This window comes from Enterococcus gilvus ATCC BAA-350 (assembly GCF_000407545.1).
Classification (GTDB): Bacteria; Bacillota; Bacilli; order Lactobacillales; family Enterococcaceae; genus Enterococcus_A; species Enterococcus_A gilvus.
The window spans coordinates 667501-782843 of sequence record NZ_ASWH01000001.1 but is presented as its reverse complement, the minus strand read 5'-3'; the positions used below and the strand labels follow the sequence as shown (position 1 = coordinate 782843).

Annotated in this window: 115 protein-coding genes, 5 tRNA genes and 1 other annotated feature (2 of these 121 only partly in view); of the genes, 17 read left to right on the top strand and 103 right to left on the bottom strand. The window is 41.6% G+C overall.

Annotation, left to right across the window (positions count from 1 at the left end; translation table 11 throughout):
• Nucleotides 1–129 carry the 3' portion of a 3-oxoacyl-ACP reductase gene (locus I592_RS03840; RefSeq protein ID WP_010781533.1) on the top strand. The gene continues 624 nt to the left of window position 1, outside the view, so 129 of the gene's 753 nt are visible here — the last part of the coding sequence; its start codon lies beyond the left edge, outside the window; its stop codon occupies nt 127–129.
• A gap of 118 nt (nt 130–247) precedes the next feature.
• Nucleotides 248–754 (top strand): QueT transporter family protein, encoded by a 507-nt coding sequence (locus I592_RS03835; RefSeq protein WP_010781534.1) that lies wholly within the window; start codon nt 248–250, stop codon nt 752–754.
• 30 nt (nt 755–784) lie between these two features.
• Here I592_RS03835 and treC read toward each other — a convergent pair whose 3' ends face one another.
• Complete coding sequence (gene treC, locus I592_RS03830; protein ID WP_010781535.1) at nt 785–2407, bottom strand: alpha,alpha-phosphotrehalase; 1623 nt, start codon at nt 2405–2407, stop codon at nt 785–787.
• A gap of 15 nt (nt 2408–2422) precedes the next feature.
• A complete protein-coding gene (treP, locus tag I592_RS03825; RefSeq protein WP_010781536.1) occupies nt 2423–4369 on the bottom strand; it encodes a PTS system trehalose-specific EIIBC component in 1947 nt (648 codons plus the stop codon).
• Between the two features lie 394 nt (nt 4370–4763).
• Here treP and treR point away from each other — a divergent pair, with 394 nt between their 5' ends.
• Nucleotides 4764–5486, top strand: a complete 723-nt coding sequence (treR, locus tag I592_RS03820; RefSeq protein ID WP_010781537.1) for a trehalose operon repressor — start codon at nt 4764–4766, stop codon at nt 5484–5486.
• A gap of 68 nt (nt 5487–5554) precedes the next feature.
• On the opposite strand, the gene ccpA is transcribed toward treR, so the two are convergent.
• Entirely contained in the window at nt 5555–6559 is a 1005-nt protein-coding gene (gene ccpA / locus I592_RS03815) for a catabolite control protein A (protein ID WP_010781538.1), read from the bottom strand.
• A gap of 195 nt (nt 6560–6754) precedes the next feature.
• Here ccpA and I592_RS03810 point away from each other — a divergent pair, with 195 nt between their 5' ends.
• Complete coding sequence (locus I592_RS03810) at nt 6755–7855, top strand: M24 family metallopeptidase (protein ID WP_010781539.1); 1101 nt, start codon at nt 6755–6757, stop codon at nt 7853–7855.
• A gap of 83 nt (nt 7856–7938) precedes the next feature.
• Here I592_RS03810 and I592_RS03805 read toward each other — a convergent pair whose 3' ends face one another.
• The 30 genes from I592_RS03805 to I592_RS03660 form a co-directional block, all read right to left on the bottom strand.
• The gene (locus I592_RS03805) at nt 7939–8505 is read right to left on the bottom strand and encodes a YtxH domain-containing protein (protein WP_010781540.1); all 567 of its coding nucleotides are present in this window, start codon (nt 8503–8505) and stop codon (nt 7939–7941) included.
• Between the two features lie 2 nt (nt 8506–8507).
• Nucleotides 8508–8945: a DUF948 domain-containing protein gene (locus I592_RS03800; RefSeq protein WP_010781541.1), complete on the bottom strand. Its 438-nt coding sequence runs from the start codon at nt 8943–8945 to the stop codon at nt 8508–8510.
• 119 nt (nt 8946–9064) lie between these two features.
• The gene (locus I592_RS03795; RefSeq protein ID WP_010781542.1) at nt 9065–9625 is read right to left on the bottom strand and encodes a TetR/AcrR family transcriptional regulator; all 561 of its coding nucleotides are present in this window, start codon (nt 9623–9625) and stop codon (nt 9065–9067) included.
• A 166-nt stretch (nt 9626–9791) separates the two neighbouring features.
• Nucleotides 9792–10685: a UTP--glucose-1-phosphate uridylyltransferase GalU gene (gene galU / locus I592_RS03790; RefSeq protein ID WP_044926408.1), complete on the bottom strand. Its 894-nt coding sequence runs from the start codon at nt 10683–10685 to the stop codon at nt 9792–9794.
• 22 nt (nt 10686–10707) lie between these two features.
• Nucleotides 10708–11724, bottom strand: coding sequence for an NAD(P)H-dependent glycerol-3-phosphate dehydrogenase (locus tag I592_RS03785; RefSeq protein ID WP_010781544.1), 1017 nt, complete (start codon nt 11722–11724; stop codon nt 10708–10710).
• 185 nt (nt 11725–11909) lie between these two features.
• Nucleotides 11910–12740 carry a prolipoprotein diacylglyceryl transferase gene (lgt, locus tag I592_RS03780; RefSeq protein WP_010781545.1) on the bottom strand — a complete coding sequence of 277 codons (831 nt, stop codon included), beginning with the start codon at nt 12738–12740 and terminating at the stop codon, nt 11910–11912.
• 1 nt (nt 12741) lies between these two features.
• Nucleotides 12742–13677 (bottom strand): HPr(Ser) kinase/phosphatase, encoded by a 936-nt coding sequence (hprK, locus tag I592_RS03775; protein ID WP_010781546.1) that lies wholly within the window; start codon nt 13675–13677, stop codon nt 12742–12744.
• A 306-nt stretch (nt 13678–13983) separates the two neighbouring features.
• Complete coding sequence (locus I592_RS03770) at nt 13984–14346, bottom strand: phage holin family protein (protein WP_010781547.1); 363 nt, start codon at nt 14344–14346, stop codon at nt 13984–13986.
• Nucleotides 14346–14663, bottom strand: a complete 318-nt coding sequence (locus tag I592_RS03765; RefSeq protein WP_010781548.1) for a PspC domain-containing protein — start codon at nt 14661–14663, stop codon at nt 14346–14348. Before I592_RS03765 ends, I592_RS03770 begins: the two co-directional genes overlap by 1 nt.
• Before the next feature lie 25 nt (nt 14664–14688).
• On the bottom strand, nt 14689–16239 hold the full coding sequence (liaX, locus tag I592_RS03760; protein WP_010781549.1) for a daptomycin-sensing surface protein LiaX: 1551 nt from the start codon (nt 16237–16239) through the stop codon (nt 14689–14691).
• 178 nt (nt 16240–16417) lie between these two features.
• Nucleotides 16418–17095 carry a phosphate signaling complex protein PhoU gene (gene phoU, locus I592_RS03755; RefSeq protein WP_010781550.1) on the bottom strand — a complete coding sequence of 226 codons (678 nt, stop codon included), beginning with the start codon at nt 17093–17095 and terminating at the stop codon, nt 16418–16420.
• Between the two features lie 45 nt (nt 17096–17140).
• Entirely contained in the window at nt 17141–17896 is a 756-nt protein-coding gene (gene pstB, locus I592_RS03750; RefSeq protein WP_010781551.1) for a phosphate ABC transporter ATP-binding protein PstB, read from the bottom strand.
• A gap of 574 nt (nt 17897–18470) precedes the next feature.
• Entirely contained in the window at nt 18471–19271 is an 801-nt protein-coding gene (gene pstB / locus I592_RS03745) for a phosphate ABC transporter ATP-binding protein PstB (RefSeq protein WP_010781553.1), read from the bottom strand.
• Nucleotides 19272–19321: 50 nt separating this feature from the next.
• A complete protein-coding gene (gene pstA, locus I592_RS03740) occupies nt 19322–20209 on the bottom strand; it encodes a phosphate ABC transporter permease PstA (RefSeq protein WP_010781554.1) in 888 nt (295 codons plus the stop codon).
• Nucleotides 20202–21134, bottom strand: coding sequence for a phosphate ABC transporter permease subunit PstC (gene pstC / locus I592_RS03735; protein WP_010781555.1), 933 nt, complete (start codon nt 21132–21134; stop codon nt 20202–20204). Before pstC ends, pstA begins: the two co-directional genes overlap by 8 nt.
• A gap of 241 nt (nt 21135–21375) precedes the next feature.
• Complete coding sequence (locus I592_RS03730; protein ID WP_010781556.1) at nt 21376–21630, bottom strand: helix-hairpin-helix domain-containing protein; 255 nt, start codon at nt 21628–21630, stop codon at nt 21376–21378.
• Between the two features lie 6 nt (nt 21631–21636).
• Nucleotides 21637–22029: a VOC family protein gene (locus tag I592_RS03725; RefSeq protein WP_010781557.1), complete on the bottom strand. Its 393-nt coding sequence runs from the start codon at nt 22027–22029 to the stop codon at nt 21637–21639.
• Between the two features lie 68 nt (nt 22030–22097).
• Nucleotides 22098–22874 carry a helix-turn-helix domain-containing protein gene (locus tag I592_RS03720; protein WP_010781558.1) on the bottom strand — a complete coding sequence of 259 codons (777 nt, stop codon included), beginning with the start codon at nt 22872–22874 and terminating at the stop codon, nt 22098–22100.
• A gap of 112 nt (nt 22875–22986) precedes the next feature.
• Entirely contained in the window at nt 22987–23841 is an 855-nt protein-coding gene (locus I592_RS03715) for a phosphate ABC transporter substrate-binding protein PstS (protein WP_010781559.1), read from the bottom strand.
• A gap of 88 nt (nt 23842–23929) precedes the next feature.
• Nucleotides 23930–25378, bottom strand: a complete 1449-nt coding sequence (cls, locus tag I592_RS03710) for a cardiolipin synthase (protein ID WP_010781560.1) — start codon at nt 25376–25378, stop codon at nt 23930–23932.
• 63 nt (nt 25379–25441) lie between these two features.
• Complete coding sequence (locus tag I592_RS03705; RefSeq protein WP_010781561.1) at nt 25442–25879, bottom strand: GNAT family N-acetyltransferase; 438 nt, start codon at nt 25877–25879, stop codon at nt 25442–25444.
• 47 nt (nt 25880–25926) lie between these two features.
• On the bottom strand, nt 25927–26247 hold the full coding sequence (locus I592_RS03700; RefSeq protein ID WP_010781562.1) for a DMT family transporter: 321 nt from the start codon (nt 26245–26247) through the stop codon (nt 25927–25929).
• A gap of 256 nt (nt 26248–26503) precedes the next feature.
• The gene (gene ftsX / locus I592_RS03695) at nt 26504–27388 is read right to left on the bottom strand and encodes a permease-like cell division protein FtsX (RefSeq protein ID WP_010781563.1); all 885 of its coding nucleotides are present in this window, start codon (nt 27386–27388) and stop codon (nt 26504–26506) included.
• Nucleotides 27381–28070, bottom strand: coding sequence for a cell division ATP-binding protein FtsE (ftsE, locus tag I592_RS03690; RefSeq protein WP_010781564.1), 690 nt, complete (start codon nt 28068–28070; stop codon nt 27381–27383). Before ftsE ends, ftsX begins: the two co-directional genes overlap by 8 nt.
• Before the next feature lie 92 nt (nt 28071–28162).
• Nucleotides 28163–29279, bottom strand: a protein-coding gene (gene prfB / locus I592_RS03685; protein WP_179943812.1) for a peptide chain release factor 2 whose coding sequence is annotated in 2 segments (ribosomal slippage) — nt 28163–29206 and nt 29208–29279 — 1116 coding nt in all. Because the reading frame shifts where the segments join, the coding sequence is not laid out codon by codon here.
• A gap of 269 nt (nt 29280–29548) precedes the next feature.
• Nucleotides 29549–32080: a preprotein translocase subunit SecA gene (gene secA / locus I592_RS03680; RefSeq protein WP_010781566.1), complete on the bottom strand. Its 2532-nt coding sequence runs from the start codon at nt 32078–32080 to the stop codon at nt 29549–29551.
• A 305-nt stretch (nt 32081–32385) separates the two neighbouring features.
• Nucleotides 32386–32931 (bottom strand): ribosome hibernation-promoting factor, HPF/YfiA family, encoded by a 546-nt coding sequence (gene hpf / locus I592_RS03675; RefSeq protein WP_010781567.1) that lies wholly within the window; start codon nt 32929–32931, stop codon nt 32386–32388.
• A 140-nt stretch (nt 32932–33071) separates the two neighbouring features.
• Entirely contained in the window at nt 33072–33710 is a 639-nt protein-coding gene (locus tag I592_RS03670) for a ComF family protein (protein WP_244265151.1), read from the bottom strand.
• A gap of 16 nt (nt 33711–33726) precedes the next feature.
• Nucleotides 33727–35025, bottom strand: a complete 1299-nt coding sequence (locus I592_RS03665) for a DEAD/DEAH box helicase (protein ID WP_010781569.1) — start codon at nt 35023–35025, stop codon at nt 33727–33729.
• Between the two features lie 127 nt (nt 35026–35152).
• Entirely contained in the window at nt 35153–35434 is a 282-nt protein-coding gene (locus I592_RS03660; protein WP_010743298.1) for a DUF7662 domain-containing protein, read from the bottom strand.
• A gap of 112 nt (nt 35435–35546) precedes the next feature.
• Here I592_RS03660 and I592_RS03655 point away from each other — a divergent pair, with 112 nt between their 5' ends.
• A complete protein-coding gene (locus I592_RS03655) occupies nt 35547–36188 on the top strand; it encodes a YigZ family protein (protein ID WP_010781570.1) in 642 nt (213 codons plus the stop codon).
• Nucleotides 36189–36197: 9 nt separating this feature from the next.
• On the opposite strand, the gene I592_RS03650 is transcribed toward I592_RS03655, so the two are convergent.
• Nucleotides 36198–36902: a GntR family transcriptional regulator gene (locus I592_RS03650; protein WP_010781571.1), complete on the bottom strand. Its 705-nt coding sequence runs from the start codon at nt 36900–36902 to the stop codon at nt 36198–36200.
• Between the two features lie 240 nt (nt 36903–37142).
• Nucleotides 37143–41384 carry a 2-hydroxyacyl-CoA dehydratase gene (locus tag I592_RS03645; RefSeq protein ID WP_010781572.1) on the bottom strand — a complete coding sequence of 1414 codons (4242 nt, stop codon included), beginning with the start codon at nt 41382–41384 and terminating at the stop codon, nt 37143–37145.
• Nucleotides 41385–41561: 177 nt separating this feature from the next.
• Between I592_RS03645 and I592_RS03640 the strand changes: the two genes are divergently transcribed.
• Complete coding sequence (locus I592_RS03640; RefSeq protein ID WP_010781573.1) at nt 41562–42170, top strand: TetR/AcrR family transcriptional regulator; 609 nt, start codon at nt 41562–41564, stop codon at nt 42168–42170.
• Nucleotides 42171–42221: 51 nt separating this feature from the next.
• Here I592_RS03640 and I592_RS21575 read toward each other — a convergent pair whose 3' ends face one another.
• The 32 genes from I592_RS21575 to I592_RS03490 form a co-directional block, all read right to left on the bottom strand.
• On the bottom strand, nt 42222–42392 hold the full coding sequence (locus I592_RS21575; RefSeq protein WP_010781574.1) for a hypothetical protein: 171 nt from the start codon (nt 42390–42392) through the stop codon (nt 42222–42224).
• 330 nt (nt 42393–42722) lie between these two features.
• A tRNA-Gln gene (locus I592_RS03635) sits at nt 42723–42794 on the bottom strand.
• A 1-nt stretch (nt 42795) separates the two neighbouring features.
• A tRNA-Tyr gene (locus tag I592_RS03630) sits at nt 42796–42879 on the bottom strand.
• Nucleotides 42880–42960: 81 nt separating this feature from the next.
• Nucleotides 42961–43191, bottom strand: a complete 231-nt coding sequence (locus tag I592_RS03625; protein WP_010781575.1) for a DUF2969 domain-containing protein — start codon at nt 43189–43191, stop codon at nt 42961–42963.
• A gap of 76 nt (nt 43192–43267) precedes the next feature.
• Nucleotides 43268–43912: a CBS and ACT domain-containing protein gene (locus I592_RS03620; RefSeq protein ID WP_010781576.1), complete on the bottom strand. Its 645-nt coding sequence runs from the start codon at nt 43910–43912 to the stop codon at nt 43268–43270.
• A 3-nt stretch (nt 43913–43915) separates the two neighbouring features.
• Entirely contained in the window at nt 43916–44617 is a 702-nt protein-coding gene (locus I592_RS03615) for an ABC transporter ATP-binding protein (RefSeq protein ID WP_010781577.1), read from the bottom strand.
• On the bottom strand, nt 44617–45393 hold the full coding sequence (locus I592_RS03610) for an ABC transporter ATP-binding protein (RefSeq protein WP_010781578.1): 777 nt from the start codon (nt 45391–45393) through the stop codon (nt 44617–44619). Before I592_RS03610 ends, I592_RS03615 begins: the two co-directional genes overlap by 1 nt.
• A complete protein-coding gene (locus I592_RS03605) occupies nt 45374–46348 on the bottom strand; it encodes a branched-chain amino acid ABC transporter permease (protein WP_010781579.1) in 975 nt (324 codons plus the stop codon). Before I592_RS03605 ends, I592_RS03610 begins: the two co-directional genes overlap by 20 nt.
• A 9-nt stretch (nt 46349–46357) precedes the next feature.
• A complete protein-coding gene (locus tag I592_RS03600; protein ID WP_010781580.1) occupies nt 46358–47236 on the bottom strand; it encodes a branched-chain amino acid ABC transporter permease in 879 nt (292 codons plus the stop codon).
• A gap of 74 nt (nt 47237–47310) precedes the next feature.
• Nucleotides 47311–48474, bottom strand: a complete 1164-nt coding sequence (locus tag I592_RS03595; protein WP_010781581.1) for an ABC transporter substrate-binding protein — start codon at nt 48472–48474, stop codon at nt 47311–47313.
• Nucleotides 48475–48909: 435 nt separating this feature from the next.
• Nucleotides 48910–49197, bottom strand: coding sequence for a membrane protein insertion efficiency factor YidD (gene yidD / locus I592_RS03590; protein ID WP_174293653.1), 288 nt, complete (start codon nt 49195–49197; stop codon nt 48910–48912).
• 157 nt (nt 49198–49354) lie between these two features.
• Nucleotides 49355–49531 carry a DNA-directed RNA polymerase subunit beta gene (locus I592_RS20905; RefSeq protein WP_010781583.1) on the bottom strand — a complete coding sequence of 59 codons (177 nt, stop codon included), beginning with the start codon at nt 49529–49531 and terminating at the stop codon, nt 49355–49357.
• 11 nt (nt 49532–49542) lie between these two features.
• Nucleotides 49543–50844 carry a UDP-N-acetylglucosamine 1-carboxyvinyltransferase gene (gene murA, locus I592_RS03585; protein WP_010781584.1) on the bottom strand — a complete coding sequence of 434 codons (1302 nt, stop codon included), beginning with the start codon at nt 50842–50844 and terminating at the stop codon, nt 49543–49545.
• A gap of 45 nt (nt 50845–50889) precedes the next feature.
• The gene (locus I592_RS03580; protein WP_010781585.1) at nt 50890–51123 is read right to left on the bottom strand and encodes a DUF1146 family protein; all 234 of its coding nucleotides are present in this window, start codon (nt 51121–51123) and stop codon (nt 50890–50892) included.
• A gap of 370 nt (nt 51124–51493) precedes the next feature.
• Nucleotides 51494–51928 carry a F0F1 ATP synthase subunit epsilon gene (locus I592_RS03575; protein WP_010781586.1) on the bottom strand — a complete coding sequence of 145 codons (435 nt, stop codon included), beginning with the start codon at nt 51926–51928 and terminating at the stop codon, nt 51494–51496.
• A gap of 13 nt (nt 51929–51941) precedes the next feature.
• On the bottom strand, nt 51942–53342 hold the full coding sequence (gene atpD, locus I592_RS03570) for a F0F1 ATP synthase subunit beta (protein WP_010781587.1): 1401 nt from the start codon (nt 53340–53342) through the stop codon (nt 51942–51944).
• A 22-nt stretch (nt 53343–53364) separates the two neighbouring features.
• Nucleotides 53365–54270 (bottom strand): F0F1 ATP synthase subunit gamma, encoded by a 906-nt coding sequence (locus tag I592_RS03565; protein WP_044926041.1) that lies wholly within the window; start codon nt 54268–54270, stop codon nt 53365–53367.
• Nucleotides 54271–54285: 15 nt separating this feature from the next.
• Nucleotides 54286–55812 (bottom strand): F0F1 ATP synthase subunit alpha, encoded by a 1527-nt coding sequence (gene atpA / locus I592_RS03560; RefSeq protein ID WP_010781589.1) that lies wholly within the window; start codon nt 55810–55812, stop codon nt 54286–54288.
• Between the two features lie 19 nt (nt 55813–55831).
• Nucleotides 55832–56377, bottom strand: a complete 546-nt coding sequence (gene atpH, locus I592_RS03555) for an ATP synthase F1 subunit delta (protein WP_010781590.1) — start codon at nt 56375–56377, stop codon at nt 55832–55834.
• Entirely contained in the window at nt 56367–56888 is a 522-nt protein-coding gene (gene atpF / locus I592_RS03550) for a F0F1 ATP synthase subunit B (RefSeq protein ID WP_010781591.1), read from the bottom strand. The genes atpH and atpF overlap by 11 nt, the downstream gene beginning before the upstream one ends.
• Before the next feature lie 95 nt (nt 56889–56983).
• Complete coding sequence (atpE, locus tag I592_RS03545; protein WP_010781592.1) at nt 56984–57196, bottom strand: ATP synthase F0 subunit C; 213 nt, start codon at nt 57194–57196, stop codon at nt 56984–56986.
• A 35-nt stretch (nt 57197–57231) separates the two neighbouring features.
• Nucleotides 57232–57945, bottom strand: coding sequence for a F0F1 ATP synthase subunit A (gene atpB / locus I592_RS03540; RefSeq protein WP_010781593.1), 714 nt, complete (start codon nt 57943–57945; stop codon nt 57232–57234).
• A gap of 288 nt (nt 57946–58233) precedes the next feature.
• Nucleotides 58234–58698 (bottom strand): SsrA-binding protein SmpB, encoded by a 465-nt coding sequence (gene smpB / locus I592_RS03535; RefSeq protein ID WP_010781594.1) that lies wholly within the window; start codon nt 58696–58698, stop codon nt 58234–58236.
• Nucleotide 58699: 1 nt separating this feature from the next.
• The gene (rnr, locus tag I592_RS03530) at nt 58700–61075 is read right to left on the bottom strand and encodes a ribonuclease R (RefSeq protein WP_010781595.1); all 2376 of its coding nucleotides are present in this window, start codon (nt 61073–61075) and stop codon (nt 58700–58702) included.
• A complete protein-coding gene (locus I592_RS03525) occupies nt 61056–61820 on the bottom strand; it encodes an alpha/beta hydrolase (RefSeq protein WP_010781596.1) in 765 nt (254 codons plus the stop codon). Before I592_RS03525 ends, rnr begins: the two co-directional genes overlap by 20 nt.
• A 188-nt stretch (nt 61821–62008) precedes the next feature.
• Nucleotides 62009–62245: a preprotein translocase subunit SecG gene (secG, locus tag I592_RS03520; protein ID WP_010781597.1), complete on the bottom strand. Its 237-nt coding sequence runs from the start codon at nt 62243–62245 to the stop codon at nt 62009–62011.
• Nucleotides 62246–62325: 80 nt separating this feature from the next.
• The gene (locus I592_RS03515; RefSeq protein ID WP_010781598.1) at nt 62326–62601 is read right to left on the bottom strand and encodes a GNAT family N-acetyltransferase; all 276 of its coding nucleotides are present in this window, start codon (nt 62599–62601) and stop codon (nt 62326–62328) included.
• 39 nt (nt 62602–62640) lie between these two features.
• A complete protein-coding gene (locus I592_RS03510; protein ID WP_010781599.1) occupies nt 62641–62907 on the bottom strand; it encodes a (4Fe-4S)-binding protein in 267 nt (88 codons plus the stop codon).
• A gap of 66 nt (nt 62908–62973) precedes the next feature.
• Nucleotides 62974–63309, bottom strand: a complete 336-nt coding sequence (locus tag I592_RS03505) for a hypothetical protein (RefSeq protein WP_010781600.1) — start codon at nt 63307–63309, stop codon at nt 62974–62976.
• Nucleotides 63296–63808, bottom strand: coding sequence for a gamma carbonic anhydrase family protein (locus I592_RS03500; protein ID WP_010781601.1), 513 nt, complete (start codon nt 63806–63808; stop codon nt 63296–63298). Before I592_RS03500 ends, I592_RS03505 begins: the two co-directional genes overlap by 14 nt.
• A gap of 229 nt (nt 63809–64037) precedes the next feature.
• A complete protein-coding gene (locus I592_RS03495) occupies nt 64038–65798 on the bottom strand; it encodes an ABC transporter ATP-binding protein (RefSeq protein WP_010781602.1) in 1761 nt (586 codons plus the stop codon).
• Nucleotides 65795–67525, bottom strand: coding sequence for an ABC transporter ATP-binding protein (locus tag I592_RS03490; protein WP_010781603.1), 1731 nt, complete (start codon nt 67523–67525; stop codon nt 65795–65797). The genes I592_RS03495 and I592_RS03490 overlap by 4 nt, the downstream gene beginning before the upstream one ends.
• Before the next feature lie 360 nt (nt 67526–67885).
• Here I592_RS03490 and I592_RS03485 point away from each other — a divergent pair, with 360 nt between their 5' ends.
• The 3 genes from I592_RS03485 to I592_RS03475 all read left to right on the top strand — a co-directional run bounded on the left by I592_RS03485 (nt 67886) and on the right by I592_RS03475 (nt 70504).
• Nucleotides 67886–68098 (top strand): DNA-directed RNA polymerase subunit epsilon, encoded by a 213-nt coding sequence (locus I592_RS03485; protein ID WP_010781604.1) that lies wholly within the window; start codon nt 67886–67888, stop codon nt 68096–68098.
• Nucleotides 68099–68101: 3 nt separating this feature from the next.
• Entirely contained in the window at nt 68102–69778 is a 1677-nt protein-coding gene (rnjA, locus tag I592_RS03480; protein ID WP_010781605.1) for a ribonuclease J1, read from the top strand.
• A gap of 234 nt (nt 69779–70012) precedes the next feature.
• Nucleotides 70013–70504: a TetR/AcrR family transcriptional regulator gene (locus I592_RS03475; protein WP_010781606.1), complete on the top strand. Its 492-nt coding sequence runs from the start codon at nt 70013–70015 to the stop codon at nt 70502–70504.
• 72 nt (nt 70505–70576) lie between these two features.
• Here the strand turns inward: I592_RS03475 and I592_RS03470 are convergent, their stop codons facing one another.
• The 9 genes from I592_RS03470 to I592_RS03430 all read right to left on the bottom strand — a co-directional run bounded on the left by I592_RS03470 (nt 70577) and on the right by I592_RS03430 (nt 81883).
• Nucleotides 70577–70777: a cold-shock protein gene (locus I592_RS03470; protein ID WP_010781607.1), complete on the bottom strand. Its 201-nt coding sequence runs from the start codon at nt 70775–70777 to the stop codon at nt 70577–70579.
• A 151-nt stretch (nt 70778–70928) separates the two neighbouring features.
• Nucleotides 70929–71618: a RadC family protein gene (radC, locus tag I592_RS03465; protein WP_010781608.1), complete on the bottom strand. Its 690-nt coding sequence runs from the start codon at nt 71616–71618 to the stop codon at nt 70929–70931.
• Between the two features lie 50 nt (nt 71619–71668).
• Entirely contained in the window at nt 71669–72328 is a 660-nt protein-coding gene (locus tag I592_RS03460) for an HAD family hydrolase (RefSeq protein WP_010781609.1), read from the bottom strand.
• Nucleotides 72315–73628 carry a bifunctional folylpolyglutamate synthase/dihydrofolate synthase gene (locus I592_RS03455; protein ID WP_010781610.1) on the bottom strand — a complete coding sequence of 438 codons (1314 nt, stop codon included), beginning with the start codon at nt 73626–73628 and terminating at the stop codon, nt 72315–72317. Before I592_RS03455 ends, I592_RS03460 begins: the two co-directional genes overlap by 14 nt.
• Nucleotides 73629–73819: 191 nt before the next feature.
• Nucleotides 73820–76459 carry a valine--tRNA ligase gene (locus tag I592_RS03450; RefSeq protein ID WP_010781611.1) on the bottom strand — a complete coding sequence of 880 codons (2640 nt, stop codon included), beginning with the start codon at nt 76457–76459 and terminating at the stop codon, nt 73820–73822.
• Nucleotides 76460–76578: 119 nt separating this feature from the next.
• Nucleotides 76579–76791, bottom strand: a binding site (T-box leader).
• Nucleotides 76792–76823: 32 nt separating this feature from the next.
• On the bottom strand, nt 76824–77459 hold the full coding sequence (locus I592_RS03445) for a redox-sensing transcriptional repressor Rex (RefSeq protein ID WP_010781612.1): 636 nt from the start codon (nt 77457–77459) through the stop codon (nt 76824–76826).
• A gap of 145 nt (nt 77460–77604) precedes the next feature.
• Nucleotides 77605–78813 carry a tRNA uracil 4-sulfurtransferase ThiI gene (gene thiI / locus I592_RS03440; RefSeq protein WP_010781613.1) on the bottom strand — a complete coding sequence of 403 codons (1209 nt, stop codon included), beginning with the start codon at nt 78811–78813 and terminating at the stop codon, nt 77605–77607.
• A 33-nt stretch (nt 78814–78846) separates the two neighbouring features.
• Nucleotides 78847–79989, bottom strand: a complete 1143-nt coding sequence (locus tag I592_RS03435; protein WP_010781614.1) for a cysteine desulfurase family protein — start codon at nt 79987–79989, stop codon at nt 78847–78849.
• Nucleotides 79990–80161: 172 nt separating this feature from the next.
• On the bottom strand, nt 80162–81883 hold the full coding sequence (locus I592_RS03430; RefSeq protein WP_010781615.1) for a septation ring formation regulator EzrA: 1722 nt from the start codon (nt 81881–81883) through the stop codon (nt 80162–80164).
• Between the two features lie 317 nt (nt 81884–82200).
• Here I592_RS03430 and I592_RS03425 point away from each other — a divergent pair, with 317 nt between their 5' ends.
• Nucleotides 82201–83553, top strand: coding sequence for an aspartate kinase (locus tag I592_RS03425; protein WP_010781616.1), 1353 nt, complete (start codon nt 82201–82203; stop codon nt 83551–83553).
• Between the two features lie 22 nt (nt 83554–83575).
• Here I592_RS03425 and I592_RS03420 read toward each other — a convergent pair whose 3' ends face one another.
• The 3 genes from I592_RS03420 to I592_RS03410 are packed head-to-tail and all read right to left on the bottom strand — an operon-like array spanning nt 83576 to nt 85821.
• Nucleotides 83576–84088: a pyrophosphohydrolase domain-containing protein gene (locus tag I592_RS03420; RefSeq protein ID WP_010781617.1), complete on the bottom strand. Its 513-nt coding sequence runs from the start codon at nt 84086–84088 to the stop codon at nt 83576–83578.
• 52 nt (nt 84089–84140) lie between these two features.
• Entirely contained in the window at nt 84141–84977 is an 837-nt protein-coding gene (locus I592_RS03415) for a Cof-type HAD-IIB family hydrolase (RefSeq protein ID WP_010781618.1), read from the bottom strand.
• Nucleotides 84978–84990: 13 nt separating this feature from the next.
• On the bottom strand, nt 84991–85821 hold the full coding sequence (locus tag I592_RS03410) for a DUF72 domain-containing protein (protein ID WP_010781619.1): 831 nt from the start codon (nt 85819–85821) through the stop codon (nt 84991–84993).
• Between the two features lie 89 nt (nt 85822–85910).
• Here I592_RS03410 and I592_RS03405 point away from each other — a divergent pair, with 89 nt between their 5' ends.
• Nucleotides 85911–86885 (top strand): asparaginase, encoded by a 975-nt coding sequence (locus I592_RS03405; protein ID WP_010781620.1) that lies wholly within the window; start codon nt 85911–85913, stop codon nt 86883–86885.
• 30 nt (nt 86886–86915) lie between these two features.
• Here the strand turns inward: I592_RS03405 and I592_RS03400 are convergent, their stop codons facing one another.
• The 6 genes from I592_RS03400 to I592_RS03375 form a co-directional block, all read right to left on the bottom strand.
• On the bottom strand, nt 86916–87653 hold the full coding sequence (locus I592_RS03400) for an acyl-[acyl-carrier-protein] thioesterase (RefSeq protein WP_010781621.1): 738 nt from the start codon (nt 87651–87653) through the stop codon (nt 86916–86918).
• Nucleotides 87654–88487, bottom strand: a complete 834-nt coding sequence (locus tag I592_RS03395) for a fructosamine kinase family protein (protein WP_010781622.1) — start codon at nt 88485–88487, stop codon at nt 87654–87656.
• 12 nt (nt 88488–88499) lie between these two features.
• Nucleotides 88500–89285, bottom strand: coding sequence for a tyrosine-protein phosphatase (locus I592_RS03390; RefSeq protein ID WP_010781623.1), 786 nt, complete (start codon nt 89283–89285; stop codon nt 88500–88502).
• Nucleotides 89286–89508: 223 nt separating this feature from the next.
• Nucleotides 89509–90837, bottom strand: a complete 1329-nt coding sequence (locus I592_RS03385; protein ID WP_010781624.1) for a C1 family peptidase — start codon at nt 90835–90837, stop codon at nt 89509–89511.
• 57 nt (nt 90838–90894) lie between these two features.
• On the bottom strand, nt 90895–91866 hold the full coding sequence (locus tag I592_RS03380) for an acyltransferase family protein (protein ID WP_010781625.1): 972 nt from the start codon (nt 91864–91866) through the stop codon (nt 90895–90897).
• A gap of 179 nt (nt 91867–92045) precedes the next feature.
• Nucleotides 92046–92119: transfer RNA gene (locus I592_RS03375), tRNA-Asn, on the bottom strand.
• A gap of 126 nt (nt 92120–92245) precedes the next feature.
• Between I592_RS03375 and I592_RS03370 the strand changes: the two genes are divergently transcribed.
• Both I592_RS03370 and I592_RS03365 read left to right on the top strand, forming a co-directional pair.
• A complete protein-coding gene (locus I592_RS03370; RefSeq protein WP_010781626.1) occupies nt 92246–93412 on the top strand; it encodes a serine hydrolase domain-containing protein in 1167 nt (388 codons plus the stop codon).
• Nucleotides 93413–93526: 114 nt separating this feature from the next.
• Nucleotides 93527–93599 (top strand) — tRNA-Thr (locus tag I592_RS03365).
• 128 nt (nt 93600–93727) lie between these two features.
• On the opposite strand, the gene I592_RS03360 is transcribed toward I592_RS03365, so the two are convergent.
• Genes I592_RS03360 through I592_RS03340 form a run of 5 tightly spaced genes read right to left on the bottom strand, consistent with a single transcriptional unit; the run spans nt 93728 to nt 98148 of the window.
• A complete protein-coding gene (locus I592_RS03360; RefSeq protein ID WP_010781627.1) occupies nt 93728–94129 on the bottom strand; it encodes a PTS sugar transporter subunit IIA in 402 nt (133 codons plus the stop codon).
• A gap of 25 nt (nt 94130–94154) precedes the next feature.
• Nucleotides 94155–94964, bottom strand: a complete 810-nt coding sequence (locus I592_RS03355) for a PTS system mannose/fructose/sorbose family transporter subunit IID (protein ID WP_010781628.1) — start codon at nt 94962–94964, stop codon at nt 94155–94157.
• Nucleotides 94951–95850: a PTS mannose/fructose/sorbose/N-acetylgalactosamine transporter subunit IIC gene (locus tag I592_RS03350; protein ID WP_010781629.1), complete on the bottom strand. Its 900-nt coding sequence runs from the start codon at nt 95848–95850 to the stop codon at nt 94951–94953. The genes I592_RS03355 and I592_RS03350 overlap by 14 nt, the downstream gene beginning before the upstream one ends.
• A gap of 11 nt (nt 95851–95861) precedes the next feature.
• A complete protein-coding gene (locus I592_RS03345; protein WP_010781630.1) occupies nt 95862–96341 on the bottom strand; it encodes a PTS sugar transporter subunit IIB in 480 nt (159 codons plus the stop codon).
• A gap of 34 nt (nt 96342–96375) precedes the next feature.
• Nucleotides 96376–98148: a glycoside hydrolase family 35 protein gene (locus tag I592_RS03340; RefSeq protein WP_010781631.1), complete on the bottom strand. Its 1773-nt coding sequence runs from the start codon at nt 98146–98148 to the stop codon at nt 96376–96378.
• 170 nt (nt 98149–98318) lie between these two features.
• Here I592_RS03340 and I592_RS03335 point away from each other — a divergent pair, with 170 nt between their 5' ends.
• Nucleotides 98319–99029, top strand: coding sequence for a GntR family transcriptional regulator (locus I592_RS03335; protein WP_010781632.1), 711 nt, complete (start codon nt 98319–98321; stop codon nt 99027–99029).
• A gap of 14 nt (nt 99030–99043) precedes the next feature.
• On the opposite strand, the gene I592_RS03330 is transcribed toward I592_RS03335, so the two are convergent.
• From I592_RS03330 to I592_RS03285, 10 genes are all read right to left on the bottom strand, one after another.
• The gene (locus I592_RS03330; RefSeq protein WP_010781633.1) at nt 99044–99985 is read right to left on the bottom strand and encodes a hexose kinase; all 942 of its coding nucleotides are present in this window, start codon (nt 99983–99985) and stop codon (nt 99044–99046) included.
• An 11-nt stretch (nt 99986–99996) separates the two neighbouring features.
• On the bottom strand, nt 99997–101004 hold the full coding sequence (gene lacD, locus I592_RS03325; RefSeq protein ID WP_010781634.1) for a tagatose-bisphosphate aldolase: 1008 nt from the start codon (nt 101002–101004) through the stop codon (nt 99997–99999).
• 21 nt (nt 101005–101025) lie between these two features.
• On the bottom strand, nt 101026–102198 hold the full coding sequence (locus I592_RS03320) for an SIS domain-containing protein (RefSeq protein WP_010781635.1): 1173 nt from the start codon (nt 102196–102198) through the stop codon (nt 101026–101028).
• Between the two features lie 14 nt (nt 102199–102212).
• The gene (locus tag I592_RS03315) at nt 102213–102944 is read right to left on the bottom strand and encodes a GntR family transcriptional regulator (protein ID WP_010781636.1); all 732 of its coding nucleotides are present in this window, start codon (nt 102942–102944) and stop codon (nt 102213–102215) included.
• Nucleotides 102945–103238: 294 nt separating this feature from the next.
• A complete protein-coding gene (locus tag I592_RS03310) occupies nt 103239–103898 on the bottom strand; it encodes a hypothetical protein (RefSeq protein WP_010781637.1) in 660 nt (219 codons plus the stop codon).
• Nucleotides 103899–103959: 61 nt separating this feature from the next.
• Nucleotides 103960–105315, bottom strand: a complete 1356-nt coding sequence (locus I592_RS03305; protein WP_010781638.1) for an APC family permease — start codon at nt 105313–105315, stop codon at nt 103960–103962.
• 68 nt (nt 105316–105383) lie between these two features.
• A complete protein-coding gene (locus I592_RS03300; RefSeq protein ID WP_010781639.1) occupies nt 105384–106871 on the bottom strand; it encodes an amino acid permease in 1488 nt (495 codons plus the stop codon).
• Between the two features lie 26 nt (nt 106872–106897).
• Complete coding sequence (locus I592_RS03295; protein ID WP_010781640.1) at nt 106898–108301, bottom strand: C69 family dipeptidase; 1404 nt, start codon at nt 108299–108301, stop codon at nt 106898–106900.
• A 422-nt stretch (nt 108302–108723) separates the two neighbouring features.
• Nucleotides 108724–110127, bottom strand: coding sequence for a L,D-transpeptidase family protein (locus tag I592_RS03290; protein ID WP_010781641.1), 1404 nt, complete (start codon nt 110125–110127; stop codon nt 108724–108726).
• A gap of 269 nt (nt 110128–110396) precedes the next feature.
• Nucleotides 110397–111386 carry a LacI family DNA-binding transcriptional regulator gene (locus tag I592_RS03285; protein WP_010781642.1) on the bottom strand — a complete coding sequence of 330 codons (990 nt, stop codon included), beginning with the start codon at nt 111384–111386 and terminating at the stop codon, nt 110397–110399.
• 371 nt (nt 111387–111757) lie between these two features.
• Between I592_RS03285 and apf the strand changes: the two genes are divergently transcribed.
• Entirely contained in the window at nt 111758–112378 is a 621-nt protein-coding gene (gene apf, locus I592_RS03280; RefSeq protein ID WP_010781643.1) for an aggregation-promoting factor, read from the top strand.
• A 76-nt stretch (nt 112379–112454) separates the two neighbouring features.
• Here the strand turns inward: apf and I592_RS03275 are convergent, their stop codons facing one another.
• Nucleotides 112455–113096 (bottom strand): HAD-IA family hydrolase, encoded by a 642-nt coding sequence (locus I592_RS03275; RefSeq protein ID WP_010781644.1) that lies wholly within the window; start codon nt 113094–113096, stop codon nt 112455–112457.
• A gap of 123 nt (nt 113097–113219) precedes the next feature.
• On the opposite strand from I592_RS03275, the gene I592_RS03270 reads away from it, so the two are divergent.
• Nucleotides 113220–114194, top strand: a complete 975-nt coding sequence (locus tag I592_RS03270; protein ID WP_010781645.1) for a ring-cleaving dioxygenase — start codon at nt 113220–113222, stop codon at nt 114192–114194.
• Nucleotides 114195–114204: 10 nt separating this feature from the next.
• Complete coding sequence (locus I592_RS03265; RefSeq protein WP_010781646.1) at nt 114205–114825, top strand: flavin reductase family protein; 621 nt, start codon at nt 114205–114207, stop codon at nt 114823–114825.
• A gap of 22 nt (nt 114826–114847) precedes the next feature.
• Here I592_RS03265 and I592_RS03260 read toward each other — a convergent pair whose 3' ends face one another.
• A complete protein-coding gene (locus I592_RS03260; RefSeq protein ID WP_010781647.1) occupies nt 114848–115201 on the bottom strand; it encodes an iron-sulfur cluster biosynthesis family protein in 354 nt (117 codons plus the stop codon).
• Nucleotides 115202–115304: 103 nt separating this feature from the next.
• Nucleotides 115305–115343: transfer RNA gene (locus I592_RS03255), tRNA-Asn, on the bottom strand; it runs 35 nt beyond the window's last position.

The window sequence follows — 115343 nt, the reverse complement described above, 5'->3', positions numbered from 1 at the left end:
GAAACGCCCGTTAAACGCTGGGCGACTCCTGATGAAGTTGCGTATGCGACATTGTTTTTAGCAAGTGATCACGCCCGCTATATGCAAGGGACTATTTTGCCGATCGATGGCGGGTGGCTGTTAAAATAGCTTGCATTTTTTTTGGAATCCTCTATCATGAAGTTTAGCGAGAAAATCGCACTGCGGCACTTCAATCCTTTGGTCGCAGTTATCAACGAGGCCTTGTCTCGTAAAGGAGAATGATACGATGCATCTTGAGAAAAGTTCAGCGCAACGCTGGACGACCACCGATACGGCAAAAATGGCCGTTGTAACAGGACTGTACGTTGCAGTAACTGTCGTTTTATCTGTCATCAGCTTTGGCGCGATCCAATTTCGATTGGCGGAAATGTTCAACTATTTACCGCTTTTCAATAAGCGGTACACCCTTGCAGTGACTTTAGGGGTCGCGATTGCCAACTTGGCTTCTCCGCTTGGAATTGTCGATGTTTTATTTGGCAGTATTTCTACCTTGATCGTTTTACTCATTTGTCGAGGAATTACTAGAAATATCGCAAGTCTTAAGAAAAAAATGATCGTTACCGCATTGCTTTTTTCTTTTTCCATGTTCACCATTGCGGGTCAATTGACTGTGCTGTATCAAGCACCATTTTTCTTTAATTGGCTGATCATTGGTTTAGGGGAACTGCTCTCTATGGGATTAGGCGGTGTACTGATCTATTTAATAAATAAACGAATCGATTTAACAAAATAGACGCGTGAGCAAAATGCTCACGCGTCTTTCTTAACGATAAATCGCTAGTGACTGATACGGTTTTAAGGTCAGCTCTTTACCAACCACTTCTGTGCTGTAATTATCAATCAGCACCTGCCCAGCAGCAAATTCCTCAGGCACCTCGATCGTTGTTTCCTGCGGGAAAAAGTTGTTCAACACGAGCAAGGAATGACCGTCTAATCGGCGGATGTACCCATAAAGCTGCGGATGATCCGGCAGAAAGGCTTCATAGCTTCCTTCGGCGATCACAGGATACTCTTTTCTAAGTTTGATCAGCTGTTGATAGTAGCTAAAGATAGAGCCTTCTTGCAACTCCTTTGCCACATTGATTTCATTTGCTGATTTTCCTAGTCCTATCCAGGGAGTCCCTTTAGAAAATCCACTGTACTCACCGCTGTCCCACTGTATCGGCGTCCGGGAATTATCACGGGATTTTCTTTTGACGATCTCAAAGGCTTCTTGCTTTGTCTTTCCTTCAACGAGTAATTCTTGGTACGCATTTAGACTTTCTATATCGACGTATTGTTCCATCGTATCGAAGTCCGGGTCCAGCATCCCGATCTCTTCTCCCATATAAATGTAAGGTGTGCCTCGGTTCAGATGAATCGCACCCGCCAGCATTTTCGCTCCGGCTACGCGGTAGTTATCCACATCAATAAATCGATTTAGTGCGCGCGGCTGATCGTGATTATTCCAAAAAAGAGCATTCCATCCATTCTCCTCACTCATTTGCGTTCCCCAAGTATGAAACAATTCTTTCAGCTTCGCAAAATCAAAAGGCATTTGTGTCCATTTTTTTCCATCTTGATAGTCCACCTTCAAATGATGGAAATTGAAGGTCATGTTTAATTCTTTCCGTTCGGGCTTCGTGTATAAAATACATTCCCCGACCGTTGTAAAACTCATTTCACCTACTGTGATTATTTCGTCGTCATTGCCAAACGTCTCTTGATTCATTCCATGAATGTAATCGTGGTTGATCGGCCGATCCGTATAGGCGGGTTTTCCATCATTTTCGGAACAGTCTTTCAACACCTCATCTTTACCGATCAAATTGATAACATCAAAGCGGAAGCCCTTGACTCCCTTGTCCATCCAAAAACGCAGGACCTCATACAGTTCTTCTCTCACTTCGGGATTGCGCCAATTCAAGTCCGCCTGTGTCTTATCAAAAAGATGCAAGTAATATTTCCCTGTTTCTCCAAAAGGCGCCCAGGCATTTCCTCCAAATTTTGAGACCCAGTCGGTTGGTTCTTCTCGTAAAATAAAGTAATCTTGGTATTTTTTTTCACCTGCTAACGCTTTTTGGAACCATTCATGGTCTGTTGAGACATGATTGAAAACCATATCCAGCATGACTTCAATCCCATGTTCCTTTGCTGTCTTCATCAAATTCTCAAAATCAGACATGGTTCCGAACATTGGATTGATCGCTGTATAATTTGCCACATCATAGCCATTATCATTTTGCGGGCTTGGGTAGATTGGACTTATCCAAATCATATCCACTCCCAAGCGTTTTAAATAAGGAATTTTTTGCTTGATTCCTAGTAGATCCCCCACGCCATCATGATTCGTATCTAAGAACGATTTAGGGTAAATTTGATAGATTACTTTTTCTTTAAAACTCATCTCATCCTCCGATTTCTACAATTGTGTTGCGATCAAGATTTTTTCATCATTTGTGACTTTTGCTTCTTCTAACAGCGGATCTACTTGATAATCCGTTGAATTGGTCACAATAATCGGCGTCTGTACTTCATAGCCTGCCGCTTTGATAGCATCCATATCAAATTCCATCAAGAGCTGGCCTTGCTTCACACTGTCGCCTTGACTGACATGGCTTGTAAAATATTGGCCGTCTAACTGAACGGTGTCGATCCCAATATGGATCAATACTTCTGTTCCCTCATCACTCACTAAGCCAATTGCGTGCTTCGTTGGAAAAAGCAGACTGATTTGTCCGTCGAAGGGCGCATACAATTTCCCTTCGCTAGGATCGATGACCACGCCTTGTCCCATCATCCCTTCCGCAAAAACAGGATCTTTCGCACTGCTCAAAGGATGCAGCATACCCGCGATCGGCGCAAATAATTCAACTACAGCGCCAGTTTTTTTAGGCGCCTCACTCCCTAATGTAGGAACATTTTCCTCTTCGATACGATCAATTTTATTGAACAAACCGATGCGTCGGAAAGTCAAAGTCAAAATGAACGGTACGGCGATCGCAATCAGCATCCCGATCCCGAAGATCAAATAGTCTTGCGGACGAATGGCTAAAATTCCCGGCAGTCCACCGACACCGATTGATAATGCCCGTACTTTGAATAATGTAACGAACAGTCCTGCGATACCGCTGCCGATCATCGCTGCGATGAATGGATAGGTGTATTTCAGGTTGATCCCGAACATGGCTGGTTCCGTTACCCCTAACCAGGCAGAGATCACGGATGGAATGGATACTTGTTCTTCCTTCTTATTGCCGCGGTGAGCAAATACGATTGCTAAAACCGAAGCCCCTTGAGCAATATTTGATAAACAGATCATGGGCCATAAATTCGTTGAACCAAAGTCCGCGATCAATTGCGAGTCGATCGCTAAGGTCGTATGGTGCAGGCCGGTGATAACCAGAGGCGAATAGAGCGCTCCGAATATTCCGCCGAATAACCAGCTGAAGCTTGATGTTAATCCTGCATTAACTACCGCAGATATCCCTGTTCCGATTTTCCAGCCAATTGGTCCTAAAATAATATGTGCAGCCAGGATCGTTGGAATCAATGAGAAGAATGGCACAAAAATCATAGAAACCGCTTCTGGAATATGCTTACGGAAGAACCGTTCTAGATAAACAAGCAGGAATCCTGCCAGCATCGCCGGAATAACTTGCGCTTGGTACCCGATTTTATCAACGGTAAAGAAACCAAAATCCCAAGTCCAATTCTTTGCAATCTCAGCAGCAGTTGTTCCATTTACTGCATAGGCATTCAACAATTGCGGGGAGACTAACGTGATCCCTAGGACAATTCCAAGAATCTCCGTCGCGCCCATCTTGCGAGCGATACTCCAGGTAATACCAACTGGTAAGAAGTGGAAGATCGCTTCACCTGGTAACCATAAGAAGCCGTTGACGCCGTTCCAAAAAGTAGAAGCTTCAGCGATTGTTTGTCCATTGAGCCACCCCATCGGAACAGCTTCCAAAATATTTCGAAATCCTAAAATCAAACCGCCGACAATAATTGCTGGTAATAAAGGGGTAAAAATTTCTGCTAAAACAGTAATGGCCCGTTGGACGGGGTTTTGATTTTGCTTCGCCGCGGATTTTGCGGCTTCTTTTGAAACGCCTTCAATTCCAGATGCTTTGACAAATTCATTGTAAAAAACGGCGACATCGTTTCCAATAATGACTTGGAACTGGCCTGCATTGGTGAACATTCCTTTTACGCTAGGAATGTCTTCGATACGTGCTTCATCTGCTTTTTTTGGATCGTTTAATACAAAACGCATCCGTGTGGCACAATGTGTCACAGCAGAAATATTTTTCTTGCCGCCAATTGCCTCGAGAAGCTCCTTCGTATCCTTTTCATATTTCCCCATGTTTTTTCCCTCCGAATAATTTAACTTGTATGGATAAGTTCGATTGCTATCTTTACTATATAAGGTTTCAACATTTTTGTAAATCGCTTACATTTTATGTCAAAAACTATTTATTAGAGAATCTTAATAATAAACTCAAATAACAAATTTTATTTACCAACTATTGGTACGATGGTTACGGACAGGTTGGGCAATCACCCGACAAGTTTTAGTAAAAATAAGAATTTTCTCATTTTAATATTTAGTGGTGATCCGAAAGCGTTTTACTTTCGTTTTTATTCTTTGTATAATGATTATGCCTATACGGACAAGTTTGAAATTTGGCATTATTCTCACTAAACACGCATCGTGTGTCTAACTGAGAAGGTATGTGCGTTTCGAGAGGAGGATATACATGAAAAATTATGAAGTGATCTACCAAGCGATCGAACGGGGAATTTTAAAGGAAGTATATGAAGCGGGTTCTTACTTACCCAGTGAAAACAAACTACGTCAGACCTACCATGTTTCTCGGGATACGATTCGCAAAGCGTTGTCGCTTTTAATGGCGAATGGCTACATTCAAAAAATTCAAGGCAAGGGCTCCCTTGTCTTAAAGCGAGAGCAATTACGTTTCCCTGTATCCGGTTTGACTAGCTACAAAGAATTACAAAACTCTTACGGCTATGAAAGCAACACTGAGGTTGTCAGTCTAAAAAAAATTGAGATCGACCAAAAAATTGCTCGCATAACCGGGTTTGAAGTAGGATCTATCTGCTGGGAGCTGATCCGCACCCGAGCCATTGATCAAAAAAAAGTGATCCTCGATAAGGATATCCTGCTAACAACGATCGTTCCTGAACTGGATACTGAGATCGCGAAGGATTCGATCTATCGTTATTTCGAGAATCAATTAGGTCTCAATATCTCCTTTGCAGAAAAAGAAATCACGATTGATGCTTTGACTGGAGAGGACCGCGAGCTGCTTGATTTGAATCAACATGACATCAATATCGTTTCCGTAAAAAGTCGGGTTTTCACTAGTGACGCTCGTCAATTTCAATATACCGAGAGTCGCCATCAAGTCGACAAATTTCGCTTTTTTGATTTTGCACGCCGACACCCATCGACCATGTAAGGTTTTCTATTTAAACCCATCTAAATAAAAAAAGGGCCGCACCCTAACAGGTGCAGCCCTTTTTAAAATCATTCTTTTGTTGAACCTTTTTCGAAAATGCCGTGTGGCAATTCGATCGTTTTTTGTTCGATTTCTTCTTTGTTCATCATTTTTGTTAATAGACGCATTGCTACCGCACCGATATCATACAAGGGTTGTGTCACGCTGCTTAGACGTGGACGAGAAACTTCTGTAAGCAATGAATCATTGCTTGTGATGATCTCGAAGTCTTCAGGCACTTTCACCCCTTTATCGATCAAACCGTCTAACAGGCCAATCGCCAATTCGTCATCGGTAATGTAGGCTGCTGTCGCTCCGCTATTCAAGATACGGTCAGTCAATGCCAAGCCTTCTTTAAAGTTATATTTTGCTTCAAAAATCAAGCCTTCATTGTAGTCCAAACCATTTTCAGTCAATGATTCTTTATAACCGCCCATACGCGCTTGTCCATTGATCGCATCGATCAAGGCGCCGCTGATGAAAGCAATTTTTTTGTTGCCGTGTTTTGCTAACAAGTCGATCGATTCTTTTGTTGCTGCTCTATAATCGATGTTTACACTGCCAACTTGTTCATCTGGATCAATAGAACCAGCTAAAACAATCGGTGTTTTTGAACGAGAAAATTCCGCACGGATTTCGTCAGTGATACGATGACCCATAAAGATCACGCCGTCCACTTGTTTAGCCAAGAGGTTGTTCAATACGTTGACTTCTTTTTGTGCTTCGCCGTCAGAGTTGGCTAAAATAATATTATATTTGTACATTGTCGCGATGTCGTCGATCCCGCGGGCCAATGAGGCAAAAAACATATTGCTGACATCAGGAATGATTACACCAACAGTCGTTGTTTTTTTACTTGCTAGTCCTCGTGCAACTGCATTTGGACGATAATCTAGACGTTCGATAACTTCTAACACTTTTTTACGTGTTGTTGGTTTCACGTTTGGGTTGCCGTTGACCACACGTGAGACGGTCGCCATTGAAACGTTGGCTTCACGGGCAACATCATAAATCGTAATTGTTTGCTTTTCCATGGATATGCTCCTTTAATAATGTTTTCAGAAAATATCATTTACATTTCTAAAAGATAATAGCACGTTGTTTCACCGATTGCAACCGTTTTACACATTTTTCCTCAATTCGTTGTAAGCGTTTCAACAGAATCATTTTTCAATAAATTTTATTAGTGTTACAATCAATATAACGTTAAAGGAAAGAAGGATGTATGAATGAACCAAGAAAAAGTTTTAGAACTGCGAAAATGGATGGAAAAAAATGGTGTGGATTTAGCCTATGTTTCTGATGCAAGCCATATCGGATACTTCTCTGGCTTTGAAAGCAACCCAATGGAACGTGTGCTGGCGTTGTTCATCCCAATCGAAAAGGACCCTTTTCTTTTTGCTCCCGGCTTAGAAGTCGAAGATGCCAAAGCAAGTAGTTTTGAGTATGACGTTGTCGGTTATTTGGATAGCCAAGATCCTTTTTCTTTGATTGTTGAAGAAATCAAAAAACGTTACGGATCTCCTAAGAAAATAGCTTTAGAAAAAAATCAATTGGTTTTAGATCGCTACCAACGATTAAGCGATGCCTTTCCTGCTGCTGATTTTTCAGCGGATATGACTCCGTTAGTCCAAGAATTGCAATTATATAAAACCGAAGAAGAATGCCAACGCTTGATTGAAGCAGGATCAACGGCTGATCTAGCATTTGAAATTGGCTTTAGACACGTGCGGCCTGGTATCACAGAAGAAGAGATCGTGGCTGAGATCGAGTACGAGCTGAAGAAAAAAGGCATTAAAGAAATGTCCTTCCCGACGGAAGTACTGGCAGGGCCAAATGCAGCGAGTCCCCACGGAACTCCAGGAAAAAACACCTGCAAGGAAAATGAATTGGTCTTATTCGATCTAGGTACGATCGTCAACGGCTATTGCAGCGATGCTACACGAACCGTAGCCTGCGGGAAACCGACCGATCACCAAAAAGATATTTATGATATCGTGCTAGAAGCGCAATTAAAAGCGCAGGAAGCTGTAAAACCTGGTATTACTTGCGGCGATCTAGACAAAATTGCTCGTGACGTGATCGAAGCGCACGGCTATGGTGATTATTTCAATCATCGCTTAGGACACGGAATCGGTACAACGATTCATGAGTTCCCACAGATCGTTGGTGGAAATGATTTAGTTGTTAAAGAAGGCATGTGCTTCTCCATTGAACCAGGTATTTACCTGCCAAATGATGTAGGTGTCCGTATCGAAGATTGTGTCTACGTGACAAAAGATGGCTGTGTTCCATTCACTAAAACATCAAAAGAATTAATCGTTTTATAAAAACAAAACGGACCCCAAAAGTTAGAGGCTACTCTTTCTTTTGGGGTCCATTTTTTTATAGGTACTTCTATGACCTGTTTTTGTTATTCAGGATTGTTTTTTTCGACTTCTTCTTTTAATTCTTCTTTTACTTCAGAAAAATCAGGTGTTTCTTCATTCAGCTCTTTGCTCTTTTCAGCCAAAGCTGCGGCGCCTTCAGATACTGTATCCTTTGCCTCTGCTTCCGTTTCTTTCACAGTAATGACAATATCCTCTGAAGCATCCTCAGCAACATCTTTTGCCTCACTGGCAGCCTTGCGGAAACGATCAGATAAGTCTGTGCTTTGACGTTTCAGATCCTCGAGTGTGTCAGAGGTGATGTCGTCCATGTCTTCTTTAGACTCACTCACTTTACCTTTGACATTTGACGCAAGATCGCTTGCTTGATCACTTAAATCAGAAGCACGATCTTTTACGATCGAACCCATTTCATTGGTTTTAGCAACAAATTCGTCGGTGTAATCAGATGCTAAGTCCAACCACTCGTCTGTCTTTTTCGTCAAGTCATCACGTAGTTCTTTTCCAGATTTTGGAGCCAATAGTAACGCCACCACTGCAGCAGCTGTTCCTCCGATTAATGCACCTGTTAAAAATTTTCCGTTTTTTGCCATTCTTATCCCTCCGCTTTCGTTGTCGTTTTGCGATTTCTAAAGAATTTCATTGTTGATGTGCCCACTTTTCCTGCAACACTGACTTTCGCTGCGTTTTTTCCAACGCCGCTGACTTTCCCTGCCAAATTGCGGCTGCTCGTATTTAAATCTGAAACACTCTGACTTAAATCTGCCACCGCTGTAAACAATGGATCGATCGTTTCTACTTTTCCATTAATATCATTCAGCAAATGATTGCCTTTCACTAATAAGCCTTCCACTTGCTGCATGAGTACATCTACATCTTTGGTAAGAACATCAATCGTTGTATTGGCCTCTGTCACAGTCGTCTCCACTTTTTCTACTGTTTTTGACACCTGACTTAAGACACGCACTAAAAATATCACCAACACAACAAATGCCAATGCGGCAATAATTGCGGCAATGCCACCTAAACTCATTTAATCGCCCCTCTCATTTTTCACTCATTATGATAACTTAAATTATACCATTCTCAGAGAAATTAATGAAAGAGAAAGAGCTTTATTCACAAAGGAATAAAAAAAGCACCTCAATAAAACTATTGAGATACCTTCATAAAGTTTTTAAGAACACCGTTGTATATGATCTCTAGATCACTAACTAGGTCTTTCTCACTGATACTGTTGTCGGCGAAGCCCTCAGCATGTCCTCTAAAATAATTAGTCATTACACGCTCAACTTGGATGACCTCCTGATCGGAAAGTTCACATTCAAAAAAGATTCGATTAAATGCGGCTCTTAAAAAAGCAGAAATGCTTTTCTTGTAAGAGTCTATGTATCCTTTTTCGTAAAATACAGTATAAAAGGCATTTTGATCCTTCGCATAGCAAGCCCAAGTTTTTCCAAGCTCGACGAAGGCACATAGATTCGATCTGCCCATCAGTGAATCTACTAAGAGCTCACGGAAATCCTCCATCGCTCGTTCGACCACTGCTTGACGTAATTCTGTAACGCTCCCTGTATGGGTGTACAAAGAGGGGGATTTAACCTCCAAGCGATCCGCAATCTTATTCAACCTCAATCCATCAATGCCAGATTCACAGACCAGGCCCATCGCACAATCAATGACGATTTCTCTATTTAACCGGGAAGTTTTCAATTCATTCTCCTTTTCGTATTCGTTATTTTCAAAAGATATTATATAACAAAATAACAAATAATTTCTATTCGTTATAGTGATAATTTACATTCTAAAATCCAATGATTTGATATTTTAAAATAACTAACAATATTAAAAGCGCAGAGCTAACTCTGCGCTTTATTGATTATTTTTTAGTTTTTGTTTGTCCGCTTAATTCTTTTCCTAATGAAATGATGTAATCGTGCAATTTATCTTTGATTTCTGGATGCTTCAAGCCATATTCGATGCTCGTTGTCATGAAACCAAATTTATCTCCAACATCGAAACGTTTGCCGTTGAATTCATGTGCAAACACTCTTTGCGTTTTATTTAATGTATCGATCGCGTCCGTCAATTGGATCTCATTGCCTGCACCTGGTTTTTGTGTAGCCAATACATCGAAAATTTCTGGAGTCAATAAGTAACGACCAATGATCGCCAGGTTACTTGGTGCTTCTTCTGGTTTAGGCTTCTCAACAAAATTTTTCACATTGAACAAGCCTTTAGAAACTTCCTCCCCTGGGTTAATGATCCCATATTTAGACGTTTCATTTTTAGGAACGCGCATAACAGCGATCGTAGACGCGTGTGTTTGTTCATAATCGTTCATCAATTGTTTTGTCAAAGGGACGGTGTCTTCCATCAAGTCATCGCCTAGCATCACTACAAACGGTTCGTTGCCAACGAATGCACGCGCTTGTAACACTGCATGACCTAATCCTTTAGGATGGGATTGGCGAATAAAGTGCAGATTCACATCTGTTGTTTCTTCCACTAATTTCAACAGATCCGTTTTTCCTTTTTCTTGCAGATTCATTTCTAATTCAATATTTGAATCAAAATGATCTTCGATTGGCCGCTTGGCTTTTCCGGTAACGATCAAGATGTCTTCGATACCTGATTTCAATGCTTCCTCAACGATAAATTGAATCGTTGGCTTGTCGACGATAGGCAACATTTCTTTTGCCATCGCTTTTGTAGCTGGTAAAAATCTTGTTCCTAAACCTGCTGCTGGAATGACTGCTTTTTTTACACGCATATATTTTTTCCCACTCTTTCTCTTATAAAGTAAATTCATTTTCAAACGTGCCCTCTCTCGTCATCAGATCACGACAAGCTTGACGGACGTCTTTATCATTGTATAAAACATCATAGATCATTTCAGTGATCGGCATGCTGACGTTCATGCTGTCAGCCAATTCTTTCGCCGCTTTTGTTGTAGATACGCCTTCGACGATCATGCCCATGTTGTCTAATACTTCATCTAATTTTTTCCCTTTGCCCAAGAGGTTTCCGGCACGCCAATTACGTGAATGCACAGATGTACAGGTTACGATCAAGTCCCCTACACCACTCAGACCAATGAATGTTAGCGGGTTCGCGCCCATCGCCACACCCAAACGACTGATTTCTGCTAATCCGCGGGTCATGATTGCTGCTTTTGCGTCGTCCCCATAAGAAAGACCCGCTAAAGCCCCTGCACCTAAGGCGATGATATTTTTTAATGCTGCTCCTGTTTCTACACCGATCACATCTGGATTTGTATAAATCCTTAAATAGTCGTTCATAAACAGTTTTTGTACATAAGAAGCAAGCTGTTCCTCTTCGCTTGCCGCAGTAATCGTCGTAATATCATGAACTGCGACTTCCTCCGCATGGCTTGGCCCAGATAAAACAACGACACCTTGATGATGCGCTTCTGGAATCTCTTCTGTCAACACTTCTGAGATCCGCTTGTGAGTATCTTGTTCCAATCCTTTACTTGCATGGACGATCACTGGTTTATTTTCAGATACTTTAGCAAATTCCTGTGCAACCGAACGAATCGCTTTTGTAGGGACCACGAATAATACCGCGTCCGCATCCTTCACGGCTTCCTTCAGACTTTTTTCACCTTTGATACTTTCTGGAATTTTTAGATCCGGCAAATAATGACGGTTGGTATGGTACGTATTGATTTCGTCAATTTGAGCTTCGTGGTTCCCCCAGATTTTTACCTCGTGGCCATTTTCAGCTAACACTTGTGCTAGCGCGGTTCCCCAAGAGCCCGGTCCTAAAACTGCAACTTTTTGCTTCACAGAGATTTCCTCCTAGTTCGTAATAACATCCTTGTTTCCATAGATACTATAGTTGATTTTTATTCTCTACACTCTATCTTTATGCTCATTGAAACAAACAATAGGCTTGGTGCGTTTTCCTAAGATCCCATAATTGGTGTCGATCCTCTGACATAATCATAGCACAGTCAGTAAAAGGAGCTCTCTTATATTAAAGCTTGATTAGTTCCTTGATCACGCGCATATAGCTTCACATCTTTGCGTATTTTGCGGCGGTAATAGAACAATGCTAGGCCTCCGACAAAAAGGATCAAGGATAATAGTTGAGATACCCGAATCCCGCCGAACAAGTACAAGCTATCTGTTCGCATCCCTTCGATGAAAAAGCGTCCAAAACTGTACCACGTGACATAGCCCAAAAAGATCTCGCCACGTTTGATGCGCACATTTTTTCGAATAAACAAAAGGATGAGGAAGCCTAACAGACTCCACATCGATTCGTAGAAAAAGGTTGGTTGGCGAAAAGCCCCGTCGATATACATATTATTTATAATAAATTGTGGCAAATGCAGACTCTCTAAAAATTGACGCGTCGTTTCACCGCCATAGGCTTCATGATTTGTAAAATTCCCCCAACGGCCCATCGCCTGTGCCAGCATGACACTCGGAGCCACAACATCCAAAAACAGCCATGGATCAATGAAATGATGCCGGGTATACACAATCAATACAATCACAGCCGCAATCAAGCCGCCATAGATGGCAAGTCCGCCACTGCGTGTATTAAAAATTTGGATCGGGTCCGCAAGATACATCGGCAGATCAAACAACACATAATACAACCGTGCACCAATGATCGCAATCGGCAGTGCCAAAAGAAGGAAGTTTGACATATCATCTTCTTTTAAGCCCACTCTCAGCGCCTCACGAGTAGACAACCACAAAGCAATCGCGATTCCTGAAACAATGATAATCGCATACCAATAAATTTGAAGACCAAACAAATCAAAGGCAACACGATTTACTTGAGCAAGCATTTTATTGCCCCGAATTTTCTTCGATTAGTTGGGTTAGACGATCTTCAAAGGTCTTCGTCGCATCATAGCCCATTGTACGTGCCCGGAAATTCATTGCTGCTACTTCAATAATGATCGCAACATTGCGTCCGGTCTTCACTGGAATCTTCACTTGAGGAATTTTCACTTCCGCAATTTCCACTTCAGTATTGCCGCTGCCTAAACGATCATATTTTTTATCCTTAGACCAGCTTTCTAAATAAACCACTAACTGCACTGGCATCGATCCGCGAACTGCACTGGCACCGAATAAATTCATGACATCGATAATTCCAATCCCGCGAATTTCGATCAAATGCTGCAAAATTCTTGGCGGTTCACCAATCAGTGTCAATTCGTCTTGTTGATAAACATCTACTCGATCATCCGCAATCAATCGATGGCCTCGTTTTACCAACTCCAACGCAGTCTCGCTTTTACCAATCCCACTGTCCCCTTGAATCAGCACACCTAATCCATAAACATCCACTAATACACCGTGAACACTCGTCCGCGGTGCTAAGCCGCCATTCAAGTAACTAGAAATCTCACCTAGTAACCGAGAGGTCGAGATAGGTGAACTCAACACCGGAATGTTCCGTTCACTCGCCGCTTCGATCATTTCCTTTGGCGGTGTCAAGCCGCGAGAAACAATAAAAGCAGGCGTATCGTCGCTGCACATACGCCGCAAAACCATCAAACGTTCTTCCGGCATCATTCGTTCCGCGAATGTAATTTCTTTATTTCCAAAAAGTTGTAACCGGTCATGGGAGTAATAATTAAAATAGCCCGTCAACTCTAATCCGGGACGAGAAATATCGCCGGTGGTGATGACCCGCTCAAGACTTTCTTCATCACCCGTGACCACTTCCAATGAAAGGTTATCAACTAGTTCTTTTACTTTTACTGTTTCAGCCATATAATCCCTCTTTTCTACACTTCCGCTCTATTTTATCATTTTATCCATAGGGTGACTAGGTTCAGACAAGCTTCTCCGCCAATCTTAGGAAAAGGCTTTACTAAACATTAATGAATCAAGATACGGCAGTAGTAATTTGGCTAACGTTTTGTTATTCAAAAAATGACGAAAGCCAGACAACGCTGCTGCGTGAGAGACAGTGAGAGCAAGCATCCTCGAACATCTGTCTTTCATTTTTTCCATGTAAAAAGCTGTAGACATTCTCCACACGAGGGAGTCTATCTACAGCTTAAAGGGTAACTAAATTTATCTGTCCGCGTATTTATCGATATTATGATCCGAAACGATCGCATTGACAATAGCCATGACGATCGCCACCAATATGGAGACCGCGAAACTAGAAAAGCCAAAGCGATAATTTCCTAATAGGTTGGAAGTCATTTGCAACATACCAGCGCTAATCACAAAGCTGAACAGTCCCAAGGTCAAAATATTTAATGGCAGTGAAAGAAAAATCAAGATTGGTTTCACTAGCGTATTCAATATTGATAGGACAAAGCTTGCAGCAACAGCCATCATTAAACTTTCCACATATACCTGATTAGGAAAGAGCACCGATAGTGAAATGAAAATCAGTGCATTAGCTATTAAGCGCTGTAGGTAAGTCATTAAAAGTCGCTCCAGTCATCTTCATCGATTTTGTCCGCTTTCTTTCGTTGGCGGGACGATTTTTTTTCATAATCATTGTAGTCATTGTTCCCATAATAGGGATTGTTATGTCCATAAGAATCTCTGCCTCTTGGTGCTGATGGGATCACTAACGCCAATAAAATGTAGAGGATGACTGGTGAGCCAATCAAGACGAGACTCAAGAAAACATAAATGACACGCACAATTGTTGGATCAATCCCGAAGTATTCGGCGATCCCTGCTAAGGTACCTGTCAGTACCACATTTGTTCGTGACTTTTGTAATTTCTTTTGCATATGAATCTTCCTTCCTTATTATTTCTTAATTGTCAAAATCTTTCAAGAAAATACTACCAGTCGTTGTTGATACATCGATTTTCACCATTTCATCGGCAACCCGACGAAATTGCAATAAGCGGTTTGTTTTCTCTTTTTTCTCTCTGATTACTTCATAGTTTGATAAGCGATCATTGATACTGCCTAAGCTTGTTTTGGCTAATCCTTCTAGTCCAACTGTTTTTCCTAAAGAAACTTTGACGTTTCCGTTCACTGAGCTTGCTTTGATTTTTTGTAGGCTATCATGTCCAGCGGTCAATTTGACATCTCCATTTACCAATGAAATGCCGTAGTTTTGAATCGCTGCTTGAGTCGTAATATTCCCATTAACAGTTTCAATGATCGAATCTAAGATCGCACCTTCGCGGATCTCGATATTCCCATTAACACCTTGGATTTCAAGCATCGTCGCATCGATATGCTTGAACATAATATTGCCATTCGTTGATTTCGCATAGACATCTTTAGCATCCATCTCTTCAACAGTCAAATCACCATTCAATAATTTAACTGCTACGTGGTCATACGTCCGTTTTGGCAAGTAGAAAACTAACTCTGCTTGGACACGCTTATTTGGGATCTGGAATGAGATGTGCTCATCGTTTACTTCAATTTGGCTACGTTCTAATAGCGATTGAAGCGGCGTTGCTTCATTCATTTTACCATAAAGTTTGATTTTCGCATCTACTTTGATAGCTGCGTCATCCCATGATTTTAAGGTAACTTTCCCATTCGCTAATTTAATGTCCAGCAAAGTAGGTTCCACATCTGTATATAAGAATTGGTGTTCAAACTTAGACGTTACTAAACCAGGAACTTTCACGTTGAAGTCTTTCCAATCCACGTTTTCTTCTACAGTATCAGAAACCGTCTTCCACGTTTTCTTCATCAAACGACTTAATTGAATCCCTGCTTCTCCAAGCTTTTCACCAACTTGTGAGAATGTCTCAGTTGCTTGATCTTTCAAATCATCTGGAATATCAAACCGTGCACGTGTACGTTCTTTGCGTGTTTCATTTTGATCGTCTTGTACATTTTTCAACTTTTCTTCTTGTGCATCGACTTGTTCCTGCAACGCGGCGATTTGTTCCTTCAGCTCATCAATTTCTTCTTGGACGGTTTCACGGATTTTATCATCTTCTTCTGATAATGTATCCAATTCTTCCTTCGTATCTAATTCCATCAACACTTCTTCTTTTTCATGAAGAGCCGCTTTTAATTCGTTCTTCTTCCGGTTGATTTCATCAATATGAGCAGAAATTTGATTGGCTTCTGTCGCTAAATCATCGAAGTAAGCTTCAAGATCTTCCAAGTCCTGTTCTTCAGACCCATCCGCTTCTTCTGCATTTTTTTTGTTTTCCCATTCATCAACTAAATTGGTTGCTTGGTCACGGTGATAAGAATCCACTTTATCAGCAGCTTGCTTGATTTGCGCTTCATCCTTTGCCTTGGCCATACTTTCTAATAAATCTAAACCTTCTTGAGTCGATAAAATACCTTTTTTGACTAATTCTAAAATTCGTTGTCTTTCATTCATAGAAATTGCCTCCTTCAAAAAGCAAATACATACTTTTGTTTACATTCATATTATGCATGGTTTTGAATCATTTGTCATAGGACTAAAGACCCATCTTTTTATCCGACTTCTTAACGGGTGTGTTTCTTCCTATTATATATAGAAAAAAACCAGCTAGAAAATCTAGCTGGCCATTCGTTTAAAAGTTTTCATTTCGATTGCTGTTTAGTTCAGTGATTTTCCCAGTCGCTAAGTATACGATCCATTCACAGATGTTTGTCACATAATCCCCAACGCGTTCTAAATACCCTGCCACGTGAAGATAGTCGGTTCCGCTGATGATTGTATCAGATTCTTTTTCCATCGTATTTGTGGTCATGTCATAGATTTTTTGGAAATAATCGTTTACTCGTTCATCCATCTTCGCGATCATCCGAGCATCTTTTTCATCTGTTTTTACGTAAGCGATCAGAACATTGTCCACCATCTTCTTCACATAGTTGGACATCTCATTGATTTCTTTCTCAACCTCTAGAATTCGAGGCAGCCCTTTTAGTCGAATGGTTGATTTTGCTACGGATACTGCATGATCCCCCATTCGTTCCAAATCAGAACTGGCTTTCATGATAGTAATGATCGTTCGCAGGTCTGTTGTGACAGGTTGCTGCAACGCAATCATCTCAAAACTTTTTTTCTCCAAACGAACTTCCATATTATTGATCTCAACATCATGGTCAATAACTTCTTGTGCTAATTTTTTATCGTGGTCAATATATGAACGAACCGACTTGTGTACGGCACTTGAGACCATCATACCCATTTCATAAAATTGATTGTGAAGATTCAGCAGATCTTCTTCAAATTGTGTGCGTAACATCTTTGCCCTCCTTATAACTATCAATCTTCTCTATCAAATTGCCTACTAACCAAATTTCCCTGAGATATAGTCTTCGGTTTCTTGTCTCGAAGGATCTAAGAAAATTTTCTTGGTCTTATCAAATTCGATCAACTCTCCTTGTAAGAAAAAGGCTGTACGATCGGATATTCGTGAAGCTTGCGACATGTTATGTGTCACAATAATAATAGTGTAATTTTCCTTCAGTTCTAACAACATGTTTTCTATTTTACCGGTAGATACTGGATCTAGCGCACTCGTTGGTTCATCCATTAAGATCACTTCAGGATTGACCGCCAATACTCGAGCAATACAGACACGTTGCTGCTGTCCGCCAGATAGAGACAACGCACTCTCATGGAGCTTATCTTTCACATCGTTCCATACAGAAGCAGCTTTCAAACTTTCTTCAACCACTTGATCAAGTTTGTTCTTGTCCTTCTCGCCTTTTAATTTTAACCCATAAATGACGTTCTCGTAAATCGAAAATGGAAAAGGATTGGGTTGTTGAAAAACCATGCCAATTTCTTTTCGCAATTCGACAGTGTCTGTTTTAGGACTATAAATATCTTTGTCCTTGTACATCACTCCGCCTGTGATCGTTACACCGGGAATCAAGTCATTCATTCGATTCAAACAGCGTAAATAGGTAGATTTTCCGCAACCTGAGGGACCGATCATTGCAGTGATCTCGCCCTTTTCAATATCCATGTCAATCCCTTTTAACGCTTCTTTTTTGCCATAATATAAATGAAGGTCTTTGGAAGTAATAATCTTCGACATTCAGTTTTCTCCTTTTTCAGTATATAGGAATTCATTTTCTTACAGAAAATAAGTTTTATGTTCAAGCCGTATACCATTCCACTAATACTTCTACTAGTATTTATCCGTTGCTTTTTTATTTCTTTTTCAGTCACTAGTTACTGCAAAAAGTGGAACTGGCATCCTTTTTCAGTATATAGGAATTCATTTTCTTGCAGAAAATAAGTTTTATGTTCAAGCCGTATACCATTCCACTAATACTTCTACTAGTATTTATCCGTTGCTTTTTTATTTCTTTTTCAGTCACTAATTACTGCAAAAAGTGGAACTGGCATCCTTTTTCAGTATATAGGAATTCATTTTCTTGCAGAAAATAAGTTTTATGTTCAAGCCGTATACCATTCCACTAATACTTCTACTAGTATTTATCCGTTGCTTTTTTATTTCTTTTTCAGTCACTAATTACTGCAAAAAGTGGAACTGGCATCCTTTTTCAGTATATAGGAATTCATTTTCTTGCAGAAAATAAGTTTTATGTTCAAGCCGTATACCATTCCACTAGTTTTTCTACTGTGATTACCTATAAAATTCTTGGTTAACCAAAATGACCTGATACATAATCTTCTGTAGCTTGAATTTTCGGACGCGTGAAAATTTTTGTTGTTTGGTCGTATTCAATGACATGTCCCAAGTAGAAAAAGGCGGTGTAATCGCTGATACGAGCTGCCTGCTGCATATTATGTGTAACAATAATGATCGTATAATTTTCTTTCAATTGGACCAACGTTTCTTCCACTGTTCCTGTTGAGATTGGATCTAACGCGCTTGCTGGTTCATCTAGCAATAAGATGTCTGGCTTCATCGCGATTGCTCGTGCAATACACAGACGTTGCTGTTGCCCACCGGACAATGCTAAAGCACTTTTGTCGAGGTTGTCTTTAACTTGATCCCATAAAGCCGCTTGCTTCAAGCTTGTTTCTACGGTTTCTTCCAATTGATGTTTGTCTCTCATTCCGTGCTGCTTCAAAGCAAAAGTGATATTATCACGAATTGATTTACTGAACGGATTCGGACGCTGAAATACCATGCCGATACGTTTGCGCATTTCATACACATCAATATTTGAGGCATTGACATCAACATCCTTGTATACGATCTTCCCTGTGACATTCGCGCTAGCAATGCCATCATTCATTCTGTTCAATGAGCGTAGGTAAGTGGATTTCCCACAACCAGAAGGCCCGATCAATGCGGTGATTTTATTTTTTTCAAATTCAAGATCTACACCTTTGATAGCCTCGTTGTCGCCGTAAAAGACATGCAAATCTTCTGTATGCAACGCGACCTCGCCAGGCATTTTGATGAGGTTACGTTCATCCCAATTATATTCTTTCATTGAATTTCTCCTTGTTCGTACGAATGTTGAAACGATCTTGGTTTAATTTTTTATGTTGACGTCATTTTTCTGTGCAATCTCTTACCGATTGCGCGGGCGCCAAAGTTAAAGAGCAGTACCGCTAGGATAAGAACAGCAGAAGCCCCGGCAGAAACAGCATTGCCATCGGGCATTGTTCCTTCAGTATTGATTTTCCAAATGTGCACGGCCAACGTTTCAGCCTGACGGAAAATACTCAAGGGACTTGATACGCTTAATGGGTTTAAATTGGTGAAATCCAACGCCGGCGCACTTTGTCCAGCTGTATAGATCAACGCCGCGGCTTCACCGAAGATACGTCCAGAGCTTAAAATGATTCCTGTCAAAATCCCAGGCAATGCATCTGGAACAACAATTTTTGTGACGGTTTCCCAGCGTGATAGGCCTAATGCTAACCCCGCTTCACGTTGTGTATAATGAATTGCTCTGAGGGATTCTTCAATATTTCTAGTTAGCAAAGGCAAGTTGAAGAGCGTCAATGCTAATGCACCAGAAAGAATCGAGAAGCCATATCCGAACTGAATAACAAAAATCAAGAAACCAAATAGACCGACTACTACTGAAGGTAACGAACTCAAAATTTCGATAGATGTCCGAATGACATTAGTCACCCAGTTTTTCTTCGCATACTCAGATAAATAAATTCCCGCTCCTAAAGAAATCGGCAAACTGATAATCATGGTGATCAACAGCAGATAGATCGAATTGAATAATTGAATTCCGATTCCGCCGCCTTTTTGATACGCTTTTGAAGGGGATGTTAAGAACTCCCACGAAACATGAGGCAAGCCACGAATCAAAATGTAAAGCAATAGAAAAGCCAGGATCGCAACTATCAAACCGGAGACAATGTAAAGGACTGCTGTCGCGATTTTGTCCGCGCGTTTCGCTTTATCCATTCGTTATCTCCCCTTTCTTTCCAATATAACGAATCAAAATATTGAACACTAACGACATGAATAATAAGATCAGCGCCAGTGACCATAAAACGTTGTTTTCTACAGTGCCCATGATTGTGTTCCCGATCCCCATCGTCAAGATCGACGTCAGAGTCGAAGCGGGTGTCGTCAACCCCGTCGGCATCAATGCAGCATTCCCGATAACCATTTGGATAGCCAAAGCTTCACCAAAGGCACGAGCCATCCCGAAGACGACAGCCGTCAATATTCCTGGCACGGCAGCACGTAATACAACTTTGTAAATCGTTTGCCAACGCGTTCCGCCCAGAGCCAGCGAAGCTTCGCGGTAATGGCGGGGCACTGATTTTAATGTATCTACCGTCATCGTGGTTACGGTAGGCAGAATCATAACAAATAATACAAACGTCCCAGATAATATCCCGAAACCTGTTCCACCGAAAATTGAACGAATAAACGGTACAATCACTGACAAACCAATAAAACCATAAACAACAGAAGGAATACCCACAAGCAGCTCAATGACTGGCTGTAAGAATTTCTGTCCTTTAGTAGGAGAAATCTCCGTCATAAAGACTGCGGCTCCGATCGCAAACGGGGTCGCCACAATCGCTGATAAAAAGGTCACCATAAAGGAACCTAGAATCATTGGCAACGCGCCAACTAGCGGTTTGCCATCCGGCCCAGTCGCACTGGGATTCCACACCGTTCCAAATAAAAAGTCGAATACATTGATCTTATCTACAAAAAAGGTTGATAACCCCTTACTTGCTACAAAATAGAAAATTGCTGCAACGACAAATACGATCAACGCGATACAGATAAAACTAATAAAACGTCCCCTTTGTTCGATTCTTGCACGCTTTGATTTCGTCGTGAGCGCTTTTTTTACATCTTCATTCTCCAAGGCTTACTCCTCCTGATTCCTTCAATCTAATCCACTCGGTTTTTTCAAACCAACAAACCCATTCTACCTGTTGAAAATCAATTTCTTTTTAATCTACTGTAACGCTTCCATGACAATTGTAAAGAAAGTGTAAACCAAAGAAGAGAATCCGCGCAACTGAACTGCTTGAAACAAAAAACTTCACGACTTTCAGCCATACAGAAATAACGGCTGTCGTGAAGTTTCTTATGATTAAAACTAATTATTCGTCTTTCCAATCCCACCAATTTTGTTTATTTGCTGGAAGCTGCCCTTCATGATCCGCATAGTAAACGGCTAGTCGATAGGCATACAAGGCGCAGCGGTCGACCGGTTGCCCTTGTACTACACAATCCTTTAGATAAATTTCTTCTGGATCTTGTTCTTTTAGCGAGGCAATTGTAGGAAAGCCCGCATTTATCAAATGAGCCGCCATATTTTTCCCAATACCAGGAATCATTTGTAGATTATTGTCCATTACCAATCACCCCTCTTTGTATTCTGTAAACGTTAAAACATAGCCATCTGGGTCTGCAATAGCAAATTCCATTGCTCCATAAAAGGTTTTATGTGGTGTTTTGTAAATAGGATAGTTCTGTTCAATCGTCTTGTAAAAATCCTCAAAATTCTCAACAGTGATATACAGCGTGATGGATGGCGTAATTTTTTCAGTTGTCAGTATTGGATACTCTTCAATCAAATTATTTTTTTCTTGGAGCATCAACGTGAGCTCCTCCTTTGAAAGAATAGCAAATTGTAAGGATTGGTCGTCGGCAGGTACGGATGCGACTACCTCTAATCCCAAAGTATCTTGATAGAACGTGATGGATGTCTCTACATTCGCAACCATTAAATTAGTTGTTATATTTTTATACATTGTGCTCGCCTCCCTGATTGATAGATTAATTTTATCAAGAAGAGGCGGGAAATAATTGTAAAAAAGCGTCACTTTTTATAACGAGAAACCAAGTCTAGCGGAGTAATTCCTAAATAGTGCTTAAAGTCTTTATTAAAGTGAGGCTGATCATAATAATTTGTCACAGCCATAATGTCAGAGGGGACGGCTTGTTCAGAAGTCAGTATCTGCAAACATTTTTGAAACCTTAAAATACTTAGTACCATCTTAGGCGTTAAACCAAAATTTTTCGAAAAAACGCGTTGGCACTGGCGAGGACTAAAGTAAAGCTGGTCATACAATTCCTTCGTATTTTTAGGCGGAGACTCAAACAATCTCGGAAAAAGCTTTGTAAAATCATTAGGCGTCATCTTCTCAAATTTTTCGACCAAATAGCCCTGAAAAATTTTCTGAGCCTGTTCGAACCCTGCTGAAAAAAAGCGCGACTGATCGAGATCAGTAAAAACATTTTGCAAGAACACACGGTCATTCATCGCTCTTTCCGCAGGCAGACCTGTAAGTTGATGGAAAGCGCCCGGCATCATGCGCGCACCAAAGAAATATGCGGGCGTTTCTATCTCATAGTCAAATTCTGTTTGCTGATTCCCAGTGAAAAATATTTCCTTTCTATCAAAATCGACGATCAAGTCAATACAGCCATCTGCGATAATGACATTTTTCACTTGACGGTGCTGTTTCGTTTTCGGATACATGGACCAAAAACATAAAATGAACGCGCTGCATTCGGGAATAACCGTTTCACTGTATACGACCGCTTGCGTGAACGCGTCATTTAAAAGAAAGGGAACTTGTATTGGATAATACACTTCTTCTCCTCCTACTCTTTTCGGAATAATCGCCTGCCTCATTTTTCCTGCATTTTCTGCAACAAAAATTACGTGAAAAAAACCGTCTCGAAAAAACGAAACGGTAGTTCTGCTATTTTATTTCATTGCCTTGCCAATCTCGTTCTACTTTCATATTAGAGATGGGAATGTAGCCGAGTTGTGGAACCACTTTTCCTTGAACATCCTCAGAAAGCATATAATCAAGAAAATCCTTCACTAATTCAGTGGGTTCTCCTTTAGTATACATATGCTCATAGGCCCAAATCTTCCAACGATTCGTCGTGACATTGTCGTCTGTCGGCTCGACCTCATCAATACTCAAGGTCTGTACATCCTTCGTGACATATGAAAATGCCGTATAGCTGATAGCGCCCGGAGTATCCGAGACAATTTGGCGAACCATGCCGCTTGAGTCCTGCTCCTGCGCACGAATAGCCGTTTTTCCATCTAAAACCCATTGTTCAAAGGTCGATCGTGTCCCGCTGCCGGTTGCCCGGTTCAAAATAACGATTTCTTGATCGTTGCCGCCGAGGTCCTTCCAGTTCTTAATTTCACCAAGAAAAATCTTCCGCAGGTTTTCTAATGAAATATTGGTTACACCGACGCCCTTGTTAACGATAGGGGTGATCCCTACTACAGCAACTTTATGATCCACTAATTTTTTCGCATCGATGCCATTTTTCTCTTCAGCAAATAAATCTGAATTTCCAATGTCAACAGCGCCCGATTGTACTTGGCTTAATCCTGTACCACTTCCGCCGCCTTGGACATTGATGAATCTTCCTGGATTTTTACTCTGGTATTCCTCAGCGACCGTCTCTACCAATGGCTGCAACGCTGAAGAGCCGACAGCCGTAATCGATTCACCGCGGTCGATCCATTTTGAACATCCAGATAACAGTAAAAGCATTCCTAAACCTAATAGGGGAAAGAACCATTTCTTCATGAAAAATCTCCTTAAAATCTCTTTGAGTTCACTTACTAAACAAGCTAGTTCATTTTATACTATCAAACCATGAAAGCGCAAATGATTTTTATAGAAGCGGTGAGATCAATCGTGCAATGCCCTCTTTAAACTTGATAACAGTACCGCGTTGATCATATTTTTCTTGCGTCAATATTTTTGAGTTCATCGAATCTTTATAAAACTCGTCCCGCAATTCCCTAGCAAATGCGTCATCATAAACAATCGTATTTACCTCAAAATCCAATTTGAAAGACCGTACATCAATATTAGCAGAGCCTACTGAAGCGATCCCTTCATCGATCACCATGGTTTTCGCGTGGATAAAGCCATTTTCATAAGTTTCAATAATTGCTCCATACTCTAACAATTCCGCCGCAAAAGAATAGGTCGCCCAATAAACTAAAATATGATCCGGCTTATTGGGGATTTGAAGGCGAACTTTTACTCCTGACAACAGCGCCAGCTTCAATGCTTCATGAATCGGGGCATCGGGAATATAATAAGGGGTTTGGATCAAAATTTCTTTTTTTGCCAAATTGATCATTTTCAAATACGTCAACTTAATTTGTTCATGCTCGCTGTCAGGCCCGCTGCTGACGATTTGCAAAGCAAATTTCCCGTCAGCTTCAATTTCTGGGAAATAGTCTGGCTGATACACAAGGTCGTGCCGTTGCTGAGAATTCCAATCCATTAAAAAGCGATTTTGCAATGTGTACACAGCATCCCCATGAATCCGTAAATGGTTGTCTCGCCAGTAGCCAAATCGTTCAACTAATCCGAGATACTCGTCTCCTACATTGAATCCTCCGGTATAGCCGATTTCTCCATCGATCACAACGATCTTTCGATGGTTCCGATAATTCATCCGCGGATTTAAATAAGGTAAAAATAATGGAAAGAAAAAAACGACTTCTCCACCCGCTTCAATTAACGGTGCAAGAAAACGACGTTTGACTTGTGTGGAGCCCCAAGCATCCAAAAGCAGACGTACCTTTACCCCGCGGGATACCGCAGCAACCAATGCTTCCCGCACTTCCAGTCCCAACTCATCCGCACGGTAAATGTAGTATTCCATATGGATATGGTATCTTGCTTGATGGATGTCCTCAAGCAACGCATCAAATTTTTCACGTCCATCTGTATAAAGTGTCACTTCGTTTTTTGTCGTATATAGAGAACTTTCAAACATGGTCAGCATATAAATCAATTGACGCGGGTCAACCTGATTGGTCGTTGGCTTAGGAAAAAGCCCCCGTTCAAGCGCTCGCTGTTGCTGTTGAACCTCCACATTCATCCCTATTTTTGTTTGCATCTTTAAATCAAAAATACGTTCTTTCGAGATACCTTTTCCAAAAAAAACATACAAAACAAACCCAAGAATCGGGATAAACGTCAAGACCAATAACCAGGCCCATGTATTCACCGTATCCTTCCGCTCTCTAAAAACGATAATAAAAGACAATACTGTATTGATAATCAGGAAAAACAATCCCAAGTGCTCTGTCACAAACGACATGCTTTCACACTCCTTCTAGTAAAGGATAGCCGAGAAAATGCTGAATGTAAACAATCTACTGTTTTAGTGATTCTCCGACTTCTGCCAAAGCATTTCTACGTGAGGGATACCATCTTCTAAATATTCCTCAGAAGTTTCTTTAAACCCGAATGAACCGTAAAAATCAGATAAATGCGCCTGTGCCGAAATACTGACCGGCTGATCCGGGTAGCGTTTTTCTATTTCCTTCATCGTCTTAGCAACCAGTTTTCTCCCCAATTGTTGTCTCCGAAATTTTTTCACAACCAACACACGACCGAAATGAATCCTCTCTCCTTCTGCTAGGATTCGTGCATACGCTTGTAGTTCACCCTCTTTTTCTATACAAACGTGTACAGCCGAACGGTCAGCCTCGTCAACTTCTTGATAAGGACACTGCTGCTCTACCACAAAAACAGCCGTGCGCGCCTCTAAAATGGTCAATAATTCCTGTGGTGTTAATTCATTCGTTGTTTTAATCATACGTACCTCCTGCATTTGTGCTAAAGATAGTTTACCCCACTTCCTTGCTAATGTCCGCTAGTAACTTTGATTCCAATGATTCCTACTACTAGAAGAACCACGAAAAAGCTCGTCAAAACAGAGAGATGATCTTTAAAAAAGAAAACACCAATTAGGATTGATCCCACAGCACCAATTCCTGTCCATACTGGGTAAGCCAGACTCATTGGCAGTATGTGCAGAGACTTTGCTAAAAAATAGAAACTTGCGATCATCCCAACCAATGTTAAAATCGAGTAATTCATCTTAGTAAATCCCTCACTCATTTTCATCATAGTTGCCCAAAATGTTTCAAATACCCCTGCAATAATCAACGATAGCCATGCCATAATACATACTCCTCCTTAAATGAATAGAAAATGAAACGATGCGTACCGAGTCTATTCCATTAAACTATAAAATAAAAATCAAAAAAAGGGAGTCCAATTTCTTCAATGACCTAACGAAATTGGCTCCCTTGCTCGGTAGCGATTTATTTAACTGTCTTCCATAGTAGAACCTTTTTCAAAAAAAGGCAAGAGACATTCTCTTTTAAAAATATTCTATAAAAAAAACTCCTCCGAAAACACGGAGAAGTTTCATTATTTAGATTTTTAAGAAACGACGCATAGAGATAACTGAACCTAATGAACCGATCAAGTACCCGCCAACAGCCATTACAATATCTAAAATCCATACGATTTGGCTTGGACGAAGCAACGCTAGATTTGATTGCAATAGATAAGGCGCAGCTATACCGTATACTTGAGAATAGCCATACGTTAGCACTAGAATCGGTACGATTGAACCAATCAATCCGATCCAACCACCTTCAAGAAAGAATGGCCAACGAATATAGCCATTTTTAGCTCCTACTAGTCGCATGATTTGAATTTCTGTTTTGCGTGAAATAATCGTGATTCGAATCGTATTAGAAATCAAGAAAATCGCTACAAAGATTAACAATGCGGCGGCGGCTAAGCCCCATGTTCGTACAACCTTGGACATTTGGATGATTCGATCCGCTGAGTTTCCGCCGTAATTTGCACGGAAGACATTATTTAGTTGACTCGCTTCACGGGTCACTGGACGAATATACTGTGCATCTGTTGCACTTACGATATAAACATCATAAAGAGGATTGCTGTCCCCTTCAAATAAATCCCACGCATCACCCATTTGTTTTTGTAATTTTCTCAATTGCTCTTGCTTGCTGGAGAAAGTTACTTTGTCCACGTGTTTGATCTCTTCTAAATCCGTTTTTAACGCTTTAAGATCTTTTTCTTTTGTGCCGATATCAGCAAAGACGGTTACTTCGACATTTCCTTCGACATCTTGCGCCAATTTTGTCGCATTCATGATGACTGCAAGGAATATTCCCGCCATCGTTAGTGTGATCGTTACTGCACTGACTGATGCTAATGTCATCCAGCCGTTACGTTTGACACTTTTGATACTTTCCAATAAGTGTCGGAAGAAATTTCTAATCATCAAACTCGTATTCTCCTTCCGCTTCATCCCGAACGATCAAGCCATTTTCAATCGCGATTAAGCGATGACGCATGGTGTCTACGATCGTTTTGTTATGAGTCGCCATAACGATCGTTGTTCCTTGGTTATTGATCCGTTCCAACAGCTTCATGATTTCCCAAGACGTATCCGGGTCCAAGTTTCCTGTTGGCTCATCTGCGATCAATACTTTAGGCGTATTTACGATGGCACGCGCAATAGACACTCGTTGCTGTTCCCCACCGGATAATTCACTCGGGAATACGCGAACTTTGTGTTTTAGACCAACTAAATCTAAAACTTCCATCACACGTTTTTTGATATCACGCGGCTTGCGCCCGATAACTTGCATCGCGTAAGCGACATTTTCATAGACTGTCTTACGAGGCAATAACTTGAAGTCCTGAAAAACCACGCCAACATCTCGACGTAAATAAGGAACTTCTTTATTTTTGATCTTTAACAAATCATGACGGGCAACATCCAATACTTTTCCAGAAGTTGCTTTCTCTTCACGATACATCAATTTTATAAAAGTAGATTTTCCACTACCAGAGGGGCCAACGACATAGACGAACTCACCTTGATCGATACGGACCGAAATCCCACGCACAGCAGTTGTCTTATTAGGATATTTTTTTGTTACATCCTGCATTTCAATCATGCTTTATCTCTCCAAATCCTCTTAAATTCTTTGTTATTATAGCATGCCAACATTGCAACTGGCTTTCATAACTTTACAATTTGATTTCATTTTTAAGCTTGAGTGTCTTGTGCCAAGCGCCATTTCAAGTAAGCATCGATAAAAGGATCTAGATCGCCGTCCATCACAGCCTGTACATTCCCAGTTTCATGTTCCGTACGGTGATCTTTTACCATTGAATAAGGATGAAAAACATATGAACGAATTTGCGATCCCCAACCAATCTCTTTTTGTTCTCCTCGCAACGCCGCAGCCTCTTGCTCCTTTTTCTCTATCTCTAACTGATAGAGCTTCGCCTTCAGCATCTGCATAGCCGTCTCGCGATTATGAAATTGTGAACGTTGTGCCTGACTGGCAACAACTGTTCCTGTTGGCAAATGCGTGATCCGAACCGCCGAAGAAGTTTTATTGATATGCTGTCCACCAGCACCGCTTGCTCGATAAACATCCACTTTTAAATCATCAGGATTGACTTCGACTTCAATGTTTTCGTCCAACTCAGGCATGACTTCCACCGAGCAAAAAGAAGTATGACGACGACTCGCTGAATCAAACGGCGATATCCGAACTAATCGGTGCACACCCTTTTCAGATTTCAAATAGCCGTAGGCGTTCGTTCCTTTGATCATCAGCGTAACACTTTTTATTCCAGCTTCATCACCTGATTGATAATCGATTGTCTCCACTGAAAAACCGTGTTGTTCTGCCCAACGAGTATACATGCGTAAAAGCATTGAACCCCAATCTTGAGATTCTGTCCCACCAGCGCCAGGATGAAGTTCTACAATGGCATTGTTTTTATCATAGGGATTGTCTAATAACAACGATAATTCAAAACCTGAAATTCTTTCCTGCAACTGATTTAATCGTTCTTCTAATTCCTTTTGCATTTCAGGATCAAATTCTTCCTGCTGCATTTCCCACATAAGATTCATTTCGTCCGTCTCATTTGCGATCACTTTAAACTGATCATAGGTATCCTTAGAAGCATTATTTCGATTAATCAGAGCCTGCGCTTTTTCGGAGTCATTCCAAAATTCTGGTGCAGACATTTGGTTTTCAGCTTCAGCGATATCCTCCTCTAACTGCTCTAGGTCAAAGAGACCCCCTGAAACTTGCGACTTGCTCTTGCATCGTATCTAATAAATTTCGTATTTCTGCGTTTTCCAACTTTTTTCCTTCTTTCTCTCGGATAAAAATTATCCGTATAACCAATACTTGCTCTTTCAAAAATAAAATCTTACGACTATATTGAACGTTTGAACACTACTTCGCAACCAGTTTAATACACAAACGGTTTCTACCACACATAATCTATTAAATTATTACACCTATAAGATACCATGAACTATCCAAAAATAGGAACGGAGTGAAACTCGCAAAAGACGAGACATAGTAGCTATGTCCCGTCCTAAAGGTTCATTTCTTATCGTAAATAATTATTGTCCTTTGCCATGACAGTTTTTATATTTTTTTCCGCTGCCGCAAGGACATGGATCATTGCGCCCTACTTTTTCAACATGAACAGGCTTTTGCTTCGTTTCAGTTAGGTTCTTAGGATCTCCATCTGCTTCCACTGGGTGTTCTTGTTGATTTTGTGCTACTTGCTCCCGTTGAACATTTTGACGGATCTCTGCTTTCATGAAGAGTCGTGTCACTTCAAACTCGATTGCGCCTACCATATCTTCAAACATCTTGTAGCCCTCTGTTTGATATTCTACCAACGGATTGTTTTGTCCATAGGCACGAAGCCCTACAGATTGACGCAATTGATCCATTGCATCAATGTGATCGGTCCATTTTGTATCTACAACACGCAAGATGACTACTTTTTCAAATTCTAATAATTGTTCAGGGCTCTGTAATTGGGCCACTTTAGAATCAAAAACCTCTTTTGCACGATTATAAAGATAATCCTTCATTTCTTCTGGCGTTTTATTTTCAAAGTCCGCTTTAGAAACAGTATCCTCGTGCACCAATGTCGTTCCGGCGAAATCAGCTAAGGCCTCAAAATTCCAGTTTTCCTTATCCAATTGCGTGTGGCTGTCCACGACACGTGAAATTGTCCGGCGTACCATGTTCAATAAATTTGGTGTCAAATCTTTTTCGCCCATGATCACATCTTGCCGTTGTTTGTAGATTACTTCCCGTTGCTCACGCATCACATCATCGTATTGCAAAACATTTTTACGTGTATCGTAGTTGTTTCCTTCTACTCGTTTTTGAGCAGATTCAACTTGACGTGTCAGCATTTTACTTTGAATAACTGCATCTTCGTCTTCTACTTTCATACGGTCCAAGAACGCTTTGATTCGTTCAGAGCCAAAACGTTTCATTAAATCATCTTCCAATGAAAGATAGAATTGTGAAACACCTGGATCTCCTTGACGACCAGAACGTCCACGTAACTGATTATCAATACGGCGAGATTCATGACGTTCTGTACCGATTACGGCAAGTCCGCCCAGTTCAATGACCCCTAAACCTAGCTTGATATCTGTTCCTCGACCAGCCATATTCGTTGCGATAGTAACGGAGCCCTTTTGACCCGCGTTCATAATAATTTCTGCTTCTTTAAAGTGATTTTTCGCATTCAAGACCTCATGCGGAACCTTTTCACGGTCCAACATATTTGAAAGCAATTCGGATGTTTCAACCGCTACCGTACCAACAAGAATGGGCTGTCCTTTACGATGACGTTCTTTGATGTCTTGAACGACAGCATGGAATTTGCTTTCCAATGTTGGGTATAACAAGTCTGCATGGTCTTCACGGATGATCGGACGATTAGTCGGAATTTGAATAACTTCGATGTTATAGATTTCACGAAACTCTTCTTCTTCTGTTTTTGCTGTCCCTGTCATACCGGCAAGTTTTTTATACATCCGGAAGTAGTTCTGGAAGGTGATAGTTGCCATCGTCTTCGTTTCGTCTTCGATCTCAACGCCTTCTTTGGCTTCGATCCCTTGGTGTAACCCGTCAGAGTAGCGACGACCATCCATAATACGTCCAGTAAATTGGTCAACGATCAGAACTTTGCCTTCTTGTACCACGTAGTCAATATCACGAATCATGATAAAGTTGGCCCGCAACGCTTGATCCAAATGATGGGTCAATGCAGTATTATCAAGATCATACAAATTTTCTAATCCAAAGTTTTCTTCAGCTTTTTCGATTCCTTGTTCCGTTAAACCAATCGTTTTTGACTGAATGTCAATCTTGAAGTCCTCTTCTTCTTTCAAACGCTTCACGAAATTATCCGTGCGTGTGTAAAGAGCTGTCGATTTTTCAGCCGCTCCTGAAATGATCAAAGGAGTCCGAGCTTCATCAATCAAGATTGAATCCACTTCATCGACGATCGCGTAGTTTAGCGGACGTTGAACCATTTGACTTTGATAAACTACCATGTTGTCTCGTAGATAATCAAAGCCTAGTTCATTGTTCGTACTGTATGTAATATCACAGTTATACGCTTCACGTTTTTCATCCGCTGTTTTTGAATTGATATTCAAACCAACGCTCAGTCCTAAGAAGTTATACAGCTCGCCCATTTCTGTAGAATCCCGTGTAGCCAAGTATTCATTGACTGTTACAACGTGGACACCCTCACCGGTTATAGCATTTAGATACACCGGCATCGTTGCTGTTAAGGTTTTCCCTTCACCTGTTTTCATTTCTGGGATATTGCCATCGTGTAATACGATCCCACCCATCAATTGTACGTGGTAAGGGTACAGACCTAAGACGCGTTTTGCTGCTTCGCGAACTACTGCAAACGCTTCTGGCAACATTTCGTCTAAGGTTTCTCCTGCTTGATAACGTCCTCTGAACTCTTCGGTCTTACCCCGTAATTGCGCATCAGACAATTCTTCCATGGCGCTAGAAAAGGTTTCGACCTTGTCCGCGATCCCGCTTAATCGTTTTAATTCTTTTTTATCATTTTCAATCATTCGTCTCAGAAAGTTTGCCATTCGTTTATCTTACTCCTTTATTTCTTTTCATTTTCTATTTTTCGATAGAAACCCGCTAGTATATTTTATCATTAGTCCTTGAGAAAAGAAACTTCTCATGACGAATAATACGTGACTTATACAATGATTAATCTTTTTGCTGGCATTTCCTTCCTGCCAACGAGTTAGAGCAACGAATTCCTCAAGAAAAAGCGGCTTCATTCTAAAACTTTAAATTCAATCAAAATAAAAAACCTTCCAGCACTAGCTGGAAGGCGTGAATTCTAGATATATGGCTTAACAAAGTATTTATTGAAGCCTATTTGTTAATCTGTTTCGATCAAACCATATTTACCATCTTTACGACGGTAAACGATGCTTGTACCATTCGTTTCAGCATCTTCAAAGATAAAGAAGTTATGCCCAAGCATGTTCATTTGTAAGACTGCTTCTTCGCTGCCCATTGGTTTCAATGATAAGCGTTTCGTACGAACAATCTCTAACTCAGAAGTTTCTTCTGCTTCATCGTTCAATTCAACAGCAACTTCACGTGTTGGTAAAGAAGTTTCACGAGCTTTGCGATTAATTTTTGTTTTAAATTTGCGGATCTGACGTTCTAATTTATCCACAACCAAATCAATACTTGCATACAAATCTGGTGAAGTTTCTTCGGCCCGAAGAACTAAGTAAGGTAATGGAATCGTTACTTCAACTTTTGCCGTTTTTTCTGTGTAGACTTTTAAATTGACATAAGCAGTTGCGTCCGGAACATCAGTGAAGTAGCGTTCTAACTTTCCTACTTTCTTTTCAACGTAATTGCGGATAGCTTCAGTAACTTCGATGTTTTCACCACGAACATTATATTTGAACATACGTATTGCCCCTTTCGTCTTGCCAACTGAAGATCGGAGGAAGGACCACTCTTCCCTCTTCTTCTTAATTCTATTATATCGAAATCTAATCCTTTTGCAAAGTAAATCGCTATCAATTTCACTCGAAAAAATAATGCATTTCAGCGTGAAAAAGTCAAGCTTTTCACCGTTTTAGCACCATTTTTATAAAGAATTTCTGCTCCGTGAAACAGTGTGCGCCCCGTCGTATAGACATCGTCCACTAATAAAACTCTTTGATTTCTAATCTTTCTATTTTCCACCTTCAAAGCAAAAGGCTGTTCCATTTTTAATCGTTTCGCACGTGATTTTTCTGACTGCGGAGAAAGATCTTTTCGTTCCAACAACTCTATATAAAAACAATCTGCCGATTCTAAACAACCGCATACTTGATTGAATCCTCTTTCTCTAAAACGTTCTTTTGAGAGCGGGAGCGGACAAATCAGATAGTCTGAATACTTTTTTAGCGCTTCTTTTAATTCTTTTGCGATCCCTCCTCGCACGCGGTAATCCCCTTTGAATTTATAGCTTTCGATCCATCGCTGAAATCCTTCATCGTAGCGAAAAATACCTTGATTATTCAATACAAATCCTAACTGTGCTTCCCATAACTGGCAATCTCCACATAGCTTCGGCGAATCTGGGCGACCACATCCCGGACATGCCGTTTTGCTATTTATTTTTGAGAAACGCTTTTCACAATGATAACACCGCTGACTGGTGTTGAAGAACAACTCACGTAAAGTTACGTTTTTTACCACTTCCTGTTGGCAGCAACTACAGCGCATCGATCAATCCCGCCTCTCTAGCTTGTCGATTGTTTTCGTTGATTTCTTTGATAGCCCCTTTGATAGCGGTAGTCATTTCGCTGGTCGCAAAGAAAACTTTTGCCTGATTGTACTCTCCTTTACGATCAGCGCGTCCGGCTATTTGGACCAACGCTGATTTTTTAAACACACGGTGAGACGCTTGTAAAACAACAACCGATACTTTTTCAAAAGTCACTCCCCGTTCTAAAATCGTTGTAGTGAGCAGCAATTGATACTTCCCTGTACGCATATTTTCAACTTTTATTAGACGCTCTTGATCTTGTGAAAAAACGGTGGCCAACTTCACTTCTGGAAAATACGTTTGAATATCTTCTGCCATTTTCGCCAATAGAGAGATATTCGGACAAAACAAAAGTACATTGTTTTCTGCAAGTAATTCAGTTATTTTATTCAAGAATTTCTTTGAAAGGTGCCCCGCAGACAGCTCTTTCTCTAAGCGCCAGCAATAAAGCACTTGTGGAACAGGTAACCCACGGCGATGAAATCTGGCAGGTAAATGGTACTGGTAGTCTACTGACTTTTTTAGCTTTTCATCAGGCGTCGCGCTTAAAAACACACGCTTACCATCTGCTTTTTTTGCTCTTTCCACAGTACGGTGCAGTAAAGGGTCTTCTGCATAGGGAAATGCATCCACTTCATCGATTATTACCAGATCAAAATATTCATGGTAGCGTAACAATTGGTGGACTGTGCATACCACAAAGATATCCCCGTTATCTTTTCTTTCCTGTCCATGAAAGAGACTGATCTTTTCTTGCGGAAACGCCCCACAAAAGCGTAAAAATATTTCGTTACAGACATCCACTCGAGGCGACGTAACAGCTACCCGTTTTCCTTGTTCTAAATAGGCTTTTAATAAAGGAAACAGTATCTCTGTCTTTCCTGCTCCCGTCACTGCCCAAAGTAAAAAGGTTTTCCCTGATCGTTGATCCGCAATCAACTGCTCTGCGATTTTTTCTTGTGGCGGCGAAAGATGTCCTGACCAAACAATCTCAATTTTCCTTGGTGTGATTCTTTCTGGGGGAAAATAATAGAGCGATTGCTCACTGGTCATCCTTCCTAAACTAATACAATGAGGACAATAGAAATAAGCTGCTGGCACTTTTTCACGAGAATGACTTCCGCAACGCTGACATATCCACTCTTCTCCAGATGCTATCATTGCGGGAGTCTTCACTGCCTTTGTTAGATCCGCTTGTGGATAAAATGTTTCCCATTCTTTTGCTAATAAACGCTGACCAATCATTTTATTCAAACCTTTCTTTTTTAACAAAGTACGTCATGAGCAGTGTATTGCTTTATCCTCTGTAAAAGGTTAAAAAAAAGCGCAACGATTTGATCGTTACGCTAGAATTCCACAATTTTTATGATTTTTAAATGAGCCAACTCGATTTTACTAATTTATTGAACACAACATATTCTTTATCAAGATTGACTTGTACTACTTCATAATTCGCGTTCAGCCAACCGTAGGCTCCTTTTTCAGGATGACGATAATCATTCGCCCACCAGTCCAGGTCTTGCCGAGCTGTTTGCGGCAAGCCGCTGCGAGGAAATAGCAATTCATCAAATTGAGTAAAGGTCAGCGTTACTTGAGAGCCATTATTACTTTTCAAATAATGAGTGATCCCATCATATTTTTTTACACGCGTCATGCTCATTCCTCACCTTCAAACAAAATCGTACAGACAACATGGCATTTAGTTGAAACCTACCCTATTTTTCTCATATACTGGAGATGAGAAAAGTAAAGTGAGGCAAAAAATTATGCTGCAAAATTACCGAACCATCAAAAACGATAACCAACACGAGATTGAAATTAAAAAATCTCGTTTTATTTGTTTTTTAAAACGCATCGAATCAGAAGAAGAAGCAAAAAATTTTATCCAGCAAATCAAAAAGGAACATTGGAAAGCCAATCATCATTGCAGCGCCTTTGTTTTAGGAGAGCGTAATGAGATTCAACGTTCTTCAGATGATGGCGAACCTAGCGGAACTGCAGGGGTTCCTATGTTGGAAGTATTAAAAAAGACGGAACTGATCAATGTTTGCGCTGTTGTCACCCGCTACTTTGGCGGCACCAAACTTGGCGCCGGCGGATTGATACGCGCGTATTCAAACGCCGTCTCTCAAGCGATCACTGCTACAGGAATAGTTGAAGGTCGCCTACAGCAAGAAGTATTCGTTCAACTGGAATACCCTCTTTGGGGAAAGATGGAGAACTTCATCACGCAAGGTCAGTTAGTAGTTAAAGATACTCAGTTTACTGACAAAGTTCTTGTAACTTGTATGGTAGACGAGGACCAGCTTGCTGTTTTTAAGACACACGTAATCGATTTACTGAATGGACAGGTTGAGTTTACACTCGGCGAAGTCGCTTATTCTGAACAATTAATCCAAGAGACTTAGTTTCTTGGATTATTTTTCTAAGTAAAATTCAAAGCGACTGCCAACATATTGCGTTCGTACATATTCAAAGGGGCGTTCATCCGCCAGATAAGATACTTGTCTTAACCGTAAGATTGCATCGCCGCGTTTGACAGATAAATAATCCGCGATTTGTTCCGAAGCTAAAATAGATGTCACTGTCTGATTCGCTCGACCGATTTCGAATCCTTTTTCTTGCAGACTATGGTAAAAGGACTCCGTGATTTCCTCTTTACTGAAACCTTCAATCAATTTAGCGGGAATACTTGCTACTTCAAAACAGATAGGAATCTCATCTGCGTAACGAATCCGCTCCATTCGTAAAACCTGCTCACCCTTTTCCAAGCCTAACTTTTCTGCTTCGCTAGAACTCGCTCGCGAATGAAAGTAAGAAATCGTTTTGCTAGAAGGGATTTTCCCCAGCGATTCCATAATGTCCGTGAAACTTGTTGTCCCACTCATTTTTTCTTGAACCTTTTTGCTGGCTACATAGGTCCCTGAGCCGATTTTTCTTTCCAATATTCCTTCATCTGACAAAGTCTGGATTGCTTGACGCAATGTCATTCGACTCACACTAAACCTAGTGGATAGTTCTCGTTCAGAAGGCAAGCGAGCGCCGACCTTCCATACACCGTTTTCAATTTCATGTTTTAACTGATCGTGTATTTGAATATACACTGGCACTTGATTCGCCACTTCCCGTCACCTCGTTCAATTTTCTATTCTCATTATAACTGGTATATACCTAATGCACAACAATAATCCTTCTGACCTTTGCCTCACTGACCTTGTTTTTCAAAGGACTTAAAAGAATCTAGTGTCTGACTTTCTGATAAACGACGCTATCTATCCTTTCGTTGTTAAACCCTTCCTATTAAACCGCAAGGATAAACAACAAAAAAGAGCAGACCATTGTTGATTGGTCTACTCTTTCAGTTAACTTTTGATTTCTTCTTTTAATTGCTTATTCGCTGTCGCCATCATTAATCGAATACGATTTAACTGGTTAACAATGGAAACTCCAGGATCATAATCAATGGCAGCAATATTAGATTTTGGATATTGATGACGCAATTCTTTAATCACGCCTTTGCCCACAACATGGTTAGGCAAGCAGCCAAATGGTTGCATACAGACAATGTTATTGACACCTGTCTTCAATAGGTCAATCATTTCGCCCGTTAAGAACCAGCCTTCACCAGTATGATTACCAATCGAAAGAATCTTGCTCGCATCCTCGGCTAATTGATAAATCGAATGGATTCCCGTAAAACGTTCAGACGCACGTAACGCTTTATCCATCGGTTTTTCCACCACTTCGATCAATTTAATTGCCATTTCAGCTAAGTTTTTATTTTTCTTCGGCATCCCCATATTGTCGTATTTCCAAATTTGATTGTACAAGGAATAATTCATGAAGCCTATCAAGTCTGGCACGACTGCCTCAGCGCCCTCTGCTTCCAGTAAACGAACGATATCGTTATTGGCTGTTGGTGAATACTTCACTAAAATTTCACCGACGACACCAACCTTTGGCTTCACTTCATTTGAAATAGGTACCGTATCAAAATCTTTAATGATTTTTTTCATGTTACGGTTGAAAATTGTTAATGAGCCGTTTCGAACATTGCTTTCAACCTTCTTAAGCCATTCTTCATGCAGCGCATCAATCTGACCTTTTTTCAATTCATAGGGACGCGTTCTGTAAACAACACGTTCGAATAAATCTCCATATAGAATTGCTACGACGATTCGTTTCAACATAGGCAAGGTATATTTGAATCCAGGATTGCTTTCTACCCCCTTATTTCCGAGGGATACAGAAACAACCGGAACCTGTGGGAAGCCTGCATCGTTCAAAGCTTTCCTCAATAGTGGAATATAGTTTGTTGCACGACACCCGCCACCCGTTTGGCTCATCATGACACTCGTATTGTCTAAATCGTAGTTGCCGCTCTGCAATGCTTCCACTAATTGTCCAATCGAGATGATCGCTGGGTAACAAGAATCATTATTAACGAATTTCAGTCCTACATTGACAGCTTCTCTATCCATCGCCGGTAGACACACGACATTGTAGCCAGAAGCTTCCAAAGCAATATCAAACAACCCGGATTGATGAATCGGACTAAGCATTGGTAATAATAACGTGTGCTTTTTGCGCATTTCTTTTGTAAAGACGATTTTTTCAGGTTCTTCAAAGCGTTTTACTGGTTCAAAATGTGATTTTTCTCTTTCATTCACTGCAGCCTTCAGAGAGCGTAAACGAATTCTGATCGCACCTAAGTTAGAGCCTTCATCGATCTTCAAGACGGTGTAAATTTTACCGTATTGCTCCATGATCTCTTCTACTTGGTCCGTCGTCACCGCATCCAGTCCACATCCGAATGAATTTAATTGAACGAGTTCCAGGTTTTTTGATTTTGCAACGACACGTGCTGCTGCGTACAAACGAGAATGATAGACCCATTGATTGACGACTCGCAAATTACCAACATCGCTCAAATGAGACACGCTGTCTTCTGTAAGTACATGGAACCCTTCTTGGGTAATCACTTCGGCAATTCCGTGATTGATTTCAGGATCTAAATGATACGGACGTCCAGAAAGAACCACGCCGCGCTCCCCTTTTTGGTTGAGCATTAACAGTGTTTCTTCACCTTTTTTCCGAATATCGTCCTTGAAGGCTTCCAATTCTTCGTAGGCATGATGCAAGGCTTTGGTGATCTCCTCCTGAGAAATACCCAGATCTTGGAAACAGCGACCCAAAACAGCAGCCACAGAGGCTTCATTCGCTAAGTTTAAATAAGGATTTCGATAATCGACTTTGCCGTCGCGAATATCATCTACATTGTTGCGAATGACATCCGGATAACTTTGGACGATTGGGCAATTAAAATGATTGTCTGCTTCCTTCGATTCTTGTCGTTCAAAAACAACCCCCGGATAGAAAATCATCGGTACGCCGCTGTCGATCAATGCTTGAATATGTCCATGCGCGATCTTCGCTGGGTAACATGCAGTATCACTAGGAATTGTCTCCATCCCTTGTTCATACAATTCTTTGTTAGAACGCGGCGACAATTTCACACGGAACCCTAAATCGCTAAAGAACGTATGCCACAACGGATAATTTTCATACATGTTCAAGACACGTGGAATCCCAATTTCACCACGTACTGCTTCTTTTTTTCGTAATGGACGGTATTTGAATAAACGGCGATATTTATAGTCTACTAGATTCACTTTTTTATCTTCACGCTTGACTTTGATCCGCGCGCCACGTTCACAACGATTTCCTGTGATAAATTGTCTTCCGTCAGAGAACAATGTCACGGTCAGCATACAGTTGTTCTCGCATAGTCCGCAGTGAGTAAATTCTTTTTCAGCAGTAAAGCTGTCGATCTCTGCTAATGAAAGTGTCTCGGTACGTTCACCGACCTCATAATTTTCTAAAGCGATCAACGCTGCTCCGAAAGCGCCCATTAAGCCCGCAATGGATGGACGAACAACTTCACGTCCAGTTACCATTTCAAACGCTCTTAATACCGCTTCGTTATAAAAAGTTCCTCCCTGACAGACGATCTTTTCACCCAATTCCTCTGGACGACGTACTTTGATTACTTTGTAAATAGCATTCTTGATAACAGAATAAGAAAGTCCTGCAGAAATATCGCCAACAGAGGCACCTTCTTTTTGAACCTGTTTCACTTTTGAATTCATAAAAACGGTACAACGAGAGCCTAGATCTACAGGTGCTTTTGATTTTAAGGCGGCTTTCGCGAAATCTTCGACATTATAATTCAACGATTTCGCAAAGGTTTCAATAAACGAGCCGCAGCCAGATGAACAAGCTTCATTTAATTGGATCGAAGAAAGCGCGCCGTCTTTGATGGTCATTGCCTTCATATCCTGACCGCCAATATCTAAAATGAAATCGACTCCTGGCTGGAAATGATTAGCCGCTTTGTAATGAGCCATCGTTTCAACTTCACCGATATCCACTTTCAAAGCATTCTTGATCAATTGTTCACCATAGCCTGTTACCGCTGCTTTTCCAATAAAAACATTCTCTGGTAATTTCGTATATAGATCTTTCAAGACCGTCATCGTTGTTTCTAATGGTTGCCCTTGGTTATTACCATAAAAGGAATACATCATGTTGCCGTTGTCATCAATCAGGGCAACTTTCGTAGTAGTTGAACCAGCATCTATTCCTAAAAATGCCACTCCTTCATGCTCAGACAGACTTTTTTCTTTCGCTTGCGCCTGTCCATGACGCATCCGAAACTCAGCTAAGTCTGCTTCGTCTTTGAACAATGGCTCTAATGTATCAGACGGAGATAAATGCCCTTCCTCCGCTGTCGTCAACCGATGCAATAACGCTTCTAAAGATGTTGCCTCTGCTTCCTCCGAATAAAAGGCTGCACCCATCGCTACAAAAAGTTGTGGATTTTCAGGGAAGATCACATTTTCTGGCGCGATGTTCAATGTCTCGATGAAACGTTGGCGCAATTCAGACATAAAGAATAGCGGACCGCCAAGAAACGCAATATTACCTTTTATTTTCCGGCCTGCTGCTAATCCGGCAATGGTTTGATTAACTACCGCTTGAAAAATACTCGCCGCGATATCCTCTTTGGCTGCTCCTTCATTGATTAAAGGCTGCACATCTGTTTTCGCAAATACCCCGCAACGAGAAGCAATTGGATAGATTGTCTTATAATTTTTTGCTAATTCATTGACCCCGTTTGCATCCGTCTTCAGCAAAACTGCCATCTGATCGATAAACGCGCCCGTCCCTCCAGCACAGCTTCCGTTCATGCGCTGCTCCAATGCGCCTTCGAAAAAGGTGATCTTCGCGTCTTCTCCACCTAATTCAATCGCTACATCCGTTTCAGGAATAACTTCTTCAACAGTACGAGTACACGCGATGACTTCCTGTACAAAAGGAATCGCCAAAACATCTGCCAGCCCCATGCCGCCAGATCCGGTAATACTCATTGTCATTTCTTGATTGCCAATCACTGATTCTGCTTCACGCAACACACGCTCTGTGGCAGCTTTCACATCTGAAAAATGACGTTCGTACTTTGCAAACAGACTTTCATTTTGTTCATTCAAAATGACCAACTTGACGGTTGTAGAGCCAACATCAATCCCCGCTCGTAATGTCATAATTATTCCTACCTTCCATTTTTAACAACACATGTTGATTAACTTACAAAGTGTTTGTTATACTACTCACGTATATTCTAAAAAGATTTTGAATGTTATGCAATACTCAAAACCATTTCATTCGTGTGATAAGCAACAGTCCAGCTTTATTTGTTGGAAAAATGAAAGGAAATTCCTATGGCAAAAAAAATAGACCTCCGAGTTAAGCGAACAAACAAAATGATAATGGAAGCTTTTATTCATTTAGTAGAATTAAAAGGTTTCGATAATATTACTATTCAAGAGATTGCAGACGAAGCAATGATCAATCGTGCGACATTTTACGCTCATTTTAAAGACAAACAAGACCTGTACGATTTTATTTTTAAACAAGCCGTCGATGCTTTTGCATCTGTTCTAGATCCTGATCAAATTGTCCAAGGGAATCGATTGAAGGTTCGCAAAGTAGAAATGGTGTTAAAAAATATTTATGAACAGATTCAAGACAATCGAAAATTCTTTTTGACAATCATGGATGCTTCAGGCAATGAAATTCTGCGAAAAAAAATTGCAGAAATCTTGGATGTTAAGTATGCCCATATTTTTAATCGCTTAAAAATAACCGAAAACGATATTGAAGTTCCATTAGATTTTATCATTGAGTATATGACTTCGATTTTCGTCGGCACTTTGCATTGGTGGATCACCAGTGATACCACTATGAGCGCAGACAGTCTCTCTAAGTTAGTCGTCAAGCTTGTGGGAAATGGGCATTTAACCATCTTAGGTATTGAAATCGATCATTAAACTTAAAAAGAGGCATCCAGATAATAATTCTGGACGCCTCTTTTCGTTTTATTAATGGTTTTTCGCTTTCCATTTAATTGTATGGCGCGTTGGACGGGCCGTTCTTACGCGGGGTACTTGTCCTTTTTCTTTCGTTACTTCTAGCGAATTGTCTTTGATTGTACTATAAACCTTTGCCACAGTATCTGTAAGCATCTCTTTGATCTCTTCTACTTTATTCATCCTAATGAACCCCTTTCTACTAAAAAATATTCCTATCTCCCTTCTAAATGTAGCGTAAATGATAGAAGGCTTCAAGCAAGAGAACTTTTTTTCTTCGAGATTTCTAAAATATCGCAGTAAGAAATTTTTTTAATCATTTATTATTGTAGGAATGTCATCGATCTGCACTCGTAAAATATTCGAGATCCTTTTATCTGCTTTTGTTATTCAATCATTCGCTGTCAAAATAAATCTACAGGTTTCAATCTTAAAAAATTATTTGAATGAATTGTTGTTTTATCTTTCGATAAAACACAAAAAAACGAGCTGCCTATGCAACTCGTTGAACAACTGGGGTAGCTGGATTCGAACCAACGCATGAGGGAGTCAAAGTCCCTTGCCTTACCGCTTGGCTATACCCCAATGGTGGAGGAGAGTGGATTCGAACCACTGAACCCTAAGGAACGGATTTACAGTCCGTCGCGTTTAGCCACTTCGCTACTCCTCCAGCTAGGTTTTTATTATTTAAAAACCCGACTCAGTTATAATACCTAATCTTCAAAAAAAATGCAAGTATTTTTTTCAAAAATTATTCATGTAAATTCCAGTTACGGATCAAGGCTTCGACCCCATCGTCCAGAGTCTTAAAACTCCCTAGTAAATGCCCGTCATTGTAGGCTTGAAAATTTTTATTGTCGGGAATAATTTCACCGATTGTTTTTTTTCCTATTACTAATTGCGTAACTGTTTCTTTTTTTCCTTCAATCAAACGATCTTCTTCTTTGAGTTGAACTTGAATATCTTTGTTCTTTTTAGACATAGCTTTCCCTCCGTCTTTGACTAGTTTATCATACCACAAAAGAAAAGGACAACCGAGTGATCAGTTGTCCTTAAAATTACACTTGCGTCGTTGCTGCTCGTACGACTTCATAACCATTGTCAGTCAGAAGCTGTTTGATTTCTTCTACTTGTTTACTGGCTAATTGGATTTCTAAAATCGTTGCAGTTGATTGATGATCGACGATGACCGTCAAAATGCTAAAGTCATGATCTGCTAAGATTTTTGCTACTCTAGCAAGTACGCCTTTTTTATCCTCTAAAATCTTTAGCTGAATCCGCGTACCACCTTCATGATAACCCGTCAGTTTCAAAAAGGCATCGAAAATATCGTTATTGGTGATGATTCCAACCAATTGCTCTTTTTCTAATACGGGTAACACATTGATTTTATTTTGGCGCATTAAATAAATTGCGTCTTCCAGTTCTGCATTTGGAGAGATCGTCTTTACATCCTTGATCATTACATCTGCTACAACTGTTTTGTTCAATAAATAATTGACTTCGTGGACGCTCAAGCTTGTCGCTTTTGATGGCAACGCTTCTTGAATCGTCCCTTCTGTGACCAGGCCTGCTACCTGCCCGTTATCAATGACTGGTAAGCGATGAATATCATGCTTTTTCATCAAATCAACCGCATCGAAAATTTTAGTATCTGGTGTTACTGTCACCAGTTTTTCTGTCATAAAATCTTTTACACTCATGTTTTATCCCCCTAGATAAGCTTTCTTCACTTCTTCACTTTCTAGCAATTCTTGACCTGTTCCAGACAGTACGACTTTCCCAGTTTCTAACACATAGCCGCGATCAGCAATTGAAAGAGCCATTTTGGCATTTTGTTCAATTAACAAAACCGTAGTCCCTTGCTTTTGAATTTCTTGAATGATATTAAAAATCTCTTGGATGAAGATCGGTGCTAAGCCCATTGAAGGCTCATCTAGCAATAGCAAACGTGGTTTAGACATCAGCGCTCTTCCCATCGCCAGCATCTGCTGCTCTCCACCTGACAGGGTTGAGGCATCTTGACTCAAACGTTCCTTTAAAATCGGAAACTTTTCGTAGACGTGGTCGTAATCTTTTTGAAGGTCGCCGTCTTTTCGTAAGTACGCGCCCATCTCTAAGTTCTCTAAAACGGTTAATCCTGGAAATACGTGGCGCCCTTCAGGAACTTGAGAGATCCCCTGCGCAACGATCCTTCTTGGAGCTTTCTTTTGAATCGGTGTCCCTTCGAAAGTGATCGTTCCTTTAGACGGCTGATTCAATCCTGAGATCGTCCGTAAAATCGTCGTTTTGCCGGCACCGTTGGCTCCAATCAATGACACGATTTCTCCTTGATTCACTTCAAAGCTGACATCGCGTACCGCCTGAATCATGCCATAATGAACAGAAAGATTTTCAATTTTCAGCATTATAGCTCACCTCCAAGATACGCTTTAATGACTTCTGGGTTGTTTTTGATTTCATCAGGGTCACCCTCAGCTAAAATGCGTCCATATTCTAATACATAAATTCGTTCACACACATCCATAACTAAACTCATGTCATGCTCGATCAATAAAATAGTAATTTCGAATTCCTTTTGAATTTTTCGGATAAGCAACGTCAATGCTGCTGTTTCTTGAGGATTCATTCCGGCTGCCGGCTCATCTAAAAACAAGATTTTTGGTTTTGTCGCCAATGCTCGCACGATCTCTAATCGACGTTGTTCCCCATAAGGCAAGTTACGGGCTAGATTTTCAGCTTTATCTTGCAAATCAAAAATGGCTAATAATTTCAGTGCTTCTTCTTTTAGTCGTTCTTCCTTGTCATAAAAGGCTGGCAAACGAAGTACACTTGAGACAAAACTTTCTTTATTTTTACTATTCATCGCAATCAATACGTTGTCGAGAACCGTTAAATCTTTAAATAAGCGAATATTTTGAAAGGTTCGACTCAATCCTAAATCAGCGATCGCATAGGGCTTTTGTCCATTCAAACGATGGGTTTTCCCCTCTGCTTCTAATAGAACATCCCCTTCGCTGGGTTCATAGACGCCGGTGATCAAATTGAATAGTGTCGTTTTTCCAGCACCATTGGGGCCTATCAAACCGACTAATTGATTTTCTTCTAATGCGATATTGACATTGGAGACCGCCGCCAACCCGCCAAAGTTTTTCGTTAAATCTTTAATTTCCAACAGAGGCATTTTGGTCATCTCCCTTTTTAAACTTATCAATGATTTTTTTCACGGATAATTCTTTCGTACCTAACAATCCGCCCGGCTTAAAGATCATCAAGATGATTAAAGCCAACGCGTAAATGATCATTCGTAAAGTTCCGAAGTCTTGCAAATACATATTGATAATCCCTAAAAGAATCGCTGCGATAAAAGTACCCGTCACACTGCCGATCCCTCCTAATACAACTAAAATCAATATATCGACTGATTTTGTGAAGGCGAAATCTTTAGGTGCGATAGATTGCAAATAGCCTGCATATAATGAGCCTGCGATACTTGCTGTCATCGCTCCAAAAGCGAATGCCATAACTTTATATTTAGTCGTATTCACACCCATTGCTTCGGCAGCTATCTCATCTTCACGTATAGCCATTGTCGCACGACCCGCACCAGAGCGAATATAATTGACAATAAGAAGCGTAGTGATCGCCATGAATCCATAAACCATTTGCCAATCAACAAAAGGCTCGATCCCAAACAATCCTGAAGGGCCATTCGTGATATCTTTAAAATTGATCAATAGTATCCGAATGATTTCAGCAACACCTAATGTCGCGATCGCTAAATAGTCGCCACTTAATCGAAGGGTTGGAATCCCAACTGCTACAGCGACGATTCCAGCTAAAATGACACCCACCGCCATTCCTAAGAAAAATCCTCCGTAGGTCGGCATACTCATAGAAACGAGTGCTGCCCCATATGCGCCAATTGCCATAAATCCGGCATGACCTAAAGAGAACTGCCCGGAAAAGCCAATAATCAAATTCAAGCCAACTGCCAGAATGACGTTGATCCCAATTTGAACGAGAATATTATCTAAGAATAAATTGACCATACCAGCAGAGTAAGCCACGTACAGTGCTACGTAACCCAAGACGATCAAAGCTAGCCAAATCAAATTGTATGTTAAATTCTTTTTCATTTGATCCACCTACACTTTCTCTTTCACATGTTTGCCTAAAATACCGGCAGGACGAACTAATAAAATCAAAATCAACACCGCGTAAACCACCGCATCTTTAAAATCAGAGAATCCTAATGCCGTTGTCAGTGTTTCAATCAACCCAATCACAAAGCCGCCTATAGCTGCACCAGGAATGATCCCGATACCGCCTAACACTGCCGCGATAAAGGATTTCAGTCCGGGAATGTATCCCATCATTGGATCAATCGAGTTATAATAGAGACCGATCATCATCCCGCCTGCCGCAGCAAGGGCTGAACCCAAAGCAAAGGTAAAAGAAATTGTTCGATTGACATCAATTCCCATTAATTGGGCGGCGTCCGTATCCACACTTACTGCGCGCATCGCTTTTCCCATCTTGGTTCTTTGGACGATCAGATTCAATGCGATCATCAAAAATAGGGACAAGCCTAAAATCAATAATTGAATATTTGAGACCCGTAAGAAGCCTAAATTGTAGACCTGCAATTTAATTACTTGTGGGAATGGTCGTGTTGTTGAACTGAAAAAGTAAATCATCGTATTTTGCAATAAGTACGATACCCCAATTGCTGTAATTAGAGCCGCGATCCGTGTAGAATTTCTTAACGGTCGATAGGCTAAAAATTCAATCGCTACCCCTAATATCGCACTTCCCGCCATTGATAAAACAAGTGCTGGGAAAAAGCCCATATTGAATTGATTGATCAGAAAATAGCCGATAAATGAACCAATCATGTAGATTTCACCATGTGCGAAGTTAATCAATTTAATAATTCCATAAACCATCGTATAACCTAATGCCATCAGTGCGTAAACACTTCCCAGAAAAAGCCCATTGACGATTTGCTGTATAAATACTTCCATCTTTATCACATCACTTTTCTAAAAAATAAAGGCAAGACAAGCCTGCTTGTCTTGCCTTGCCTGCTTCCGATTTCTTATTGATTTACGGTTTCAGCAGAAGATTCTTTTCCATCTGTTAGTCCAAGTACAACTAATGGTTTCACAGGATTGTGGTCCTTATCCATGGAGATCTTACCAGTAACACCTTCAAAGTCTTTCAATCCAGCTAATCCTTTTTGAATCGCTTCTGGTGTCGCTTTGCCTTCATCTTCGATTGCTTGTTTGATCATGTAAACAGAATCATAAGCCAATGCGTTGAATGAAGATGGTTGTCTGCCATATTTTTCTTCAAAAGCTTTTACAAATGGTTCAACTTTATCTGTTGCTGGTGCTTTTGTTGAGAAATGACCTGTGTAATAGACGTTTTTAACGTTGCTGGCGCCTGCTGTCTCAACAAGCTTCTCATCACCAAAACCATCTGCACCGATGATTGGTTGTTCGATACCCATTTCACGCGCTTGCTTGATGATCAAGCCAGCCTCTGTGTAGTAGCCAGGAACATAGATAACGTTAAAGTCTTTGTCTTTGATCTTCGTCAGCATCGCTTGGAAATCTTTATCGTTCGCTGCAAAATTCTCTTCGGCTACGATTTTACCTTTATAAGTATCCTTAAAGGCTTTTGTCAATCCAATCGCGTAGTCGCTTGAGTTATCTCCCAAAATTACTGCTTTATCAGCTTTCAAATTGTCTTCTGCATATTTCGCTAAGATGACCCCTTGAGAACTATCTTGGAAACACGCACGATAGATATACTCTTGTACTTTTCCTTTTTGAACAGTAATGGCATCATCTGTTCCTGAAGGTGTGATCGCAGGTACTTTTGCTTTTGTTAAGTTCGGCAATGTTGCTTTTGTCGCGCCTGATGTTGCTGGTCCAACAATCGCTACAACTTCATCCTTTGTGGTCAAGTTGGCCGCTACTGAAGCTGCTTCATTATTGTCTGACTTATTGTCTTTAGAAACGTATTCGATTTTCTTTCCATCAATGCCGCCGTCTTTATTGATTTCTTCGACTGCTAATTTGACACCCTCATTTTCTGCTTCACCATAAGCAGCTACTGCTCCTGATAATTCGAAGTTCCCACCAATTTTGATCGTCTTCGCATCCTCACTGCTGCTGTTATCGTTAGCTTTAGGCGACCCGCATGCGCCAAATAAAAACAACCCTGCTGCCAATGCCGCTACTGTTCTTTTTTTCATCCTGTTACCCCCTAATAAAATAATGATAATTCGTTAAGATAATAAAGAATATATAGGAAAAAACTCTCACTGTCAATTAAATTTTCTGAATATTTTAATAATTCAGCAATTCGCAAACAATTTATAGCGCTTACAATACTATAACACACTTATTAGATAACTAAAAAAAGTCCTTCTAACTTTAGACCAGTTAGAAAGACTCCTATAAAATAACGCCTAGTATTAGTGATATAAACTCTTTTTCAATCAGATTTTTTCACTTGTTACTCTCGATTTTTGAGTTTCACTTTTTATTCATCCTTCAGAACACTCATTCATAATCAGCTTCTAAGTCTATTTATGAAAAAAGCATTGTTAAAACTTAGATTTTGTAAAGCTTCGCCCCTTTAAAAATGGTATCCTCTTAAATTTGCGGCATTCTCTTTACGATCCTTTTTATTCTCTCGCTTGTTTTCTTTGCATTGAATAATCCGGTTCTTCACGATCGATTGTGTTTTTCCGTAATGTGAAACGAATAGGTACATAATCCAGCCCAGCTTTAGCAAAAGGATGGCAGCGCAAGATTCGAGCCGTCCCCATCAAAACTCCTTTAGGCGCCCCATGAACTTGAATTGCCTTAATCATATAGCTAGAGCAAGAAGGATAATACCGACAAGAAGGCTGCTTCAGCGGAGATATGAACCGTTGATAGCCACGGACGAGTCCGATCAATCCTTTACCTATAAAACTCATATGTTCACCTCAACATTTCTGTTCCATACATGAATAGTTATTGTAAATCTTTCGCTGATAAACTGCAAAAAGTTGAATCAAAAAAGGATTGCACCCAGTATCGGAGCAACCCTCTTAGTTCAACTCTAACTTGTCATTGTTCACACGGTTAGTGAACAAATTCCAAAATATGCCGCCATACGCCAGGCATCAATACTTTAAAAGGGTTGCCGCCGCCCATTGCTCCGTAGCCGATCATACTGCCTACGACAAATAATAGGACCCCCGCAAGTAAAATAGCGACGATTCGAATCAAGCTACGTAAAATGTGTTCACCTGAACTCATACACCCACTCCTTAAGCTAAGACAGCTGTTGCGTTAGTCGGTTTCTTACTTTCATTATCTACCCGTTCAACATCTGCACCTAATAGTTGCAGTTTTGTATGGAATTGGTAATATCCACGATCCAAATATTTCAAGTTACGTACTCGGGTAATGCCATTTGCACGCAGACCAGCTAAAACAAGGGCTGCTGCTGCACGTAAATCTGTCGCATAAACTTCCGCACCTTGTAACTCTGTTCCACCTTTAATCAATGCTACATTATTGTCAATTTTGACCTGAGCATTCATACGTTGCATTTCTTCTAAATGTTGGAATCGATTTTCAAAAACAGTTTCCGTCGTGGTGCTGACACCATCAGCGACCAATTGGATCGCAGTCATTTGAGCCTGCATATCTGTTGGGAAGCCAGGGTGAGGCATCGTTTTAATATCTGTTGCTTTAAGCACTTTAGGACCAATCACACGCAATCCGTCGTTTTCTTCAGTAATCTTAACACCCATCTCGATCAATTTAGAGATCAAAGGGCGATTGTGTTCAGGAATTGCGCCATCGACCAATACATTGCCTTGAGTCATCGCAGCAGCAACCATGAATGTTCCAGCTTCAATACGATCTTGTACGATTGGGTGAGAGACCGCATGAAGATGATCTACCCCTTCAATACGCATTGTTTCTGTACCAGCACCGTGGATGCTCGCACCCATCTTATTCAAGAAGTTGGCAAGATCAACGATTTCAGGTTCGCGAGCAACGTTTTCGATCACAGTCGTTCCTTTTGCTTTTACAGCCGCCATCATAATATTTTGTGTTGCGCCTACACTTGGAAAGTCTAAATAGATCGTATCTCCAACTAGTTCATCAGCGATTGCTTCAATATAGCCATTTTTTTGGATGATTTTTGCACCTAGCGCTTGGAAACCTTTTAAATGCAAATCAATTGGGCGTTTACCAATCGCACATCCACCTGGCATCGCAACTTTCGCATGTCCATTTCGAGCCAATAACGGTCCCATCACAACGATCGATGCCCGCATTTTACTTACATATTCATAAGGTGCTTCCACATTTAATTGACGTGTTGCATCTACAGTAATTTCTTTTTTATCTTCGTTAAAAACGACGTCCGTATTCAAATAACGAATCACTTGATTCATGGTAAAAACATCAGATAAAATCGGAACATTACTTAATGTGGATGTTCCTTCCTCAGCTAATAAAGTCGCAGCTAAAATTGGCAGTACCGCATTTTTTGCTCCTTCAATATGTACTGTTCCATTTAATTGTTTGCCACCACGAACGATGATCTCTTCCATTGTATTCCCTCCAAAAAAGCTAATCGATTGCCTCATATATGTACCTTAACTAAATGTCAAAAATATATTTTTACATAAAAGAATGATTTCTAAAAAAAACGTACTACAAGCAAATCCCAGCGCAATAGCTAACATCAGAATTGCAAGACGAACCTGAGTTTCTTTAAATGATTTAAACAGATTCTCTATGCGCAAAGATCTTAATGACCAAAAAGCCAAATAAATAAAAGAAAAATGCGACACGATCCGAACGATTGCATCAATTCCAAATATTTGCATTATTCGTTTCCTTTCAAAAAAAATCAACAGTTGGATTATATCACAGATTTATATAAAGAAGAACACTTTGCTCACTCAAAGAGCTGTATAGAAACTTTTAAAAAACTTAATATTTGTTCTTCACAAAAAATCTATCTTCCTTATTCTAAAAAGGTCTTTTAAAAAAATTTCCCTATAAAAATTGCGCATTCTTTAGAGAATATCTTCTTCTCTGCGATAAAAAAATAAAAAGTCATTGTTTTCCCTATCTCTCAATATTCTAAAATTCGATAAAAAAATAAAATGTTTATAGAAAAAGGTTGAATCGATGGTATCGATTCAACCTTATAAAGGTCAGTGCATCAAAATGCTTCCTATGATGCCTCCATTTTTAACGATGTTTTGACACTTTAATTCGATTCATAGCACGATGCAAAGCAACTTCGGCACGACTTAATTGATCCGTGTCTTCCTTTTCACGCGCTTCTTGAATCCGCGCTTCCGCACGTTGTTTTGCTCTTTCAGCACGGGAAACGTCGATGTCGCGTTCACGTTCAGCCGTGTCCGCAATGATTGTGAGGACATTGTCCCGAACTTCCATGATCCCGCCGTTCACTGCAATCCAGTCTACATGTGTATCTGAATCTGTTCGACGAATACGAACTTCATCAATCGCAAGAGGCGCAATGATCGGTGCATGATTTGGTAAAATACCAATTTCACCAGCGACCGTTTTAGCAACGACGATGGTTGCGTTATGATCATAGACATTGCCATCTGGAGTAACAACGTTCACTTGAAGAACTTTGTCTTTTTCTTGTTCCATCGGGCACCTCTTTCTAGTAGCCTAAAGTTTTCGCTTTTTCGATGACGTCTTCGATTGTCCCTACACTACGGAATGCATCTTCAGGAAGATCATCGTATTTTCCTTCAAGGATTTCTTTAAAGCCTTCAACCGTTTTTTCAACAGGCACGTACGAACCTGGCTGACCGGTGAATTGTTCAGCTACGTTAAAGTTTTGTGACAAGAAGAATTGGATACGACGAGCACGAGATACGATTACTTTTTCTTGGTCAGACAATTCATCCATCCCTAAGATTGCGATGATATCTTGTAATTCTCGGTAACGCTGTAACACACGTTGAACTTCTGTTGCCACGCGATAATGTTCTTCTCCTACGATTTCAGGTGCCAAAGCACTTGAAGAGGAAGCCAATGGGTCAACGGCTGGGTAGATCCCTTGTTCCGTTAGCTTACGTTCCAAGTTGGTTGTTGCATCCAAATGGGCGAAAGCTGTTGCTGGCGCAGGGTCAGAGTAGTCATCGGCGGGTACATAAATGGCTTGGATCGAAGTGATCGAGCCTTTTTTCGTTGACGTGATGCGTTCTTGTAATTGTCCCATTTCAGTTGCCAATGTGGGTTGGTACCCAACGGCTGACGGCATACGACCTAGCAAGGCAGAAACTTCTGATCCCGCTTGAGTGAAACGGAAGATGTTGTCGATAAACAGCAACACATCTTGTCCTTCTTCGTCACGGAAGTATTCAGCCAATGTCAAACCAGTCAAGGCAACACGCATACGTGCACCTGGCGGCTCATTCATTTGTCCGAACACCATGGCTGTTTTCTCAATAACGCCAGAGTCCTTCATTTCATAATAAAGGTCGTTTCCTTCACGAGTACGTTCGCCAACACCGGTAAATACAGAAATCCCACCATGTTCTTGAGCGATATTATGAATAAGTTCTTGAATCAAGACGGTTTTACCAACACCGGCACCACCGAATAATCCAACTTTACCACCTTTTAAGTAAGGGGCTAATAAGTCGATAACTTTGATCCCAGTTTCTAAAATTTCATTACTTGTACTAAGTTCTTCGAAGGTCGGTGCTTTCTTATGGATACCGCTTCTCTCTGCATCCTCTGGGAAAGGTGCCTCTTTATCAATTGTTTCCCCTAGAACGTTAAATACACGCCCCAGAGTCTCTTTACCTACGGGAACAGAGATAGATTTGCCAGTATCGACAACTTCCATTCCGCGTTGTAAACCATCAGTAGCTTCCATAGCGATTGTGCGGATAACACCATCACCAAGTTCCAAAGCAGCTTCAAGAACAACTTTTGTTTTATCATTTTTATAAACGATCAACGCATTGTTGATGTCTGGTAAGGATTGATCTAAAGAAAATTCCACGTCGACAACGGGACCAATAACTTGAACAATCTTGCCTGAACTCATGTTTTTTCCTCCAATCTCGAAATTATTCTAATGCGGAAGCCCCGCCGACAATTTCAGTAATCTCTTGGGTGATCGCCGCTTGACGAGCCCTATTGTATGAAATCGTTAAATCATCAATGATCGAACCCGCGTTATCTGTCGCAGTCTTCATTGCCGTCATCCCAGCAGCATGCTCCGCTGTTTTGGCATCAACGATGGCTCCGTAAATCAAACTTTCAGCATATTGCGGAAGTAATTGATCAAGAATTGCTTCTTTTGAAGGTTCGAATAGATATTCTTCACGATACGTCTGTGCTTCAGTTGGGTCTAAATCAGAAATAGGCAGCATTTTTTCTACCCGAAACTGGCTAGACAATGAATTGACGTGATGGTTATAGCATACGTACAATTCATCGAAGACTTGGTTTTCATACATACTGGTCGTCATGGAAACGATCTTTCGCACTTCTTCAAAGCTTGGTTGATCCGATAAATTGCGTAATTCATAGGCCAATTTAACACCACGAGCTTTGAAAAAGTCCGCTCCGGTTCCACCAATGGCTAACAAAACATATTCATCGGCAGAATCATGATCATCTTCAAGCATCGTCATGGTCTGTTTCAAGATTGAGCTGTTATACCCTCCGACCAAACCACCATCAGAAGTAATCACAATATAGCCCGTTTTTTTAACCGGACGATTCAACAACATACTGTGGTAGTTGATTCCGCCTAATTCACGACCAGAATTGGCCAACTCGGTTAATTCACTTGCTGTTAAGTGCGTTAATACTTCACGTACTTTTGAAGCATAGAGTTGAAATTTTGCTGAGTAGGCTTCTGATTTCGTCAATTTAGATGCTGATACCATTTGCATAGCGTTGGTGATTTGACTAGTTTTCTTTGTCGATGCAATCCGTGTTTTGATTTCATTTAAGGATGCCATGATTTTTTCTCACCTCGATTATGCTTTTTCTTGGTTAGCTGAAGAAGCGTCAAAAATATCTTTGAACTCTTGGATCGCTCCATCTAGTTTCTCTGTATCTGGCAGATCCTTCGTATCACGAATTGTCGCAAATAAATCAGAGTGATTTGTTTCCAGATATTCAAATAATTGTGCTTCAAAATCTAAAATACTATTGACTGGAATACTATCAAGCACGCCATGAGTCAAGGCATAAAGGATCACTACTTGTTTTTCAACAGGAAGCGGATCATGAAGTTTTTGTTTCAGTACTTCAACTGTTCGACGTCCACGATTTAGTTTTGCTTGCGTCGCTGCATCTAAATCAGAACCGAATTGAGTGAAGGCTTCTAATTCACGATAGCTGGCAAGGTCCAAACGAAGAGTCCCAGCAACTTTTTTCATTGCTTTGATTTGTGCGGAACCACCTACACGAGATACAGATAAACCAGCATCTACGGCTGGACGAATACCTGCGTAGAACAAATCATTTTCTAAGAAAATTTGTCCATCAGTGATCGAGATGACGTTGGTTGGAATATATGCCGAAATATCTCCAGCTTGTGTTTCTACAAATGGCAAGGCAGTCAATGAACCGCCGCCTAATTCATCAGAAAGTTTCGCTGCACGTTCTAATAGACGTGAGTGCAAGTAAAAGACATCCCCTGGGTAAGCTTCACGACCTGGCGGACGACGTAATAGTAATGACAGTTCACGATAGGCAACGGCTTGTTTTGATAGATCATCAAAGACTACCAATACGTGTTTGCCATTATACATAAACTCTTCACCCATAGCTGTTCCAGCGTAAGGCGCAATAAATAATAGCGGTGCAGGTTGAGAGGCGCCCGCTGTTACGACGATTGTATAATCCATAGCACCGTATTTACGCAATGTTTCTACTTGTGAACGTACCGTGGATTCTTTTTGTCCAATAGCCACATAAATACAAATCATATCTTGACCCTTTTGATTAATGATCGTATCAATAGCAATGGATGTCTTACCAGTCTTACGGTCACCGATAACTAATTCCCGTTGGCCGCGACCGATTGGAACTAATGCATCAATGGCCTTCAAACCTGTTTGCATAGGTTCTGACACAGATTTACGTTGCATAACGCCCGGAGCCATTGCTTCGACTGGACGTGTTTTACTTGTTTCAATAGGTCCCATACCATCAATTGGTTGACCTAAGGGGTTAACGACGCGTCCGATCATGTTATCCCCAACAGGGACTTCCATGATTTTACCGGTACGTTTTACTTTGTCTCCTTCACGAATGGACTCAAATTCACCTAGAACAATAATACCGACATCGTTGCTTTCTAAGTTTTGTGCCATTCCATAAGAGCCGTTAGAAAACTCTAATAGTTCTCCGCTCATTGCGTTTTCTAATCCGTGGGCACGAGCGATTCCGTCCCCGACATATGTGACTGTTCCGATTTCCTCAACAGACAACTTATTATCATAATTTTGAATCTGTTCTTTGATTAAAGCACTGATTTCTTCTGCTTTGATGGCCATTCATTTCACCTCTTCTTCTCTACTTTTTACTAAGTGCTGCTCGTAGACCATTTAATTGGCTGGCGAGGCTGCCGTCGATCACTTGATGATCGGCTTCAACAATGACACCGCCGAGAATTGATTCATCAACAAACGGGGTTAACGTGGCCTTCTGGTAGCCAAAAACATCAGCGACTTTCGCTTCAAGCTCTTGTTTCTTATCTTCAGAGAGCGGAACAGCTGTTGTGACTGTTCCGTGTGCGATTTTATTTAATTCATCGTAACGACGTTCAAATTCATCAATCATGAATGGAAGATCGTCGCTGCGATTGTATTCAAAAACAACTAATAGAAAATTTTTGACGATCCCATCAAAGCCGCCAGTAAAAGCATCCATAATTGCTTTTTTCTCGGCGCCTTCTAAGCGAACATCCGTTAAAATATTTCCTAGATCAGGAATTTCTTTACAGATTGCTCGGACAGTCAGCAGCTCTTGATAAACAGCGTCCACAGCTTTATCTTCGATCGCCAGTTCAAATAAAGCCTTACCGTACCGTTTACCAACAGTGTATTTATCAAGCTTCATGTTTCGTGTTACCCAACTTGTCCATATAGTTGTTGATCAAATCTTGATGAGCTTCTTGTGACAGCTCTTTACTCAAGATTTTTTCTGCGATTTGTAGAGAAAGTGTTGCCACATCATCTTTAACAGAAGTCAACGCATTTTCACGTTCGTCTTTGATTTCCGATTGCGCGCGATCTTTCAGACGCGTGACTTCTTCTTTTGTATCCTTAATGATGTTTTGGCGGCTTAATTCGCCACTCTCTTTCGCATTTTTAATAATATCTGCCGCATCACTACGGGAACTTGCCAACTGAGTTTCACGTTCTTTTTCCAGCTCAGTTGCTTTAATCCGAGAGTTTTCGGCAGAATCTAGATCATTGGCGATCTTGTCTTCGCGTTTTTTAAGGATGTCTTGAACGGCACCCCATGCGAAATGTTTTAATAGCGCCATTAGAATCACGAATGATAGCGTAACGACGATTAAATTACCGAGTGTTGTATTGACAGCCTCAGCAATAACTAGATTCAGCATACTCGGTCTTCCTTTCTGTTCTTCTCCATTACAGAATCCTCAACTGGGATCTGCGCTCATCTCTATGATGAGACTCAACAAAAAAGCGTCGATTATTATTGGAAAACCATCAACATAGCTAATACGACACCCAGAATTGGCACAGCTTCGATCAAACCAACACCGATGAACATTGTAGAACGAATTTGACCTGACATTTCTGGTTGACGCGCCATTGATTCAATTGCCTTTGAGATTACTTGTCCGTTACCATAACCAGCCCCAATTGCGGCTCCCATGATTGCGATTCCTGCACCGATAAAGTTCATAATAATTTTCCTCCTAAAAGTGTGTGTGTGTGTTATTATTCTACCTCGATTTTATGACTGATATAAACCATAGATAGAGTGGTGAAAACAAATGCTTGGATACTACCAATAAATAGTGAGAATGCGATCCAAATCATTTCAAGTGGAATAGCGAACGGCAATGTCCACCATCCGGCGCTTGTGACCATACTTGCAATGAGTGAAAGCAATACTTCACCGGCAAAAACGTTCCCGTAAAGACGTAGCCCTAACGTGATAACATTTGTAAATTCTTCCATCAACTTAATAGGAAATAATCCTGTCGGTGTAAAGAAAGAATTTTTCACGTAACCACCAAACCCGAGTTTTTCTGTACCCAGATAATTTGCTAGGACCAATACGAGTAATGCCAATCCCATCGTTACAAAGGGGTTTGCAGTTGGACTCTTCCAAAACGTCACATTGTCTCCAGTGACGATCTTCGTGACGAGTCCGATTTGGTTTGCTACAAAAATAAATAAGAACAACGTAAATGAGAACAAACTAAAATTTCTGACTTCTTTACGAGGCATGTTGTCACCAACAATGTTCGTTGTAAAATCAATGACCCACTCAATTGCGTTTTGCTTTCCTTTGGGTTTCAATGATAGGTTGCGTGTAAATGCATAGACAAGGAAAAAGACAATTACGCATGTCACAATGATCATTGTCGTTACCGTACCATCAAACCATATGGGACCAATATGGAAAAACCAAGATTTTTCATCCAATCCAGTTCACCTCTCTTCCCAGCGACTCGCGTCAGCTAGTGCCTGCTTAGCGCTGCTCCTCAAAATACTATCGTATGTTACCACCAGAGAAAGAAAATTTCAAAGAATTTTCCTAAAAATTTCCGAATAAGTCGAGGTTAATTTCTCTCACGTTATTTTATTCCTCTTTTTCCTTCTCCAATAGCTGATTTAGCCCACAAAAAGGCTAGTATAGATTGTACCTAATCGTATCAAAATCCATTGTGAAGTAAAGAAATTCTCCCTAAATATGCGAAAAAGAATATTTTGCTAGCGCGAATAGTTTTTCAACGTTCGACTGATTTGACGATCCACGTCTTTACGCTTCAAACTTTCTCGTTTATCATATTGATGTTTTCCCTTGGCAACACCAATCAGAACCTTAGCGTAGCCATCTTTCAAGTACACTTTTAAGGGGACTAGTGTGATACCTGTCGTCTTAAGTTCGCCAGCTAAACGAGCGATTTGTTTTTTATGCATGAGCAGCTTGCGAGTTCGCAAAGGGTCGTGGTTAAAAATATTCCCCTGTTCATATGGACTAATATGAACATTGTATAAGAAAGCTTCACCATTTCGAATGCGCGCAAAGCCATCTTTTAAATTGATTCGGCTATTGCGAATGGCTTTTATTTCAGTTCCTTGCAGAACGATCCCTGCCTCGATCGTATCAATAATCGTATAATCGTGGCGTGCTTTTTTATTTTGTGCGACTAATTTCCCATCACCTTTTGGCATGTTATCCCTTCTTTCTGCCCGGTTTTTTCTTTTTGGCTACAGATTTGTAAAATGTTTTTTTTCCTTTTTTCTTTTTCTTGCCTTTTTCGTTGTTTTTATTCTCAACATTTTTACTATAGTGCTTTTCGCTAGTTTTATGATTGTTGCGGCCGCCGGTTGGCTTGCGTCGCTTATCACGACGGTTGTTGCTAGGAACCTCCAAAGAAGGAATCTCTTCTGCTTCTAAAAGTTCAAAATCGATCTCTCGTGTTTCTGGATCAGACTTCGTCACCTTTATTCGAACTTTTTGACCGATTTTAAAGGTTTGACGTGTACGCTCACCGACTAACGCCAATTGGTTTTCAATAAAATGAAAATAATCCTGTTTCAATTCGTTTAGATGGATCATTCCCTCTACCGTATTTGGAAGCTCAATGAAGATACCAAATTTGGTGACTGAACTGATAAGTCCATCAAATTCTTCTCCAACTTTTTCTGCCATATATTCGGCTTTTTTCATGCTGTCGACTTCTCGTTCAGCGTCCACTGCACGTCGTTCCATCTTCGAACTATGATTAGCGATGTCTGGTAGTTTTTCTGCCCATTTTTCTTGAGTTGTTTCACTTTGATCTTGGCTGTACGTCCGAATCAAGCGATGGACGATCAAATCGGGGTAACGTCGGATCGGTGACGTGAAATGCGTGTAGTATTCCGCTGCCAATCCGTAATGCCCATAATTATCCTCGGAGTAACGTGCTTGCTGCATACTACGCAACAACATCGTATTAATAACTGCTGCTTCCGGTTTATCTCCTACGTCATGGATTACTTGTTGAAGATCCTTCGGAGTGATCGTATTTTTTGTTCCTTTGACTAAAATACCCAGTGCTGCTGCAAAATCAAAGAAACGCTGCATTTTTTCTTCTTTTGGTTGTTCATGAATTCGATAGATGAATGGTACCTTCAATCGATTGAAATGCTCAGCAACGGTTTCATTCGCCGCCAACATGAACGATTCAATCAAGCGTTCGCCAACACCTCGATCTCGCAATTCAATATCCAGCGGGCGTCCTTCAGGATCAACAAGAATTTTAGCTTCTCTGTCCTCAAAGTTAATTGCCCCGCGGCGACTACGACGTTCTTCAAGAATTAGATGCAGTTCTTTCATCAAATGAAACATCGGAACTAGGTCACGGTAGCGTTCAGTCGTTTCTGCATCGTCTTCTTCTAAGATTTCATTTACCGCTGAATACGTCATTCGTTCGGTCGTTTGGATCACACTTTGAAAAATCTCATGATGAACAATCGTCCCACTTGGATCAATCTCCATCTCACAGCTCATAGTCAAGCGTGGTACTTGAGGATTCAAGGAGCAAATACCATTTGATAAACGTTGCGGGATCATGGGAATTACTCGGTCCGTCAAGTAGACACTCGTTCCACGTTCGAACGCTTCTTTATCCAAGATGCTGTCTTCCGTCACATAGTAAGAAACATCCGCGATGTGTACCCCTAAAAAGTAATTTCCATTATCTAGTTTACGGACCGTCACAGCGTCATCCAAATCTTTTGCATCCGCTCCATCAATGGTCACGATCTGTTGATCCCGTAAATCACGGCGGCCTACTAAATCAGATGCAGCGATTTTATCAGGGACTTCTTCAGAAGCTGATTGAACCTCTTCTGGAAATTGGGTTGGGATTCCTTGAGCAATCACGATCGATAATATATCCATGCCTGGATCATTTTTATGACCAATTACCTTTGTGATCATCCCCTCAAGACTTGTTGCATATCCCTTCTCAGGATAATGAGTGATCTCAACGATCACGACACTGCCATCCACTGGTTGAATGCCTTCCGCCGCAATAAAAACCTTAAATTGCGCACTTTTTTTATCCTTCGGTGTTACATAACCGAATAAATCAGATTCCGCAATTTCATCCACATCAAAAGCTGTAAACTCACCAACAAGTTGCTGAATCTTCCGTTCTTTAATAGAAACAACACGGCCTTCCGCGCCACGATCTGAAAACAGATCCGCCGTTTTTTGGATGTCGATCATGACAATGTCACCATCCATCGCAAAATTAGTCGCTTCTTTCGGGATAAAAATATCCGGTTCCTCTGGATCAATCGTCACGAAACCAAAGCCTCGTTCATTGCGACGAAAAATCCCTTCCACTTCGATTGGCTGAAAAGGCAACTTGATGTGCCCTTTTTTGTTAAATTCTAGTGCTTTCTCTCTTTCAAGCTGCGCCACTGTTTGGACTAATCGTTTATAATCCTCGCTTTTACGCATATCTAAAACTTCTGCTAATTCTTCCATTGAAAGACTTTTTTTATTGGCTGCCTTCAAGCCAGCTAGTATTTCTGATTTAATTGTTTTTCTCTCCATTATCTTCTCTCCAACCAAGACTGGCTAAAAAATTTACCACGTCTTGTTCTAATTGTCTTCTTTCTGGGCCCACGGTGACCACGTGACTGCTCTCAGGATACCAATTCAAGCTGAATGATGTCTGACGCAATTGGCTTGCTGTTTGAAATACCCCTTCCGCTTCAATCATTTCATCTTGTCCTGCCTGTGCCATAAAGAAAGGCCGAGTGATTGCAGCTAAGTTTTCATAAGCAATTAACGCTTGATCTTCAATGGCCTTTAACTGATCTTCTACCAATGGGCGATAACTGTCAATTTTCTCTCTTGTCGCTTCCTTGCCTGATCGATCCAATACTTGCTTCGCATATAATAGAAAATTTTCAGTCACATTCGTTTTAACTGGGGCAATCGGGGAGCAAAAAAAGCCGCCGCCAAGAAAGTTTTCTGGCATCTTACTTAATAAGCGAGTCGCGAAAATCCCTCCCATTGAAAGTCCAAAAACAGCGATTTCCTGATATCCTTTTGACTTCAAGTACGCTACCCCGTTTTGAGTGTCTTCCCACCATTGTTCGGCAGACTTCTCAAGAATATCTAATGGGTCCATAGTTCCGTGTCCACTATATAAGGGTGCATAAACTGTATAATTCCATTTTTCCAAATAACGTGCCATCATACGCACGTCATTTGGACTGCCAGAATACGCGTGCAACAGTAGGACCGCTCGTTTTCCATTCGGCAAAAACAACGACTTTGGCGGTTGAATCATCTTTTTTCACTCTCCACTCATTCAATTTCATACGCAGACACCTCACTATCCGTATTAGGTCCTTTCGCCAGAAAATAATCCGTTGACCCTTGATTGTAAGTGCCGTCTGCCTTTCTCTCTTACCTTAAAGTGTACTTGATTTAATACAAATACAAAATAAAAAAGACCTCTCACGCGAGAGGCCGGTTTTATTTGCTTGATAAAAACATTAATACGAAGAGCAAAACCATCCAGATCACACCTAGAATCGCTGTTGATCGTTGCATCACAGCTTCAAAGCCGCGCGCTTTTTGCTTTCCGAATAATTGATCTGCACCGCCAGTAAAAGCACTCGCAGCACTATTTTGTTTGCTAGGTTGCATCATAATCGTAATAACGATGATTACTGATAAAACTAAGATAACACCCAAAATAAAATTATACAAAAGATGACCCTCCTTATTTCCAAACTACCTCGATTTTACTTTAGCACAATTGAGGTCATTTGACTAGGGACGTGAGATACTTATTTTCTTAAAACATCTGCATATTCTGGTTTTTCATCAAACTCTTTTTTTGCGAATGGGCATAATGGGATGATTTTTTTATCATCTTTACGTGCTTTTTCAACACCGGCAGCAACTAATTTTTCTGCCAAGCCTTGTCCGCGATATGTTGGATCGACAAATGTATGATCAATGATCATAATTTCTGGACCAGCATTTGACCATGTCATTTCTCCTGCCTCTTCATTTTGATCGTTCAATAAGACAAAGCGTTCTTTTTCTTCTTTGATTTCCATAATGATTCGATTCTCCTTACTCTACTTTATTTGTTTCCCTTACTTCTTCACAACATATTTCAAGGCGCCGCTTGGACAAGTATCCACGACATAACTAGCATTTTCAACACTGCCATTGTCTGGAATAATCCAGGGTCTGCGTCCCACCTCAAAAATTTCTGGATTGCCTCTTACACAGTTCCCAATGTGCGCGCAAATATCCTTGTTATAATAAATATCAATGCCTTCACCATGATATTTGCGATAGCCCTTGGCCAACAAGTCTTCCTCATTGACCGGCTCATGATCAAATTTACTTCCGTCCATTTTTTATCACTTCCTTTAAGTAAGATTATAATGGGAATTAAGAAAAATTTATACTAACTCGTCTTATTAAACTAAAAGTTCAATCAATGTCTGCATCGCATGATACGCATCCGTTTGATCAGGAAAGGCTAAAATAAAGTGCCGTCCTCCAACCGTTTCAACGATCAGTTCGAATATTCCCTCGTGCTGACGAATAGAAAATGGCTTCAAACTATCCGTTGTATAATAAATATTTCGCGGCTCTTTTGTTAAATCGTCTTCTTCCAGTACATACAATCCACGACTAGAAAAAATCAGGAAATGGGCTTTATGATCTTCGTAAATAGCTAATTGATTTAGACCTTCATCAGGAAACAACGCCCGCAGCTGTGCCTGCAACAGTAAGAAGCTAGTCTCCTTCATGAACAGCTCCTCTTACTTGGAATGGCGGTATCTCGTTGTTCAAGTATTTTTCTCCTAATTCGTAATAATGCTCCGCATTTTTGCGGTTGCTACTGATTTCTTCCGGTGTCAATTGACGAATCACACGTGCTGGCGATCCAAATGCTAGCGAGTTCGGCGGAATCACTGTTCCTTCTGTTACTAATGACCCCGCACCGATCAGACTATTTTCGCCAATTTCTGCATGATTCAAAATCGTTGACCCCATCCCGATCAACGCCCCGCTATGGATCGTACACCCGTGAATAATACACGCGTGTCCAATTGTGACATATTCTCCGATCGAAGTAGGAGCATCATGATCCACATGTACAATCGTTCCATCCTGCACATTGCTCATTTCTCCAATAGCGATCGTGTTGCTATCTCCTCTTAAAACGCTTTGAAACCAAATCGTTGCGCCCTTTTCTATGGTTACATCGCCATAAACATCCGCGCTGGATGCGATAAAATAAGCCATTCCTTTTCCTCCAATTCTCTTTCTGCTATCCTTGATCCTTCTCTTATCTAAACTTTTGTTGTCCAAATAAGTATAGCATTTATCCATTGACTCTTCCTTACCTAAGCAATGTATGAATAAAAGTAAAAAGCCAGATTCTTCTGCATTCTCATCGTTGATGGAAGCAGAAGCACCTGGCTCTCTAGTTCTCTATTGAAATATTCTAGTATCTTTTAAATGAGCCTTCCTTTTATTCCGCTTCTTCCATGAACTGGCTATTGTATAGCTGTTCATAGAATCCCCCTTGGGCCAGAAGTTCATTGTGGGTACCATGCTCAATGATTTGACCATCCTTCATAACTAAAATATGGTCTGCATCACGAATCGTTGATAACCGATGGGCAATTACAAAACTCGTGCGCCCTTGCATGACACGATCCATTGCTTTTTGGATCAATCCTTCTAAACGAGTATCCACCGAGCTTGTTGCTTCATCCAGAATAAGGATCTTAGGATCAGAGATAACTGCTCTAGCAATGGTCAATAATTGTTTTTGTCCAAGAGAGACATTGTCTCCCTCTGAATTGATTTCCATATCATACCCATCAGGCATCGTTCGAATAAAATGATCCACATTTGCTGTTTTAGCCGCATCAACTACTTCATAATCCGTAGCCTCTAAGCGTCCAAAGCGAATATTGTCTCCGATCGTTCCTTCGTATAACCAAGCATCTTGCAATACCATACCAAATAAGGAACGAACATCCGAACGATTCATTTCTTGTGTGTTTACACCATCAATCAAGATGCGTCCACTGTTGATATCGTAAAACCGCATCAGCAAATTGATCAACGTCGTCTTACCTGCACCTGTCGGACCAACGATAGCGACTGTTTCCCCTGCTTTGACCTCGAAGCTTAAATCCTCGATCAACGGCTTCTTCGGATCGTAACTGAATCTTACATGATCAAAAACAACATTTCCTTGTACCGGTTCTGGTAAAGGCAGATCCTGCTCGTTTAATTCTTCCTCTGGTTCATCTAATATTTCAAAAACTCGTTTAGCTGAAGCCGATGCACTTTGGATCATTGAAGACAGTTGGGTGATTTCCCCCATCGGCTGACTAACTTGCCAAATGTATTGAATAAAGGCTTGGAGCTGCCCTACTAAAATCACACCGTGAATAACATTCCAACTTCCCAAAATAGCCATCGCGATGTACGTTGCATAAGCGGTCAACTGAACCAACGGCTGCATCAAGCTTGAAACAAAGGCCGCGCGGAAACCATAGCGTCGAAGTTCATGATTGACTTCGCTAAAGCCAGCCAAGGTTTCTTTTTCACGTCCATACAATTTTAAAACGCTAAAGCCAGTCATATTTTCCTGTACATAGCCGTTCAATTCACCCAATGAATTTTGCATTCCTTGGAAATCCTTCTGTGACACTTGAACGATTTTTCGAGAAACAACAATGGATAACGGAATCATGATCAATGATAAGACCGCCATCATGGGATTGATGTAAAACATCATTGCAACTGCTAACAAAATACCTAAGACAGCATTGATAGATTTGATGATGGCTTGTTGCATCGCATTACTCACTGCATCCACGTCGTTCGTTACACGTGAGAGAATGTTTCCTTGTTGGTTTCGATCAAAATAGGAAACTGGCAACCGATTAATCTTGGCTTCAATATCTTCACGCAAATCACGCATTGCAGATTGTACAACGTTTGCCATCAGCCAGCCTGTTCCTAATTGCGTACAACTATAGGCAATCCCCACAATCACGATGACGACTAACCATTTAAAGACATAGTCAAAGTTTACAGCCTCGCCCTGCATGATGTTTTTACTAACTTCAGTTGTAGGCAGACCTGTCAAATAAGGCATCCAGGTCCCTAGAATCAAGGTTCCAATAGCCAGTATCAAGACCAAAATAAATGATTTTTTGTAAGGATTAATATAGTGCATCAACCGCTTTAAAGAAGAAGTGTATTTTCTCATGCTAATTCCTCCTTCGTTAATTGAGAAGCAGCAATATCATAATAAATTGGACAACTATCTAATAACTCACGATGAGTACCTATTCCTACAACATCGCCTTCGTTTAACACAACGATCTTATCCGCGTGCATAATCGTACCTACACGTTGCGCAACTATTAATACCGCGCATTCTGTCGTTTCCTTTTTCAATCGAGCACGCAGTTTTGCATCGGTTTGATAATCCAACGCTGAGAAGCTATCATCAAAAATATAAATCTCCGGTTTGCGGATCACCGCGCGGGCAATCGCTAAACGCTGCTTCTGACCACCAGAGAAATTATTTCCACCCTCTGATAATTCTTCTTGGTAGCCATCAGGTTTCTGAGCGATGAACTCTGAGGCTTGCGCAATCTCTGCGGCCTGTTCCATCTCGGCTTGTGTCGCATCTTCTTTCCCGTAACGAAGATTATCCGCGATCGTTCCAGTAAATAATTGTGCTTTTTGCGGGATATAACCAATCTTGTTACGTAGATCCTTCAATTGATACTCTCTTACATCCATTCCATCGACTAACACTTGTCCTTCTGTCACATCGTAAAATCGGGGGATCAATTGAATCAAGGTTGATTTCCCAGATCCAGTACTCCCGATAAAAGCAACTGTCTCACCTGGCTTGGCTGTAAAGCTGACATTTCGAATCACCGGACTTTCTGCATGTCCCGGATATGCAAATGTCACATCACGAAACTCCAAAGAGCTTTTTTCTGTTGGTTCCGCTGTTTTTTCAGGATTGTCTTTGATTAATGGGTCCATATCAAAGGCTTCTTGAATACGCAATGCGGATACATTGGCCCGCGGATACATCATGAAGACTGTCGCAAACAGCATGAAAGAAAACAGCGCATGGAAAATGTACTCGATAAAAGCGATCAACGTTCCGACTTCTAAAGCACCCTGGTTGATCTGAACGGTCCCGTTCCAAATAATCAGAACCATGACAATATTAAATAGAAAGAAAAATCCAGGCTGTGCTACTGCCATTAAATGAAATAGACTCTTCGAACTATTCGTGTAGGCATCATTGACGAATTTGAAACGCATTTCTTCAAATTTTTCATTCACAAAAGCGCGTATTACCCGTAAGCCAGAAAGATTCTCACGTAAAATTCCGTTAATATTATCTAAATTATTCTGCTGTTTTGTAGATAAGGGCTCTGAATACTTCGCAATTAAAATAACTGCTAATAACAAGATAGGCAGCGCCAACAAAACATAAATACCCAAACCAGGACTCGTCCGCATGATCAAATACAAGCTCATTCCGAACATCATTGGAGTCATGAAGCCGGTCGTCAGGATGTTTTGCATGAAGAGCATAATCTGATACGCGTCATTTGTTGTTCTAGTAATTAACGAAGGAACACCAATCTGCTCATATTCCGAATGGGAGAAGGTCTGAACTTTCTCAAAAAGGTCGTCCCGAATATCAGCCACCATTCTAGATGTAATCTGAGAACTGAAGTAACGTAATGAAATACTCATGATGATCCCGATCACTGTTATCACAATCATCACGATCCCCATCTTACGTACATAGTCAAAATCGTTATTTCCAATTCCTTTATCAATCATCATGGCTAATATCGTCGGCAACCCCAACTCGATCAAAATAAATCCAAAAACACTGATGAAATCTAACAATAATAGCTTTTTGTAGCGCAAGGTATACCGCAACATCAACTTCATTTTTATTCGCCTCTCTCTATAACGTAATGACTCCAATATAGCATAAAAATATTGCTTCTGCCTGCTCAGTAATGCGTTCTTTTTATTTTTATTTTTAAACTTTCTGAAAATTTCTTAGGATTCGTCATTTCAATTCTTAGTTTCTATACTTCTTATATATTCTGTGATAAACTACAAGTAATTGTTGTAAGAACAACCCAAAGAACGGTGAAATTGTTTTTTCAAGCAAGAAGCAAAGACGAGGCTTCTTCTCAACACTTTAGTTCTAGCTAAATTGCTGAGCATAAAAAAATAGGTGGCAACCGCCCCTCATTTTGTCGTGGAAAAAATTGCTATAATGCAAATAAAGGAGATAGATTCATGATTTACAAAGTTTATTATCAAGAAACCAAAGAACGCAACCCAAAACGCGAGCAAACACAATCATTGTATGTGGAAGCGGACAATGAAGAAATGGTACACAATTTATTACGTGATAACACCCCATATAACGTTGAATACATCCAACTTTTAGAAGGCAATCATTTAGAGTATGAAAAAGAAAATGCCGACTTCAAGTTAACGGAGTTCTAATCTATGAAACTCTCGCTAAAAAACAACGAAACTGGTGTCTTTGCCATTGGTGGATTGGGCGAAATCGGAAAAAATATGTATGGGGTTCAATTTCAAGATGAGATCATCATTATAGATGCCGGGATAAAATTTCCTGAAGACGATCTATTAGGAATTGATTATGTCATTCCCGATTTTAGTTACGTTGTCCAAAACATCAATAAGGTTAAAGCATTAGTGATCACCCACGGACATGAAGATCATATCGGTGGTGTTCCCTATCTATTAAAACAAGCAAATATTCCGATCTACGCGGGGGCTCTTGCTCTGGCTCTGATCAAAAACAAATTGGATGAGCATGGATTATTGCGTGACGCAGAATTGCACGAAATCGATGAAGATTCAGTCATTCGTTTCCGCAAAACATCTGTGAGCTTTTTCCGAACGACGCATAGTATTCCAGATCCCCTAGGTGTGGTCGTTAAAACACCTTCTGGGAATATCGTGGAAACTGGTGACTTCAAATTTGACTTCACACCTGTCGGCCAACCAGCCAACTTGCATCGCATGGCTAAGCTCGGTGAGGAAGGCGTGTTGTGTCTTTTATCTGACAGTACCAATGCTGAGGTTCCTACATTTACAAAATCTGAGCAAACTATCGGGCAGTCCATCTTGCGTATTATGGAAAAAATCGAAGGTCGGATCATTTTCGCTACCTTCGCTTCTAATATTTCTCGTTTGCAACAAGCCGCTACTGCTGCTGTTGCTACAGGTAGAAAGATCGCCGTCTTCGGTCGAAGCATGGAGAACGCGATCGTCAATGGACAAAAATTAGGCTATATCACTGTTCCTGATGGTACATTTGTTGATGCTCATGAAATTAATAATTTGCCTGCTAACGAATTAATGATTTTATGCACGGGTTCTCAAGGGGAACCTATGGCAGCTTTGTCTCGTATCGCGAACGGTACACACCGTCAAATCCAGATCCAACCGGACGATACCGTCATTTTCTCAAGTTCACCTATCCCTGGGAATACGACAAGTGTGAATCATTTGATCAACCTGCTTTCTGAAGCGGGTGCAGAGGTGATTCATGGGAAAGTCAATAACATCCACACTTCTGGTCATGGTAGTCAACAAGAACAAAAATTGATGCTTCGCTTAATGAAGCCGAAATATTTTGTTCCGATCCACGGCGAATTCAGAATGTTGAAGATCCATACAGGATTAGCTCAAGATACAGGTGTTCCTGAAGAAAATTGTTTCATTATGGAAAATGGCGATATGTTGGCCTTGACTGCGGATAGCGCTAGACGCGCTGGTCATTTTAATGCCAGTGATGTGTACGTGGATGGCAGCGGGATCGGAGATATCGGTAATGTCGTTCTGCGAGATCGCCGTATTCTTTCTGAAGAAGGCTTGGTTCTTGCTGTCGCAACAGTTGATATTGCTAAGAAGGAAATCTTAGCTGGTCCAGATATTTTATCTCGAGGATTTGTGTACATGCGTGAATCCGGCGAGATGATCAATGAAGGGCAACGAATTTTATTCCACGCATTGCGGGAAGCTTTAAACGAAGCAGGATGCACTGAAGCAAAACTGAAAAATGCGATGGTCGCAGCACTGCAACCATTCTTATTTGATCAAACAGAACGTCACCCAATGATTTTACCAATGATTATGACGCCTGATAATTAATTAAACATCTATCTGATTTTCAGATAGATGTTTTTTTAATTTTAGGTCTTTTCAACGAATATTCAAATAACTGGCGCTTTTTTTGCAAAAAAAAATATTATTTTTCTGAAAACACCAAAAAACCAATTGACAAATAACTCTTTTATTTGCACAATGAAGACTAGTTAGAAAGATACAATAACTGCATTTAGTTATTTTATAGTTTCTTGAAATCAGAATAAAGGAAGATTAATTATGGTTAGAACACAACGCATAAAAAGAAGTCACATCATTGATGGTGCGTATCAGTTGATTCTCAATGAAGGCTTCAATAAATTCCATGCCCGTAACATTGCCCAACACATCTCTTGCTCGACTCAACCGATCTATCGCGAGTTTGCTAACTTAGCTGAGCTGAAGTCGGTTTTGACCAATCGTATATTGGTCAAATATACAGATTTTCTAGAAGATCAGGAACCAAAATCTTTGCAAGCATTATCTGCAGCTATCACCAACTATGCTACTGACTATCCAGAGGAATTTTATCGTTTCTTCTTACAAGACTCCGATACGATCCAACTAGTCAAGCAAGCGACCAAAGATATCTTTGCCACGATCAAGCTAGAAAAAAGCAATCCCCTCTTTTTTGAATTTTTCTGGCAATACTGTATTGGAAAGTCCGCGCTTGCGACTAATAATTCCAATCATACAGATGGCTTGGAAGAAGACCGCTTTTTCCAATTTTAAATGGAGAGCTGATCTTTTTTTTCTTAGCATACAAAAAAAGCCTTAGAGAACATTCTCTAAGGCTTTGTTGTATTATTGCTTATTCACGTTAGCTGCTTGAGGTCCGCGATCGCTTTCTTCAACATCGAAAGTTACTGCTTGTCCTTCTTCTAATGTTTTGAAGCCGTCGCCTTGGATAGCTGAGAAATGTACGAATACATCGCTGCCATCTTCACGAGTGATGAAGCCAAAACCTTTTTCTGCGTTAAACCATTTTACTGTTCCGTTTTCCATGAATAAAATTCCTCCTCGTGCCTAAGCACTTATTGATTGTAACATTGCTGCACTACGAAAAGGAAACATCTGTATACCAGCTCGCAACTCAAACAAAGCTACATTAATAGTTTAACATTCTACTTATTCTTAGCGCAAGGGTTTTCAATCGCTACTTTAAGTACTTTTCTTCACGTAAACTGAAATATTTGGTTTCTCCAACAATAATATGATCCAAAAGCTCGATTCCCATCATTTCACCACACTCTTGCACGCGTTTTGTAAAGTCCAAATCATTGGATGACGGTGTTGGATTTCCTGATGGGTGATTATGGCCTAAAACAACGCGTGCCGCACTGATACGCACCGCTTCCCGAAATATTTCTCGTGGATGCGCGATGGATTGATTCAGTGATCCGATAAAAATAGTTTTCTGTAAAATAATTTCATTTTTTGTATTTAAAAAGAAGGCGACCAAATGCTCTTGTTGATAGTCCTTTAATTCCGTGATCAAAAGCTGACCTAAAGAAAGACTTGATTGGACCCTTCCCATCTTCGGCTGCAACGCACGATTGATTCGATAGCCAAATTCCATCATGGCTTTTAATTCAATGGCTCGTGTCTCGCCGATTCCTTTAAATTTCTGCAGCTCATGCAACGTGGTGTGCTTTAAATTATAAAGGTCCGGGTATTCCCGCAAGATCGTTCCGGCTAATTCCATCACATTTTGCTGACGCGAACCGTTTCGCAAAATGATTGCCAACAGCTCCTGATCCGACAAATGCTTTTCGCCTTCCCGCAACAAACGCTCACGTGGCCATGAACTCTCAGGCAATTCTTGCAACAACAAACTTTTTTCCATAAAAAAACTCCTTTACGCACTTTTCAATAAGGTACGCAAAGGAGCCTGTGTTAAGCTTCTAAAAAGTTGATGACGTCATGCAGTGTTGGTAAAACGGCTGCTGTTTTTTCTTCGAGTTCCGCAGTTGGAGGAATAATATCTGGAACCATGACCACAGGGACACCTGCCCCTTCGGCAGCTAAGATGCCGTTTTTAGAATCCTCCAAAACCAATCCTTCTTCTCGAGCGATCCCTAAACGATCCACCGCGATCTCAAAAATCTCAGGATCAGGTTTCGCATACTTTACATCATCAGCAGAAACAATGTCCGAAAACTTGTCTCGAATGCCTGCATGCTCTAATAGAATTTCAATGACAGGACGTACGTTGCTCGATGCAAGAACACGAGGAATGTTCTTTTCTTCTAAATAAGTCAACAACTCGTGAACTCCCGGCTTCAAATCAACTTCCCCTGTCTTGAACCGATCGTGGGCCATTCCCCAACTTTCGTCAATGAATTTTTGGACCGTTTCTTTTCCGTGATCTGCATACATCTCGTGCAAGGCTTCCCACACTTCTTCATCAGAGATCCCGATAAAACGGTTATACACATCCTTCGTGAAGGGCAGGTCGTACTTTTCAGCTACCACCAAGTTTGCTTCACAATAAATTGATTCTGTATCAAACAATAAGCCATCCATGTCGAAAATGATTCCCTTAACTTTTTTCATTCTTACCTCCTAAGTTTAATAATAATTGACGCACTTCAGAAACGAAGTACAGTGATCCAGTAATTAATAATAGATCGTCAGCTCCCATATCTTCTAGCAATTCGCCTAAGCCAAATTGCCAGAGTGAGACAACGTCAAAACGGCTGTCTGATTTATCGAAGCGGCTAAGATCCAACGCCTTTGGGTACTCAAACGTCGTTAAATAAATATGTGCATTAGGAATTTCTGAAAGCAGCGACAACATTTGATCCACATCCTTTGTCTCCAATGCAGAGAACAGAATTCGGATAGTGTATCCTCGAAATTCTCGCTTCATATTTTCTGCCAGTCGTTTGATGGCATGGCCATTATGCGCGCCATCCATCACGATCAAGGGTTCGTCACTGATTTTTTCCATACGAGCAGGCCATTGCGCGTTTGCCAATCCTTTTTGTATCGTTCTTTCTTCAAAAGGCAAACCTTGCCCTTCACAATACAGATGATACAACATGATCGCCACCCCCGCATTTTCAACTTGATGACGGCCCAACAGCGGAACTTTCAACGACGTTAGCTTTCCTGCTGAATCTGTAAAACTAAACAACTCGCCCCAGTTCGGATCAGGTCGCAAATAATCTACCTGATATTCTTCCCCGTAACGATAGATCTTTGCTGTTTCAGCGACCGCTTTTTCCACGATTTCAATCAAAGGCCCTTTTGTGATGTTTCCAGTAACGACAGGGATATTTTTTTTGATGATCCCTGCCTTTTGCTGAGCAATCTCATTTAAGGTATCTCCCAAAATCTCCATATGATCATAACCAATCGTCGTAATCGCAGTCAAAATAGGCGATACGACATTCGTGGAATCTAACAAACCGCCCAACCCAACTTCAACGATCGCGACATCTACTGCTTCCTCTGCAAAGTAATCCAGCATGATCGCAGTTAAAATCTCGAATTCCGTGATTCCACCAATAGCCGGCTGGTCATCCAGGTCAGCAACAATAGGCTGGTATTTTTCTACATAATGAATCAGAGCAGAATCAGGAATCGGCTGCGCGTCGATCGCGATTCGTTCGTTGAACTCTTCAATATAAGGGGAGGTAAAACTCCCGACCGTCACACCTGCCTCTATGAAGATACTGCGTAAATAGGCAACTGTAGAACCTTTCCCGTTCGTCCCAGCGATATGAATGACAGGAACTTTTTTTTCTGGGTTCTCTACTTTATCTAGTAAGGCTTGGATACGGTCTAAACCTGGACGTGATCCAAATTTTTTTCGACTGTGAATCCAAGCAATCGCTTCATCTATCGTCAAATTACTCGCCTCATTTTTATCTTTTTTTACATGCTTCTAGTATAGCAAAGATTTTCAAAGAAAGATTGCCAAGCGCTGGTGAATTTTTTTTAAAGACTCCTTTCATAGCTGACTTCCTCAATTTCCACTTCAGGTGAATAAAAAAATGAGTACAGCTTTGATTTAGCCGTACTCATTTTTTATTTTCCTTTTTAAGAAATCGTTCGTAAGCTTTCGATCCGATCTTGAACCGCTGCTTGTTTTTCCAAATAATCTTTTTCTTTTTCACGTTCCTCTGCAACGACACTTTCAGGAGCATTTGCCACAAAGCGTTCATTGGCTAATTTTCCTTGCACGCGTTTCACTTCGCCGTTCCATTTGGCTAATTCTTTTTCTAAGCGTTTGATTTCTTCTTCAATATTGATCAATCCAGCTAATGGAAGATAAATCTCAGCGCCCGTCAAGACTGCGGACATCGCTAAATCCGGTGCGGTAATGTCGCTTGAGATCACCAATTCCTCTGGATTACAGAAACGTTCGATATAGCTCGTATTTTCAATCAAGAATTCATCCACTTTTGCATCACTGGTTTTGATCAGCAAAGTGATCGGCTTAGAAAGTGGTGTATTTACTTCAGCACGAATATTCCGAACAGAGCGAATCAATTCTTTCAGAACTTCCATTCCTTTTGCTGCAGTTTCGTCATTGTTTTCAGGGTGAACCACTGGATACTCCGCAACAACTAAGGACTCCCCAGTATGAGGGATTTTCGCCCAAATTTCTTCTGTCACGAACGGCATGATTGGGTGTAACAGACGCAATGTTTGATCCAAAACATATACTAAGATACTCTTGGTTGTTTGTTTGGCTTCTTCATCTTCCCCGTAAAGAATTTCTTTACTCATCTCGATATACCAGTCACAGAAGTCATCCCACATGAAGTTGTACAATTGACGACCCGCTTCACCGAATTCAAATTGGTCAAATAAGCTCGTTACTTTTTCGATGGTCTCATTTAAACGCGTCAAGATCCAACGGTCCGCAACGGTTTTTTCACCAGAGAAATCAATGTCTGCCGGTGTGAAGCCTTCAACATTCATAATCACAAAACGAGACGCATTCCAGATCTTGTTGATGAAGTTCCATGCAGCGTCCATCTTTTCATAGCTGAAACGTACATCTTGACCCGGCGCTGAGCCAGTAGATAGGAACCAGCGTAAAGCATCGGCACCATATTTTTCAATGACATCCATAGGATCAATCCCGTTGCCTAGGGACTTGCTCATTTTGCGTCCTTGTTCGTCACGAATCAATCCGTGAATCAACACATTTTTGAATGGGCGTTCGTCCGTGAATTCCAAGCTTTGGAAAATCATTCGACTCACCCAGAAGAAAATAATGTCGTAGCCTGTCACTAATGTGCTCGTTGGGAAGTAGCGTTTATACTCTTCGCTCTCCTCATCCGGCCAGCCCATCGTAGAAAACGGCCACAAGGCAGAACTGAACCAAGTGTCCAGTACATCTGGATCTTGTTCCCAATTTTCGCTGTCGGAAGGAGCTTCCATCCCAACGTACATTTCACCCGTTTCTTTATGATACCAAGCTGGAATCCGATGTCCCCACCATAATTGACGAGAGATTACCCAATCATGAACGTTTTCCATCCAAGTCATGAAGGTATTGTTGAAGCGCGGCGGGAAGAATTCCACCGCATTCTCCGTGCTTTGATTTTTGACTGCCTGATCAGACAACGGCCCCATCTTTACAAACCATTGTGTAGATAGACGTGGTTCAACAACAACGCCTGTACGCTCAGAATGACCGACACTGTGAACCATTTTTTCAACCTTAATCAAACGACCGATTTCTTTTAGATCAGCCACGATCATTTTACGCGCTTCAAAACGATCCATGCCTGCATATTTACCGGCAAGCTCATTCATGCTGCCATCTGGATTCATAACATTTACCCGTGGCAAGTCATGACGATTACCAACCTCAAAGTCATTTGGGTCATGGGCCGGTGTGATTTTCACAGCTCCCGTTCCAAATTCCCGATCCACATAACTGTCGGCGATAATTGGAATTTCCTTGTTTAATAGTGGTAAAATCGCTTTTTTACCAATCAATGCTTGGTAGCGCTCATCTTCTGGATGAACCGCGATCGCTGTATCACCTAGCATCGTTTCAGGACGAGTCGTTGCGATTTCTAATACGCCGCTGCCATCTGCTAACGGATAAGAAACATGGTAAAAGGCTCCTTCCACGTCCTTGTGGATCACTTCAATATCCGACAAGGCTGTTTTTGCCTGCGGGTCCCAATTGATGATGTATTCGCCACGGTAGATCAAGTCTTTTTCATATAAAGAAACAAAGACTTTTCGAACAGCATCAGACAAGCCGTCATCTAAAGTAAAGCGTTCGCGACCATAATCAAGGGACAAGCCTAATTTCGCCCATTGCTCCCGAATGTGCCCTGCGTATTCCTCTTTCCATTCCCAAACTTGATCAACGAATTTTTCACGACCAAGATCATAACGAGAGATGCCTTGCTCTCTTAATTTTTCTTCTACTTTTGCTTGAGTAGCGATCCCTGCATGGTCCATTCCAGGAAGCCACAAGGTGTCAAAGCCTTGCATCCGTTTTTGTCGGATGATCATATCTTGTAGTGTTGTATCCCAAGCGTGGCCCAAGTGTAATTTTCCAGTTACATTGGGTGGCGGAATAACGATCGAATACGGTTTCGCCTGCTTATCTTCTGATGGCTTGAACAAGTCTTGATCTAGCCATTTTTGATAACGGCCCGCTTCAACCTCTTGAGGATTGAATTTTGTTGGTAAATTTTCAGTCATAGATGTTCCTCCTAAATAATCATTGTTTTGTGGATGATGGATGTTAGTCAGCCAAGAAAGAATCCTTATTCCTATTGAAAAAAGCAAAACTAACAAAAAAAGCCTAGAACACAAGTGTGTTCTAGGACGTAAATTACGCGGTACCACCTAAATTGCAGAATATTCATCTGCCGCTCAAACATGTATAACGGTCATGTGCCGTGCGCTCTTACTTGCTTCAGATCGCAAAACTCCCAAGCTACCTTCCATGAGCCAAAGTGAAAATGTTTCAGCCGAGCATCTTCTCTCTTAACCTTCGTTTCTCATGTACTCCTCTTGATCATCGTAGCATCATTCTACAATGAAGTAGGATTCTTGTAAAGCCCTACTGTCCATCAAAATAAATCAACGTCTGCAATTCCGATGTCAAATCAATGTAATGGACATGAACATTGTCAGGGACGTTTAATGGGTCCGGTGCAAAATTCAAAATGGCGGTAATTCCGTTGTCCACCAATTGATCAATCGCTTTTTGTGCATTTTGGCTAGGCACCGTCGAGATGGCAACGGTGATTTTTTCTTTTGCCAGCACCTCGTCCATTTCTTCAATTGAAAAAACAGGATACCCGCAAATCTCTTTTCCAATTTTTTCAGGATCATTGTCAAAGGCACAGACGATCGTCAAATTCTCATTCCGTCGAAAATTATTGTTCAGCAAGGCTTGGCCCAAATTACCACAGCCGATCAAGGCGATCCGCTTCTCTTCTTTGGTCTCCAGCATATCACTGAAAACTTTGATCAAGTCGCTGACATTGTAGCCATAGCCGCTGCGGCCCAGTTCACCAAAATGGGAAAAGTCGCGGCGAATCGTCGCTGAACCGACTTGGATCATTTTACTCAGTTCAGAAGATTTGACACGGGTAACACCATTTTTTTCCAATCCTTTCAAATAACGCAAATACAAAGATAATCTTTTTGTTGTAGCTTTTGATAATTGTGGTTTTTGAATGATCCGCTCCATGATCGCACTCCTTTTTCGTATGGATGACTGTACTGGTCCTCACTGTTTGTTAAATACTTCACATATAGAATTCTAACATGTCCGAATAGTAATAACAATCTTTTGACAAAAAAAGAGCAAGAAAGTGGCTTTCTTGCTCAACGTACTATAAAAAGTCTGCGAATTCTTTTGCTTTTTCTGTTTTTTCAGGCGTGATTTCTTCGATCTTTATTCCAGCCAAGCAACGCGCCATCAACCCTTCAATATCAAACCGCTCTTCCAATTCCAAAACCTTATCCAATTTTGGACGCGTCTTTGGTTGCGGCGGCGCGAAAATCGTACAGCAATCCTCAAAAGGCTGGATGGCAATTTGGAAGGTATCGATCTTTTCTGCTAGCTCGATGATCTCCGTTTTATCCATCGTAACAACCGGACGGATGATTGGTGTAGCCGTCACCTCGTTGATCGCTACCATACTATGCAACGTTTGTGAGGCTACTTGTCCCAAAGACTCCCCGTTAACAATCACTAACCCATGACGCATCTCACGAATGGCGTCTGTTACGCGCAGCATCATCCGGCGTGTCAGAGTCATCCAATAGCCTTGCGGACTATGCTGTTTGATTTCTTCTTGAATCTCTGTGAAGGGCACTTCAATAAACTGAATACAACCAACGTAAGGTGTCAATTTTTCTGTAAGATCCTTCGCTTTTTGCAACGCTTGTTCGCTGGTATATGGCGGGCTCGCAAAATGAACCGCCTCAATTTCGACGCCGCGCTTCATAGCTAAATACCCAGCAACAGGAGAATCGATCCCGCCAGACAGCATCAACATTCCTCGGCCGCTCGTTCCAACGGGCAAGCCACCCGCACCTTTGATCGTTTCGTAGGAAAGATAGGCACTGTCACGACGTATTTCAACACGTAAATTGATATCAGGATGCTTCATCTGTGCGCGAATCTCTGGACAGACGTCCATGACTGCATCCCCTAGGTATTGTTGGATCTCGTGACTGTCCAACTCAAAATTGTGGTCGCTGCGTTTTGCCGTAATTTTAAATGTTTCTTTTCCGGTATAAATTTCTTGCATGATTTGTTGTGTCATTTGCTTCAAAGCATCCAGGTTTTTGTCTACTTGAATGCTTGGTGAAAAAGTTTGAATCCCGAAAACTTTTTCTAATCTTGGTAACACCAAATGGCTATCTTCCCCATTTAGCAAGATATGCATCCGGTCTCTGTCAGCATGAATCTTTAAGTTAGGAAACTCTGCCAATGCCCCCCGAACATTTTGCGCTAAGCGCATAATAAAGCTGCGGCGATTTTTACCTTTCGTTGATAACTCGCCGTAGCGCACCATAATCTCAGTATATTGCACGATCATTCTCCTTCATTTATAAAAGCATATCCGTTAATTGATTTTTGAAAATTTTTCATAGAGATGATTGAATACCACCATGAATTGTTCCGCTTCTGCCATCGTATTCGCTTCATCCAAGCTTACACGAACCGCCGTTGTCGCCGTATCATGGGGAACATTCATCGCATGCAAGGTCGAACTGTCGACTTTTTTCCGACTAGAGCAAGCACTTGTTGTGGATACAAAAATTTGCTTCTCCTCAAGGGCATGCACAAGAACTTCCCCGCGAATCCCCTTGATTCCAAAGGTCAAAATATGAGGCGCAAAATGTTCGTTTCCCGAAAAAACCGTTACTTTCTCATAACTTGAGAGTGCTTCTTTTAAATACTGGCGAATGAGCGCAGTGTGATCCGGTCTCTCTGCCTTTTTCTCAAGATGTAATCGCAAGGCTCGACTCATAGCTACGATCGCGGGAAGATTCTCCGTGGTTGCTCGTTGTCCACTCTCTTGTCCGCCACCATTTAAGAGCGGTGCTAATTTTCGTCCTGATTTCCAGTAAATAAATCCAACACCTCGAGGTCCGTGAAATTTATGTGCCGAAAAAGTAGCAAAATCGACCCGAGGCGTGAACCATTTATTTTCGTCCACTTTTCCGATTGCTTGGACCGCATCTACGTGAAAATGGATGGTGGGATACTTTTCTAATACTTCACTGATGGCTTCGATCGGTTGAATAGCACCAATCTCGTTGTTGACACCCATAACGGAAACTAGGATTGTTTCTGGACGGATCAATGCAGCAAGCTTGTCTACTTGCACAAACCCCTTCTCATCAACAGGTGCAATACTCACCTCGAAGCCGAGCTCTTTTAATTGCCCTGCTGTGCGGCTAACTGCTGGATGCTCCACACTAGAGATAATTAGGTGATTGCCATACTCTTTTTTTGCAATTGCTGTTCCTTTAAGTACCCAATTGTCGCCTTCTGTGCCACCGCTTGTAAAGAAAATCTCCTTTGCCTCCACGTGCAGCAGTTCAGCGATTTGATTGCGTGCCTGTTGCAGTAATCGTGTCGCCTGCGTTCCTAAATCATGGAGACTCGACGGATTGCCCATGATACGTTGACTGGTCTTAACATATGTATCAAGTGCCAACGGATAAATGGCCGTCGTTGCACTATTATCAAAATAAATCATTTTCTGACCTTCCTTCAAAAATTCTTTCCTATTATAGCGAGAATGTTGCGAGTCTTCAAGTGTTCCTTGAAAACACGAGTATTTTCCTAAGCATTTAGTGATTCTTCCTCTCATTTTACCTACAAGTTTTCCAACTATTTAAGCGCAAAAAAAAGCTGAGCAAACGCTCAGCTTAAACTAAATCTCGGTTATTGAAATAGAAATCTTCAATTCGTTTAAAAGCACCTGGCTCAACACGTTCAAGGGCTGTTCCGATCTCATCAAGAGCATCTTGATAACGGTACTCTTTATTGAACAATTCCAAACTATTATCGATCGCATTCTTGATTTCAGGGTGCGTATGGCGATAACGGTTTGCGTATTGCATCATTTGTTCAGTCAATGCTGCAGCATCAACTAGATCATAGGTTTTTTGGTCTAATAGTTCCATGTCTTCATCACAAAGACTAACCAATTTATTGATGTCTTGCATATTGATGCGAATTTTATTTAACGCTTTGCTCAACTCTTCAACACGATCTGTTGCAACAAAGAAGAATTCTAGATAATCTCCAGGCAGACCTGGTAAACGTTGTTGTTCAACATACCGTTTTAGATTGCGCAGACGGAATTCGTATTTCTCGATTTTCTCAGAGGCTTCTTTCTCGCCTTTTCTTAAATCGTGCAAATCGTCATCGATTTCAACTTGTTTTGTCTCAATGTCGTCTAATACTTTAAACGCATCTTTGTAGAATACTTGAACCTCTGAATAAGACAATTCATGCTTATCAATTTGTGGTTCCATGTTGCGGTAGCGACGTTCCAATTCTTCGATCTCCGTTTGGAACCCGCGTGCACGACCTAATTCATTGTTGTTCAACGCGTAGCTTTGAGACGTATGATCCAACTCCACCATTAATTGATGATTGTTGCGAGAAGCATGCCCAATGTATTCCCCGATCGTCTTACGATTCGTCAAAACATATTTTTTCGCTTCAAATTCTTTTTCCAGCAACGCGTACAGGTCATCGATCAACTCAGCCGTTTCTTTGTTGGCTGTCTCTACAGTCCCCAACTCGATTTTTTCCAAATCTTCCAACGAACGTTCCACGTGTTTCTTCACTTTGTCCAAACGTTCTTCGAAATCGTCTTCTGGTAAAACGAAGTGATCAAGCATCATTTTGTTGTACGTCTTTTCTAACTCATCAATCTGACTTGGGAATGTTTTATCTAAATCTTCATAAATTGCAGGAACTTTCTGCATCGTCTCTTGCACTTCATAGGTGTGCTTTTCAGCATCGTCTAACACTTCGCGGGCCTCAATTGGATCGCCCGATGTATTTAACGTAACGAACTGTGTAAATTCGATTTCAACATTTTTGACCTGTTTTTGAATTTCTGGTAACGCAGGACCAAAGCTGTCTTTCTTTTCCTTTAAATCTTTCTTCAGCTCTTCGAAGACATCTAACGCTTGCTGTACAGCTAACGAATTCCGTTCTTCTGTTTCACGTAATTCCTTTAACCCAGTACGAATGCTTTCTACTTCTTCTTCCATATCAGTCATCGTACGTTCTGCGCTTTCGATCGCTGATTTGCCCTTCATGAAGCGGAACGTTTCATTTTGACTCTCAACTTCAAAGATTTGACTTTCAAGTTCAGCAAAAGATTTTGTCGAAACATCCGTCCACTTTTGGTTCCATTCACGGAAAGTATTCTGACTTTGACCAACCAAGTGCATTTTCTTTACTTCGTCGACTTCCTCTACAACAGGAAGATCGAATAACGCTTCTTTCCTTTTATCAAGTTCTTTTAAGCGTTCTTGATTTTTTTTCTTCATCAGATAACCAATCAAGTATAAAACGGCAGCCAATATGACTAAGCCGATAACGATCCCTATGATTACATTACTTCCCATGTATGATTTTCCTTTCAACTATCAAGATTCAGTTTATTTAATGGTTCATTATTTTTCTGTTTTTTGGCGAAAACATCTAACGTAGATTATAACACAAAAGACATTTCTCTTCACTAGCTAGTTTTGAATTCATTCAAAAATGTTTATCGCACAGTCACTCCTCATACTAGCATTTTTTAATTACTGCTTCAATTCCTATAAATTTAAGATTGTTGTAATTTTATAAAGTTTTCTGCTCATGAAAGCGTCGAATCCCCTTGAAATTGTTGAACTTTTCAGATAATATTAAAGCCACATTAAAATAAGAGGTGATTAAAGTGAAAGTGATTAAATTTGGCGGAAGCTCTGTAGCTTCAGCTGAACAGCTAAAAAAAGTCTTAACAATCGTTTCTGACGACACTCGTCGTCGTTTCGTTGTGGTTTCTGCTCCAGGAAAGCGAACCAATAAAGACAAAAAGGTCACCGACTTATTGATTCAGTTTTACAATGCTGTAGCCTATAAACAAGAAACAGATGAATTGATCCGTGAAATCGTTGCTCGCTATACAGAAATAGCCTCCGAGTTTCACGTTGATGAGGATATTGAACACCGTTTCACTCACGAATTGCAACAACTGCAAGAAAATTATGATGAAGCAGATCCTTATGCCTTGGATAGCTTTTTAGCTAGTGGAGAAAATCTGAATGCACAATTAATCGCAGCGTGTTTCCGCAAAAGTGGTATGAAGGCGCGCTACATTAATCCAAAGGAACTAGGTATTACAGTTTCTGATGAACCACAAAATGCCCGAATCTTGGAGGAGTCTTACGAAAAGATTTATGAGTGGCGGGAAACGGAAGAAATTTTGATCATTCCCGGCTTTTTTGGGTATACACGTGATGGGCATCTATGTACTTTTTCTCGAGGCGGTTCGGATATCACCGGATCGATCGTTGCTGCCGGTTTGAAGGCTGATTTATATGAAAACTTTACCGATGTTGACGGTATCTTTGCAGCAAGTCCAAAATATATCCATGCACCCGAATTGATTCAATGTGCGACGTATCGGGAGATTCGCGAACTCACTTACGCTGGATTTACAGTCTTTCATGATGAGGCCTTAATGCCAGCTTTTAAAGCGCAAATCCCCGTGATCATAAAAAATACGAATAATCCGGAATGCCAAGGAACTTTGATTAAAAAAGACTTCGAGAACGAGAGTCGCAATGAGGTCGTTGGTGTAGCCAGTGACGGCGGCTTTTGCGGGATTACGGTGGGTAAATATTTATTGAATAGAGAAGTCGGGATCGTTCGGCGGATATTGCAAATTCTTGAAGATCTGCATATTGGTTTTGAACACATGCCCTCTGGTATTGACGACATCTCCATTATTTTGCGCGAGCGTCAATTGACACGCGACATCGAAGCAGAATTAATGAAACAAATAGAAGAAAAAATCAAACCCGATCAGTTGTCCATCGAGCATGGCCTTTCAGTAGTCGCCCTTGTTGGTGAAGGAATGCGCGAACGGCCGGGGATTACCTCAGACAGCACCGCAGCACTGGCTCGAAAAAATGTCAATCTGCGAATGATCTCTCAGGGCGCCGATGAACGCAGCATCATCTTTACTATCCGCAGTGAGCACGAACGCCTCGCTGTTCGATCTCTGTACTACACGTTCTTTGATTAGAAGTATAAAAAAGGAAAAGCCGTTAACTTTCGGCTTTTCCTTTTTGTCTATCTAATTCTTTTTTGATCAAAGGCTCGGGGGCATAGTTTTCCTGCCAATCCTCCGGTTTCATCACTTTATTTGTTACTGGATGGTAACGCGGCTTTCCATCAGGAAAGAGTTTCCCCATATTGGCACGATGAACAATTTCAAAAATCGGCTGAGGGTCTACTCCGATCAATGCGAATGATCCATACGTAAAATACAATAGATCTGTTAAGGCGTCGACTTCCGAAATCAATGCATCTTCCACTGGTTCTGCTTTTGCTAGAACCTTTTCTTTTGCTTGATCGACACTTTCATGAAGTTTTTTTACTAAGTCTTCAAACTCTGCTTCATTTCCTTCAGCGACACCATATAAAAACTCAACGATTTCTTCCGCCTTAAAACCTGCCCGAAAACTTCCCCGATCTTTTGTAAATGCTCTTGGGGCCTCCGGCGGTGCGGGGGCAAAAGTCTGGTGGAACTCTCTTGCCATTTGATATGGTTCTTTCATATATAAAAACTCCCTATTCCAATTAACTATATAATTAAGAGAAATGATTTCCCTAAATAATTTCAAAATGTTTCAATGCTTGATAAATGCCGTCTTTTTCATTTGTAGCAGTAACATAGTCCGCTTGCTCTTTCACTTCAGACAATCCATTGCCCATTGCGACTCCGATCCCAACCTTTCGAATCATCTCAATGTCGTTATAATGATCTCCAAACGCCATCACTTCGTCTAGGTTGATGCCCGCAGCTTTAGTAAATTCTAGAATCCCCTGATATTTTGAGCCATCCTTGGGTACAATATCAACAGAATAGGGATTGGATCGCTGAAAAGAACAATCTGGCAATAACTCTTTCAATCGAGAAGCCTCATTTTCTGCACTGAACAGAACACATTGATAGATCGGTTCTTGCAAGATCGTCAATTTTTTATAACGACCCTTTTCTCGATTGGGACTAAACGATTGCAGCAGCCTTCGCGTCGATCGTACTGGAAACCACTTTGGCATCCAGCCAGCAATTCGTTTCAAGAACGATTTTTGCGACCACTTCATCAAATGACTGCCGTCCACTCGCCGACGTCCACCGAATATGATCTGACGGTGCTCCCTATCAGCGAATGCAACGATACGTTGCAATGTCTCGGGTGAAAATGGACGAAGATAAATTTCTTTTTCTTTTGTATAGACCACTTGACCATTGTAGGTAACAAAAACATCCAATGGCAAATAATCGATTCTTTCTTTGATTTTTACTGGCCCTCTTCCTGTTGCGACTCCGCAAAATATCCCTTGCTCTTGGGCTAATCGGATTGCTTCACGTGTGGTATCCAGTACTTTTGAATCACTTGTGATTAATGTTCCGTCAATATCAAAAAAAATGGCTTTTATCATGGCACTCCCTCGTTTAGAATAAATCGATTTGGCTCGGATTCAGTCCCTCATACTCCAAGTTGAGAATCTTTTTTATGTGCATCGCATTGTCCGCCGCGTCACCGCCGGAATTGTTATTAAAAATAACGCCAACTTCCTTCGTATCCTGGGCGACTTGCTGGATTTTCTCACCTAATGATTCCAGTTCAGCCTGATTGTAACGGTACAATGTGCGTTTTTTGCGCCAATCCCCCGTGCGATCATTCCAATAGGCTTGGTTCCTTCCATGGAATCGGAACAAGCTGAAGGTGTTGTTTGTCACTGTCGTATCTAATGGTACTGTATCTGGCAATTGCGGCTCATCCACCATCACCAGGCTAAAATTTAGTGATTGCATGAGCTGATGCGTCTTTTCGATAAACTCTTTGGCATACCAGCTGTAGTCTCTCAGCTCGATTGCGACTGGTAAATTTGGAAAGAGCTCCCGCAGCGTTTCTAAGTAGGCAACACTTTCTTTCGTACACTTAAATTGTGCCGGAAATTGCGCTAAAAAGCAAAATAACTTTTTACTTTCGATCATCGGTTGCAGGGTTTCTAAAAAATGCTCCTGCATTGCGGCCATAGAAGGATAACTATCCTGCCATTTACTTTGTCCTGTGAATCCTGAATACAGTTTCACCACAAAACGAAACTCTTCAGGAACTTGAGATAACCAATTTTCGACAGACTTTTTCGTGGCAATGCCGTAATAGTTCGTGTCTAACTCGACCAATGGCAAGTAGCCGGCGTATTCATACAAGGACGAGTTCTTTTTTCCAGTCAAACTAATGTGTTCATTAAAAGAAGTTAATCCAATTCGAATCATACAATCCTAGCCTCCTTCTGTTTCATAGTATACAATAAGCTTAGCAAAAAATTAGCAACAATGCGCTAATAATGAATGGAGTAATCATAATGAAACGGATTTTGATTTTGCACACAGGCGGAACGATCTCAATGAGCCAAGATGCGGATGGCGCTGTTCGTCCAGATAAAAAAAATCCTTTGTTAGCAGCCGGCCAGGAATTACGTTTGCCTGCTGATATTGAATTAATTGTAGAAGATTTCTCGAACTTGCCTTCTCCTCACATCACTGTTGAGACGATGTTTGAATTGAAAGAACGCATCAAAGCAGCCAAAGAGGAAGGACTCGATAGTGTCGTTATCACTCACGGAACAGACACGTTAGAGGAAACAGCCTATTTTCTAGAAATGACGATTGGCGACCGGATGCCGATCATTTTAACAGGTGCCATGCGCTCGATCAACGAGCTGGGAAGTGACGGTCTTTATAATTTCGAGTGCGCCATACGAGTAGCTGCTTCAGAGAACGCTATTGGGAAAGGTGTGCTGGTAGTCATGAACGACGAGGTCCACAGTGCGCGTTATGTTACGAAGACCCATACGACGAATGTCGCGACCTTCAGAACACCTACCTTAGGCCCGATCGGATTAGTCACAAAATCAAAAATTCTTTTCAAGCAAGAATTGCCCGCGACCACACGCTATGACATTGAGAGCTTCGATGCCATGATTCCTATTATTAAAGTCTTTGCCGGGATGCAGGGGGATTTCTTTGAACTATTAGATCAAGGAATTACTGTTGACGGCATCGTTGTGGAGGCTTTAGGGGCTGGAAATTTGCCGCCGCAAACATTACCGCCTTTTTATCATTTATTGGAAAAAGGACTGCCCATCGTTTTAGTTTCGCGCTGCTTCAATGGCATCGCCGAACCTGTTTATGACTATCATGGCGGCGGTGTGGAATTGGCACAGCATGGTGTGATCTTCTGTAATGGGATCAACAGCCAAAAAGCTAGATTAAAACTACTCATTGCTTTGAACGCGAATCTTTCAAAAAAAGAACTGAAGCGTTTTTTAGAAGAATAACAAAAAAAGAAGCGGGATCGAAAAATCGATTCAGCTTCTTTTTTGCCATAGAATATTTGCTTCACACGCGAGTTGATCGCCCAAACGGATCTCGTGGCGCGTTTTTACTTCTTCTCCATCAACTATTTCATAATAGCTTTCGATGTCATTGCCGTATAAGACTTCTTTATCGAATTTGACATTCACATAGCTGGCTTCGTGTTGTGTCATAAAATCATATCCAAGAACATCGATCAGCCAATTGAAGTACATGGCATTATTCACGTGATGATTGCTGTCAAGATCGTAATAGCGAACATGGTACAGCTGCTTCTGGTTTCCTTCGACCTTTTCGATTTTTGGCCAGCGATGAATCTTTTTGATTGGTGTAGACTCAAAAGGAGCCATCAATTCTGCATCCACACTGCTCATCTTTCGATTCTCAATGTCCATCAACACAAATGACATGTTGATTTTTACGATTTCTTCTCCTGCTTCGTCATATACGTAGTAGCTCCGATAACAGAAAAATCGATTGAATTCTGTCGGAACTGTCGTTATGTTGATGTGCTCGCCAACTTGAGGCAATCGATCAATCGTTACCTCCGTTTGTGTGATCACCCATGTGATGCCTAAAGTATTGATGTACTCTGTTCCTCGCTGCAACTCATCGCTTTGATCGGACGAGGCTTTTATTGCTACACTTAACAACGCTGGAAATGTCATATTTTGATTGATATCGCACTCGTAATAGGCGACTTCATGATTGATGGTGTATCTTTTTCCCAATTACTTTCCTCCTAAAGCTAAAACACGATCTACCGCATTCCCATAACTCTCACCAAAAATATTCAGATGAACGAGTAGATAGTACAGTTGATAAACCGCAAGTCGATCTTGCCAACCTGCACGCATCGGTGAAATTTCCTGATAGCTGTCAATAAACTCCTGGCGAAACCCGCCAAAAAGCTGTGACATGGCTAGATCCATTTCTCGATGACCATAAGATACTGCTGGATCGACAAAGACGGGCTGCCCGTGAATGTCAAAAAAGGTATTGCCGCTCCAGAAATCTCCATGCAGCAGAGTTGGTTCAAAAGACATTGTACCCCATTTTTGATAGACCCACTCTTTAAATAACTGATAATTTTTTTCCCTCTGCGTAGTCCAATGATTTCGCTCGTTCGCTATTTTGATTTGAACCTCTAACCGATTCGCGAAATAAAAGGACCACCAATCTTTTGATTTTGTATTGATCTGAGGCAGAAGCCCCATAAAATTATTTCTTTTATACCCAAAATTGAGGGCCTTCATCCCATGAAGTTTGCTTAATTCAAGGGCCAGATCCTTTTGATCTCCCTCGCCAGGCTCGATCCATTCCATTAAAAGAAAGGCCGCGTCCTCATAACTTCCGTGTTGATAGGTCTCAGGTACGCGCACCGCATTCCCCAGTTCCTTCAATCCGTCGACCTCTGCTTGAAAAAAATCAGCTGTCATTTGTGGATGGTATTTCAAAAAATAATCCTGATCGCCGTCTGTGACGCGGTAGGCTTGATTGATATCTCCGCCGCCAATGGGTACAGCTTTTGAATGCAGGTTTAAATAATTTAGCAATGCCTCCATTTTATCCACTCCTCACAGTAAATAGATTTTTTTCAAATCGTTGATCTCTTGTGTTGATACGCCGATACCGTCATGAATAAATGCTGCTACCGTTCCATACTGCTCCTTGATTTTTTCAAAGCTGGTTTGCAAATAAATTTCTTTCGCTGACATCATATCTTCGATGCCATGCAAAGCTTCCGCAGGTACACCAGCAAGTTCAGCCTTCTCGTACATCTCCTGTACGACTATTTTTAAATAACGATTTGTGGCTAGATAATCTGTCATGATCGTTTCATTATCCACCCCAAAGCTGCTTAATAACAGTGCCGCCGCAAATCCAGTGCGGTCCTTTCCTGCTGTACAATGGAACAGCAGTCCTTTTTCCGCTTCACTATTGTCCAAGGCCAGATCAAAGAATTTACGGTATTGCCCTCGAACATGTGCATCTGTTACAAAATGCGTATACACCTCGATCATTTGTTGGCGCGCATTTTCGCCATTTTGCATTCGATGCATCATTTTTTTCGGCGAAGCAGAGGCCGTTTCTGTTTCTTCAATTGGAAAAATGGGAAGAAAAATATTTTCCGCTTCTGGTATGGCTTGATCCGGCTGTGTCTCGCGTTCTTCTAACGAACGAAAATCAATGACCTTTTTGATCCCATACGCGTTTAAATAATTTTTATCCTGATCATCCAGATGATTGATGCTTGCTGAACGAATCAATTTCCGATACGCTATTTTTTGCCCATCTTTTGTTTCATAGCCGCCCAACTCACGCATATTTTCTGCATGACGAACCGATAGACGTTTAGACATACAACCACTCTCCTCATTAGGTGTGCTCATTCATTACTCTCATTCATTACTATAGTAGAACGAACATCCTTTTTGCTAAAAGTATAGCACAGTGAAAAAGAAAACGCTTTTCATAGTAAGAACAAACTCGTTGAAGCCCGTCGTATTCCTCGGGTCCTCTTGTATAGAAAAATAAAATCGAAAAAGACCTGAAACAAGAATGATTGTTTCAGGTCCTCTTTCGTTACGCCAAAGCGCCCATTGGGTCCCATGGTGCGAGAACAGTTGGTTCTGCTTCAAAAGCAGCGAGCTGTTCAGGTGTTAAGAATTCTTTGCGGACAACGATTTGATAAGTATACTCATCCATCCAGTCATCGCTCATTACAAAGAAGCCATTATCCCCGACTTTTTCACCCCAGCTGTTTTCAACTTTCCATTTTTTAGATTGATCATTAATGATATCCACACCCGTCAAGACCATGGCATGCGTCATCATGCTTTCCCCGTAATCCAATCGTTCCGCTTTGGTCATGGTCAAATCGACATCAAACAAATCCTCTACATCATATGCGTCCAATGCCATGATGCCGCTGTCCCGAGTGGAGGACTGTCCGACATCACAACCAAACCAGACAGACTCGCCTTGTTCCAATTGTTTTACGGCTAATGCTTTAAAATCAGCCATTTCCAGATTCAAATACTTCACTTCTTTGCCATCGACGACATTTCCCAACATATCCACGGTATAGGATTTCATGAAGGGTTTGTCATCAGTTGGCGCATTGATGATACTTACATAGTCCTCTAAGTTCAGATCAATGTATTTTTCATAAAAGCTTTTAGGAGTTAAGTCCTGATCTAGATGATAATTTTTTTCTTCATCGCGGTATTCAAAATCGAAAGCAGCAGGCGGTGTTCCCAGTGAGATCGACAAAAGATTATAGACTTCTTGCAGCATCGCTTCTCGATTTGCTTGAATCTCTTCTTCAGTTGCTTTTTCGACTACCATTTGACGCAACAGTACGGCATGTTTACGCAATAATTTATTTAAATAATTATTTAAGTCCCGAGAATTTGAGCTATTGCTGCTTTCAGGCATCACAGCTTTTGGCACGACTCCGTATTTTTGGAAGAGTGACACGATCATGTCCCATTGTCCACCATCTTGTTGAGGCGTCTGTAATAAAAAGGCGACTTCGCGACTGGTCACATCCTGTTGCGCAGTATTCAATATATTCTCATAGAAATAATTGGCTTTTTCATATTTATCCCAAAAGAATGTGTAATTTTGCGAAAGTTCAAAGTCTTTCAACTGATATGTCGTCAATAATTTGTGACGGAAGGTATTTAGCGCCGCAAACATCCAGCAACGTCCAGATTGTTTTTGATTGGCGACTTTCCCGGTCGCAAGATCAATGGAAAAGATCGGGGTGTTCTCTACATGTGCTTGCACGTTTTCCGCAGAGGCCCGAATCCCATTTTTTACTACACCTCGTTGTAATGCGATCTGTTTAGAATTCTTTTCAAAAGCCTTACGAAAAGCTTGAGTTCGTTCGTTCGTAATTTTTGTCATAAAAAAACGCCTCCTTGCCTCTCATTTTACGCTTAATGAGGCAAAGAGACAATTAGTTTACAAACTCGGCTGTAAAACCTGCTTTCCTTTTTCGATCCATTGACCGACTCGCTTGCTTGATAGCAGGACTGTCACAAGCATACTGAAGATGAATAATACGAGGATCGCCATCGTGTTGGCCTCAATAGTCAGATCCATTGCCCGCAAGCCCTTTACTAAAAAGCCATGGAGCAAATAAACGGTCAGGGTGTTTTTTCCCCATGTAGAGAAAAAATGACGGTTCTTCGGGACTACTAATAAAAAGGCGAGAATACCCACGAGTCCAGCCGCAAAAAAGAGCAGCCGCTGCGGTCCACCAAGAATGGGGTGATTCAAATAATCTTCATAGGGTTTAGACCCGAACACCCAATATTTGTTGATCAAATCATTCCCTTTTATGAATAAAAACAATCCTCCGAACAATAAAACAGCGATCCATTTTTTAGGGTAGGTCTTCAGTTTCTCGATCCAAGACTTAGGAAGTGCATAGCCTGCCATAAAGTACGGGAAAAAAGTCAATGTTCGTTGAAGTGCCAAATAGCGGTCAAAAATCGGAAAATACCCGACCAGCAACGCTACGACTACACTGGCAAGTAAAATGCGCTTCACTGAGAAATAATTTGTCAAATGAAGCAGAACATTCCAACAGAATAGGCTCAATAGAAACCATAATGACCACTGAGGAATCCCCAAATCGAAACTAAAGGAATCCTGTAGACCGATCAGCGTATAATATCCTGAATACAGCAGTTGAAAAAATAGATACGGCACTAATAATTTTTTTACTAAATTCATAATCGGTTTCGGTCCACTTTTCGTAAAATAGCCTGATATCAAAATAAACGCCGGCATATGGAACGTGAAAATGAAATAGTACAAATCATTGTACAAAGGATGATCATCTGCAAGTGGTTGAAGAAGATGACCAAATACCACTAAGATCATCAAGAAAAGTTTTGCGTTGTCAAAATAGGCATCGCGTTTTTCCATCATATCCCTCCTTCCTCCAGTATAACGAGAATTTTTTTCAGGTTCAAAAGGATTGAACGAGTTTTAAAAAAAGGTCATCTTTTTCTCAATCTTTCCCTCATATTTAACGACTTTATTCATATAAAATTCACTTTTTAGGTGTAAAAAAATAGAGACGATCAAATGATCGTCTCTTAAGACTCCGGCAGTAGGACTCGAACCTACGACATCATGATTAACAGTCATGCGCTACTACCAACTGAGCTATGCCGGAAGAATACTTTTTTATAATAGCAATTTTTGAAGTATCGTGCAATCCTAAATTTTAAAAAAACGCCTCGTATGATACGGACCTTTAAAAAAATAATTTTTCCCATAAAACGGATCTAGGAGAATTTTTATGCCCCGTCGACTGCATCGAAAAAAAAGAAGAAAAACATCTATAAAATTTGGTTTGCTGTTCCTCCTCGCACTCATTCTTGTAGGGAGCGGAATCTACGTTGAACAAGTTCGTACAGAGCAGGCAGCCTCAGAAAAAAAGGCGGCGAACGCCCCTGAGACTCTGCCGAAAACTTCAACGACTTTTACCAATCAGCAGTCCATTGAACCTAAAAATACTTTATCCGCAAGTATCGAACAATCCTTAGTAGAAAAAGACTTTAGCGGGACTGTTCTAGTCTTTCACCATGGGCAAGTCATTTTGAATAAAGCCTATGGATGGAAAAACCAATCAAAACGAATCCGGAACACGATCAATACCCAATACTGTATTGGTTCGGTTCAAAAAGGCCAAACCGCCTATTTGATCATGCAGGCTATCAAAGCGGGAAAAATCACTATGGATGAAAAACTCAGCGCCTTTTTCCCCGAAATACCCAATAGTGACAACATCTCTATTAAAGACATGTTGAATATGAGTTCCGGTCTGCGCATCGATGAAAAGAAGATCAATGCATTGAATACAACGGATACTAAAGAAATTCTAAATGCCACGGTCCAACAAACAACTGTTGCCCCTACTGCAAGTTACTCCTATCAACCGGTGAATTATGTGCTGCTCGCCGGTGTTTTAGAAAAGGTTTATCAAAGCGACTATGATCACTTATTTGAGAAATTATTGAAGGAACCGATGGGACTTGGTGAGACCAGTTTTTACTCTGCCTCTAACACGTCTCAGGCGCTCTCTTATTCTCAAAATGTTGGGAATCCTATCTATGCACCAACAACGGCTTCCTCCTATGCCGATGAATTAGGAACAGGAAATGTCTTTATGACTTCTAGTGATCTCTATCATTATTTCCGCAACCTTTTCGATCCGCACTTTTTGACGACTGAGGAACGCACAGACCTGTTGTACACGTATCCCGGTGAAAAATATGCGAGCGGATTGTACGACATGAAGACGTATTACCATGCTCGGGGGGTAAAAGCTCGCTTTGAAGCAGTCGCTAACTTTTCTAAAGATGGCCAAAACGGAATTATCCTACTTTCAAATGTATGGAATCAGCCAAAAGGCTATAATGATTTCGCGGGTCAATTATATAAAAGAATCGCCGCCTCTGCTTAGGTGGCGATTCTTTTAAAATAATTCAGGTTATCCTTTTCAAAGGTTCTTTTTCTGACTAGGTAGTTGACAAACGACTGTTACTTCGCTATCCTATATCTTGTGTTAAATAACTATGCCGCCTTAGCTCAGCTGGTAGAGCGTTTCCATGGTAAGGAAGAGGTCGTCGGTTCAAGCCCGACAGGTGGCTCTTTTAGAAACCTTGAATATTCAAGGTTTCTTTTTTTGCAGCTCATTCTTTCGGATTAGGGAACATTTGGATAAAAAAATCGTAACGAAGCAAGAGCCAGAGGAAAATTCCTCTGGCTCTTGTATTCGTTACTCGTCTTCGTCATCGTCGCTGTTGATTCGTTCATTCACATGACAAATATTGCTTGTGGCAGCTTCGACTAATGCGAGTTCTGTTCCAATCAATTCACTATTGATAAAGTCGATTACCATCGGCATGTTCATTCCTGCGTATAGGTCAATCGCTTGGCCTTCTAAAATCATTCGCGAAACGACGTTGCAGGGGGTTCCTCCCATGAGGTCTGCTAAAACGATGAACTCATCCAATTCAGCGATCACTGCTTCAAATTTGGTTCGGAAATCTTCTGCTGATTCTGAAGGCAGCAGCCCGACAGTGTGGATACTTTTCTGTGGTCCCATGATCATTTCCGTACTCTTTTTTAATTCTTCACAAAACAATCCATGGCTGATTAAAACTAGCTCTTTGCTCATACATACTCTCCTTGTTCAGTTATCATTACTTGGAAATTACTCCTAATGCAGATAAAGCGACACACACGACTAATACGATAAAGATCGCTTTCGTAGACGTCATGTTCTTTTTACCCAGCATCCAATACACACCGCCGACGATTCCTGCGGGTAGTAAGCGCGGCAAGATCATATCCAAGTTGTTTTGCATATTCAAGGTAACGTCACCAATACTTGGTGCCCAAGAGAATTTTACATTGATCATTGTAGCAACCAAGGCACCGACCATGAATACCCCTAGCAACGTAGCAGCATCCGTTAATGCCGTCAAGCGATGCTGCATCGTTGTCACTAAAGAGATTCCTTCTCGGTAAGCAAATTCTAGCTGTTTCCAGCGGAAGATCATCACGGCGATTTGTGCAACGATCCAGATGAATATCCCAGTTGGGTTTCCATTGATCGCCATATTTGCAGCCAAGGCCCCGAAGATCGTAGGGATCAAAGCAGCGAAGATTGAATCTCCAATGGCAGCAAATGGCCCCATCAACCCGGCCTTCAACCCTGAAACTGTCTGCTTCCCGCCGATTCCCTCTTTTTCCTCAATCGCTAGATCGATCCCAGTAATGATCGTATTGAAGAAGTTGGACGTGTTAAAAAACTGTGTATGGGTTTTCATTACTTCTTTTAATTCAGGTGTATCATCGCCATAAATTTTCCGTAATTGCGGTAAGATCGTATACAAATATCCTGAGCCCTGCATCCGTTCATAGTTCCAACCTAATTGGAATGTGAACAAGCTTCTGCGATTGATCTGTTTAAAATCTTCCTTCGTCAACTTGTAATTAGATTTCGTCATCTTCGATCTCTCCTTCATCTGAATCATTGGAAGCATCCTCTTTTTTCTGTGCTGGCGCATTCGGGATCATTTGCCCATTTTTATAGCTGATCGCTGCTAAAGCAAACCCGATCAAAGCTACTGCTAACATTGGCAATGAATTGAAGACGCCCTCAAAGTTTTTCACGACACTCGCTACGCCGGTACCCAATACTTGCATATTCGTAAATACAGTCCCCAACAAAGCGGTCAAAGTGAAGCCTAGAATCAAATAAGGAAAATGTTTTTTCACTGGCAAGTAGCGAAGTAAAATAGCAAACCCGACAGCCGGTAACACCGCCCCAGCGACAGATAATCCATCACCCAGCCACTTCAGATCGCCATTTAAAACAGCCACTACTTTTTCGACAAGTCCGCCACCAAAAGCCAACGCTAGGAAAACTGGGATCATCCGAGAGAAAGACCACGGGATCGCACCCATTAGGAAATTCCGTTCAATGCCCTTGTAATTCATATCTTCCACCAATTTGTCGATTCGATGGGCAAAATACGTATTCGCAAAACGCGCCAAGATGTCCAACTGAATCATCAAGCTGGCAACGGGAACAGCGATTGCCGCAATCGCCTGCTCTGGATTCATCCCTAACGCAACTGAGAAAGCCGTTGCCAAGATCGTTCCAGAGTTGGCATCGATTTTAGAAGCTCCGCCAAAAGTTCCTACTCCAAGTACGGTCAACTGCATACTACCGCCAATAATAAGTCCAGCTTTCAAGTCCCCCATCACTAACCCGGCGAACAATCCAGCAAAAACAGGTGCACTTAATGAAGAATAAATCTGTAATTCATCCAAAATTTGATACCCTGCATATAATGTTAATAATAAGATCTGCCACCATAAGATATCCATCATTCTTCCTCCTATTTCGCTAAAAGACTCATAAAGTCTTCTGCTTTGTCACTTGGGACCATTTGTGCGATCAAGCGTACACCTTTGGCATTCAACTGGTTGAATACGTCCACGTCTTGATCCACCACATTGATTGATTTCGTGATCGAACGCGTTTCTTCCGTTTGAGACATATTCCCCACATTGATCTCTTCGATCGGTACGCCCAGCTCTACTAATTTCAATAAACGATCGGGTTTACGCGCGATGATCAATAGACGTTGGGAATCATACTTACCTGCCAAAATATTAGTTGCTGCCTTTTCAATTGGTAACACGCTCAGACGAACGCCGGCTGGTGTAGCTAATTTCAACCCGCTTTTTTCAATGTCGTTTTGTGCGACCTCATCGTCAACCACCATGATGCGCGAAATATTTAATTTCGTCGTCCATAAATTCGCTACCTGTCCGTGAATCAAGCGTCCGTCAATTCGTACTCCGATAATGCTCATACTTATCCCTCTTTCGTGTCTTTATTTCATGTCTTTATTTCATGTCTTTATATAGTGGTTCTTTTACTAAACGTATCTCTGGTTCATAGGTGCCTTCTGTTTCAAAGATAACGATCTCATTCATTCCTTCTTTTAAAAATCCTTTAGGGATGTACAGCGACACTGTCGGCCCAACTTCCCAGAAGCGCCCGATATTCACTTGATTCACGAAAACGACCCCTTTGCCGAATTTCTCTAAATCAATGAACGTGTCTTCTAGTTCATCCAACTCGAAGGTGTACCTGTAAAAACTTGGTTGACTGGGTTGCCATTCTCTCGAATAATCGACCGCTTCACAAGAATCCAGCGGCAGACTATAGTGCGTCCAACCGGTTAAAAAGTGCAGATCTGCCATTACACCAGTGCGAATGCCTTTTTTCTGAGTATCCGCGAAGAGTTTGTGTCCATAATTGACTCGGCCCATATTCTCAATCAAGAGATCCAATTGATTGTTTTCCTGAGCCATAGAAACTTGAATGTCTTCCCCGATCTCCGTTTGATATTGCGTCGCCTTCCATTCTCCATTTAAAAACAATTGACTGCGGTCACGTCCATCAATCACTCTCAAGCGTTCTTCTTCTGCATCTTTCTCGATCATCGTTCGATAAAGCAGGTAGCCTGTGTTTTGTCCCAATTGCTCCATTGTTTGGGGATAGGTTGCTTGAACAGGTTCGCTGATCGTATCCAGTGTCGCAAAGAGGCTGACCTTGTTCGCTAATGGAATAGGTTTTTTTTCGATCGTTTGCTTGATCAAGGGTTTCAATTGCTGAATCTCTGGATAGTTTTCATGGATCATTTTTTGCAACGCGTAGTATTTTTCTGTTGGATTTCCCTGTTCGTTAAGCGGAGCTTCGTAATCATAAGAAGTGATTTGCGGGAGATCGATCACACCGCGGGCGGAGCATCCATTCATGAAGCCAAAGTTCGTTCCTCCATGGAAAATGTACAGGTTGATACTGCCTTGGGCCAGAACCTCTCTCACTGCCTCAGCCAATTCCTGCGGGTCCCGTTGAATGATCGGCTCGTTCCAGCGATTGAACCAGCCATCCCAAAATTCCATACACATCAACGGCCATTTCTTCTCATGTTCTTCGAAAAAGCGCTGCATCGAAGCGAAATTTTCTTTTGCCTTGGAACCAAAATTTCCAGTCACGAGAATGCCTTCTTCGATCATGCTGCCTGCTCTCAAGGTCGCTCGCCACGGCCCATCGGATGTGAAGAAAGGCGCTGTGATCCCTCGTTCGATCATCAACTCTTTGATTGAACGTAAATACGCTTTTTCTTCCCCGTAAGATCCATACTCATTTTCGATTTGGATCATCAAAACATTCCCGCCATTTGACAGCTGATGAGGAACGATCTTGCTCATCAATACGTCGTAATACTCCGCCACATGAGCCAAGTAAGCGGGTTCATTTGTTCGAAGGCGAATGGGTTCGTTTAGCAGCCATGCTGGAAATCCGCCAAATTCCCATTCTGCACAAATATAGGGAGAGGGTCGAACGATCGCGTACAGCCCTAACTCTTGAGCAATCGTTAAAAATCGCTCCAAGTCTAGAATTCCATCAAATCGAAAGGCGCCTTTTTTAGGTTCGTGCATATTCCACGGTACATAGGTCTCTACCGTATTGAAGCCCAGAGCCTTCAAGTTATAAAGTGAATGGTACCAATCTGAAGGCTCTACCCGGAAATAATGGATCGCTCCAGATAAAATCTTGAAAGGCTTGCCATCAAGCAAAAAATCTTCTGTAATTTCAAATGTCGTCAAAAACTCACCCCTCAATGAAAGCGTTTTTATTATATTAATATATTAAATTATTTTAAATCCAAAGTCAAATAGTTTCTAATCCTACACGATATGTTAAAATCAACCCATAAAGGGAAATGAAAAGAGTTTAATGAAATGTTTAGTCCCTATTCATTTTTTGGAGGAATCGTATGGCAATCCCAAAATATCAAATCATAAAAGATGAGCTTAAGCAGCAAATTATTTCTGGAAAATTTGAAAATGGCGACAAATTTTATACGGAAGCCGAGTTGGCAGACATGTTCAAAGTCAGTTCGATCACCGTCATCCGTGCGTTGAACGATTTAGTTAAGGACGGATTCATTATTCGTCATCAAGGTCGCGGCTCTTTCGTCTCACGAGCACGGAAGGGAAAATTAGTAGAATTTTCCGATATCGAGCTATTCCCTATCTGCAATGATCACGTCGAGGTCTTATCGATCCAACGTGGGAATGACCCTCGGTTTTTGAGTAAGCTGGAGCTGCCGGATAAGGCCTACTATTACTGTATCGAACGTCTTCGCAATACCGAGGATGTCCCATATATCTATCAGCGGACCTATCTGCCGGAGCAATATGTGAACTCGAATTTTCCAGATTTAAGCTACTACAATTCGATCTATCAACGATTTAAGCTAGATTACAACATCCATATGAATGAAGAAGATTTTACAGAAACAAATGAAATCAAATTCCCCACGCCTCTTGCGGAAGCGGAAAAACTGCACATTTCGACCAATGAACCGACCGTCCTGCAAATCCGAGTAACAAAACGGAAAGACACGCAACAGGTTCTAGAGTATGTCGAGTCCTATAAAAAATGGAATTTCTACAAGATTGAACTTGTTTCTAAAAATCTTTGATCCGTAAGATCGAGCTAGCGCTCGATCTTTTTTACGTTGATGTTGTTAAAATGAGCGGCGACATTGGCTGGGTCCACGTGCCCAGTCTGCTTTTCCTGAGCATTCGCTATGCCAGCGGCCATACTTAGCTTCAACAGGTCTTCGGAGGTCTTTCCTTGGGACAAGCCATAGGCAAAGCCCGCAATGGTGGCATCCCCAGACCCTACAGGATTGACCACTTTTATTTCAGGGATCGTGACGCGGTAATACGCCTCTTGATGCTTTGCGATTGCTCCTGCCTTTCCTAAAGAAACGACGATCCACTCGATGCCTTCAAACAATGGCTGTGAAAGGGCGTTTTGGAGTGTCTCCATTTCTGACAAGGAAAACCGTTGTCCCAGCAAAGCCTCTAATTCTTCCAGATTTGGTTTGATCAGGAATGGTTTTGCTGTGCCTTCCAGTACACTGATCAGACTTTCGCCAGAGGTATCCAGCAGGACGTGTGCCTTTTCAGTATGGGCAGCTTGAACCAGTTTTTGGTAAAAATCAGTCGGCAACCCCTTCGCCAGACTACCGGAGATGGTCACGATATCCGCTTGCTGAAGCAGTGCGGTGATTGTTTCTAAAAAGGTGGTCTGTTCTTCGCTTGAGACGGTCGGTCCTGATTCTAAGATTTCTGTCTGATTACCCTCATGTAAAATCGCAATGGAATCGCGACTTTCCTCTTTGATCGAAGTGAAGGCTTGCTTGATGCCGGCTTTGTTGAGTTCTTCGGAAATATAGGCGCCGTGAAACCCGCCCAGCACACCTGTAGCTACCACATCGCCGCCTAGATCATGGATGACACGCGTCACGTTCAGTCCTTTTCCGCCAGCGGTTTTAGTTACTTGATCCGTACGGTTTACTGTATCGATCGCCAAAGACGATAAAGGATAGGAAATGTCGATCGAGGGATTCATCGTTACCGTTACTATCACGAGACTTCCTCCTATTTCACGAATGCTTCTTCGGCAAGCTGCACTTTGTCATGCCAAGAGCTGGCAGTCTGAGCGAGGACCGTGTTCAGGCTTTCGATATTTTCTCTGCCTTCGGTCTCTAACCATTCCCGCGCTGCTGACTCCCCAGCTTCGATGAAAGGCTTGACCCCATTTTTCCAAGTCGCACGTCCGCAAAGTACCCCGTTGAAGGTCGATCCCGCTTCTTTAGCGAAGACTAAAGTCTGCTGGAACAATTCGGTTGATACGCCCGCACTTAAGAAAATAAATGGCAAGTCTGTTGCTTGGCTTTGTTCAAGGAAGTAGTTTGCGGCTTCTTCCTTAGAATAGGCAGTCTCGCCTGTTCCATAGCCTTCAACGTAGTTCATATTGACAGGCACTTCGACTTTCAATACATCTACCTTGTATTGCGGCTTTGAAAATTCCTTCATCATCTCATTGACTTTATGAGGCTTGATTTTTGCATAAGCCAGTGATCCGGCATCTTCATTTTGTGCGTCATAAGAGACCAATTCTAAGTAAAAAGGTATGTCTTCTTGCGCGCACTCACTGCCTAAGCGTTCAATGAACCGGTGCTTTTGCTGGTTGATGGCTGCGTCTTCATCAATGTCATAGTAAAGCAAGAATTTTATCGCATCGGCCCCTTGCTCTTTCAGCCGTAAAACCGACCAATCCGACAATAAATCCGGCAAACGGCCGGGTGTTTCTGCGTCGTATCCTGTTTTTTCATAGGCCAGCAGCAAGCCGGCATCTTTATAGCGAGCCTTTGCAGCGGGCAATCCGTATTCAGGATCTAGAAGGATCGAGGACGCATACGGAGTCAGTTCACTGGAAACCAACGCCTTAAACGCTTCAATGTGTGCATCTGTTGGTTCTACGTCTAATGCCTTGATCATTTTCTTTAAAGCGCCTCGTTGGTCGATCGCCAACGCGCTGATTACGCCCTCTTTTGTTGATAAGCGGTCCATTGCCGCCTTTTTTCCTTTGGTCAGTGTAAGCATCGTTTTCCTCCCCGTTCTTCTCTACTTGTATTCATGGATCGTAACGCCTTTTACCACACGATTCACAGTTCCTGTAGGCGATGGTGTATCCGGTTTGTTTGCTACTTTGACAGAGGTCAATAGTGCGACCGTCTGGGCCACCATGATATAGCCTAACGCTAGGTAACCATCCGGCAAGCGTTCTGCCGCAGAAGCAAACTCAAATTTGTCACCTGAGAAATTCCGCTCTCCAGGCTGCGTGATGGCTAATACACTGATAGCGATTTCATCTCCGTGTACTTCCTCTAAGACATCCAAGTCATAGTCGCGTGTATAGGGATCATTATTCACAAATCCGAACATCAGCGTCTTTTCATTGATGAAGGATTTTGGTCCATGACGAAAGCCCATGGAAGAATCAAAAACAGTCGCGATTTTCCCAGCCGTCAATTCTAGTATTTTCAACTGCGCTTCGCGGGTCAAACCAGCGAGACTTCCAGAACCAACGTAAACGATTCGATCGAACTCGAGTCCTACAAGGGTCGCGAGCTCCTCTTCACGAGCGATCACTTCGCTCCCCATGCGGCTCAAGGCTTGGACATACGTTTGCTTCTCGGATAATGCGGTTTGGTCAAAGGTCAGCAAGGCGCCAAGGGTCATACAAGAAAAGCTGCCTGTCATGGCGAAGCCGTCATCATTTGAGCGTTCAGGCATCAAGAATAAGAAGCTGTTCTCTGCTTCTTCGCTGAGCTGAGCCAGCTTTCCTTCTTCGGCACAGGTGATCGCTAAATGATGGATCGTATCGACCACTTGATCAGCGATTTCAACAGCCGCCAAGCTTTCAGGACTGTTCCCGCTTCTGGCAAAGGACACAAGCAACGTCGGCTCTTCTTTGATCAAATATTCCAACGGCTCTGCCACGATATCGGTGGTGCCGATGCTTTCAAAGCTGAAGTGTTGGACATTGCCATGTTTCCGCAGGTATGGAACCACGGTGTCACCGACATATTGGGAAGTCCCTGCACCAGTGAAGATCACTCGTGTTCGTTTCCCTTGAGCGTTTGCTTTTACTGCGGCAAGAAATTCTTCTAACGCGGCTTGCGCCTCCTGATAGAGGTGAAGGGTCTCCTCCCAAAGCTCTGGCTGCTGGCGAATCTCACGTGTCGTGATCTCAGCACCCATCTGTTCCAATTTGTCTTTTTCTACTGTAAACATCGATTCATTCTCTCCTAACTCTTTCGAATATGGCGGATCTGATAATGGAATTGATCCGCACGGGCAACACTCAGTGTGAATTCAATACGTTCATTTTTCATATTGTAGGTCTGTCGGGCTAAATGCAGGACAGGTGCGCCTACAGGGATCATCAATTGTTTTGCATCCTCCTTTGAAGCAAGACTGGCGTACAATTCTTCATCCGCCAGACGGACCGTCTGATCAAAATCTTCTGAAAAAAGATCGTACAAAGGCTTGCTGCGCAAAAGTGAATCGTCTAATGCTAAAAAGAATTTGACTGGTAAATAGGTATCTTCGATCATTAACGGCTCACGGTCTGCGATTCGTAAACGACTCAACTTAAAAACGGCCTCTCCTAAGGAAAGATTGAGATGCTGCGCAATGAACTTATCTGCTTCGATCTTTTCAAAGGATAAGATTCTCGTCTCAGGATTTCTCCCTAAGCTTTTCATCTGTTCCGTAAAGCTGTAGGCGCCCGCTAAGTCGGCTGCGTCTTTTCTGATGTCAGAAACAAAGGTCCCTTTTCCATGACGTCGATAAATAAATCCGGTGCGTTCTAGCTCTTGCAGAGCCAAACGGACCGTCGTCCGACTGACACCGTAGTGTGCTGTCAATTCTCGTTCTGAAGGCAGCTTGTCATGAGGGATCATGCTGGCCTCCATCCGCTCTTTTAATAGATCTACGAGTTGATAGTACAAAGCTTTGTTTTTAAAAGAATTTTCCATGGGATTCTCCTCTTCGCAACTGGTTATAACCACAAACCAATAGTAAGGTGGTTTTTTTAGGTCTGTCAACAATAATAATCGATTTATCATTCGTAAAATTAAAAACCCCTTTATACCAACGATTAGCAGGGTACCTATTTTTAGGAATCAATCAATAGAAGCGGCTTCTTTTTTCTGCTCATAGAAATTATGCGAGAAAATCTAATACCAGTTGGTTCGAAATGAAGCCCAAAACAAAAAGCCGCTGAACCAACGGCTTTTTGTTTTGACTCGATTTAATTGATGCTTACCTGCTTATTCTTCTGCTTCTAATGGGAAATCAATTTTATACGTATGAGTCGTTTCGTGGTTGTTATCTGTTTTTGCACGGAATGTCACATCCACAGCTTTGATTTCCCTGATTTTTTCTTCGTCTTTGATCTTGAAGTGAATGAAGCCATCTTTGTGGGCATCTGTCGTTGAGAATTCGTCATCGAAAATATCCATAAAGAAATCGGCGCTGACTTTTTTGCCATCTGCTAATTCAACTTCCGCTTTATCAGGCATGATGTATTTGTCCGAGGTATCTTCAATGTCTAATTTATACTTCAAGGAGAGCAAGGTTTTATAGGTATCTCCTTTTTCATCTTTAAAGTCTTTGACCGTGACTATTTTCGCATGGTCGACATCGAAGGTGATCTTGTCCCAATCTGAATTGCTGAACTGTGTATCATAGGACACGATATCCTTTACCTTTGGATCGATCCCTTCTGTTACGACTTGTTTGAAGTAGCCGTCATCTTTTAACGTCTCTTCCCCGACGACTGCCTCGTCGCCTGAAGAATCAGTGTAGACTTCCTCTGAGCCGGAACCGCCGACGATCGTGCCGCTTTCTTCTGTTCGCCCGCAGGCTCCTAATAATACGATCATTCCTAAAGTTGCTGCTGCTAATCCTAATTGTTTCGTTGCTTTCATGTTAATCATTCTCCTCTATTCATTTTTTTTAAATGATATTTTTTTGTGGTTACGTGCTTTTTTAATTGGCTGCTTGTTCGTTCTCAGCGCCTTTGATTTTTGTGACATAGATAATGACACCTAGTATGAATACGGCCAACATCACTAATAGAACTTTTAAGTTAAAATTCGTCAATAAATACATTGAGATGACCAAGGCCAAAATAGGAACGACATAGCCGCCCTTTAGGCTGAAGCCATTATTTGGAAATTGTTTCGTCTTCTTGAATTTGATGACCGCTAGAATCGATGGTACATATTGGATAAATGATGCTAACACGATGCAGGATACTAAGAAGATATAGCTGCATTGTGTTGCAAAAATACTGATCACGGATGTTACGATCACTGCCACATAAGGGGCACCGTATTTATTTTTCTTTCCAATAGAACTTGGCAATAAATGGTGCTCTTCTGCTAATGACGCAGCCAGTGCCGGTGTGCTGAAGGATACAGCGAAGGCGACACCAAAGATCGACAGGATCATCCCTAAGATGATGATGGCATAGGCCCAATGACCGACACCGATCTTCATTGCTTCTGCAATCGGGACATCGTACTTCACGATCGTTGTCCCTAAGATTCCGATAGCGATCGTTTGAACGAGTGTGTACAAGACGGTGACACTCGCCATCACATAAATCAATGCTTTAGGAATATTTTTTTCGGGATTGTTCATTTGCGCTGCTGCAACAGGTATAAATGAAAACCCGCTGAACATATAAAAAACAACACTAAATGCGGACCCGAAATGACCGACAAAGCTTTTCGTATTTGTAACTGTGCTTGGTACGATCGGTGTGAAGTTTGTTTTATGCATGAAAAATGCTCCTAAAACTATGAAGAATAGAACAATAAAAATTTTGAAGACGGATGAGATCCCGTTGATGAATTTGACGAGCGACGTACCAAATAAATTAATGATCGCCAGTATCGTGATCAACGTGACCGGAAACAAAATTTTTACGATCCCATTATCCAATTGCGGAAAGAGATTTTTCAGTGTTCTAAGCAAGGCTACAGATTCCGCGGACAAGGTCAAACAACCTAAGAACCATGAAAACAAGCCGATTTGAAAGCCGGTAAATTTACCGAATGCATTATACGAGTAAAGCCATGCTGCCCCTGAGCCAGAAAATCGGCTGGATAGATCGGCATAACATAAGGCGATCATGCTGACTGTCATTGCCGCACACAGGATGACTAAGACACTCATCACGCCCACTCGTTGGTATATCTCTTGCGGCAAAAGAAATGCTCCTGAGCCAACGATCGCATTGATTCCTAGAAAGTAGATCGATAGAAAAGACAATTTGCTTTTGCTCGTGGCCGCCGCTGTGCCGCTGCTCTTTGCGAGCGGACTATTTGTTGTCGCCATTTTAAATCCTCCAATCTATAAGAACGAGCGCTTTGTGTTTTACAATTTCTAAAGCGCTCATTCTGGCGTTAACTTTTTGTTTCCTTTTGGCTGGAGGGCATTTTCCAGCTTTCTTTCCTGTTTCGATAAATGAACAAAGGAACCATGAAGAAGATGCCCGTAAAGATCACTACAAATACTAGATTCAGCAAGCTATTGTTCATAAACGTGATAACAAGCGCAAAAACAATGGTTGCTAGAAGTAAAAAGGACACCATGTAAGCCAAATGATTGCCTTTTTTCCCGACACGGAAAGGATGGTCTTGATTTTTATCCTGTCGTCTCATGCTGATATAGCCAATCGTCATCAAGCTGTAGGCCAGACAATACAAGACGGTCCCGCTGTTGGTGATGATGATAAAGACTGTATTGATCCCGGGGATCACAGCGTAGGCGACCGACAATAGTGAGATCGCTGCTGCTTGCACGATCAATAGCGACGGGCACGCATTGAATTTATTGGTTTTCCAAAATTTCAATTTAGGTGGAAAATCACCATTCAGCGCACTTTGTGTCATGGTTTTAGAGGCACTGACGAACCAAGTAGACATATTCGTCAACACACTGATGATCGACATTAAACAGAACAATTGGACGAGAATGTAAGGCAAGCCTAGACGTTCCGCAAAAATTTGCAACGGTTGGACCGTGTTGTTCAACTGGATATCTCCCTTAGGAATCACATTTGCCACAAAGAAGGCGTTACACAATGAGAGAATCGCTAAAAGGACCAGTGCAATGATGACGCCTTTTGCGTATTGACCCGACGGTTTTCTTAACCGCGTAATAAATACAGAGGACATCTCGATCCCTAAAAAGATAAATATAACTCCGCTGAAGTACATTCCTGAGCCGCTAGTCAGCGACTTAGGTACTAACTTAGACGGTTCAAAGCTACCTAAGATACTGTCGGCATTAAAGCCGAATTTGATGAATGTGTACAATCCGAGCCCGAATAGCATGACCACTGGGATGTAAAAACCAAGCCATATGCCGAATTTCCCATTGATTTTTGCCATATCGAATTTTAGATTCAATAGCGTCATGGTCCAAACCAAGACCAAAATGACGCCCAAGGTATAGATCGGGTTTTCGACCAATTCTTTCTTCCCGATCAGCAGAGCAACGGTTGGCGCAAAGCCTGTACCCACCACCAGCATCGCGGGAATCATCGACATCCAGATCAGCCAGGAGGTGACAAAGCCCCATTTAGGACCGAGCGTATTTTTGACCCAAAGCTCTGGGCCCCCTCTTCCAGGGAAGGTCGTTCCAAATTCGCCTGAAATCAGTGCGATAGGAAGGGCAAAGCCGATCGTGGCGATCGCCATGTATAAAAACATATTCCAGCCGGTCGCCGTCAAGGTAGAATAATAAGGCCCCGCGACCAAGGCAAAGGTCAGCCCGATAAACGTCGTCAAAGTAATTTTAGAGAGTGTCTTTTTTCCAGTAGTGCCATCAGAAACGGTCGCATTGGGTGCTGTGGTTCCCTTTTGAATGGCCCCATGATTGTGTTCCATTGCTGTTCAACTCCTTTCTGTCCATTTTAAATGTCCTTCGTAATGTCATAGGTCAATGCCGATAAGCCCAAGCCTTGCTCCACCAACGCACCAATATGATCCAACGCAAGCTGGTTCATTTTTTTCGCATGCTTCTCATTGCACGCAGTCAAAAAGTCTTTGCGTTCCTCGCCAGTATAGTTCTCTGCTTCTTGATCGCTGGCTAAAATCAACTGATGCGCCAGTTCTTTCGCACTCGTTAAATAGCCAAAGTTCAAGAAGGCAAGTTTGTCATAGTCTCTCTCAACTAAAACAGCGAGCAAACGTGCGCGCCAGTAGGCTTGATTGCTGTCAAAGGTCAGACTCGTCTCATTGTAAAGAGATGAGGTATCCTTACTGTTGGCATAAAAAGGAACATAGGGATTAAATGCTGTAGGTCCGCTGTTCAACCAAAACAATGCGGCGAACTCAGGGTCTACATTGTTTCGAATTTCCAGGATATGAGATTCAGCGGTACGATTCATCGAAATAGGTCGGAAAGCGTGTGCCGCCTGCTCGTCGCCTTTACTGAATGGGTCATAGATCGTTTCATCGAAGTGAGAGCTTAGAACACGACCGACATCATCCACTGTTAATCGATGAGCCGGTTCGAATGTAAATGGCATATCATCGGCTGTCGGACTGGCATTCTCTTTGCCTAAAATTTTCTGTCCATACCATACTCTGGCGGTATTGTACTTGCGATCCTGCAAATTGCTCGTCCCAAAGATCTGTCTGAAATTGAAGGTGTCGTCTTCAGGGTTCAGCGCGTGGGTCTCTACGAAGGTGCGAATGTTTGCTGAATGCATGAAATTCGCCTCGTCTTCAAAATCTACCGTTTCAATGATCGATTGGTTCGCGATGACTGCGCAATGGTCATCAGGGATACGTTGTGCGACCCAATGATGCCCGCAAGGAATCTCCATATACCAGATGTCGTCCTTGTCGCTGAAGATGATCCCGTTTCCTTCGTGGGAACCGTGCTTTTCGATGAGTTTCCCGACGTATTCAACGCCTTCTCTTGCGGAAGTGATATAAGGGAGCACCATCGTTAACAGTGCATCTTCTCCTAAGCCTTCCTCTGTAAATGGATCGGCAGCCAATACGAAGGGATTGCCGAAAATACTTTCTGTCGAGCTCATGGCAACATTCAATGAATTGATTCCTGCCTCGCCAAAAATGCCTAGCGTTTCTTGTTCAACAAATGGGATCATTTGATAGCCCAACGCCTGCTCAGGATACGCTTCAGAAAAATGAGTGATCACAGAGTGGAAGGTTCCGCTAGTAACCGCATTTTCCTCTACTTGAACAAACTTCACTGGCTGGATCGGTGCCTCGGTATCGCAATTTCTCGCGATCATTGTTGATCCTGTACGTGATGCTTTTTTTCCTACTAAAACTGTCGTACACATGTGTTTTCCTTCTTTCCTTTATTGAGTATCTTTTTTAGCCCTTTAGGCTGTTCATAAACGAAAACGGCAACGCTCATAATAACTGGCTCCCTCGGTATTCATTTGTCTATCGATTGTTTATCAGTTATTTTAACCTCTCTGTTTTCGTCTATTTATAAGGATGATTTTACAGTTAATCACGTGCCTTGCTTTTTGGATCGTGTCGTTTTATGCGTCATTTTTTTGAATAGCTTCCCTCCACAAAGAAAAAATAGGACGCTTCTTCTCTATGAAAGAAGCGTCCTATTTTGGTCAGTGACAGTTATCTGTTTGCTGGTCTCAAGCCGATCACTTGTTTTTATCCCGCAAAATTCTAGGGGAATAAAACGACTTTAAACAAAAAAAAGCACCAGAATTTTTTTCTGATGCTTGTTCCTGTTCTATTAGAAAACGACGACAGGGGTTCCTGTCTCCAAAATCGGATAAAGTTCATCCATTTTAGCTGGCGGCGTGTTGATACACCCGTGAGACCCTCGGTATAGCCAGAGATCTCCGCCATACGCATACTGCCAATCAGAATCATGAATGCCTACGCCTGTCCGGTCGATCGGCATCCAATAGCGTACAGGACTGGCGTACTTGGAGCCGTCCTCATTCAAGCCCCGCAGGACTTGATCCGTTGATTTGCTCGTCACATAATTTACCCCAGGCGGTGTTGGTGTGGATGGCTTCCCGCTGACAATATCTGTTTCTAGCTGGACCTTGCCCTCTTTGTAATACCACATATATTGGTTTTGCAGATCGACTTCTACATACGTATTGCCGATGCCGGCTTGGACTGTTGGTGCATCGCCAGTCACGATCGGCGTGCGATCAAAATTTTTCCCTTTTAAAATCTCCCCGCTCAAGGCTTGGACCTCCGCAGGAATGTCGATAGACCAGCCATAGATTCCCATAGGTACAGAGACCTCACCTCGTTTTGTACTAGTGAAGGGTGTCGGATTCTCCTGGGTATTATAGTCTGCGTTTAGCTTGGTCACAAAACGCGTGACCTTTTCTTGATCGATCTGCACTTCTCCATTCTCGTTCGTGGTCAGCCAGCTGCTGAGTTCCTCATTAGAAAGGGCGATGGACTTACCATTGATCCTGTAAGACGCTTTCATTTTAGTAAACTGATTTAATTTTTCCTGTTGCTTCTTTAACGTGCCGTCCTTTTTTGTCATGATCGGCCGAGCATAATACTTTTCCGCATCTACTGACGACTGGCCTTCTTCCAAGCCGCGTTTTACAGCATTCTGCACAGCATCAATGTCAAAAGTGTTCCCTTGTTCTTCTGGAACGATTTTAAATGCCCCATTCTGCCACTCGATCCTAGCATTTTTCGTCGGAATCCGCGTCACATTTTTTTCTAGAAGCGTCATTCTCAACGCCTCCACTAATTGTTCCACCTGCCCACGGTCAAAGGTGTTCGGCAGCTGGTACTGATGCTTTGCAAATCCGCTCAGGCCCCATGCAAATGGACTTTGCTCCTGTTTCAGCCGTTTGAGCGCCTCTCGATGATCTTTAGACCACCCATAATCGCTGCGCTTAAGTTCCCTCCACAAATGCTTGTCTAAACGAATCGCGAAAGGGGCCTCTGTCAGCTCTTTCGTGATTTTTTCATTCGCCTGCTCCACAGTCAGTCCGCCAACATCGATCGCGTTTACTTTTGTCTTAGGCAGCAACCGTTCCGCGTAATACACACTCTTGTAGGAGTAAAAACTGACCACTCCCAATAAAAGCAACAAACCAATAATGATGAGTTTCCTTGTTCCAATCGCAAAAAATACTTCCCCAACCCTTTTCAAAAACGCTCCCCCACTTTTCCATCATCATTCTTTTCCCCTATACCCTGAAGGCCAAAAAGAATTCATTTTATCTCCCAATATTCTACCAAAGAATTAACCCATATTGCTTAAAAAATTGAGCTTTTTTTGTTAAAAATAGAGAAATTACAAGAACACCCCCTTATTCACCGAACTATTTCACTAATATTCGTCTAGATTTATAGGGAAAGTAATTTTTTCATAACAAAAAAGCATTTGCTCTGACGCAAATGCTTCTCTACTCTCATTGCTTATTCTGGGTCAAAGCTTACATGGAACAACCGGTCATCCATTTGGCGATCTGGCTGTTGGATCGCCATTCGAATCTTGTCCGCATAAGCATTTCCTAATTCTTTATAAGGCTGACGGACACTCCTTATTTTTGGCCGAACGATCTGCGTCACTTCTCCGCCATCGAAGCCTACCACCGTAATTTCCTGATCCAACATTCTGCCACTATCAAACACGGCTTGGTAACACCCAATCGCTAACATATCATCGCAGCAGAAGATCGCACTCACCTCTGTCTCCCTCAGCAATTCAGTAGCGCCTTTATACCCGCCTTCGATCGTCAAAGGCATCTGTTTGATGTGTGTTTCTTCTATTATAAGCTGATGATCCTGCAGCGCCTGTCTATATGCGTCAAATCGTTCCGCTAAATGATAGTGCTCTGCATCATCCATCAGAAGGCCGATCCTGCGATGCCCATCTCCGATCAGCCACTCGAGGGCCCGATAGACTCCTGAAAATTCATCGATCTTCACTGTCCCGTAATAGCCTTCATTGAGTCCCCTATCCGCAAAAACAACTGGGATCTCCTGGTAGCGACCTTTGTGGATTCGTTGATCCTGATCGTATAGATTGGGCGTAAAGAGAATAATTCCCTCCACAGCGATCTTCGCCAACTGCTCCAGCAGCACCTGTTCCTTCTCGAACTCATGATCCGATTCGCAAATGATCAAATAGTACCCTTGCTCTTCCAAGTGTCGTTTGATCTCTCTGACGATCGCCGAAGCAAATTGTTCTGAAAAATCAGGAACGATCACACCGATCGTCTTTGATTTTTTTGCAATGATATTTGAAGCAAAATAATTTGGCGAATAGTTTTGCTCTTCGATCACCGTTAAGACCCGCTGTTTGGTTGCTTCGCTGAAGCGTCCCCCCTTCTGATTAAGGATCTGAGAGACCGTCGTCACGGAGACACCCGCCAGACGGGCAATTTCTTTTATCGTAATGGCCATGTTTCACCTCGTTTTGTCTATCATTTACCTTTTCTTAAGAAATAATCCGTCGTTTTTCCGAGATTTTCGCTCCTACAATCGTCTGATTCTTTACAACGGAGTGTCAACATTGCAACTTTTATCAGCGCTTACATCTATCCCCCCTGAAAAACACCTCGCAAATCCCTTGTCCCTCATAGGGATTCAGACATTCTTAATAGAGATTAAGTATTTCAAAAGGCCCCTTTTTTCCATGTTTTGTTACATTTCTACATTTCCTTGTAACCTCTTGTCACTGGTTTATAACCCACGACATGAAGAAGGATGGTAAAGTAAGTCTCGTAGTCGAAATGACTGATGACATTAAAAACTTTTTTGGAGGAATTTACATAATGAAATTTGGAAAAACTCTTGTACTTACAACTTTACTAACAGCCGGTGCAGTATTTGCACTAGGAACAAACGATGCACATGCAGCTGAAAATTACACTGTTCAATCAGGTGATACGTTATCAAAAATCTCAATCAAATTTGCAGGCGATAACAGCTTGGTTCATTCAATTGCTAGTGAAAACAACATCTCTAACGTTGATATGATCTTTGAAGGACAAAACTTGACGATCGACACAGATGCAAAAGGCAATACTACTGTTGCTCCTGTTCAAGAACAAGCAGCTCCTGCACCTGCACAACAAGCACCTGTTCAAGAAGCGCCAGCACAACCGGCTGCTGCTCCTGTACAACAAGCACAACAACCAGCGGCTCCTGCTGCAGAAGCTTCAGCTCCAGCAAGTACAAGCTCAGCAAAAGAATGGATCGCACAACGCGAATCTAGCGGTTCTTACACTGCAACAAACGGTCAATACATTGGACGTTACCAATTATCTGCTTCATACTTAAATGGTGACTACTCTGCTGCAAACCAAGAACGTGTTGCGGATCAATATGTCACTTCTCGCTATGGTTCATGGGAAGGCGCACAAGCATTCTGGCAAGCAAACGGCTGGTACTAAGTCGAATAATTGATCAAAAAATCCCTCGCTTGAGGGATTTTTTTTGTTTTCAACGTCCTTTTTCTGTAGAAGTTGCTTAAAACAATCTTTGAAGGGCGAGAGGAATCTCCAACGCCTTCTCTACAAGAAGATCCGCCCCTGCTTCCGCTAATTCCTGCCGATCCCCGAAGCCATACAGCACACCGATGCTCTTCAACTGATTGTCCTTGGCACCTAAAATATCAAATTTCCGATCCCCGACCATCACCGCCGTATCTCCTTCTAATTGCTCTAATGCGTACGTGATCACGTCAGCTTTTTTTGAACGGTCTCCCGCCAGGTCTGCACCAAAAATTCCAGTAAAATACTTCGTCAATCCCGTGTTCTCGATCACCTGTTCAGCAAAAAATTCAGGCTTTGACGTCGCGATCGCTAAAGAATAGTCCTCTGACAAATCCGTCAGCAGCTTTTCCACACCAGGATACACCGTTAATTGTTTGATTCCCTGATCAGCGTAATACTCACGGTAGCTTTCAACAGCTTCTTGCGCTTCAGCTTCTGAAATGTCGTAAAGCGCCTTCAATGAATCGGCCAAAGGAGGACCAATAAAGCTGCGCAGTGTCTCCGTGTCAGAAATAGCCAAGCCCTTTTTCTCCAACATGTAGCGAATGCTGTTCAAAATGCCTTCACTTGAATCGGTCAACGTGCCATCTAAATCAAATAATACAATTTTTTTCATCGTCTACCTCCTGTTTCTATCCTACTGATTCCTTGGAAAATTATCAAGTCGAGGCATTATTCTTGCTAAAAAATCAGCTTTCCAATAAACTTACTTTTAGTAAGAGTTTAGGAGGAATAAATTATGGATACACAAATTCGCGGATTACACCACGTAACAGCAATGACTTCCAGCGCCGAAAAAAATTATCGCTTTTTTACAGATATTTTAGGCTTGCGCATGATTAAAAAAACAGTCAATCAAGACGACATCGAAACCTATCACCTTTATTTTACAGATGATTCTGGTGCGCCCGGGACGGATATGACCTTCTTTGATTTCCCACAAATTCCAAAGGGAAGCAAAGGGACGAATAGTATTTCACGGACTGGTTTCCGTGTGCCGACCGACGCTTCATTGACATTCTGGGCTCAACGCTTCTCAGAAAAAGAAGTTGCTCATGGCGAGATCAAAGAACGCTTTGGAAAGAAATATTTAGAATTCCAAGACTACGACGATCAATGGTTCCAATTAGTATCAGACGAAAAAAATAACGGCGTTGCCGGCGGGACACCTTGGAAGAATTCAAATGTTCCTGCTGAACACGCGATCTTCGGCTTAGGCCCAACCATTGTTACCGTGGCAAAATTCGAACACTTAAAACTGGTTTTAGAAAACCTATTAGGCTTTAAAGAAACTGCTGCTGAAGAAAGTCTGCATCAATTTGAAGTTGGTGAAGGCGGAAATGGTGCGACGATCCTTGTAGATGATCAGCCAGATATGATCCCAGCACAGGAAGGCTATGGGAATGTCCATCACTTGGCCTTGCGTGTTGCTGATGATGACGCGCTTCGTGACTGGATCGAAAAGATCAATGCCCTAGAATTTCCAAATTCAGGATTCGTTGACCGCTTCTACTTCCAATCAGAATACTTCCTGGCAGCACCAAATGTCTTATTTGAACTAGCTACCGATGGCCCTGGTTTCTTGCAAGATGAGACCTACGATCACGCAGGTGAAATCTTGTCATTGCCTCCTCATTTACAATCAAAACGAGAAGAAATCGAAGAGTATGTTCGCCCCTTCGATACTTCTGACGCAAATAAGAAACGAAAATAAGGAGCGCGCTATGTACTTCTACTCTGCAAAGGATCTAACGACAAAACAAAATTATAAGTTTCTGACAGGCAGCGTTATTCCGCGACCGATCGCTTGGATCACTACGATCGATGACACAACGAATGTCGTGAATGCCGCTCCCTTCAGCTATTTCAATGTTGTGGCGAAGGATCTACCGTTAGTCAGTCTTTCTATCAATCGTAAAGAACATCAGATGAAGGACACTGCACGAAATCTCCTTCAACAAAAAGAAGGCGTGATCCATATGGTGAACGACTCGGTTCTATCCGAAATGAACCACTCCTCAGCTTCTCTGCCTGCTGAGGAAAGTGAATTAGCCGAGAGCGGACTTACACTTGTAGACAGCAAAGAAGTCGCTGTACCAGCGATCCAGGAAGCTCCTATCCGCTTTGAAGTTCGGCTTCATCAATATGTTCCTGTAAGCGACCATGAAGGAACCGTGATCAGTGATTTGTTCATTCTGGAAGTTTTGAACTATTCGTTTGAAGAAGCTGTTTTTGATGCGGAAAAAGAGTATATCGACCCGATCTCCCTTGATCCAGCAGCACGTCTGGCTGGCACTACTTACAGCCATATCGCTAATACGATTGATTTAGAAAGACCAAATTAAATAAGGAGTGGGCCATTTAGGCTCACTCCTTATTTTTGCGTAAATCAATGATTTGGACATTTCCATCAATCATACCACTAGGGCTTTTCAGTTTGATCAAAGACATCCGTGGATCAAAAACCAAGGACATGTCGTCTTCCAAGTACAATTTTGAATGTTCTTTGATTGGAATTTCCCCAATTGGGCTTTCAACGTTCACTGTATAGTCTGAGTAATCTTGGTCTTTGTCTAAGATCAATAAGCGGAAGCTGATGTTCAATGCGCAGCTTCCCATCTTGGAGTACATCCCTACACCATCATCTAAGTCCAAAAGGATTCGACTGTCTTTGTATTTCCCTAGTCGCTCTACCAATTCATCTGAAATTTTCATATACATAGTTATCCTCACCTCACCTTGAGGATAGCACTATTCCCTTAATCCATTAAACAATTTGCTCAAACATAAAAAAAGACAACCTATAAAAGGCTGTCTTCGAAAACTCCGGCAGTAGGACTCGAACCTACGACATCATGATTAA

Coding starts and splice junctions, on each gene's coding strand:
- I592_RS03835 (WP_010781534.1), top strand. CDS start 248: ATGCATCTTGAGAAAAGTTCAGCGCAACGCTGGACGACCACCGATACG.
- treC (WP_010781535.1), bottom strand. CDS start 2,407: ATGAGTTTTAAAGAAAAAGTAATCTATCAAATTTACCCTAAATCGTTC.
- treP (WP_010781536.1), bottom strand. CDS start 4,369: ATGGGGAAATATGAAAAGGATACGAAGGAGCTTCTCGAGGCAATTGGC.
- treR (WP_010781537.1), top strand. CDS start 4,764: ATGAAAAATTATGAAGTGATCTACCAAGCGATCGAACGGGGAATTTTA.
- ccpA (WP_010781538.1), bottom strand. CDS start 6,559: ATGGAAAAGCAAACAATTACGATTTATGATGTTGCCCGTGAAGCCAAC.
- I592_RS03810 (WP_010781539.1), top strand. CDS start 6,755: ATGAACCAAGAAAAAGTTTTAGAACTGCGAAAATGGATGGAAAAAAAT.
- I592_RS03805 (WP_010781540.1), bottom strand. CDS start 8,505: ATGGCAAAAAACGGAAAATTTTTAACAGGTGCATTAATCGGAGGAACA.
- I592_RS03800 (WP_010781541.1), bottom strand. CDS start 8,945: ATGAGTTTAGGTGGCATTGCCGCAATTATTGCCGCATTGGCATTTGTT.
- galU (WP_044926408.1), bottom strand. CDS start 10,685: ATGCGTGTAAAAAAAGCAGTCATTCCAGCAGCAGGTTTAGGAACAAGA.
- lgt (WP_010781545.1), bottom strand. CDS start 12,740: ATGCTTGCTCAAGTAAATCGTGTTGCCTTTGATTTGTTTGGTCTTCAA.
- hprK (WP_010781546.1), bottom strand. CDS start 13,677: ATGGCTGAAACAGTAAAAGTAAAAGAACTAGTTGATAACCTTTCATTG.
- I592_RS03770 (WP_010781547.1), bottom strand. CDS start 14,346: ATGACTTACCTACAGCGCTTAATAGCTAATGCACTGATTTTCATTTCA.
- I592_RS03765 (WP_010781548.1), bottom strand. CDS start 14,663: ATGCAAAAGAAATTACAAAAGTCACGAACAAATGTGGTACTGACAGGT.
- liaX (WP_010781549.1), bottom strand. CDS start 16,239: ATGAATGAAAGACAACGAATTTTAGAATTAGTCAAAAAAGGTATTTTA.
- phoU (WP_010781550.1), bottom strand. CDS start 17,095: ATGTTACGCACACAATTTGAAGAAGATCTGCTGAATCTTCACAATCAA.
- pstB (WP_010781551.1), bottom strand. CDS start 17,896: ATGTCGAAGATTATTACTTCCAAAGACCTTCATTTATATTATGGCAAA.
- pstB (WP_010781553.1), bottom strand. CDS start 19,271: ATGAAAGAATATAATTGGGATGAACGTAACCTCATCAAAATGCCTGGC.
- pstA (WP_010781554.1), bottom strand. CDS start 20,209: ATGGATAAAGCGAAACGCGCGGACAAAATCGCGACAGCAGTCCTTTAC.
- I592_RS03730 (WP_010781556.1), bottom strand. CDS start 21,630: ATGGACAATAATCTACAAATGATTCCTGGTATTGGGAAAAATATGGCG.
- I592_RS03725 (WP_010781557.1), bottom strand. CDS start 22,029: ATGTATAAAAATATAACAACTAATTTAATGGTTGCGAATGTAGAGACA.
- I592_RS03715 (WP_010781559.1), bottom strand. CDS start 23,841: ATGAAGAAATGGTTCTTTCCCCTATTAGGTTTAGGAATGCTTTTACTG.
- cls (WP_010781560.1), bottom strand. CDS start 25,378: ATGTCGTTTGTGACAGAGCACTTGGGATTGTTTTTCCTGATTATCAAT.
- I592_RS03705 (WP_010781561.1), bottom strand. CDS start 25,879: ATGATTAAAACAACGAATGAATTAACACCACAGGAATTATTGACCATT.
- I592_RS03700 (WP_010781562.1), bottom strand. CDS start 26,247: ATGGCATGGCTATCGTTGATTATTGCAGGGGTATTTGAAACATTTTGG.
- ftsX (WP_010781563.1), bottom strand. CDS start 27,388: ATGATTAGAAATTTCTTCCGACACTTATTGGAAAGTATCAAAAGTGTC.
- ftsE (WP_010781564.1), bottom strand. CDS start 28,070: ATGATTGAAATGCAGGATGTAACAAAAAAATATCCTAATAAGACAACT.
- secA (WP_010781566.1), bottom strand. CDS start 32,080: ATGGCAAACTTTCTGAGACGAATGATTGAAAATGATAAAAAAGAATTA.
- hpf (WP_010781567.1), bottom strand. CDS start 32,931: ATGTTCAAATATAATGTTCGTGGTGAAAACATCGAAGTTACTGAAGCT.
- I592_RS03665 (WP_010781569.1), bottom strand. CDS start 35,025: ATGATTGGTCAGCGTTTATTAGCAAAAGAATGGGAAACATTTTATCCA.
- I592_RS03660 (WP_010743298.1), bottom strand. CDS start 35,434: ATGACGCGTGTAAAAAAATATGATGGGATCACTCATTATTTGAAAAGT.
- I592_RS03655 (WP_010781570.1), top strand. CDS start 35,547: ATGCTGCAAAATTACCGAACCATCAAAAACGATAACCAACACGAGATT.
- I592_RS03645 (WP_010781572.1), bottom strand. CDS start 41,384: ATGACATTACGAGCGGGGATTGATGTTGGCTCTACAACCGTCAAGTTG.
- I592_RS03640 (WP_010781573.1), top strand. CDS start 41,562: ATGGCAAAAAAAATAGACCTCCGAGTTAAGCGAACAAACAAAATGATA.
- I592_RS21575 (WP_010781574.1), bottom strand. CDS start 42,392: ATGAATAAAGTAGAAGAGATCAAAGAGATGCTTACAGATACTGTGGCA.
- I592_RS03625 (WP_010781575.1), bottom strand. CDS start 43,191: ATGTCTAAAAAGAACAAAGATATTCAAGTTCAACTCAAAGAAGAAGAT.
- I592_RS03620 (WP_010781576.1), bottom strand. CDS start 43,912: ATGAGTGTAAAAGATTTTATGACAGAAAAACTGGTGACAGTAACACCA.
- I592_RS03615 (WP_010781577.1), bottom strand. CDS start 44,617: ATGCTGAAAATTGAAAATCTTTCTGTTCATTATGGCATGATTCAGGCG.
- I592_RS03610 (WP_010781578.1), bottom strand. CDS start 45,393: ATGCCTCTGTTGGAAATTAAAGATTTAACGAAAAACTTTGGCGGGTTG.
- I592_RS03605 (WP_010781579.1), bottom strand. CDS start 46,348: ATGAAAAAGAATTTAACATACAATTTGATTTGGCTAGCTTTGATCGTC.
- I592_RS03600 (WP_010781580.1), bottom strand. CDS start 47,236: ATGGAAGTATTTATACAGCAAATCGTCAATGGGCTTTTTCTGGGAAGT.
- I592_RS03595 (WP_010781581.1), bottom strand. CDS start 48,474: ATGAAAAAAAGAACAGTAGCGGCATTGGCAGCAGGGTTGTTTTTATTT.
- I592_RS20905 (WP_010781583.1), bottom strand. CDS start 49,531: ATGAGTTCAGGTGAACACATTTTACGTAGCTTGATTCGAATCGTCGCT.
- murA (WP_010781584.1), bottom strand. CDS start 50,844: ATGGAAGAGATCATCGTTCGTGGTGGCAAACAATTAAATGGAACAGTA.
- I592_RS03580 (WP_010781585.1), bottom strand. CDS start 51,123: ATGCAAATATTTGGAATTGATGCAATCGTTCGGATCGTGTCGCATTTT.
- I592_RS03575 (WP_010781586.1), bottom strand. CDS start 51,928: ATGGAACAAGAAAAAGACAAAGTTCTTCAAGTGAACGTTGTTACTCCA.
- atpD (WP_010781587.1), bottom strand. CDS start 53,342: ATGAGTTCAGGCAAGATTGTTCAAGTTATTGGTCCCGTTGTCGACGTG.
- atpA (WP_010781589.1), bottom strand. CDS start 55,812: ATGGCCATCAAAGCAGAAGAAATCAGTGCTTTAATCAAAGAACAGATT.
- atpH (WP_010781590.1), bottom strand. CDS start 56,377: ATGAAGCTTGATAAATACACTGTTGGTAAACGGTACGGTAAGGCTTTA.
- atpF (WP_010781591.1), bottom strand. CDS start 56,888: ATGCTGAATCTAGTTATTGCTGAGGCTGTCAATACAACACTCGGTAAT.
- atpE (WP_010781592.1), bottom strand. CDS start 57,196: ATGAACTTTATCGGTGCAGGAATCGCAATCATGGGAGCCGCAATTGGG.
- smpB (WP_010781594.1), bottom strand. CDS start 58,698: ATGCCAAAAGGTGATGGGAAATTAGTCGCACAAAATAAAAAAGCACGC.
- rnr (WP_010781595.1), bottom strand. CDS start 61,075: ATGGAGAGAAAAACAATTAAATCAGAAATACTAGCTGGCTTGAAGGCA.
- I592_RS03525 (WP_010781596.1), bottom strand. CDS start 61,820: ATGATTCAACCGCCAAAGTCGTTGTTTTTGCCGAATGGAAAACGAGCG.
- I592_RS03515 (WP_010781598.1), bottom strand. CDS start 62,601: ATGGAAATCAAAGAAGAAAAAGAACGCTTTGTCTTATTGAACGATCAA.
- I592_RS03510 (WP_010781599.1), bottom strand. CDS start 62,907: ATGGACGGAAGTAAATTTGATCATGAGCCGGTCAATGAGGAAGACTTG.
- I592_RS03505 (WP_010781600.1), bottom strand. CDS start 63,309: ATGAAGGAGACTAGCTTCTTACTGTTGCAGGCACAGCTGCGGGCGTTG.
- I592_RS03500 (WP_010781601.1), bottom strand. CDS start 63,808: ATGGCTTATTTTATCGCATCCAGCGCGGATGTTTATGGCGATGTAACC.
- I592_RS03495 (WP_010781602.1), bottom strand. CDS start 65,798: ATGAGAAAATACACTTCTTCTTTAAAGCGGTTGATGCACTATATTAAT.
- I592_RS03490 (WP_010781603.1), bottom strand. CDS start 67,525: ATGAAGTTGATGTTGCGGTATACCTTGCGCTACAAAAAGCTATTATTG.
- I592_RS03485 (WP_010781604.1), top strand. CDS start 67,886: ATGATTTACAAAGTTTATTATCAAGAAACCAAAGAACGCAACCCAAAA.
- rnjA (WP_010781605.1), top strand. CDS start 68,102: ATGAAACTCTCGCTAAAAAACAACGAAACTGGTGTCTTTGCCATTGGT.
- I592_RS03475 (WP_010781606.1), top strand. CDS start 70,013: ATGGTTAGAACACAACGCATAAAAAGAAGTCACATCATTGATGGTGCG.
- I592_RS03470 (WP_010781607.1), bottom strand. CDS start 70,777: ATGGAAAACGGAACAGTAAAATGGTTTAACGCAGAAAAAGGTTTTGGC.
- radC (WP_010781608.1), bottom strand. CDS start 71,618: ATGGAAAAAAGTTTGTTGTTGCAAGAATTGCCTGAGAGTTCATGGCCA.
- I592_RS03460 (WP_010781609.1), bottom strand. CDS start 72,328: ATGAAAAAAGTTAAGGGAATCATTTTCGACATGGATGGCTTATTGTTT.
- I592_RS03450 (WP_010781611.1), bottom strand. CDS start 76,459: ATGACTGAAAATTTACCAACAAAATTCAATCCTCAAGAGGTTGAAGCG.
- I592_RS03445 (WP_010781612.1), bottom strand. CDS start 77,459: ATGGAGCGGATCATTCAAAAACCACAATTATCAAAAGCTACAACAAAA.
- I592_RS03435 (WP_010781614.1), bottom strand. CDS start 79,989: ATGATTTATTTTGATAATAGTGCAACGACGGCCATTTATCCGTTGGCA.
- I592_RS03430 (WP_010781615.1), bottom strand. CDS start 81,883: ATGGGAAGTAATGTAATCATAGGGATCGTTATCGGCTTAGTCATATTG.
- I592_RS03420 (WP_010781617.1), bottom strand. CDS start 84,088: ATGAAAGAACCATATCAAATGGCAAGAGAGTTCCACCAGACTTTTGCC.
- I592_RS03415 (WP_010781618.1), bottom strand. CDS start 84,977: ATGATAAAAGCCATTTTTTTTGATATTGACGGAACATTAATCACAAGT.
- I592_RS03410 (WP_010781619.1), bottom strand. CDS start 85,821: ATGATTCGAATTGGATTAACTTCTTTTAATGAACACATTAGTTTGACT.
- I592_RS03405 (WP_010781620.1), top strand. CDS start 85,911: ATGAAACGGATTTTGATTTTGCACACAGGCGGAACGATCTCAATGAGC.
- I592_RS03395 (WP_010781622.1), bottom strand. CDS start 88,487: ATGGAGGCATTGCTAAATTATTTAAACCTGCATTCAAAAGCTGTACCC.
- I592_RS03390 (WP_010781623.1), bottom strand. CDS start 89,285: ATGTCTAAACGTCTATCGGTTCGTCATGCAGAAAATATGCGTGAGTTG.
- I592_RS03385 (WP_010781624.1), bottom strand. CDS start 90,837: ATGACAAAAATTACGAACGAACGAACTCAAGCTTTTCGTAAGGCTTTT.
- I592_RS03380 (WP_010781625.1), bottom strand. CDS start 91,866: ATGGAAAAACGCGATGCCTATTTTGACAACGCAAAACTTTTCTTGATG.
- I592_RS03370 (WP_010781626.1), top strand. CDS start 92,246: ATGCCCCGTCGACTGCATCGAAAAAAAAGAAGAAAAACATCTATAAAA.
- I592_RS03360 (WP_010781627.1), bottom strand. CDS start 94,129: ATGAGCAAAGAGCTAGTTTTAATCAGCCATGGATTGTTTTGTGAAGAA.
- I592_RS03355 (WP_010781628.1), bottom strand. CDS start 94,964: ATGACGAAATCTAATTACAAGTTGACGAAGGAAGATTTTAAACAGATC.
- I592_RS03350 (WP_010781629.1), bottom strand. CDS start 95,850: ATGGATATCTTATGGTGGCAGATCTTATTATTAACATTATATGCAGGG.
- I592_RS03345 (WP_010781630.1), bottom strand. CDS start 96,341: ATGAGCATTATCGGAGTACGAATTGACGGACGCTTGATTCACGGACAG.
- I592_RS03335 (WP_010781632.1), top strand. CDS start 98,319: ATGGCAATCCCAAAATATCAAATCATAAAAGATGAGCTTAAGCAGCAA.
- lacD (WP_010781634.1), bottom strand. CDS start 101,004: ATGCTTACACTGACCAAAGGAAAAAAGGCGGCAATGGACCGCTTATCA.
- I592_RS03320 (WP_010781635.1), bottom strand. CDS start 102,198: ATGTTTACAGTAGAAAAAGACAAATTGGAACAGATGGGTGCTGAGATC.
- I592_RS03315 (WP_010781636.1), bottom strand. CDS start 102,944: ATGGAAAATTCTTTTAAAAACAAAGCTTTGTACTATCAACTCGTAGAT.
- I592_RS03310 (WP_010781637.1), bottom strand. CDS start 103,898: ATGAAAGCAACGAAACAATTAGGATTAGCAGCAGCAACTTTAGGAATG.
- I592_RS03305 (WP_010781638.1), bottom strand. CDS start 105,315: ATGGCGACAACAAATAGTCCGCTCGCAAAGAGCAGCGGCACAGCGGCG.
- I592_RS03300 (WP_010781639.1), bottom strand. CDS start 106,871: ATGGAACACAATCATGGGGCCATTCAAAAGGGAACCACAGCACCCAAT.
- I592_RS03295 (WP_010781640.1), bottom strand. CDS start 108,301: ATGTGTACGACAGTTTTAGTAGGAAAAAAAGCATCACGTACAGGATCA.
- I592_RS03285 (WP_010781642.1), bottom strand. CDS start 111,386: ATGGCCATTACGATAAAAGAAATTGCCCGTCTGGCGGGTGTCTCCGTG.
- apf (WP_010781643.1), top strand. CDS start 111,758: ATGAAATTTGGAAAAACTCTTGTACTTACAACTTTACTAACAGCCGGT.
- I592_RS03275 (WP_010781644.1), bottom strand. CDS start 113,096: ATGAAAAAAATTGTATTATTTGATTTAGATGGCACGTTGACCGATTCA.
- I592_RS03270 (WP_010781645.1), top strand. CDS start 113,220: ATGGATACACAAATTCGCGGATTACACCACGTAACAGCAATGACTTCC.
- I592_RS03265 (WP_010781646.1), top strand. CDS start 114,205: ATGTACTTCTACTCTGCAAAGGATCTAACGACAAAACAAAATTATAAG.
- I592_RS03260 (WP_010781647.1), bottom strand. CDS start 115,201: ATGTATATGAAAATTTCAGATGAATTGGTAGAGCGACTAGGGAAATAC.